101 protein-coding genes, 1 tRNA gene, 1 pseudogene and 1 riboswitch (2 of these 104 cut by a window edge) are annotated in these 114371 nt (G+C 71.0%); of the genes and pseudogenes, 45 read left to right on the forward strand and 58 right to left on the reverse strand.

All coding sequences use genetic code 11. The features are described from left to right. The 4 genes from ACIOEW_RS24310 to ACIOEW_RS24325 all read right to left on the reverse strand — a co-directional run. Positions 1 to 2117: the 5' portion of an ATP-binding protein gene (locus tag ACIOEW_RS24310; RefSeq protein WP_401965886.1), read on the reverse strand. It extends 367 nt beyond the left edge of the window; the window shows 2117 of its 2484 coding nt (coding positions 1-2117); it begins with the start codon at positions 2115 to 2117; the stop codon falls past the left edge of the window. Between the two features lie 297 nt (positions 2118 to 2414). Then, positions 2415 to 2738, reverse strand: coding sequence for an STAS domain-containing protein (locus ACIOEW_RS24315; protein WP_018102617.1), 324 nt, complete (start codon positions 2736 to 2738; stop codon positions 2415 to 2417). 247 nt (positions 2739 to 2985) lie between these two features. Further along, positions 2986 to 3834: a 3-hydroxyacyl-CoA dehydrogenase family protein gene (locus ACIOEW_RS24320; RefSeq protein WP_362545456.1), complete on the reverse strand. Its 849-nt coding sequence runs from the start codon at positions 3832 to 3834 to the stop codon at positions 2986 to 2988. 131 nt (positions 3835 to 3965) lie between these two features. After that, positions 3966 to 4607 carry a TetR/AcrR family transcriptional regulator gene (locus ACIOEW_RS24325; RefSeq protein WP_362544981.1) on the reverse strand — a complete coding sequence of 214 codons (642 nt, stop codon included), beginning with the start codon at positions 4605 to 4607 and terminating at the stop codon, positions 3966 to 3968. A gap of 81 nt (positions 4608 to 4688) precedes the next feature. On the opposite strand from ACIOEW_RS24325, the gene ACIOEW_RS24330 reads away from it, so the two are divergent. The 3 genes from ACIOEW_RS24330 to ACIOEW_RS24340 all read left to right on the forward strand — a co-directional run bounded on the left by ACIOEW_RS24330 (position 4689) and on the right by ACIOEW_RS24340 (position 7006). Beyond that, positions 4689 to 5471 carry an ATP-binding cassette domain-containing protein gene (locus ACIOEW_RS24330; RefSeq protein WP_362544984.1) on the forward strand — a complete coding sequence of 261 codons (783 nt, stop codon included), beginning with the start codon at positions 4689 to 4691 and terminating at the stop codon, positions 5469 to 5471. A gap of 35 nt (positions 5472 to 5506) precedes the next feature. Then, positions 5507 to 6256 carry an ABC transporter permease gene (locus tag ACIOEW_RS24335; RefSeq protein ID WP_362544987.1) on the forward strand — a complete coding sequence of 250 codons (750 nt, stop codon included), beginning with the start codon at positions 5507 to 5509 and terminating at the stop codon, positions 6254 to 6256. A gap of 177 nt (positions 6257 to 6433) precedes the next feature. After that, on the forward strand, positions 6434 to 7006 hold the full coding sequence (locus tag ACIOEW_RS24340) for a cob(I)yrinic acid a,c-diamide adenosyltransferase (protein WP_362544990.1): 573 nt from the start codon (positions 6434 to 6436) through the stop codon (positions 7004 to 7006). Between the two features lie 27 nt (positions 7007 to 7033). Here ACIOEW_RS24340 and ACIOEW_RS24345 read toward each other — a convergent pair whose 3' ends face one another. Beyond that, positions 7034 to 7606 carry a hypothetical protein gene (locus tag ACIOEW_RS24345; RefSeq protein ID WP_401965890.1) on the reverse strand — a complete coding sequence of 191 codons (573 nt, stop codon included), beginning with the start codon at positions 7604 to 7606 and terminating at the stop codon, positions 7034 to 7036. Between the two features lie 152 nt (positions 7607 to 7758). On the opposite strand from ACIOEW_RS24345, the gene ACIOEW_RS24350 reads away from it, so the two are divergent. From ACIOEW_RS24350 to ACIOEW_RS24360, 3 genes are all read left to right on the forward strand, one after another. Continuing rightward, the gene (locus tag ACIOEW_RS24350) at positions 7759 to 8973 is read left to right on the forward strand and encodes a histidine kinase (RefSeq protein WP_362544996.1); all 1215 of its coding nucleotides are present in this window, start codon (positions 7759 to 7761) and stop codon (positions 8971 to 8973) included. Further along, positions 8970 to 9620 carry a response regulator transcription factor gene (locus ACIOEW_RS24355; RefSeq protein ID WP_362544999.1) on the forward strand — a complete coding sequence of 217 codons (651 nt, stop codon included), beginning with the start codon at positions 8970 to 8972 and terminating at the stop codon, positions 9618 to 9620. The genes ACIOEW_RS24350 and ACIOEW_RS24355 overlap by 4 nt, the downstream gene beginning before the upstream one ends. 179 nt (positions 9621 to 9799) lie before the next feature. Next, positions 9800 to 11671 (forward strand): glycoside hydrolase family 18 chitinase, encoded by a 1872-nt coding sequence (locus ACIOEW_RS24360; RefSeq protein WP_362545002.1) that lies wholly within the window; start codon positions 9800 to 9802, stop codon positions 11669 to 11671. Positions 11672 to 11794: 123 nt separating this feature from the next. Here ACIOEW_RS24360 and ACIOEW_RS24365 read toward each other — a convergent pair whose 3' ends face one another. From ACIOEW_RS24365 to ACIOEW_RS24485, 25 genes are all read right to left on the reverse strand, one after another. Next, on the reverse strand, positions 11795 to 12241 hold the full coding sequence (locus ACIOEW_RS24365) for a DUF2550 domain-containing protein (protein WP_362545459.1): 447 nt from the start codon (positions 12239 to 12241) through the stop codon (positions 11795 to 11797). A 140-nt stretch (positions 12242 to 12381) separates the two neighbouring features. Then, positions 12382 to 12756 carry a F0F1 ATP synthase subunit epsilon gene (locus ACIOEW_RS24370; protein ID WP_148020742.1) on the reverse strand — a complete coding sequence of 125 codons (375 nt, stop codon included), beginning with the start codon at positions 12754 to 12756 and terminating at the stop codon, positions 12382 to 12384. Positions 12757 to 12865: 109 nt separating this feature from the next. Continuing rightward, a complete protein-coding gene (atpD, locus tag ACIOEW_RS24375; protein WP_326738793.1) occupies positions 12866 to 14308 on the reverse strand; it encodes a F0F1 ATP synthase subunit beta in 1443 nt (480 codons plus the stop codon). Further along, positions 14308 to 15225 (reverse strand): F0F1 ATP synthase subunit gamma, encoded by a 918-nt coding sequence (locus ACIOEW_RS24380; protein ID WP_362545007.1) that lies wholly within the window; start codon positions 15223 to 15225, stop codon positions 14308 to 14310. Before ACIOEW_RS24380 ends, atpD begins: the two co-directional genes overlap by 1 nt. Before the next feature lie 3 nt (positions 15226 to 15228). Continuing rightward, positions 15229 to 16800, reverse strand: a complete 1572-nt coding sequence (atpA, locus tag ACIOEW_RS24385) for a F0F1 ATP synthase subunit alpha (protein WP_362545010.1) — start codon at positions 16798 to 16800, stop codon at positions 15229 to 15231. 140 nt (positions 16801 to 16940) lie between these two features. Then, positions 16941 to 17756 (reverse strand): F0F1 ATP synthase subunit delta, encoded by an 816-nt coding sequence (locus ACIOEW_RS24390; protein WP_362545013.1) that lies wholly within the window; start codon positions 17754 to 17756, stop codon positions 16941 to 16943. Next, entirely contained in the window at positions 17753 to 18298 is a 546-nt protein-coding gene (locus ACIOEW_RS24395) for a F0F1 ATP synthase subunit B (RefSeq protein ID WP_362545016.1), read from the reverse strand. The genes ACIOEW_RS24390 and ACIOEW_RS24395 overlap by 4 nt, the downstream gene beginning before the upstream one ends. A gap of 37 nt (positions 18299 to 18335) precedes the next feature. Continuing rightward, positions 18336 to 18584, reverse strand: coding sequence for an ATP synthase F0 subunit C (atpE, locus tag ACIOEW_RS24400; RefSeq protein ID WP_018102636.1), 249 nt, complete (start codon positions 18582 to 18584; stop codon positions 18336 to 18338). A 68-nt stretch (positions 18585 to 18652) separates the two neighbouring features. Next, entirely contained in the window at positions 18653 to 19474 is an 822-nt protein-coding gene (gene atpB / locus ACIOEW_RS24405) for a F0F1 ATP synthase subunit A (RefSeq protein ID WP_389055106.1), read from the reverse strand. 226 nt (positions 19475 to 19700) lie between these two features. Next, positions 19701 to 20138: a hypothetical protein gene (locus tag ACIOEW_RS24410; RefSeq protein WP_362545023.1), complete on the reverse strand. Its 438-nt coding sequence runs from the start codon at positions 20136 to 20138 to the stop codon at positions 19701 to 19703. 260 nt (positions 20139 to 20398) lie between these two features. Next, positions 20399 to 21787, reverse strand: coding sequence for an MraY family glycosyltransferase (locus ACIOEW_RS24415; protein WP_362545026.1), 1389 nt, complete (start codon positions 21785 to 21787; stop codon positions 20399 to 20401). 116 nt (positions 21788 to 21903) lie between these two features. Continuing rightward, on the reverse strand, positions 21904 to 23163 hold the full coding sequence (glyA, locus tag ACIOEW_RS24420) for a serine hydroxymethyltransferase (RefSeq protein WP_362545029.1): 1260 nt from the start codon (positions 23161 to 23163) through the stop codon (positions 21904 to 21906). 182 nt (positions 23164 to 23345) lie between these two features. Continuing rightward, on the reverse strand, positions 23346 to 23987 hold the full coding sequence (locus ACIOEW_RS24425) for a protein-tyrosine-phosphatase (protein ID WP_350990735.1): 642 nt from the start codon (positions 23985 to 23987) through the stop codon (positions 23346 to 23348). Beyond that, entirely contained in the window at positions 23984 to 24631 is a 648-nt protein-coding gene (locus ACIOEW_RS24430) for an L-threonylcarbamoyladenylate synthase (RefSeq protein WP_266782896.1), read from the reverse strand. The genes ACIOEW_RS24425 and ACIOEW_RS24430 overlap by 4 nt, the downstream gene beginning before the upstream one ends. A gap of 61 nt (positions 24632 to 24692) precedes the next feature. Continuing rightward, complete coding sequence (gene prmC, locus ACIOEW_RS24435) at positions 24693 to 25538, reverse strand: peptide chain release factor N(5)-glutamine methyltransferase (protein WP_326738782.1); 846 nt, start codon at positions 25536 to 25538, stop codon at positions 24693 to 24695. 49 nt (positions 25539 to 25587) lie between these two features. Beyond that, complete coding sequence (gene prfA / locus ACIOEW_RS24440) at positions 25588 to 26664, reverse strand: peptide chain release factor 1 (protein WP_362545034.1); 1077 nt, start codon at positions 26662 to 26664, stop codon at positions 25588 to 25590. 150 nt (positions 26665 to 26814) lie between these two features. Continuing rightward, positions 26815 to 27039 carry a 50S ribosomal protein L31 gene (gene rpmE, locus ACIOEW_RS24445; protein ID WP_326657941.1) on the reverse strand — a complete coding sequence of 75 codons (225 nt, stop codon included), beginning with the start codon at positions 27037 to 27039 and terminating at the stop codon, positions 26815 to 26817. A gap of 163 nt (positions 27040 to 27202) precedes the next feature. Then, positions 27203 to 28303: an LCP family protein gene (locus tag ACIOEW_RS24450; RefSeq protein ID WP_401965896.1), complete on the reverse strand. Its 1101-nt coding sequence runs from the start codon at positions 28301 to 28303 to the stop codon at positions 27203 to 27205. Between the two features lie 399 nt (positions 28304 to 28702). Further along, positions 28703 to 30763, reverse strand: coding sequence for a transcription termination factor Rho (gene rho / locus ACIOEW_RS24455; protein WP_401965899.1), 2061 nt, complete (start codon positions 30761 to 30763; stop codon positions 28703 to 28705). 387 nt (positions 30764 to 31150) lie between these two features. Then, complete coding sequence (thrB, locus tag ACIOEW_RS24460; protein WP_401965901.1) at positions 31151 to 32068, reverse strand: homoserine kinase; 918 nt, start codon at positions 32066 to 32068, stop codon at positions 31151 to 31153. 483 nt (positions 32069 to 32551) lie between these two features. Further along, positions 32552 to 33622: a threonine synthase gene (thrC, locus tag ACIOEW_RS24465; protein ID WP_350990725.1), complete on the reverse strand. Its 1071-nt coding sequence runs from the start codon at positions 33620 to 33622 to the stop codon at positions 32552 to 32554. Between the two features lie 6 nt (positions 33623 to 33628). Continuing rightward, positions 33629 to 34930 carry a homoserine dehydrogenase gene (locus tag ACIOEW_RS24470; RefSeq protein ID WP_362545046.1) on the reverse strand — a complete coding sequence of 434 codons (1302 nt, stop codon included), beginning with the start codon at positions 34928 to 34930 and terminating at the stop codon, positions 33629 to 33631. Positions 34931 to 35055: 125 nt separating this feature from the next. Then, positions 35056 to 36447 (reverse strand): diaminopimelate decarboxylase, encoded by a 1392-nt coding sequence (lysA, locus tag ACIOEW_RS24475; protein ID WP_401965904.1) that lies wholly within the window; start codon positions 36445 to 36447, stop codon positions 35056 to 35058. Between the two features lie 26 nt (positions 36448 to 36473). Then, entirely contained in the window at positions 36474 to 37556 is a 1083-nt protein-coding gene (gene nrtL, locus ACIOEW_RS24480; protein ID WP_401965907.1) for an ArgS-related anticodon-binding protein NrtL, read from the reverse strand. Positions 37557 to 37611: 55 nt separating this feature from the next. Then, positions 37612 to 38025, reverse strand: coding sequence for a response regulator (locus tag ACIOEW_RS24485; protein WP_401965910.1), 414 nt, complete (start codon positions 38023 to 38025; stop codon positions 37612 to 37614). Between the two features lie 228 nt (positions 38026 to 38253). On the opposite strand from ACIOEW_RS24485, the gene ACIOEW_RS24490 reads away from it, so the two are divergent. Beyond that, positions 38254 to 38325 (forward strand) — tRNA-Arg (locus tag ACIOEW_RS24490). Between the two features lie 190 nt (positions 38326 to 38515). On the opposite strand, the gene ACIOEW_RS24495 is transcribed toward ACIOEW_RS24490, so the two are convergent. From ACIOEW_RS24495 to ACIOEW_RS24515, 5 genes are all read right to left on the reverse strand, one after another. Beyond that, a complete protein-coding gene (locus ACIOEW_RS24495) occupies positions 38516 to 39838 on the reverse strand; it encodes a serine hydrolase domain-containing protein (RefSeq protein WP_401965911.1) in 1323 nt (440 codons plus the stop codon). A 434-nt stretch (positions 39839 to 40272) separates the two neighbouring features. Further along, positions 40273 to 40665, reverse strand: a complete 393-nt coding sequence (locus ACIOEW_RS24500; protein WP_401965914.1) for a hypothetical protein — start codon at positions 40663 to 40665, stop codon at positions 40273 to 40275. Positions 40666 to 40964: 299 nt separating this feature from the next. Beyond that, positions 40965 to 41339: a type II toxin-antitoxin system VapC family toxin gene (locus ACIOEW_RS24505; protein ID WP_401965915.1), complete on the reverse strand. Its 375-nt coding sequence runs from the start codon at positions 41337 to 41339 to the stop codon at positions 40965 to 40967. Continuing rightward, the gene (locus ACIOEW_RS24510; RefSeq protein WP_401965917.1) at positions 41339 to 41593 is read right to left on the reverse strand and encodes a type II toxin-antitoxin system Phd/YefM family antitoxin; all 255 of its coding nucleotides are present in this window, start codon (positions 41591 to 41593) and stop codon (positions 41339 to 41341) included. Before ACIOEW_RS24510 ends, ACIOEW_RS24505 begins: the two co-directional genes overlap by 1 nt. Beyond that, entirely contained in the window at positions 41590 to 42231 is a 642-nt protein-coding gene (locus tag ACIOEW_RS24515; protein ID WP_401965920.1) for an ATP-binding protein, read from the reverse strand. The genes ACIOEW_RS24510 and ACIOEW_RS24515 overlap by 4 nt, the downstream gene beginning before the upstream one ends. 199 nt (positions 42232 to 42430) lie before the next feature. Between ACIOEW_RS24515 and ACIOEW_RS24520 the strand changes: the two genes are divergently transcribed. After that, positions 42431 to 43315, forward strand: coding sequence for a helix-turn-helix domain-containing protein (locus ACIOEW_RS24520; RefSeq protein WP_401965922.1), 885 nt, complete (start codon positions 42431 to 42433; stop codon positions 43313 to 43315). Beyond that, a complete protein-coding gene (locus ACIOEW_RS24525) occupies positions 43312 to 43515 on the forward strand; it encodes a DUF397 domain-containing protein (protein WP_401965924.1) in 204 nt (67 codons plus the stop codon). Before ACIOEW_RS24520 ends, ACIOEW_RS24525 begins: the two co-directional genes overlap by 4 nt. Positions 43516 to 43530: 15 nt before the next feature. Here ACIOEW_RS24525 and glyA (ACIOEW_RS24530) read toward each other — a convergent pair whose 3' ends face one another. After that, positions 43531 to 44814 carry a serine hydroxymethyltransferase gene (gene glyA, locus ACIOEW_RS24530; RefSeq protein ID WP_401965926.1) on the reverse strand — a complete coding sequence of 428 codons (1284 nt, stop codon included), beginning with the start codon at positions 44812 to 44814 and terminating at the stop codon, positions 43531 to 43533. A 38-nt stretch (positions 44815 to 44852) separates the two neighbouring features. Continuing rightward, positions 44853 to 44978, reverse strand: a riboswitch (ZMP/ZTP riboswitch). Positions 44979 to 45302: 324 nt separating this feature from the next. Between glyA (ACIOEW_RS24530) and ACIOEW_RS24535 the strand changes: the two genes are divergently transcribed. Then, positions 45303 to 47213: a protease pro-enzyme activation domain-containing protein gene (locus ACIOEW_RS24535; protein WP_401965928.1), complete on the forward strand. Its 1911-nt coding sequence runs from the start codon at positions 45303 to 45305 to the stop codon at positions 47211 to 47213. Positions 47214 to 47371: 158 nt separating this feature from the next. Here ACIOEW_RS24535 and ACIOEW_RS24540 read toward each other — a convergent pair whose 3' ends face one another. Further along, the gene (locus tag ACIOEW_RS24540; RefSeq protein WP_401965931.1) at positions 47372 to 48508 is read right to left on the reverse strand and encodes a Ku protein; all 1137 of its coding nucleotides are present in this window, start codon (positions 48506 to 48508) and stop codon (positions 47372 to 47374) included. A gap of 60 nt (positions 48509 to 48568) precedes the next feature. On the opposite strand from ACIOEW_RS24540, the gene ligD reads away from it, so the two are divergent. The 11 genes and pseudogenes from ligD to ACIOEW_RS24595 all read left to right on the forward strand — a co-directional run bounded on the left by ligD (position 48569) and on the right by ACIOEW_RS24595 (position 60240). Beyond that, positions 48569 to 49465, forward strand: coding sequence for a non-homologous end-joining DNA ligase (gene ligD, locus ACIOEW_RS24545; RefSeq protein WP_362545078.1), 897 nt, complete (start codon positions 48569 to 48571; stop codon positions 49463 to 49465). A 146-nt stretch (positions 49466 to 49611) separates the two neighbouring features. Beyond that, entirely contained in the window at positions 49612 to 51822 is a 2211-nt protein-coding gene (locus tag ACIOEW_RS24550) for a HEAT repeat domain-containing protein (RefSeq protein ID WP_362545081.1), read from the forward strand. Beyond that, entirely contained in the window at positions 51819 to 52154 is a 336-nt protein-coding gene (locus ACIOEW_RS24555; protein ID WP_393060474.1) for a zinc-ribbon domain-containing protein, read from the forward strand. The genes ACIOEW_RS24550 and ACIOEW_RS24555 overlap by 4 nt, the downstream gene beginning before the upstream one ends. 96 nt (positions 52155 to 52250) lie before the next feature. After that, a complete protein-coding gene (locus ACIOEW_RS24560; RefSeq protein WP_401965934.1) occupies positions 52251 to 53066 on the forward strand; it encodes a hypothetical protein in 816 nt (271 codons plus the stop codon). Further along, positions 53063 to 54402: pseudogene (locus ACIOEW_RS24565) on the forward strand (ATP-binding protein). The gene ACIOEW_RS24560 and the pseudogene ACIOEW_RS24565 overlap by 4 nt, the downstream one beginning before the upstream one ends. A 178-nt stretch (positions 54403 to 54580) precedes the next feature. Then, entirely contained in the window at positions 54581 to 55960 is a 1380-nt protein-coding gene (locus tag ACIOEW_RS24570) for an FtsW/RodA/SpoVE family cell cycle protein (protein WP_401965937.1), read from the forward strand. Positions 55961 to 55994: 34 nt separating this feature from the next. Continuing rightward, entirely contained in the window at positions 55995 to 57452 is a 1458-nt protein-coding gene (locus ACIOEW_RS24575) for a penicillin-binding transpeptidase domain-containing protein (protein WP_401965940.1), read from the forward strand. Between the two features lie 4 nt (positions 57453 to 57456). Then, positions 57457 to 58524 (forward strand): amidase, encoded by a 1068-nt coding sequence (locus ACIOEW_RS24580; protein ID WP_401965942.1) that lies wholly within the window; start codon positions 57457 to 57459, stop codon positions 58522 to 58524. 88 nt (positions 58525 to 58612) lie between these two features. Then, positions 58613 to 59149, forward strand: a complete 537-nt coding sequence (locus ACIOEW_RS24585; RefSeq protein ID WP_401965943.1) for a GNAT family N-acetyltransferase — start codon at positions 58613 to 58615, stop codon at positions 59147 to 59149. 12 nt (positions 59150 to 59161) lie between these two features. Next, a complete protein-coding gene (locus ACIOEW_RS24590) occupies positions 59162 to 59563 on the forward strand; it encodes a VOC family protein (RefSeq protein ID WP_401965946.1) in 402 nt (133 codons plus the stop codon). A 194-nt stretch (positions 59564 to 59757) separates the two neighbouring features. Continuing rightward, positions 59758 to 60240: a DinB family protein gene (locus ACIOEW_RS24595; protein WP_401966173.1), complete on the forward strand. Its 483-nt coding sequence runs from the start codon at positions 59758 to 59760 to the stop codon at positions 60238 to 60240. A 22-nt stretch (positions 60241 to 60262) separates the two neighbouring features. On the opposite strand, the gene ACIOEW_RS24600 is transcribed toward ACIOEW_RS24595, so the two are convergent. Continuing rightward, positions 60263 to 61372 (reverse strand): ferritin-like domain-containing protein, encoded by a 1110-nt coding sequence (locus ACIOEW_RS24600; RefSeq protein ID WP_401965949.1) that lies wholly within the window; start codon positions 61370 to 61372, stop codon positions 60263 to 60265. A 179-nt stretch (positions 61373 to 61551) separates the two neighbouring features. Here ACIOEW_RS24600 and ACIOEW_RS24605 point away from each other — a divergent pair, with 179 nt between their 5' ends. From ACIOEW_RS24605 to ACIOEW_RS24625, 5 genes are all read left to right on the forward strand, one after another. Next, positions 61552 to 62487 (forward strand): diiron oxygenase, encoded by a 936-nt coding sequence (locus tag ACIOEW_RS24605; RefSeq protein WP_362545113.1) that lies wholly within the window; start codon positions 61552 to 61554, stop codon positions 62485 to 62487. A gap of 53 nt (positions 62488 to 62540) precedes the next feature. Then, positions 62541 to 63293 (forward strand): TetR/AcrR family transcriptional regulator, encoded by a 753-nt coding sequence (locus ACIOEW_RS24610; protein ID WP_401965951.1) that lies wholly within the window; start codon positions 62541 to 62543, stop codon positions 63291 to 63293. Between the two features lie 17 nt (positions 63294 to 63310). Continuing rightward, a complete protein-coding gene (locus tag ACIOEW_RS24615; protein ID WP_350990672.1) occupies positions 63311 to 63577 on the forward strand; it encodes a hypothetical protein in 267 nt (88 codons plus the stop codon). An 86-nt stretch (positions 63578 to 63663) separates the two neighbouring features. Beyond that, positions 63664 to 66321 (forward strand): PQQ-binding-like beta-propeller repeat protein, encoded by a 2658-nt coding sequence (locus ACIOEW_RS24620; protein ID WP_401965953.1) that lies wholly within the window; start codon positions 63664 to 63666, stop codon positions 66319 to 66321. A gap of 169 nt (positions 66322 to 66490) precedes the next feature. Continuing rightward, complete coding sequence (locus ACIOEW_RS24625) at positions 66491 to 67687, forward strand: C40 family peptidase (protein ID WP_401965956.1); 1197 nt, start codon at positions 66491 to 66493, stop codon at positions 67685 to 67687. 170 nt (positions 67688 to 67857) lie between these two features. Here ACIOEW_RS24625 and ACIOEW_RS24630 read toward each other — a convergent pair whose 3' ends face one another. Genes ACIOEW_RS24630 through ACIOEW_RS24650 form a run of 5 tightly spaced genes read right to left on the reverse strand, consistent with a single transcriptional unit; the run spans position 67858 to position 73624 of the window. Next, positions 67858 to 69099, reverse strand: a complete 1242-nt coding sequence (locus ACIOEW_RS24630; RefSeq protein WP_401965958.1) for a styrene monooxygenase/indole monooxygenase family protein — start codon at positions 69097 to 69099, stop codon at positions 67858 to 67860. A gap of 23 nt (positions 69100 to 69122) precedes the next feature. Next, entirely contained in the window at positions 69123 to 69773 is a 651-nt protein-coding gene (locus tag ACIOEW_RS24635; RefSeq protein ID WP_362545128.1) for an ATP/GTP-binding protein, read from the reverse strand. Beyond that, positions 69754 to 70167 (reverse strand): DUF742 domain-containing protein, encoded by a 414-nt coding sequence (locus tag ACIOEW_RS24640; protein WP_350990661.1) that lies wholly within the window; start codon positions 70165 to 70167, stop codon positions 69754 to 69756. Before ACIOEW_RS24640 ends, ACIOEW_RS24635 begins: the two co-directional genes overlap by 20 nt. Beyond that, on the reverse strand, positions 70164 to 70643 hold the full coding sequence (locus ACIOEW_RS24645; protein ID WP_362545131.1) for a roadblock/LC7 domain-containing protein: 480 nt from the start codon (positions 70641 to 70643) through the stop codon (positions 70164 to 70166). Before ACIOEW_RS24645 ends, ACIOEW_RS24640 begins: the two co-directional genes overlap by 4 nt. Then, positions 70640 to 73624, reverse strand: coding sequence for a nitrate- and nitrite sensing domain-containing protein (locus tag ACIOEW_RS24650; protein WP_401966175.1), 2985 nt, complete (start codon positions 73622 to 73624; stop codon positions 70640 to 70642). Before ACIOEW_RS24650 ends, ACIOEW_RS24645 begins: the two co-directional genes overlap by 4 nt. Here ACIOEW_RS24650 and ACIOEW_RS24655 point away from each other — a divergent pair. Together ACIOEW_RS24655 and ACIOEW_RS24660 are read left to right on the forward strand one after the other, a co-directional pair. Continuing rightward, entirely contained in the window at positions 73539 to 73715 is a 177-nt protein-coding gene (locus ACIOEW_RS24655; RefSeq protein ID WP_401966189.1) for a hypothetical protein, read from the forward strand. The two genes, ACIOEW_RS24650 and ACIOEW_RS24655, sit on opposite strands and share 86 nt — an antisense overlap. A gap of 273 nt (positions 73716 to 73988) precedes the next feature. Next, positions 73989 to 74774, forward strand: coding sequence for a protein phosphatase 2C domain-containing protein (locus ACIOEW_RS24660; RefSeq protein WP_362545137.1), 786 nt, complete (start codon positions 73989 to 73991; stop codon positions 74772 to 74774). A 93-nt stretch (positions 74775 to 74867) separates the two neighbouring features. Here the strand turns inward: ACIOEW_RS24660 and ACIOEW_RS24665 are convergent, their stop codons facing one another. After that, on the reverse strand, positions 74868 to 75365 hold the full coding sequence (locus tag ACIOEW_RS24665) for a MarR family winged helix-turn-helix transcriptional regulator (RefSeq protein ID WP_401965963.1): 498 nt from the start codon (positions 75363 to 75365) through the stop codon (positions 74868 to 74870). Positions 75366 to 75589: 224 nt separating this feature from the next. On the opposite strand from ACIOEW_RS24665, the gene ACIOEW_RS24670 reads away from it, so the two are divergent. After that, positions 75590 to 76435 carry a lysozyme gene (locus tag ACIOEW_RS24670; protein ID WP_362545143.1) on the forward strand — a complete coding sequence of 282 codons (846 nt, stop codon included), beginning with the start codon at positions 75590 to 75592 and terminating at the stop codon, positions 76433 to 76435. Positions 76436 to 76731: 296 nt separating this feature from the next. Further along, the gene (locus ACIOEW_RS24675; protein WP_362545462.1) at positions 76732 to 77412 is read left to right on the forward strand and encodes a polysaccharide deacetylase family protein; all 681 of its coding nucleotides are present in this window, start codon (positions 76732 to 76734) and stop codon (positions 77410 to 77412) included. A gap of 123 nt (positions 77413 to 77535) precedes the next feature. On the opposite strand, the gene lon is transcribed toward ACIOEW_RS24675, so the two are convergent. Then, positions 77536 to 79962 (reverse strand): endopeptidase La, encoded by a 2427-nt coding sequence (gene lon, locus ACIOEW_RS24680; protein WP_362545146.1) that lies wholly within the window; start codon positions 79960 to 79962, stop codon positions 77536 to 77538. A 348-nt stretch (positions 79963 to 80310) separates the two neighbouring features. On the opposite strand from lon, the gene ACIOEW_RS24685 reads away from it, so the two are divergent. The 11 genes from ACIOEW_RS24685 (at position 80311) to ACIOEW_RS24735 (ending at position 93064) form a co-directional block, all read left to right on the forward strand. Continuing rightward, positions 80311 to 80889: an isochorismatase family protein gene (locus ACIOEW_RS24685; RefSeq protein ID WP_362545149.1), complete on the forward strand. Its 579-nt coding sequence runs from the start codon at positions 80311 to 80313 to the stop codon at positions 80887 to 80889. 57 nt (positions 80890 to 80946) lie between these two features. After that, complete coding sequence (locus tag ACIOEW_RS24690) at positions 80947 to 81756, forward strand: nucleotidyltransferase (protein ID WP_401965965.1); 810 nt, start codon at positions 80947 to 80949, stop codon at positions 81754 to 81756. Between the two features lie 58 nt (positions 81757 to 81814). Further along, the gene (locus tag ACIOEW_RS24695) at positions 81815 to 82417 is read left to right on the forward strand and encodes an RNA polymerase sigma factor (protein WP_362545155.1); all 603 of its coding nucleotides are present in this window, start codon (positions 81815 to 81817) and stop codon (positions 82415 to 82417) included. Next, positions 82414 to 83361 (forward strand): hypothetical protein, encoded by a 948-nt coding sequence (locus tag ACIOEW_RS24700; RefSeq protein WP_401965966.1) that lies wholly within the window; start codon positions 82414 to 82416, stop codon positions 83359 to 83361. Before ACIOEW_RS24695 ends, ACIOEW_RS24700 begins: the two co-directional genes overlap by 4 nt. A 10-nt stretch (positions 83362 to 83371) precedes the next feature. Continuing rightward, positions 83372 to 84148 (forward strand): ATP-binding cassette domain-containing protein, encoded by a 777-nt coding sequence (locus ACIOEW_RS24705; RefSeq protein WP_401965967.1) that lies wholly within the window; start codon positions 83372 to 83374, stop codon positions 84146 to 84148. Beyond that, complete coding sequence (locus ACIOEW_RS24710) at positions 84145 to 85497, forward strand: hypothetical protein (protein ID WP_401965968.1); 1353 nt, start codon at positions 84145 to 84147, stop codon at positions 85495 to 85497. Before ACIOEW_RS24705 ends, ACIOEW_RS24710 begins: the two co-directional genes overlap by 4 nt. Continuing rightward, positions 85494 to 86135, forward strand: a complete 642-nt coding sequence (locus ACIOEW_RS24715) for a hypothetical protein (protein WP_401965969.1) — start codon at positions 85494 to 85496, stop codon at positions 86133 to 86135. Before ACIOEW_RS24710 ends, ACIOEW_RS24715 begins: the two co-directional genes overlap by 4 nt. A 103-nt stretch (positions 86136 to 86238) precedes the next feature. After that, a complete protein-coding gene (locus tag ACIOEW_RS24720; protein ID WP_401965970.1) occupies positions 86239 to 86931 on the forward strand; it encodes a spermidine synthase in 693 nt (230 codons plus the stop codon). Between the two features lie 234 nt (positions 86932 to 87165). Then, positions 87166 to 87903 carry a response regulator transcription factor gene (locus ACIOEW_RS24725; protein WP_350990636.1) on the forward strand — a complete coding sequence of 246 codons (738 nt, stop codon included), beginning with the start codon at positions 87166 to 87168 and terminating at the stop codon, positions 87901 to 87903. Then, the gene (locus tag ACIOEW_RS24730) at positions 87900 to 88976 is read left to right on the forward strand and encodes an ATP-binding protein (RefSeq protein ID WP_401965972.1); all 1077 of its coding nucleotides are present in this window, start codon (positions 87900 to 87902) and stop codon (positions 88974 to 88976) included. The genes ACIOEW_RS24725 and ACIOEW_RS24730 overlap by 4 nt, the downstream gene beginning before the upstream one ends. A gap of 257 nt (positions 88977 to 89233) precedes the next feature. Continuing rightward, complete coding sequence (locus tag ACIOEW_RS24735; protein WP_401965975.1) at positions 89234 to 93064, forward strand: multifunctional oxoglutarate decarboxylase/oxoglutarate dehydrogenase thiamine pyrophosphate-binding subunit/dihydrolipoyllysine-residue succinyltransferase subunit; 3831 nt, start codon at positions 89234 to 89236, stop codon at positions 93062 to 93064. 108 nt (positions 93065 to 93172) lie between these two features. Here ACIOEW_RS24735 and fxsT read toward each other — a convergent pair whose 3' ends face one another. The 8 genes from fxsT to ACIOEW_RS24775 form a co-directional block, all read right to left on the reverse strand. Next, on the reverse strand, positions 93173 to 96166 hold the full coding sequence (gene fxsT, locus ACIOEW_RS24740) for an FxSxx-COOH system tetratricopeptide repeat protein (RefSeq protein WP_401965977.1): 2994 nt from the start codon (positions 96164 to 96166) through the stop codon (positions 93173 to 93175). Between the two features lie 81 nt (positions 96167 to 96247). Next, complete coding sequence (locus ACIOEW_RS24745; protein WP_401965980.1) at positions 96248 to 97636, reverse strand: aKG-HExxH-type peptide beta-hydroxylase; 1389 nt, start codon at positions 97634 to 97636, stop codon at positions 96248 to 96250. Then, positions 97633 to 98790 (reverse strand): FxsB family cyclophane-forming radical SAM/SPASM peptide maturase, encoded by a 1158-nt coding sequence (locus tag ACIOEW_RS24750; protein WP_401965982.1) that lies wholly within the window; start codon positions 98788 to 98790, stop codon positions 97633 to 97635. Before ACIOEW_RS24750 ends, ACIOEW_RS24745 begins: the two co-directional genes overlap by 4 nt. A 314-nt stretch (positions 98791 to 99104) precedes the next feature. Beyond that, entirely contained in the window at positions 99105 to 99314 is a 210-nt protein-coding gene (gene fxsA, locus ACIOEW_RS24755) for an FxSxx-COOH cyclophane-containing RiPP peptide (protein ID WP_401965985.1), read from the reverse strand. A 172-nt stretch (positions 99315 to 99486) separates the two neighbouring features. Continuing rightward, positions 99487 to 102897: an SAV_2336 N-terminal domain-related protein gene (locus ACIOEW_RS24760; RefSeq protein ID WP_401966176.1), complete on the reverse strand. Its 3411-nt coding sequence runs from the start codon at positions 102895 to 102897 to the stop codon at positions 99487 to 99489. A 172-nt stretch (positions 102898 to 103069) separates the two neighbouring features. Continuing rightward, entirely contained in the window at positions 103070 to 104101 is a 1032-nt protein-coding gene (locus ACIOEW_RS24765; RefSeq protein WP_362545191.1) for a MoxR family ATPase, read from the reverse strand. Between the two features lie 130 nt (positions 104102 to 104231). Further along, on the reverse strand, positions 104232 to 106271 hold the full coding sequence (locus tag ACIOEW_RS24770; protein WP_401965988.1) for a trypsin-like peptidase domain-containing protein: 2040 nt from the start codon (positions 106269 to 106271) through the stop codon (positions 104232 to 104234). A 56-nt stretch (positions 106272 to 106327) separates the two neighbouring features. Beyond that, a complete protein-coding gene (locus ACIOEW_RS24775) occupies positions 106328 to 106897 on the reverse strand; it encodes a CU044_2847 family protein (RefSeq protein ID WP_401965991.1) in 570 nt (189 codons plus the stop codon). A 212-nt stretch (positions 106898 to 107109) separates the two neighbouring features. Here ACIOEW_RS24775 and ACIOEW_RS24780 point away from each other — a divergent pair, with 212 nt between their 5' ends. Then, entirely contained in the window at positions 107110 to 107292 is a 183-nt protein-coding gene (locus ACIOEW_RS24780) for a DUF6104 family protein (RefSeq protein WP_150207449.1), read from the forward strand. Between the two features lie 33 nt (positions 107293 to 107325). Here the strand turns inward: ACIOEW_RS24780 and ACIOEW_RS24785 are convergent, their stop codons facing one another. Continuing rightward, positions 107326 to 108180, reverse strand: coding sequence for a hypothetical protein (locus tag ACIOEW_RS24785; RefSeq protein WP_401965994.1), 855 nt, complete (start codon positions 108178 to 108180; stop codon positions 107326 to 107328). Between the two features lie 174 nt (positions 108181 to 108354). Between ACIOEW_RS24785 and ACIOEW_RS24790 the strand changes: the two genes are divergently transcribed. After that, positions 108355 to 109212, forward strand: coding sequence for a DUF4097 family beta strand repeat-containing protein (locus tag ACIOEW_RS24790; protein ID WP_401965996.1), 858 nt, complete (start codon positions 108355 to 108357; stop codon positions 109210 to 109212). A 1-nt stretch (position 109213) separates the two neighbouring features. Next, positions 109214 to 110221 (forward strand): helix-turn-helix transcriptional regulator, encoded by a 1008-nt coding sequence (locus ACIOEW_RS24795; protein WP_401965998.1) that lies wholly within the window; start codon positions 109214 to 109216, stop codon positions 110219 to 110221. Between the two features lie 85 nt (positions 110222 to 110306). Here ACIOEW_RS24795 and ACIOEW_RS24800 read toward each other — a convergent pair whose 3' ends face one another. The 4 genes from ACIOEW_RS24800 to ACIOEW_RS24815 all read right to left on the reverse strand — a co-directional run bounded on the left by ACIOEW_RS24800 (position 110307) and on the right by ACIOEW_RS24815 (position 113597). Beyond that, positions 110307 to 110882 carry a Clp protease N-terminal domain-containing protein gene (locus tag ACIOEW_RS24800; protein ID WP_401966000.1) on the reverse strand — a complete coding sequence of 192 codons (576 nt, stop codon included), beginning with the start codon at positions 110880 to 110882 and terminating at the stop codon, positions 110307 to 110309. Beyond that, on the reverse strand, positions 110882 to 111091 hold the full coding sequence (locus ACIOEW_RS24805) for a sigma factor-like helix-turn-helix DNA-binding protein (RefSeq protein WP_266782775.1): 210 nt from the start codon (positions 111089 to 111091) through the stop codon (positions 110882 to 110884). The genes ACIOEW_RS24800 and ACIOEW_RS24805 overlap by 1 nt, the downstream gene beginning before the upstream one ends. A 32-nt stretch (positions 111092 to 111123) precedes the next feature. Continuing rightward, on the reverse strand, positions 111124 to 112095 hold the full coding sequence (locus tag ACIOEW_RS24810; protein ID WP_362545213.1) for a zinc-binding dehydrogenase: 972 nt from the start codon (positions 112093 to 112095) through the stop codon (positions 111124 to 111126). Between the two features lie 278 nt (positions 112096 to 112373). After that, entirely contained in the window at positions 112374 to 113597 is a 1224-nt protein-coding gene (locus tag ACIOEW_RS24815; protein ID WP_362545216.1) for an NADP-dependent malic enzyme, read from the reverse strand. 523 nt (positions 113598 to 114120) lie between these two features. Between ACIOEW_RS24815 and ACIOEW_RS24820 the strand changes: the two genes are divergently transcribed. Beyond that, positions 114121 to 114371: the 5' end (the start) of an ABC transporter substrate-binding protein gene (locus ACIOEW_RS24820; protein WP_401966003.1), read on the forward strand. It continues 721 nt past the right edge of the window; the window shows 251 of its 972 coding nt (coding positions 1-251); it begins with the start codon at positions 114121 to 114123; the stop codon falls past the right edge of the window.

Genomic DNA, 114371 nt, shown 5'->3' on the forward strand with positions numbered 1-114371 from the left:
GTCGTGCCGTCGGTGGGCCCCTCGGCCGGGAGCTCCTCCTCCGCGTCACCGCCCTCGGTCACCGACTGCTCGGTCGAGGCTCCGGAGTCACCCGGCGGGTCGGTGTTCGAGGTGAGCCCGAGGGTCACCACCGTGCCGAGCACTCCGGCCAGCAGGACGCCCGCCCCGGCGGCGACCAGATTGCGCCGGGCCCCGCCCAGAATCGCGAAGCGGCCGCCCTCCTTCTCGTCAGCCACCGGCGGAGCGCTGTGCCGGGACACGACGACGGTCTCGTCCGGGTACGTCCGCGGCATCGCGACGGGCATGACGGCAGGCAGGCCTCGGGGCGGTGACGCCAGAAGCGGGTTCGGCGGTGTCTCGCCCATCGCCATGACACCGCCCACGACCGGTCCGCCGGACCGGTCATCGACCAGGGCGAGCGCCCGCCTCCCGGCCACCGCGCCGGACTTGTCGGCGAGCGCCCCGCGCATGCTGATGGATGTCTCCAGCTCGGCCCTGGCCCGGTCGAGATTGCCGGTACAGAGGGCGAGCACGCCCAACTCATGGTGGAAATAGGCCTCTTCGGCGACCTCGCCGGCGATCCGGCCGGCCTCCTGGCCGATCCGCAGGGACCTCTCCCAGGCGCTCCAGTGCAGCCCTGCGGCGAAGGCGGGCGAGGCGCTGCGCGCCAGCAGCACGGCGACGCTCGTCTGGCCGGCCCCCTCCCCCGGCACCAGTTGCGCCATGGCCGCGACGATCGCATCGGCCTCCGCCACCACCCGTGCGGGGGTGACGGAGGGATGACCGGCCCACCAGGCGTAGTGCTGGGCCACCGTCCGGGCCCGGTCGGTGGCGCCCTCTCCGTATCCGGCGGCCTCCAGCTGGGCGAGGACACCGGCGGCCAGCCGGTAGCGGGAGCCGGCCGGGGACAGCAGCCCGCAGCCGGCCAGCTCACCGAGCGCCGCATCGGCGTGGGTGTCCCCCACGAGAGCCGGCAGATGCGCCTGGTGCGGCACCTCACCGCCGAGCGCGAACGCGAAGCGCAGGGTGTCGCGCGCGGCTTCACTCAGCCGTGAGCCCAGCAGCGCGGCGGGGGCGGCGCCCTCGCCGAGGCTGGGCAGCACCACTTCCTCGCCCGCCGGCCCGTCGATGCCCTCGGCCACCGGCGGCTGCCCGGCGGGGCGGTTCTGCAGGTAGCCGTACTCGTCGTACGCGGTCGGGTCGGTGCTCAGCAGGTCGATCTGGCGCAGCAGGGCGCCCGCCTGGACGAACCGCAGCGGGAGGCCCTCGGACTCGAACCAGAGGTCGCCCGCCCAGTTGGCCTCCTCCTCGGTGAGCTTCCGCTCGACCACCCGCTCCATCAGGTCGACGGATGCGGCGCGGTCAAGGCCGGCGAGGAAGACCTCTTCGAGGTGGGAGTCGGGGCCGGGCGCGGCCACATCGGGTGTGGCGGCCAGCAGGAAGGCGCATTCGGGCGTCGCGTCGAGCAGCTCGTCCAGTGCGGCGCCGCCGAACTCCAGGTCGTCGAGCACGACGACGGCGCCGGTCGACCGCAGCTTCGCCAGCAGCAGTTCCCGGTCCGGGCGGTGCAGCGGCGCGTCGTGGACGGCCTCGAAGAGTCCGTGGAGGAGGTCGGTGACGGTGCGCTTGTGACCGTTGAGCCGGACGACTCCATCGGGTGCGAGTTCCGCACAGTCGGCGGCGACGGCGTTCAGGAGGGCAGTTCGGCCGGAACCGGCCGGTCCGGTGAGCCGTACGGAGCGGCCGCGGGCCAGCAGGCGCGTCAGCCGTTCGCGTTCGTCCTCGCGCTGAAGGAGGGGAAGCCCAAGGACGGGCGGGCCGGGCGGGACGGGGGGCGCTGCGGCCCGGTCCCGGTCGGCGCGCTCCGCGGGGGTGCGCCGGACGGGTTCGGCGGGCTGCTCCCCGGGCGGGCACGGTTCGACCTCGCTCCCGTCGACGGGGTTGACAGTCAGCAGGAGGTCGCCGGCTATGAGCGGGACGATGCGAGCCTGTTGCGGTGTTTGCTGACCGAAATCCGGCGTCAGCGGATCGCGGGAAGGACGGCGTCGGCCGGCTTCCTCGGCGAAGCCGTCGCCGTCGTGGCCGAACTCTTCCGGCCCCCGGTGTATCGGGTCCATCGCCAAAGCCCCCAAGACGCGTCGAGCACGGTTGCCCCACCCGGCCTCGCACGTCCAGCTGTTGCTTCCGGTCCGGTGTCCGCCAGGTGGGCCCGTCAATCGGCAGACGGCCGAACCCTAAACCTTCGCACAGTATCTACGAACATCCGGGGTGCCGCGCCGCCCAACAGATCACGGTCTCGTGAGGATTGTGTGGCTTCGCCCGACCGCACACAGGACCGGGCGCGCAGGACCGGCGCATGGGCCCGGCGTCGCGGGGCCGACGCCCCCGGGACGGGCGTTCACCGCTGGGCACCCTCAGACGCGCGGCAGCGATTCCGCGGCGATTCCGCCCTCGATGGCCAGAATGCGGTGCAGTCGGGTGGCCACCAGCAGCCGTTGCATCTGCGGCGGTACGCCGCGGAGCACCAGCCGCCGTCCGGCGCGTCCGGCTCTGCGGTGCGCGCCCATGATGACGCCCAGCCCGGTGGCGTCCCACGAATCCAGCTCGGTCAGGTCGAGCACCAGATCGCCGACTCCGTCGTCGAGGGCCGAGTGCAGGACCGTACGGGCGTCCGCCGCGCTTCGGACATCGAGGCGGCCCCCGACGACCAGCTCGGCGTGGTCGCCCCTGATGTGCATATGCGCTCCCCTGAATGCTCCGTGGCGTGGTCGGTCTGTCTGAAACTGTCTCTGCCCCAACTGACTGCGGCAACGACAGGGAAGTTGCCGTCTGTAAGCGAACCGATACCGAATTCACTCCGTGGAGTGACTGAGGCACGCGGTGGAACCCTGCGGAACCGGTGCGAATCCACAGGTTCCGGCGGGAGGCCCCCGGAATCCCGGGTCTGACCGACGGCAGATCAGGCAAGCCGGGGGCCGAAAACGATCAGTAGGTGTAGAAGCCCTGCCCGCTCTTGCGGCCGATGTCACCTGCATCGACCATCCGGCGCATCAGCTCCGGGGCGGCGAACTTCTCGTCCTGAGACTCGGTGTAGATGTTCCCGGTGGCGTGCAGCAGGATGTCGACGCCGGTCAGGTCCGCGGTGGCGAGGGGCCCCATGGCGTGACCGAAGCCGAGCTTGCAGGCGATGTCGATGTCCTCGGCCGAGGCGACGCCCGACTCGTACAGCTTGGCGGCCTCGACGACGAGCGCCGAGATCAGCCGGGTGGTGACGAAGCCGGCCACGTCGCGGTTGACCACGATGCAGGTCTTGCCGACCGACTCGGCGAACTCCCGCGCGGTGGCGAGGGTTTCGTCGCTGGTCTTGTAGCCGCGTACGAGTTCGCACAGCTGCATCATGGGAACCGGCGAGAAGAAGTGCACACCGACGACGCGCTCCGGGCGCTCCGTCACGGCCGCGATCTTCGTGATCGGGATGGCGGAGGTGTTGGAGGCGAGCACGGCGTCGTCCCGGACGATCTTGTCGAGGGTCCGGAAGATCTCGTGCTTCACCTCCAGCTTCTCGAAGACGGCCTCGACGACGACGTCCGCGTCGGCGACAGCGTCGAGGTCGGTGGTCGTCGTGATGCGGGCGAGCGCGGCCTCGGCGTCGGACTCCGCGAGCTTGCCCTTGGAGACGAACCTGTCGTAGGAGGCCTTGATGCCGTCGCGGCCACGAGTCAGGGCGGCGTCCGTGACATCACGCAGCACGACGTCCCAGCCCGCCTGGGCGGAGACCTGCGCGATACCGGACCCCATGAGTCCGGCGCCGATGACGGCGAGCTTCCTGGCCACGTTGGCACCCCTATGCTTTCTCAACGGTTCTTCCACATGCTCTCCGGCGGAGGTTAGTACCCGTGAGGGGCGCTGGGGCAGCGAAGAGATGCGCGTCACGTCTCAAATGACGGACATCACACCGGGATGCGTCATTCGGCGGCGCGCCGGGCGTAGTTGAGCACCCTTTCGCCCAGCAGGTCCTCGACGTCGTCGAGCAGGACGAGGGCATCGCGGGACACCTCGGCGGCCTTGCGGCCCGCCACCATCTCCGCGCCGATGTACGCCATGAGCGTCGCGTGCACCCAGGCGAGCTGACCGGCCACCAGGCTCGCGGTCCGGTCCCCGGGCCCGTTCCCGCACTCCTCCTGAAGGGTCTCCTCCAGATGCTGGAGGGCCTCCTGCTGGATGTGCCAGAGGCGGGCCTTGAGGCTGTCGGCGTCCTCGATGACCCGCATGAACCGCTCGTACCCCTCCATCAGACCGACAGTGGGTGACACGCCCTCGACCTGGACGCGCAGTTCGCGAAGGACCGCGTCGGCCGCGGACTCCCCCTTGTCCCGGCCCCGGACGTACCGCGAGAGCCGGTCGACGATGCCGCGGCTGCGGTCGAGGAAAAGGTCTTCCTTGGTCGGGAAGTAGTTGTAGACCGTGTTCGCCGAGACGTCGGCGGCGCGGGCGATCTCGGCGATCGTGACCGCGTCGAATCCCCGCTCCAGGAAGAGACCGGTGGCCACGTCCGAGAGGTACTGCCTGGTCTGGCGCTTCTTGCGCTCCCTGAGTCCCTCAGCCATGGCCCCATCGTAGGACGCTCTGGGGTTCATGAATATTTGGTGTCATTGCATTTTTTCAGTGACTCTGTTTTTGTGGTCGCTATGCCAATCATCAGCACGGCCGGGCTCGCCCGGACCTTCGCCTCGAAGACCGGCCCCGTGGAGGCCGTCCGTTGCATCGACATGTCGGTCGCGACCGGCGAGATCGTCGGACTCCTCGGCCCCAACGGAGCGGGCAAGACCACCACCCTGCGCATGCTCACCACACTGCTCGCCCCCACCGGCGGCGCGGCCACCGTCGCCGGCTGCGACCTCCTCGCCGACCCGGCGGGCGTCCGGAAGAACTGCGGGTACGTGGCGCAGTCGGGCGGCGTCGACCCGCACATCAGCGTCGGTGAGGAGCTGGTCACCCAGGGCCGGCTGTACCGGCTCGGCAAGGCCGAGGCCGTTGCCCGGGCCTCGGAACTCGCCGCCGAGCTGGGCCTGACCGGACTGCTCGACCGCAGGACGGTCACGCTCTCCGGAGGCCAGCGGCGACGGCTCGACATCGCGATGGGACTCACCCACCGCCCAGCCGTCCTCTTCCTCGACGAGCCGACCACGGGGCTCGACCCGGGCAGCCGCGCCGATCTGTGGGACCTGGTGCGGCAGTTGCGCGACACGTACGGCACGACCGTCGTGCTCACCACCCACTACCTCGACGAGGCCGACGCGCTCGCGGACCGGCTCGTCGTCGTCGACGGCGGCCTGGTCGTGGCCGAGGGAACACCTGCCGCACTGAAGACCCGCTACGCCGGCTCACCCGCCGCCTCGCTCCAGGACGCCTTCCTGGCGGTCACCGGGCGCTCCCCCGCACCCGCGGACGCCGCTCCCGTCGCCGTATAGCCCCTCAGCACAGCCCGACCGCTCAGAGGAATCCGATGCTTCTCCACGACACCGCGCTCGTCTTCGGGCGGTACGCCCGGCAGACCCTGCGCTCCCGGTTCCAGATCTTCTTCGGCATCCTCATGCCACTGCTGTACCTGCTCCTCTTCGGACCGTTGCTCACCGGTCTGCCGCTCGGACCCGACGGTGACTCCTGGCAGGTCCTGGTCCCCGGACTGCTGCTCCAGCTCGGCCTGTTCGGTGCCTCGTTCACCGGGTTCGCCCTCATCATCGACAAGTCGACCGGGGTCGTGGAGCGGATGCGCGTCACCCCGGTCAGCCGGATGGCGCTGCTGCTGGGCCGGGTCCTGCGCGACGCGCTGCTCTTCATGTTCCAGGCGGTGCTGCTGGTGGCCGTCGCCGTGCTCATGGGGCTGCGCGCACCCCTGCCCGGCGTACTGATCGGCTTCGCGTTCGTCGGCCTGCTGACGGTCTCGCTGGCCTCGCTCTCGTACGCCCTGGCCATGAAGGTCGACACGCCTCAGGCGTTCGGGCCGGTCATCAACTCGGTCACCATGCCGGCCATGCTGCTCTCCGGCCTGATGCTGCCGATGACTCTGGGGCCCCGGTGGCTGGACGTGCTCTCGCACTTCACACCGTTCCGCTACCTCGTGGACGCGGTGCGGGACGCGTACGTGGGCTCGTACGCCACCGCACACATGCTGTACGGCGTCCTGGCCGCCCTCGGCTTCGCAGCGATCGCCGTGACAGTGGGCACACGCGTCTTCAGGAGGGCGGGTGCGTAACCAGTGCGGCGTCAGCCAGGGTCCGCCCCGTCGCGACGCCCGGCACGCACTCTCGCCGCACCGGCCGAAAGCCCGAGTACGTCCAGTACGAGGACTTCCGGCCGGCACGCCGAGAGCACGCACCGGACGCCGTTCCTTACCGGGCAACCCTGACTGACGCGGCACTAGGCTGACCGCATGGTCAACCTGACACGTATCTACACCCGCACCGGCGACACGGGCACCACCGCCCTCGGCGACATGAGCCGGACCGCCAAGACCGATCTGCGGATCTCCGCGTACGCCGACGCCAACGAGGCCAACGCGGTCATCGGCACGGCGATCGCACTCGGGCAGCTCGGCGAGGACGTCGTGAAGGTCCTCGTCCGCGTGCAGAACGACCTGTTCGACGTGGGCGCGGACCTGTCGACGCCGGTCGTCGAGGAGCCGAAGTACCCGCCGCTGCGCGTCGAGCAGTCCTACGTCGACAAGCTGGAGGCGGACTGCGACCACTTCCTGGAGCAGACGGAGAAGCTCCGCAGCTTCATCCTGCCCGGCGGCACCCCGGGCGCCGCTCTGCTGCACCAGGCGTGCACGGTGGTCCGGCGCGCGGAGCGTTCCACGTGGGCGGCGCTGGAGGTGCACGGCGAGGTGATGAACGCGTTGACGGCGACGTATCTCAACCGGCTCTCGGACCTGCTCTTCATCCTCGCCCGGGTGGCGAACCAGGAGGTCGGCGACGTGCTGTGGGTGCCGGGCGGTGAGCGCTGACCGAGGACACCACCGCCCGCGGGGACCTCACCCCACGGGCGGGCCCGGCACGTGCTTCGCGTCGCCCCGCGGATCCCGCTTCGGGAACAGCGTGTAGCTCACCGCGATCAGCAGGTTGATGCCGATCACGAAGAGCATCGTCCGCTGCCACGACTGCAGCGACGCGGTGTCCCCGTCTCCCCCGACGTACCAGACCGCCGCCTGGAGCAGCGCCAGCGCCGTGACAGCGGCCACCGTCCACCGCCCGGCCACCCGCCACTCGTGCACGGCCCGCGCCATCCCGTACTTGGGCGGCTTCACCGGCGGCGGACCGCCCGCGAAACGGTGCGCGACCCGGGCGTCGACCCACCGGACCGTGGAGTGCCCCAGTCCGACCGTGAAGCCGATGTACACCGCGGCGAGCCCGTGCTTCCAGTCCGGATCGGCGCCGTTCTTCAGGTCGACAGCCGTCACCACCAGCAGGACGAGTTCCAGCAGCGGCTCGCACAGCAGCACGGCGGCGCCCAGTCGCGGCATCCTCGCCACGTAGCGCAGCGCGAGCCCGGCGGCCAGCAGTACCCAGAAGGCGATCTCGCAGAGAACGATCAGTGTGACGATCACAGTCCGATTCCTTTCGCTCCCTTCCAGCCTCGTCGCCGCCGCGCCCCGCATCATCGCCCCCGGTGACGAAAGACCACTGCATCCTTCGATGTACCGACGGATCGCTCCCTGTACGGACGTGCCGCCGCGGGCCGGACGTGTTGGATGGGTGGGTGTTCACTCCGGCCCGCTACCGCCACCTGGCCCGCCCCCACCGCAGCGACGTCCTCATCGCCGTCGTCGGACTGCTCGGCGGAACGGTCCTGTCGCTGCTCGGTCTGCACATGCAGAACGGCCGCCTCTTCGACGCGCCCTGGCTCGCGCTCCTCCCGCTCGCCGTGATGTCCGGGGTGGAACTGCTGCGCAGAAGCGCACCGCAGACGGCTCTGGTCATCGGCACGCTCGCGCTGGTCGCGGACCAGTTCACGCCCGGGAACCTGGCGACCGTGCTGATGTTCACCGACCTCATGTACGCGGCCGTGCTGTACGGGACCCCGGCGGCCGCCCGCCGGATCCCGGTGACCACCTTCCTGATCACGGTCGCGGTCACGATCGGGTTCCTGGCCTGGTTCCGGGACGCCGAGGCGCTGCTTGTCGGGATCGTCACCGGTCTGGTCTCGTTCGTGCCCGCGCTCACCGGGGTCAGCGTCCGCAACCACCGCGACGCCGCCGAGACCGCCCGGCTGCGCGCCGATCAGACCGCCCTGCTGGCCGAGATGGACCGCGCGCAGGCGGTGACCGCCGAACGCGCCCGGATGGCACGCGAACTGCACGACATGGTCGCCAACCACCTCTCCGCCATCGCCATCCACTCCACCGCCGCGCTCTCCATCGACGACCCGGCGACCTCCCGCGACGCCCTCGGGGTCATCCGCGAGAACAGCGTCGACGGTCTGGCCGAAATGCGCCGTCTGATCGGGCTGTTGCGCACCGGGGCAGCGGACCTGGAGCCGAGCAGCTCTCCGACCCTCGGCTCGCTGGACGCCCTCATCGAGCAGCACCGTACGAACGCCGCCTCCAGCGGGCTGACCTGCACCCTGGACGATGCCCGCACCGACTCCGGCCGGCTGCCGGCCCCGGTCGAGCTGGCCGCGTACCGCATCGTCCAGGAGTCCCTCACGAATGCGCTCAAGCACGCCGCACCGGGACCGGTCACCGTTCGGCTGGGGCAGACGGGAGAGCTGCTGACGGTGGAGGTGGTCAGCCCCCTCGGGAACCGGCCGGGGCCGCGCGCACCGGGCTCGGGGGCCGGTCTGATCGGGATGCGGGAGCGAGTGGCGCTGCTCGGCGGGGAGTTCGAGGCGGGCACCGTGTCCACCGGGGACGGGGCGAAGATCTGGCAGGTTCGGGCAGAACTGCCCGTGGCGGAAGGAAGCGTGAAGCCATGACGATCCGGGTTCTGGTCGCCGAGGACCAGTCGGCCGTACGGGCGGGGCTGGTGCTCATCCTGGGCAGCGCACCGGACATCGAGGTCGTCGGGGAGGCCGGTGACGGTGAGGAGGCCGTCCGGCTGGCCCGCGAACTGCGTCCGGATCTGGTGCTGATGGACATCCAGATGCCCCGGCTCGACGGGGTCTCCGCGACGAGGCAGGTGGTCGAGGAGCGGCTGGCGGACGTGCTGGTGCTGACGACGTTCGACCTGGACGAGTACGTGTTCGGCGCACTGCGGGCCGGGGCGTCGGGCTTTCTGCTGAAGGACACCGAGGCGCGCGGGCTGCTGGACGCGGTCCGTACCGTGGCGCGCGGCGAGGGGCTGATCGCCCCGTCGGTGACGCGCCGGCTGATCGCGGAGTTCGCCGGGACCACCTCTGCACGGCGGTCGGAAGGTCCCGACAGGACGGTCCTGGACGCGCTCACCCGGCGCGAACGCGAGGTGCTCGGCTGTCTCGGGGAGGGGCTGTCGAACGCGGAGATCGCGGTGCGGCTGTCGATGGCCGAGGCGACGGTGAAGACGCACGTCAGCCGGTTGCTGGGGAAGCTGGAGCTGCGGAGCCGAGTCCAGGCAGCGGTGCTGGCACAGGAGTTGGGTGTCTGAGGTTTATCCGCACCCAACCACGATCTTTGGTCTGGACCTCTTGACGATTGGTCCAGACCTTCCTAATCTCACCGAGCACACTGCGGTGAGCCCGCCATGACAAGGCGGACTCAGGGCGGCGCAGGGTTTGCAGTCCACGGACCACCCCCGTTTGTCCGGACCTCACCCGAGGAGCACCGTTGAGCACTGAGACCCCCCGCCGGACCCGATTCAGATTCGGGGCCGGAAAAGCCACCAGATCCCGAGCCGTCGCGGGCCTCACCGCACTGCTCCTTCCGCTCGCCGCGATGGTCGGCATGGCCTCCCCGGCCGAAGCAGCGACCTCGGCGACCGCCACGTACCTCAAGAAGTCCGACTGGGGCAGCGGCTTCGAGGGCCAGTGGACGGTGAAGAACACCGGCACCACCGCCCTCAGCTCCTGGACCATCGAGTGGGACTTCCCCTCCGGCACCGCCGTCGGTTCCGCCTGGGACGCCACCGTCACCAGCTCCGGCACCCACTGGACCGCCAAGAACCTCGGCTGGAACGGCTCGGTCGCACCGGGCGCCAGCGTCTCCTTCGGCTTCAACGGCACCGGCGCCGGCTCCCCCACCGGCTGCAAGCTGAACGGCGCCTCCTGCGACGGCGGCAGCGTCCCCGGCGACAACGCCCCCTCGGCACCGGGCACCCCCACCGCGAGCGCCGTCACCGACACCTCGGCGAAGCTGAGCTGGAGCGCGGCCACCGACGACAAGGGCGTCAAGAACTACGACGTCCTGCGGGACGGCGCGGTCGTCGCCACGGTCACCGGCACCACGTACACCAACACCGGCCTCGCCGCGGGTACCGACTACTCGTACACCGTGCAGGCCCGGGACACCGCCGACCAGACCGGCCCGGCCAGCGGCGCCGTCAAGGTGCACACCACCGGCGGCGGTGGCACCGACCCCGGCACCGGCTCCAAGGTCAACCTCGGCTACTTCGCCGAGTGGGGCGTCTACGGCCGGAACTACCACGTCAAGAACCTGGACACCTCCGGTTCCGCCGCGAAGATCACGCACATCAACTACGCCTTCGGCAACGTCCAGGGCGGCAAGTGCACCATCGGTGACTCCTACGCCGACTACGACAAGGCGTACACCGCCGACCAGTCCGTCGACGGCGTCGCCGACACCTGGGACCAGCCGCTGCGCGGCAGCTTCAACCAGCTGCGCAAGCTGAAGGCGAAGTACCCGCACATCAAGGTCCTGTGGTCCTTCGGCGGCTGGACCTGGTCCGGCGGCTTCGGCCAGGCCGCGCAGAACCCGGCCGCGTTCGCCCAGTCCTGCTACGACCTGGTCGAGGACCCCCGTTGGGCCGATGTCTTCGACGGCATCGACATCGACTGGGAGTACCCCAACGCCTGCGGTCTGACCTGTGACACCAGCGGCCCGGCCTCGCTGAAGGCGCTGACGTCCGCACTGCGCACCAAGTTCGGCAGCAGCAACCTGGTGACCGCGGCCATCACGGCCGACGGCTCCCAGGGCGGCAAGATCGACCTCGCCGACTACGCGGGCGCCGCGCAGTCGCTGAACTGGTACAACGTGATGACGTACGACTTCTTCGGCGCCTGGGACGCGAAGGGGCCGACGGCCCCGCACTCCCCGCTCACCTCGTACAGCGGCATCCCGAAGGCCGGCTTCACCGCCACCGAGGCCATCGCCAAGCTGAAGACCCAGGGCGTCCCCGCCTCGAAGCTGCTGCTCGGCATCGGCTTCTACGGCCGCGGCTGGACCGGTGTCACCCAGGACGCACCCGGCGGCACCGCCACCGGCGCGGCCCCCGGCACGTACGAGGCCGGCATCGAGGACTACAAGGTCCTCAAGAACAGCTGCCCGTCCACCGGCACGATCGCCGGCACGGCGTACGCGCACTGCGGCACCAACTGGTGGAGCTACGACACCCCGGCCACCATCGCGTCCAAGATGACCTGGGCGAAGAACCAGGGCCTGGGAGGCGCGTTCTTCTGGGAGTTCAGCGGGGACACCAGCAACGGTGAGCTCGTGAGTGCGATGAACAGCGGTCTCAAGTAGTCCCCACCGCACGGCTCATCACGTAACCCCCGAAAAGCACCGGGGAGACAGGTCCGCCCCCTGTCTCCCCGGTTTTTCGTGTCTGTTGTACGCGGGCCGGTCTCAGGTGTACGCGGGCCGGTCTCAGGCCACGTTCACCCTCTGGCCGGGCGGTGCCGCCTCCAGCCAGGCGAGGAATCCGGTGAGGGCGTCCTCGCTCATCGCCAGCTCCAGGCGGGTCTCCCGGTGGAGACAGCCGAGTACGACGGCGTCGGAGAGCAGCGCGAGCTCCTCCTCGCCCTCGGGCAGCCGACGGGTGACGACCTCGATCGAGGAGCGCTCCAGCACCCGGCGCGGGCGTGGGGAGTAGCTGAAGACCCTGAACCAGTCGACCTTGTCGCCGTGATAGCGGGCGACTCCGTACACCCAGCCCTTGCCCGAGAGATCGGGCTCAGCCGACACGTTCCATCGCAGGCTGCAGTCGAAGGTCCCGCCGGAGCGCTGAATCAGCCGCCGGCGCAGACCGAAGACGAAGAGCCCCACCAGGACCAGTGCGACGACGAGCCCGCCCACCCACAGCGCGAGGACCATCTCCACCGACCTCCTCGCGTCATCGAGTAAACGGATACCGCCCGAACTTCACCTGCACCTGCATCGCCTCAGCCGCGACACGGTCTGGAGAGGTCTCCAGCTCGGGCCGCGGCTGAGGGTAAAGCCGTTTCGCGGGGTGACTAGTGCACCGCCACCGCACGCAGTCGCACATCGGCGCGGCGCTCGGCAGCGCTGTCCGTGTCCGACTTCGCACGCTCGAACGCACGCTCCGCGCGCTCGACATCGATCTCGTCGGCCAGCTCGGCAATCTCCGCCAGCAGCGAGAGCTTGTCGTCGGCGAACGAGATGAAACCGCCGTGCACAGCGGCGACGACAGTGCCGCCTTCGCTCGTACGGATCGTCACCGGGCCCGATTCCAGCACACCCAGAAGCGGCTGGTGACCGGGCATGACGCCGATGTCGCCGGACGTGGTACGTGCGACAACGAGGGTGGCCTCGCCGGACCAGACACTGCGGTCCGCGGCGACCAGCTCGACATGCAGCTCAGCAGCCAAGGGTGGCTCCTCGGGTCACCACCCGGCGGTCATGCCGGGTGTTGGGTCAATTCTACGGGGCGTGGTGAGGGGGGCGGGACACACCCACCCCCCTCGGTGAGCCGGAGGCTCAGGAGACGCCGAGCTCCTTGGCGTTGGCCTTCAGGTCCTCGATGCCACCGCACATGAAGAACGCCTGCTCGGGGAAGTGGTCGTACTCCCCGTCACAGATCGCGTTGAACGCGGCGATCGACTCGTCGAGCGGAACATCCGAACCGTCCAGGCCGGTGAACTGCTTGGCGGCGTGGGTGTTCTGCGACAGGAAGCGCTCGACGCGACGGGCACGGTGGACAACGAGCTTGTCCTCCTCGCCCAGCTCGTCGATGCCGAGGATCGCGATGATGTCCTGGAGGTCCTTGTACTTCTGCAGGATCCCCTTGACGCGGCTGGCCGTGTCGTAGTGGTCCTGCGCGATGTAGCGCGGGTCCAGGATGCGGGACGTGGAGTCCAGCGGGTCCACGGCCGGGTAGATGCCCTTCTCGGAGATCGGACGGGAGAGAACCGTCGTCGCGTCGAGGTGGGCGAACGTGGTGGCCGGGGCCGGGTCGGTCAGGTCGTCCGCGGGGACGTAGATCGCCTGCATCGAGGTGATCGAGTGACCACGCGTCGAGGTGATGCGCTCCTGGAGCACACCCATCTCGTCGGCCAGGGTCGGCTGGTAACCCACTGCGGACGGCATGCGGCCGAGCAGTGTGGAGACCTCGGAACCGGCCTGCGTGAAGCGGAAGATGTTGTCGATGAAGAGCAGCACGTCCTGCTTCTGCACATCGCGGAAGTACTCCGCCATGGTCAGGGCGGACAGGGCCACGCGAAGACGCGTGCCCGGCGGCTCGTCCATCTGGCCGAAGACCAGTGCGGTCTTCTCCAGAACGCCCGAGTCCGTCATCTCGTCGATGAGGTCGTTGCCCTCACGGGTGCGCTCACCGACGCCGGCGAACACCGACACACCGTCGTGCAGCTTCGCCACACGCATGATCATTTCCTGGATGAGGACCGTCTTGCCGACGCCCGCACCACCGAACAGACCGATCTTGCCGCCCTTGACGTACGGGGTCAGCAGGTCGACGACCTTCAGGCCGGTCTCGAACATCTCGGTCTTGGACTCGAGCTGGTCGAAGGCCGGGGCCTTGCGGTGGATCGGCCAACGCTCGGTGATCTGAGCTTCGGCCTCCGGCTCGTTCAGGATCTGACCGAGGGTGTTGAACACCTTGCCCTTGGTGATGTCACCGACCGGCACCATGATGCCCTTGCCGGTGTCGGTCACCGGGGCCTGGCGGACCAGACCGTCGGTGGGCTGCATCGAGATCGCGCGGACCACGCCGTCACCCAGGTGCTGGGCGACTTCGAGGGTCAGCGTCTTACGAGCGCCGGCCTCGGCCGGGTCGTCGACCTCGACGTGCAGGGCGTTGTAGATCTCCGGCATCGCGTCGACGGGGAACTCCACGTCGACGACCGGGCCGATGACCCGGGCGACGCGGCCCGTGGCAGCGGCCGTCTCAACTGTCGTCGTCATTACTTGTCACTCCCCGCGGACGCGTCGGCCAGCGCACCTGCACCGCCGACGATCTCGCTGATTTCCTGGGTGATTTCGGCCTGGCGGGCCGCGTTGGCAAGCCGGGAGAGGCTCTTGATCAGATCCCCGGCATTGTCGGTCGCCGACTTCATCGCGCGGCGGCGGGCGGCGTGCTCGGAAGCAGCAGCCTGCAGCAGTGCGTTGTAGATGCGGCTCTCGACGTAGCGCGGCAGGAGGGCGTCGAGGACGTCCTCCGCCGACGGCTCGAAGTCGAACAGCGGAAGGATCTCGTCCTTCGCACCGCTCTCCTCCGCGACCTCGTCGAGCGAGAGCGGCAGCATCCGGCCGTCGACCGCGTTCTGCGTCATCATCGACACGAACTCGGTGTAGACGATGTGCAGCTCGTCGACGCCGCCCTCGGCCGTGTCCTTCTGGATGGACTCGATCAGGGGCGCGGCGATCTTCTTGGCGTCCGCGTACTCCGGGCTGTCGGTGAAGCCGGTCCACGACTCCGCGACCTTGCGCTCGCGGAACCCGTAGTAGGCGACACCCTTACGGCCGACGATGTACGTGTCGACCTCCTTGCCCTCGGCCGCAAGCCGCTCCCGCAGCCGCTCCGCAGCCTTGATGGCGTTGGAGGAGTAGCCGCCGGCCAGACCGCGGTCGCTCGTGAGGAGCAGGACCGCGGCCCGCACCGGGGCCTCGGCCTCGGTGGTGAGCGGGTGCTTGGTGTTGGAGCCGGTCGCCACCGCGGTCACCGCGCGGGTGAGCTCGGTGGCGTACGGCATCGACGCCGTCACCTTGCGCTGCGCCTTGACGATGCGCGAGGCGGCGATCATCTCCATCGCCTTGGTGATCTTCTTGGTCGCGGTGACGGCTTGGATGCGGCGCTTGTAAACGCGAAGCTGAGCGCCCATCGATCAGCCCTCGCCCAGGAGCTTGCCGTCCGAGGTCTCGAACTGCTGCTTGAAGGCGGCGATCGCGTCGGCGATCGACTGCAGCGTGTCGTCGGACATCTTGCCGCCCTCGGCGATGCTGGTCAGGAGGTCCTTGCGCTCACGGCGCAGGTACTCCAGCAGCTCGCCTTCGAAGCGACGGATGTCCTCGACCGGGACGTCGTCCATCTTGCCCGTGGTGCCGGCCCAGACGGAGACGACCTGCTCCTCCATCGGGAACGGGGCGTACTGCGCCTGCTTCAGCAGCTCGACCATGCGCTTACCGCGCTCGAGCGACGCCTTGGAGGCCGCGTCCAGGTCGGAACCGAAGGCGGCGAACGCCTCCAGCTCGCGGTACTGGGCGAGGTCCACGCGCAGTCGGCCGGAGACCTGCTTCATGGCCTTGTGCTGGGCGGAGCCACCGACTCGGGAGACCGAGATACCGACGTTGAGCGCCGGACGCTGACCCGCGTTGAACAGGTCGGACTCCAGGAAGCACTGGCCGTCGGTGATGGAGATGACGTTGGTCGGGATGAACGCCGACACGTCGTTCGCCTTGGTCTCGACGATCGGGAGGCCCGTCATCGAACCGGCACCCATCGCGTCGGAGAGCTTGGCGCAACGCTCCAGCAGACGCGAGTGCAGGTAGAAGACGTCGCCCGGGTAGGCCTCACGGCCCGGCGGACGGCGCAGCAGAAGCGACACGGCGCGGTAGGCGTCGGCCTGCTTCGAGAGGTCATCGAAGATGATGAGGACGTGCTTGCCGGCGTACATCCAGTGCTGGCCGATGGCCGAGCCGGTGTACGGCGCCAGGTACTTGAAGCCGGCCGGGTCGGACGCCGGGGCGGCGACGATGGTCGTGTACTCGAGCGCGCCGGCCTCTTCCAGGGCACCTCGCACGGAGGCGATGGTGGAGCCCTTCTGACCGATGGCGACGTAGATGCAGCGCACCTGCTTGTTCACGTCGCCCGAGCGCCAGTTGTCGCGCTGGTTGATGATCGTGTCGACGGCCAGCGCGGTCTTACCCGTCTGACGGTCGCCGATGATCAGCTGACGCTGGCCGCGGCCGATCGGCACCATGGCGTCGACGGCCTTGTAGCCGGTCTGCATCGGCTCGTGCACCGACTTACGGACCATGACGCCAGGGGCCTGCAGCTCGAGGGCGCGACGGCCTTCGGTCGCGATCTCGCCGAGGCCGTCGATCGGGTTGCCGAGCGGGTCGACGACGCGGCCGAGGTAACCCTCGCCGACGCCGACGGAGAGCACCTCACCGGTGCGCTGCACCGGCTGGCCCTCCTCGATTCCGCTGAACTCGCCGAGGACGATCGCACCGATCTCGCGCTCTTCGAGGTTGAGGGCGAGACCGAGGGTTCCGTCCTCGAACTTCAGCAGTTCGTTCGCCATGGCGGAGGGCAGACCCTCCACCTTCGCGATGCCGTCGCCGGCAACGCTGACCGTTCCGACCTCCTCGCGCGAGGCCGCGTCCGGCTGGTACGACTGGACAAAGTTCTCCAGTGCGTCCCGGATCTCCTCCGGCCGGATCGTGAGCTCCGCCATCTGGGTTCCCTGCTCTCCTTGTTGGGCCCGAAGTTTCTTAAGGGGGTCTGGGGGCCGACCCCCAGGAATCTTCTGCAATTTCTGCACGGCCCAACCGGGCCGCTGGTCTTGCTCTGTTCTGTTTGGTACGTCGCGCAGGGTCAGCCGGCCATGCGACGGGTCGCCTCGTCGAGGCGCTCCGCGATGGTGCCGTTGATGACCTCGTCGCCGACCCGCACCGCGATCCCGCCGAGGACCTCGGGGTCCACGTCGAGGCTCAGGTGCATCTGCCGGCCGTAGATCTTCGCCAGGGCGGCGCCGAGGCGCTGCTTCTGCCGGTCACTGAGCGGCACGGCCGAGGTGACGACCGCGACCACGCGGTCCCGGCGGTCCGCGGCGAGCTTGGAAAGGGACTCGAGTCCCGCTTCCAGGCTACGTCCCCGGGGCTGGGTGACAAGCCGCACGACGATGCGCTCGGTGGTGGGCCGCGCCTTTCCGCCGAGCAGGCTGCGCAGCAGCTCGCCCTTGGCGGCGGGGGTCGCGGTCCGGCTGGTGAGCGCGGAGCGCAGTTCGGTGTCCGAGGCCACGATCCGGCCGAACCGGAACAGCTCGTCCTCGACGTCGTCGAGGTCTCCACTGCGCTGGGCGGCGGTGAGGTCGGCGATGTTCGCCAGCTCCTCGACCGAGTCGACCAGGTCACGCGACTGCGACCAGCGCGAGCGGACCATGCCGGAGACCAGGTCGACGGCTTCGCCGCCCACCTGACCGCTCAGCAGCCGTCCGGCCAGCTCGGCCCTGGCCTCGCCGGCCTGCGCCGGGTCGGTCAGGACCCGGCGCAGCGACACCTCGCGGTGCAGCAGCGCCGTGACGCCGGCCAGGTCCTCGGCGAGCTTCGACGCGTCGACCGACGTGTTGTCGGTCAGTGCGTCGAGGCGCTCGCGTGCGGCAGCCAGTGCCTCGCGGCTTGCGCTGTTCATCGGACTGCCTCGGCCTTCGCCTCGAGCTCGTCGAGGAACCGGTCGACGGTGCCGCTCTGCCGGGCGTGGTCCTCAAGGGACTCGCCGACGAGCTTGCCGGCCAGGTCGGTGGCGAGCTTGCCCACGTCCTGGCGCAGCGCCGAAGCCGCAGCCTTGCGGTCGGCCTCGATCTGGGCGTGGCCGGCAGCGACGATCTCCTCGCGCTGCCGCTGGCCTTCCGCCCGCATTTCCTGCAGGATCACGGCGCCCTGCTCCTGCGCCTCCTGGCGCAGACGAGCGGCTTCGTGGCGGGCCTCGGCGAGCTGAGCCTTGTACTGCTCAAGAACGCTCTGGGCCTCGGTCTGGGCCGCATCGGCCTTTTCGATGCCGCCTTCGATGGCCTCGCGACGCTCTTCCAGAACCTTGTTGATGTTCGGGAGGAGCTTCTTGGCGAGGAAACCGAAGACGATGACGAAAGCGATGAGGCCAATGACGAGCTCAGGGATCGGCGGGATCAGCGGGTTTTCCGGATCCTCCGCCGCGAGCTGAACCAGGGGGTTCACGTCAGTGCCTTCCGTCGAATGGGCTGTTCGCGACCGGTCAGGAGGTCGGGTAGACGAACGGCATGACCAGACCGATCAGGGCGAGCGCCTCACAGAAGGCGAAGCCGAGAATCTGGTTGGCGCGGATGAGGCCGGCAGCCTCGGGCTGACGGGCCAGCGCCTGGGTGCCGTTACCGAAGATGATGCCGATGCCGACGCCGGGGCCGATCGCGGCGAGGCCGTAACCGATCGAGCCGAGGTTGCCCTTGATTTCGACGCCGGCGGCGAGGGTCTGGAGAGCGGACATGCCGGTTCTTCCTTCTCTTTCAATGTCCGGTGGGGGTTGGCCACCGGGTGCTTCAGGAGGTGAGGTGCTCAGTGCCCCTTGGCGAGAGCGCCCTGAATGTAGCTGCAGGCCAGGAGCACGAACACATAGGCCTGAACAGCCTGGATGAAGAGCTCGAAGGCCGTCATCACGAGGACCATCACGAACGACACGCCTGCGTAGGCGAAGCCGATGCCGTTGAGCAGGTACCAGCTGGCGATCGTGAAGAGCAGCAGGAGCGTGTGGCCCGCGAACATGTTGGCGAAGAGTCGGACCGCGTGCGTGAACGGCCGGACCAGCAGGTTCGAGAACAACTCGATGGTCATCGAGAGCGGCAGGACCCCGCCGAGGCTCTTGTCGTAGCCCGTGAAGTTCTTGAAGGCACCGACGAAACCGTGCTTCTTGAAGGTCAGGCCGACCCACACGATGTAGACGATCCCGGCCAGAACGGCGGGGTACGAAATGATCGCCGTCACGGGGAACTGCGCGATCGGGATGATGGACCAGAGGTTCATCATCCAGATGACGAAGAACAGGGAGACCATCAGCGGGACGTACTTCTCGCCGTCGCGCTTGCCGATCGTCTCGTAGACGATGCCGCGGCGGATGAAGTCGTATCCGGCCTCGGCCGTCATCTGAAGCTTGCCGGGCACCAACTTCGGCTTACGGAAGGCGGCCCAGAAGAAGCCAACGATGATGACCGAGCCGAGCAGGGCCAGCAGCATCGTCTTGTTGAAGTACAAGTTGCTGTCCGCGTCGCCCCAGAGGGGCTCGAACAGGAACGAGTGCAGGCCGGGTGCCGGGAAACCACAACCGTCGAAGATGTGGCAATCGGTCTCGAAGGCGAGCACCTGTGTCGGGTCAGCACTCACCGCGGGCTCCTTCAGCGTGGCGCATAGGTACGGCAACCTCGTTGTGTCGGCGCGGCGCGCAGCCGCGGTTCGGCACTGGACTGGTGTTTCGGATGTGTGAGCGGCAGTCAGGCATTTGAGCCTCGCGATCGAGCAGGCGTCAGCTCACATGCCCGCGCCCGCAGTGCCGCAGTTGGAACCGGACGATAGCAGGGTCGCGAACCTGCACTTATTCCGCCCCTACCCTTCACGCTGCGGACCCCGGCTTCTTGGGCTTTTCGTCCTTGTCGGACTCGGGTTCCACGTAAAGGATCTTGGCCTTCATGTGCGCACGCGCCTGTGCGCCGATCCACACGAGTGTCGTCACGACCAGAGTGATCGCGAAGGCCTTCGGGTTGAACAGCGAGGTGTTCTTGAATACGGCGACGAAGATGAACAGCAGCAGGAGTTGCGCCGTGTACAGCGCAAGCCCCATCGCCTGGAAGAGGTGAGGCATGGACCGGGCGGTCCGTTGCAGGACCATCAGTCCGATCCCCATGAAGAGGATGACCACGATCGTCGCAACGATCGCGCCCAGGGCTCCCTTGCCACCGGCGACGCCAGCGCTGATCGCGGCGGCGACTGCGCCGGCGACAGCGGTGGGTACGGCGGCCTGGAGGAGAGTCCGGACGTCGTTGGACGGCATGGCGGCAGCTCCGCTTGCTGGGGGTGGGCAGTGTGTCGTCATGGACGAGCGTAGGCCCGGTCCGAGTCGATGCCTCGGGGCCAAGGGACCGTGCTACTCAGGTCCTTCGGCTCTGGCACCGGGTTCGTGAACGGTATCACAAACTATTTGATGAGGTCTTTACCTAGAAAGTGTGCTTGCTGTCACACGTGAGGACTAATCGGCACGTGTGAGCAAGGCAACTCAACGACTTGTCTGGTATTGCACCCTGATGACCCAAATCATCGGCGCGTTGAATCGGCCTTGCGCCGGTCCGCGAATCGCGAACGGGGGCCGATCGCGGTCGCTCCGTTGACGCCGGACACCCCGGCGGCGATCGGGGCCTGCGGCGCGGGCTCGTGCCCATCCTGCCCCATCTGGTCGCCCAGGGGCCCCTGTTGGTCCTCCGGCCCCTGCGAAGGATCAGTCCCGGGCTCCGCCTCGTGGCGCCTGCGGCGGCGATAGCGCGGCGGTACGACGCGTTCCGCCCAGCGGGGGGCGCGCGGGGTGAAGCGGGGCATCAGCAGCAGGATCAGGCCGAGCGCGCTCAGCCCCACGATCAGGAGCACGATCCACATCGACGTCGAGTGCACCGAGTAACCGACGGCACCGAAGGCGATCAGGGCCGACCAGAAGTACATGATCAGCACCGACCGGCTGTGCGAATGGCCGATCTCCAGCAGCCGGTGGTGCAGATGGCCGCGGTCCGCGGCGAACGGCGACTGGCCGTTCCACGTGCGCCGCACGATCGCCAGCACCAGGTCCGCCGCCGGGATCGCGATGATCGTCAGTGGCAGGAGCAGCGGGATGAAGACCGGCAGCATCGCGTGGGTCGCCTGCCGTTCGCTTCCCGCGAAGAGCTTCATCGCGTCCGGGTCGACCTGTCCCGTGACGGAGATCGCACCGGCGGCGAGGACCAGACCGATCAGCATCGACCCGGAGTCGCCCATGAAGATCCGCGCGGGATGCATGTTGTGCGGCAGGAAGCCGAGGCACATGCCCATCAGGATCGCCGTGAAGAGCGTCGCGGGGGCGGCCGCCTCGATCCCGTACCCGTACCAGAGGCGGTAGGTGTACAGGAAGAGCGCGGCCGAGGCGATGCACACCATGCCGGCCGCCAGGCCGTCCAGGCCGTCGACGAAGTTGACCGCGTTGATGGTGATGACGACGAGTGCGACGGTCAGCAGCGTGCCCTGCCACTGGGTGAGCGGGACCGTGCCGACACCCGGGATCGGCAGCCACAGGATCGTCAGGCCCTGGAGCACCATGACGGCCGCGGCGATCATCTGTCCGCCCAGCTTGATCAGGGCGTCGATCTCGAACTTGTCGTCCAGGACGCCGATCAGCCAGATCAGGGCTGCCCCGGAGAGCAGCGCCCGCGGTTCGTTGGAGAGCTCGAAGACGCCGTCGAGGTTGGACAGGTGATCGGCGACGATCAACCCGGCGCACAGCCCGCCGAACATGGCGATGCCACCGAGCCTCGGTGTCGGTTCGCGGTGGACGTCGCGCGCACGGATCGCGGGCATCGCCCCGACCGCGATGGCGAACTTACGCACCGGGCCGGTGAGCAGATATGTCACCGCGGCCGTGACACAGAGCGTCAGCAAGTAATCGCGCACGGGCTGCCCCATAAATGTCGCCGGCTATCTCAGCCCACACTTTAACTAGGTCGGCCTCATGGTTGAGGACACAGAGCTCCCCGCGATGGTTGCACAGGCTGTCACCATTACGGATATCAGGGATTATTTCACCCAGGGTACGGCGGGTGCTGCGCCGCCATCTCCCGCACCTCCGCGAGAACGTCACCCTCTCCGCGCACCGCGGACCCCATGAGGACCGCGAGGCGCGCCATGTCGGAGTCGTCCATGCCCTGGGTCGTGACGGCCGCGGTTCCGAGCCTGATGCCCCGGGCGTCGCCGTACGGAAGCGCGCAGGTGTCCAGCACCAGGCCGGCGGCGGCCAGCCGGGCACGGGCGGTGGGGCCGTCCACGCCGAGGGGGCCCGGGTCGGCGACGATCAGGTGGGTGTCCGTGCCTCCGGTGGTGATGTCGAATCCCTCGGCCTCCAGGCCGGCCGCCAGCACCCGGGCATGGTTCACCACGTGATGGGCGTACGCGGCGAAAGCGGGCGCGGCGGCCTCCCCGAACGCGACGGCCTTCGCCGCCACCGTGTGCATCTGGGCGCCGCCCTGTGTGAAGGGGAACACGGCCCGGTCGATCCGCTCCGCCAGTTCCGCACTGCAGAGGATCATGCCGCCGCGCGGCCCGCGCAGCACCTTGTGCGTAGTGGCGCAGACCACGTCCGCGTACGGCACGGGGTTGGGTGCCGCTCCCCCGGCGATCAGGCCCATCGGGTGCGCGGAGTCGGCGATGAGGTAGGCGCCCACCTCGTCGCAGATCTCCCGGAACAGCTCGTGGTCGGGATGACGCGGGTAGGAGATCGAGCCGCTGACGATGGCCTTCGGCCGGTGTGTGCGGGCCAGGGTACGGACCTGGTCGTAGTCGATCAGCCCGCTCTCGGAGTCCACCCCGTAGCCGATGAACTCGAACCAGCGGCCGGAGAAGTTGGCGGGCGAGCCGTGCGTGAGGTGCCCGCCGTACGGGAGTCCCATCGCGAGCACGGTGTCACCGGGCCGCAGCAGCGCCGCGTACGCCGCGAGCACGGCCGACGATCCGGAGTGGGGCTGCACGTTGGCGTGCTCGGCGCCGAAGAGCGAAGTGGCACGGCGGACAGCGATGCGCTCGGCCGCGTCCGCCTGCTCGCAGCCGCCGTGGTGGCGGGCGCCGGGATATCCCTCGGCGTACTTGTTGGCGAGCGGGGAGCCGAGGGCGGCCAGGACGGCGGGCGAGGTGAAGTTCTCCGCCGCGGTCAGCTGCAGGGTGTCGGACTGGCGGCGGAGCTCCCCCACCAGCACATCGGCGATCTCCGGATCCTCCCGGAGCAGGGCGCCGAAGTCCTGCGGCAGGGCGGCGACGGCGGAGGGTGCGTCAGCGGTGGTGACCGGCATCGAGGGCTCCGGGCCTGGGGAGAGGGGACGCCTGAGGAGGCGGCGTCAGCTCCAATGTAGGCCCGTGATGGGTCTGCGGCGCGCTGTCACGGGCCGTGGTACACCCGTCCGGGCCCAGGGGCGTCCGGCACTCGCCGTACGGCCGTCAGCGGGCGCGGACGGCCCCTCGTGCGCCCGTCCGTTCAGCGCGGCGCCGACACGCCCGTCAGCGCGGTGACGACCGGGTCCAGCGCCTGGTTGATCTCGTCCCCGATGGACCGGAAGAACGTGATGGGGGCGCCGTACGGGTCGTAGACCTCATCGGCCTCGACGGTCGGGGCCAGCAGCCAGCCGCGCAGCGCGGCGGCCGCGCGGACCAGGGCGCGGGCGCGCTCGACGACGCCCTCGTCACTCGCGTCGGGCAGCGTGGCGGGGTCTATCGCCCGGACCAGCCGGGTGAATTCCTTGAGCGTGAAGGTGCGCAGTCCGGCCGAGTGACCCATGGAGATCACCTGGGCCCGGTGGTCGCGGGTGGCGGTGAGCACCAGGTCGGCGCGGATCACGTGCTCGTCGAGCAGTTCGCGGCCGACGAATCCGGTGGCGTCGGCGCCGAAGTCGGCGAGGACCACCTCGGCGTTGGCCTCCATCGGGGCACCCTCGTGTCCCCAGGTGCCCGCGCTCTCCACGATCAGCCCGCCCAGGAGCGGGTCGCCCAGGCGGTCCACGAGGGCATGCCGCGTCAGCCGCTCGGTGATCGGTGAGCGGCAGACGTTGCCGGTGCTGACGTGGAGGATGCGGAAGGTATCGGTCTGACCCGCTATGCCACGCCCCTCAGGGGCGGTCAATTGGCCACCTCAAGGTCGGGTACCACCTTGCGCAGCTCCTCCGCGGAGAGCGCACCGGCGCGCAGCAGGACCGGCACCTTGCCGGTGACGTCGACGATCGAGGACGGCACGATGCCCGGCGTCGGGCCGCCGTCGAGGTACACGGACACGGAGTCGCCGAGCATCTCCTGGGCGGCGTCGCAGTCCTCGGGCGAGGGGTGTCCGGTGAGGTTGGCGCTGGAGACGGCCATCGGGCCGACCTCCGTGAGCAGCTCGATGGCGACCGGGTGCAGCGGCATCCGGATGGCGACGGTGCCGCGGGTGTCGCCGAGGTCCCACTGGAGCGACGGCTGGTGCTTGGCGACGAGCGTGAGGGCGCCCGGCCAGAAGGCGTCCACCAGCTCCCAGGCCTGCTCCGAGAAGTCGGTCACCAGGCCGTGGAGGGTGTTCGGCGAGCCGATCAGGACGGGGGTCGGCATGTTGCGGCCGCGGCCCTTGGCCGCCAGGAGGTCGACGACGCCCTCGGAACTGAAGGCGTCCGCACCGATCCCGTACACGGTGTCGGTGGGCAGCACGACCAGTTCGCCGCGGCGGACGGCGGACGCGGCCTCGCGCAGACCCGTCGTACGGTCCGTGGCGTCGTTGCAGTCGTATCGCCGTGCCATCAGCCGGCCTCCTCAAGCATGTACGGGTACGGGTAGGGCTGGAACGGGTGGTGGCCGCCGGTCACGGCATGGCCTTGCGGGCCGTGGCGAACCGGGGACGCCTGTTGAGGTCGGGGTGGTCGGCCGCGTCGGCCCAGCCCCGCTCCTCGGTGAAGATCCACGGCACCTGGCCGCCCTGGGTGTCGGCGTGCTCGATGACGACGAGGCCGCCGGGGCGCAGCAGGCGGTGGGCGGTGCGCTCGATGCCGCGGATGGTGTCGAGGCCGTCCTCACCCGAGAAGAGGGCCATCTCGGGGTCGTGGTCGCGGGCCTCCGGGGCCACGTACTCCCATTCGGTGAGCGGGATGTACGGCGGGTTGGAGATGACCAGGTCGACCTGGCCGTCGAGCTCGGGAAGGGCCGTCAGGGCGTCTCCGCGGTGCACGGTGACCCTGGACTCCTCGGCGTTCTTCCTGGTCCATTTGAGGGCGTCCTCGGACAGCTCCACGGCGTGCACGCGCGAGCGCGGCACCTCCTGGGCCATGGCGAGGGCGATGGCGCCCGATCCCGTGCAGAGGTCGACGATCAGCGGCTCGACGACGTCCATCGCGCGGACCGCGTCTATCGCCCAGCCGACGACCGATTCGGTCTCCGGCCGGGGCACGAAGACTCCGGGTCCCACCTGGAGCTCCAGGTAGCGGAAGAAGGCCCGGCCGGTGATGTGCTGGAGCGGTTCGCGGGCCTCGCGCCTGGCGATGGTCTCCCAGTAGCGGGCGTCGAAGTCGGTGTCCGGCACGTTGTGCAGCTCGCCCCGCTTGACGCCGTGTACGAACGCGGCGAGCTCCTCCGCGTCGAATCGCGGTGAAGGGACACCGGCGTCGGCCAGCCGCTGGGTGGCCTGGGCCACCTCGGCGAGCAGCAGGTTCATCGCGGTTCTCCGTACGGGTTCACGAGCGGGGCGGGCGGCGGGACAGGACTTACGCGGCGGCGAGCTTGGCTGCGGAGTCGGCGTCGACACAGGCCTGGATCACAGCGTCCAGATCCCCGTCGAGCACCTGGTCCAAGTTGTACGCCTTGAAGCCGACGCGGTGGTCCGAGATCCGGTTTTCCGGGAAGTTGTACGTACGGATCTTCTCGGACCGGTCGACCGTTCGCACCTGGCTGCGGCGTACGTCGGACGCTTCCTGCTCGGCGGCTTCCTGGGCCGCGGCGAGAAGCCTCGACCGCAGGATACGCATGGCCTGCTCCTTGTTCTGGAGCTGGCTCTTCTCGTTCTGGCAGGAGGCGACGACGCCGGTGGGCAGGTGCGTGATACGGACCGCGGAGTCGGTGGTGTTGACGGACTGGCCGCCGGGGCCGGAGGAGCGGTACACGTCGATACGGAGATCGTTGGCGTGGATCTCGACGTCGACCTCCTCGGCCTCGGGCGTGACGAGCACACCGGCGGCGGAGGTGTGGATGCGGCCCTGGGACTCGGTGGAGGGCACGCGCTGCACACGGTGCACGCCGCCCTCGTACTTCATCCGGGCCCAGACGCCCTGGCCGGGCTCGGTGGCCCCGTTGCCGCCCTTGGTCTTCACGGCGACCTGGACGTCCTTGTAGCCGCCGAGCTCGGACTCGGTGGAGTCGATGATCTCGGTCTTCCAGCCGACGCGCTCGGCGTAGCGGAGGTACATGCGCAGCAGATCGCCGGCGAACAGGGCGGACTCGTCGCCGCCCGCACCCGCCTTGATCTCCAGGAGCACGTCCTTGTCGTCGCTGGGGTCACGGGGTACGAGCAGGAGGCGGAGCTTCTCGGTGAGGAGCTCCCGTTCCTTCTCCAGCTCCTTGACCTCGGCGGCGAAGTCGGGGTCGTCGGCGGCGAACTCACGGGCGGTCTCGATGTCGTCGCCGGTCTGCTTCCAGGAGCGGTACGTGGCGACGATCGGAGTCAGCTCGGCGTAGCGCTTGTTGAGCTTGCGCGCGTTGGCCTGATCCGCGTGGACCGACGGGTCCGCGAGCTTCTTCTCGAGATCGGACTGTTCGCCGATCAGTTCCTCGACCGCCTCGAACATCTTCGGGCTCCTGGTTTCTTCACTCGTCGTGCCTGCCGGCCGGCGGATGCCTGCCGGGCGGGATACGGGAATGCCGTGTCCCGGCCGGAAAAAAACGCCGGCCCCGGCGCCCCCGGGAAGAGGGCGCCAAGGACCGGCGCATTCGGCTCGCTACTTGCTGGCGGAGCCGGCGGCCTTGCCGAAGCGGGCCTCGAAGCGGGCCACGCGGCCACCGGTGTCGAGGATCTTCTGCTTGCCCGTGTAGAACGGGTGGCACTCGGAGCAGACGTCGGCACGGATGGCGCCGTTGTCCAGGGTGGACCGGGTGGTGAACGACGCGCCACAGGTGCAGCTGACCTGAGTCTCGACGTACTGGGGGTGAATGTCGCGCTTCAAGGGTTTCTCCTAGGTTCGGGAGGGCGCCGGGTCGTACGCGCGGATTGCGCGTCCGTGAACCGGGGCCGACGTACCAGTCTGCCAGGACTGGCCGTATCTCCCAAAACGGGGGTCGGCCGCCCACTATTCCCGGGCGGCCCGGATCACGACCCCGGGGAGGCCGTCACTGCACGATCTGCCCGGCGTCACCCTTGTCGCCCGCCGACTTCTCGGTGGCGGAGGCGGGAATCGGCTGATCGTTGCGGAGCGCGGCCCACACCTGCTTCCCGGCTTCCTCCAGCGGTACGACGCGGTTCGGGTCGGCCGGGTCGTACTCGACGGGCAGGGTCACCATGTGGACGTCGTTCGCGCCGAGCCCCTTGAGGCCGCTCGCGAAGCTCGTGAGCGCGGTGACGGAGCCGAGGTCGGAGTCGGTGGTGATGGCCTTGGTCGCGGTGTCCGCGATGCCGTACAGCTTGGTGCCGTTGAGGATGCCCACGCTCTTGGCCTGTTCCATCAGCGCCTTGATGAAGGCCTGCTGGAGCTGGATGCGGCCGAGGTCGCTGCCGTCGCCGACGCTCTTGCGGGTGCGGACGAGGCCGAGCGACTGCTCGCCGTCCAGGGTGTGGGTGCCCGGTTCGAGGTTCAGGTGGCTCTTGGGGTCGTTGATCGCCTGCTTGGTGGTGATCTCGACGCCGCCGAGCTTGTCGACGAGCTTCTTGAAACCGGTGAAGTCGACCTCGATGTAGTGGTCCATGCGGATCCCGGACATCGACTCGACGGTCTTGACCGCGCAGGCCGGTCCGCCGACCTCGTACGCCGTGTTGAACATCGCGCGCTCCTCCCCCGCGACAGGCTGTCCGCTCTCGTCGCCCGTGCACTCGGGCCGGGTGACAAGGGTGTCGCGCGGGACGGAGACGACGCTCGCCGTCTTGTGTCCCTTGTTGACGTGCACGACCATCGCGGTGTCCGAGCGGGCTCCGCCCTGGTCCTCGCCGTACTCCGCGTTCGCGCCGGAACGGGAGTCGGAACCGAGCACGAGGATGTCCTCGGAGCCGTTGTCGACGTTTTCGGGGCGGTTCTTGCCGAGGGCGTTGTTGATGTCGACGGCCTTGAGATTGCCGTCGAGGTGGAAGTAGGCGTACCCGAGCCCCGATCCGCCGACGACGACGAGGCCGGCCAGGCTCCACGCGGCTATGACGGTCGCCCTGCGGCGGCGGGACGCCTTCCTCCGGCGCTTGCCGGTGGCCCGTATTCGGCTCGTGCTCCCGCTCTGCTCGCTCATCCGTCTCCTCGTGTCCTCGGCTGCTCCCGGCTACCCCCTGCAGTGGCGTGCGGGTCCGTATGCCGCTTTGTCGCCCTTGGAGTCGCTCGTGGTGTCGCTCTTGGTTACGACGTGGCGGCGACAAGAAGGGTTGCACAGCGCCCTGTGGACTCCGGGTAAGGCCGGTGCCGGTCCACGGGGGGCGGGAACAGCCGGTGATCCGGCGCTCACCTGCGATTTCTTGCCCGTTGCAGGCAACGAGGCATCGCCGTGGGGCCCACCGGCCGTGTGGCGAAGGTCTCGGGGCGGCCATGGGCGCCGAGCCGGGCGACGGCACGGGGCGGCAACGACGACACAGGGCCGCCCCCGGCACCGAAGTGACGGGGGCGGCCCTGTGTTCTGCCGGTCAGGCCCTGCGAACTAGTCGTTGTTGCCCGGGGCCGGCGTCGTCTTCTGGATCTGGAGCAGGAACTCCGCGTTGGACTGGGTCTTCTTCATCCGGTCCAGGAGCAGCTCGATCGCCTGCTGCTGGTCGAGCGCGTGGAGCACCCGGCGCAGCTTCCAGACAATCGCCAACTCATCGCTGCCGAGAAGGATTTCTTCCTTACGGGTGCTGGACGCGTCGACGTCCACCGCGGGGAAGATGCGCTTGTCGGAGAGCTTGCGGTCGAGCCTGAGCTCCATGTTGCCGGTGCCCTTGAACTCCTCGAAGATCACCTCGTCCATGCGCGAGCCGGTCTCGACGAGCGCGGTGGCCAGGATGGTCAGCGAACCGCCGTCCTCGATGTTGCGCGCCGCACCGAAGAACCGCTTCGGCGGGTACAGCGCGGTCGAGTCGACACCACCGGACAGGATGCGGCCGGAGGCCGGGGCGGCGAGGTTGTACGCGCGTCCCAGACGGGTGATCGAGTCCAGCAGGACGACGACGTCGTGACCCAGCTCGACGAGACGCTTGGCGCGCTCGATGGCCAGCTCGGCGACGGTGGTGTGGTCCTCGGCGGGACGGTCGAAGGTCGAGGAGATGACCTCGCCCTTCACCGACCGCTGCATGTCGGTGACCTCTTCCGGACGCTCGTCGACCAGGACGACCATCAGGTGGCACTCGGGGCTGTTGACCGTGATCGCGTTGGCGATCGCCTGCAGGATCATGGTCTTACCGGTCTTCGGCGGGGCCACGATCAGGCCTCGCTGGCCCTTGCCGATGGGGGCGACCAGGTCGATGATCCGCGTCGTCAGGACGTTGGAGTCGGTCTCCAGGCGGAGCCGGTCCTGCGGGTAGAGCGGCGTCAGCTTCTGGAACTCCGGGCGGCCGCGGCCGGTTTCGGGCGCCATGCCGTTGACCGAGTCGAGGCGGACCAGCGCGTTGAACTTCTCGTGGCGCTCGCCGTCCTTGGGCTGGCGCACGGCGCCGGTGACGTGGTCACCCTTGCGCAGGCCGTTCTTGCGGACCTGGGCGAGCGAGACGTACACGTCGTTCGGGCCCGGCAGGTAGCCGGAGGTCCGGATGAACGCGTAGTTGTCGAGGATGTCCAGGATGCCCGCGACGGGGATCAGAACGTCGTCGTCGCTGACCGGCGGTGCGTCGCTCGCGAAGTCGTCGCGGCCACGACGGCCACGGCGGTCGCGGTAGCGGCCACGACGGCCACGACGGCCGCCCTCGTCGTCGAAGTCGTCCTGCGGTCCGCCGCCGCCCTGCTGGCCCTGGTTCTGGCCCTGACCGCCCTGGCCACCACCCTGGCCCTGGCCCTGGCGCTGCTGGCGCTGGCCGCCCTGGCCACCGCCCTGCTCGTCGCCCTTGCCACGGCGGTCGCGCTGACGGTCACGGCGGTCACCGCGGTCGCCCCGCTCACCGCGCTGGCCGCGGTCCTGGCGGTCGCCGCGGCGTCCCTCGGCGTTGTCCGCGGCGGCTTCGGCCTTGGCCTCGGAGCGGTCCTCGGCAGGGGCCTCGTTCTTCGGCTCGTCCTGCGTGCGGTCCTTGGCCTGCGCCTTGGTGTCCGGCTTGCTGTCCGGGCTGCCCGCCTGCGCGGTCGCACGGCGCCGACGACGCTCGCCCGTGGGCTGGTCGTCGCTGGCCGGCTGGCCGGGGATGTCGATCTGCTGCTGGGCCGCGGCCTTCTCGGCGGGCGCGGCGGCAGGGGTCTCGGCCCCGGCGCCGGTGCGGGCCTTGGAGGTGGCCCGGCGCTTCGGCTTGGTCTCCGCCTCTTCGGCGGGGGCCGCGGCGGCCTTGGCCTTGGACGCGGAGGAGCCGCCGGCCTGGGTTTCCTTGATGACCTCGATCAGCTGGCTCTTGCGCATCCGCGCAGTGCCCTTGATACCGAGGCCGGACGCGACCTGCTGCAGCTCGGCCAGGACCATGCCGTCAAGGCCGGTGCCGGAGCGGCGGCGCCGTGCGGTGGTGCCAGTGGCAGCACCTTCGGCAGGCGCGGCGCTGTCGACGCTCTTGTCGGCAGTCACGCCCATCAGATCGGTGGTGTCGCTCACGAAGGGTCCTTCCCTGGAGCGGACGTCGGCCTTCTGGCTCGGCGACCGGTTGTGCTGTCCGACTGCGGTCTTCGGTGCGGACCGTGCCGGGGCGGTGGTCCGCCGGATAGGTACGGCGGAGAGATGAACGTGTGCATGGGCCCGGCGCGAGCATCCCCCTGCTCGGCCCACTCCTGGACAAGCGAGGGGTGTCGTGCCGGTTCCGGAGCGTGCTCGAAACTGCTCAGGCAGGCTGCTCAGGCAGTTGGGGAGGCTCCCGGAAGAAAAGGTGGTCCCGGAAAGGGACACGAAGCAACGCGCCACATAGACGTCGATTGCAGACTTGAGGTTAACACTACCGGCTCCAACAAACATTCCCCCTCTCACTCACCGGCAATCACTTCTCGGCTACGGGGCGAGCGGCAGCACACTCGCACCCCGGGCGTCGAGCGCGAGCCGATTGGCCGCCCATCCCTCGCCCGCCAGCCGTGCGACCTTGTCGGCCGCACCGTCCTCGGCCAGCGCCAGCACGGTCGGCCCGGCGCCGGAGATCACCGCGGGCACGCCGTCGGCGCGCAGCCGGTTCACGAGTTCCACGCTCTCCGGCATCGCCGGTGCGCGGTACTCCTGGTGGAGCCGGTCCTCGGTTGCCGTGAGCAGCAGCTCGGGGCGCCTGGTCAGGGCCTCGACGAGCAGCGCGGCGCGGCCGGCGTTGAAGGCGGCGTCGACGTGCGGGACGGTCCGCGGCAGCAGTCCGCGGGCGGTCTCGGTGAGCACCGGCTTGCCGGGAACGAAAACCACCGGAACGATGGAATCTGCGGGGTCCATCCTGATGGCACGGGCCGATCCGCCGTCCATCCAGGCAAGCGTGAAGCCGCCCAGCAGGCAGGCCGCGACGTTGTCCGGGTGGCCCTCGATCTCGGTGGCCAGCTCCAGCAGGGCAGCGTCGTCGAGCCGGGCGTCACCGCCGGTCGTCACGGCTCGGGCCGCGACGATACCGGCGCAGATGGCGGCGGAGGAGGAGCCGAGGCCGCGGCCGTGCGGAATGCGGTTGGCGCAGACGATCTCCAGCCCGCGGGGCTGTCCGCCGAGCAGGTCGAAGGCCGTGCGCAGGGACCGTACGAGCAGGTGCTTCTCGTCGCGGGGCAGCGTGTCCGCGCCCTCGCCGGCGATGTCGATGTGCAGCCCGGAGTCGGCGACCCGGACGACTACGTCGTCGTACAGGCCCAGCGACAGGCCGAGGGCGTCGAAACCCGGGCCCAGGTTGGCGCTGGTTGCGGGGACGCGCACCCGGACGGCGGCGGCTCGGAAGGCGGGACCGGCCATCGCTCTGACGACTCTCCTTGTGAGGCGGCGGGGAATTCGAGGAGCTGCGGGGTATTTCGGGGTTCTTCGCGGCTCTTCGGGTTCTGCTCTGTTGTGCGGCTCTTCGGGTTCTTCTGGGCTTGGGGATTTCCGGGGGTCTGCGGGTGTGTGGGGATTCTTCGGGGCGAATGCGGCAGCGGGTGTGGCCTGACCCCGGGAATGAACCGACGGCCGCAACGGCCCGAGCACCACGGCATACGCGGCGGGGCGGGTTGGGTACAGCTTATCGAAGGAAGGTTCTGTCGCGACATAGGGCGCACAGGAGGCGCACGATGCGTGTCGCCCGACCTCGATGCGCTCGCCGCCCCGAAAAGGGGCGTTTGAGCTGCCTTCCTGACGAACCGTCGCCCCGTACCGCTGTCACGGACCGTCGGACCGTTGCCACGGCCGCACCCCGGGCCCGTCGTCCGGTCCGGGGGTGCGGCCGCACTGCGGCGGTTACGGCTACGCGAGACCCAGCTTCTCGGCGGCGGTGGCCGCGTCGACCGGGACGGTGACCGGCTGGGGGGCGCCGGCGACGGCCCAGTCCGGGTCCTTGAGCCCGTTGCCGGTGACCGTGCAGACGATCTTCTGGCCGGGGTCGACCTTGCCCTCTTCGGCGGCCTTGAGCAGACCGGCGACGGAGGCAGCCGAGGCGGGCTCCACGAAGACGCCCTCCTGCGAGGCCAACAGACGGTAAGCCGAGAGGATCTGGCGGTCCGTCACCTCGTCGATGAAGCCGCCCGACTCGTCCCGCGCGGCAAGCGCGTACTGCCAGGACGCCGGGTTGCCGATCCGGATGGCGGTCGCGATGGTCGACGGGTCCTTGACGATCTCGCCGCGCACGATGGGCGCGGAACCGGAGGCCTGGAAGCCCCACATCCGCGGGGTGTGTGCGGCCATCGCGTCCTTGGCGTACTCCGTGTACCCCTTCCAGTACGCGGTGATGTTGCCCGCGTTGCCGACCGGGAGGACGTGGATGTCCGGGGCGTCGCCGAGCGCGTCGACGATCTCGAACGCTGCGGTCTTCTGGCCCTCGATGCGGACCGGGTTGACCGAATTGACCAGCGCCACCGGGTAGTTGTCCGAGAGCGAGCGGGCCAGCGTCAGGCAGTCGTCGAAGTTGCCGTCGACCTGGAGGATCTTGGCGCCGTGCACGAGCGCCTGGCCCATCTTGCCGAGCGCGATCTTGCCCTGGGGTACGAGGACGGCGCACACCATGCCGGCCCGCACCGCGTACGCGGCGGCGGAGGCGGAGGTGTTGCCGGTGGAGGCGCAGATGACGGCCTGCGCACCCTCCTCCTTGGCCCGGGTGATGGCCATGGTCATGCCGCGGTCCTTGAAGGACCCGGTGGGGTTGGCGCCCTCGACCTTGAGGTACACCTCGCAGCCCGTGCGCTCGGAGAGGACCTGAGCGGGAACGAGCGGCGTGCCGCCCTCACGAAGCGTGACGACGGGCGTCGTGCTCGTGACCGGAAGACGGTCCCGGTACTCCTCGATGATGCCGCGCCACTGGTGGGTGCCCTTGGTGGTCATGGGTCCTTACTCCCCTTCAACACGCATGATGCTGGCGACACCGCGCACGGTGTCGAGCTTGCGCAGCGCTTCGACGGTCCCGGAAAGGGCGGCGTCGGGCGCGCGGTGGGTGACGACGACGAGCGAAGCCTCGCCGCTGCCGTCCTGTCGGACTTGCTGGCGGACCGTATCGATCGATACGCCCTGTTCGGCGAAGACCGTCGCGACCTGGGCGAGTACGCCAGGCTTGTCGGCCACGTCGAGGCTGATGTGGTACCGCGTGACGACGTCGCCCATGGGGCTCACCGGCAGGCGCGTGTACGCGGACTCACCGGGCCCGGGGGCCTCGTTGAGTTTGTTGCGGCAGACCGCGACGAGGTCGCCGAGGACCGCGGAGGCGGTCGGTGCGCCACCGGCGCCGGGGCCGTAGAACATCAGCTGTCCGGCGGCCTCGGCCTCGACGAACACCGCGTTGTACGCCTCGCGGACGGAGGCCAGCGGGTGGCTGAGCGGGATCATCGCGGGGTGCACACGGGCCGTGACCGACTGCCCGTCGGCAGCACGCTCGCAGATGGCGAGGAGCTTGACGGTGCAGCCCATACGGCGGGCCGAGGCGATGTCGGCGGCGGTGACCTCGGTGATGCCCTCGCGGTGCACGTCGCCGATCTTCACCCGGGTGTGGAAGGCGATTCCGGCGAGGATCGCGGCCTTGGCGGCGGCGTCGAAGCCCTCGACGTCGGCGGTCGGGTCGGCCTCGGCGTATCCGAGGGCGGTGGCCTCGTCGAGCGCCTCGGAGTAACCGGCGCCGCTCGTGTCCATCTTGTCGAGGATGAAGTTCGTGGTGCCGTTGACGATGCCCAGGACCCGGTTGACCTTGTCGCCGGCGAGGGACTCGCGCAGCGGTCGTACGAGCGGGATGGCGCCGGCCACGGCGGCCTCGTAGTAGAGGTCCCGGCCGTGCTGCTCGGCGGCGGCGTGCAGGGCCGCACCGTCCTCGGCGAGCAGCGCCTTGTTGGCCGAGACGACGCTCGCGCCGTGCTCGAAGGCGGTGGTGATGAGGGTACGGGCGGGCTCGATGCCCCCGATGACCTCGATGACGACGTCGATGTCGCCCCGTTTGACGAGGGCGGTCGCATCGGTGGTGATCAGTGCGGGGTCGATGCCCTCACGGACCTTGGAGGGTCGGCGCACGGCGACACCGGCGAGCTCCACCGGTGCGCCGATGCGCGCGGCGAGGTCGTCGGCGTGCGTCGTCATGATGCGCGCCACCTCTGAGCCGACCACTCCACAGCCCAGCAGCGCCACCTTCAGCGGACGCGTACGCATCATCCGACCTCGTTTCCTTTACATCTGATGTGTGAACCAGTCTCACTCACCGGACGGGGGTTTCCGCCACCCGTCCGGATCCTGAGATGTTTAGCGGGTTCCTGGGGTGTCCCCCGGGAAATAAACCATCAGCCGACGTCGAGACGCAGAAGATCTTCCTCCGTTTCGCGCCGGACGATGACCCGCGCCTGTCCGTCGCGCACGGCGACGACGGGCGGACGCAGGGAGTGGTTGTAGTTGCTCGCCATGGCGCGGCAGTACGCACCGGTGGCGGGCACGGCGATCAGGTCGCCGGGGGCCAGGTCGGACGGCAGGAACGCGTCCTTGACCACGATGTCACCGCTCTCGCAGTGCTTGCCGACGACCCGGACGAGCATCGGCTCGGCGTCCGAGGTGCGCGAGACGAGGGCGACGCTGTACTCGGCGTCGTACAGCGCGGTGCGGATGTTGTCCGACATGCCGCCGTCGACGCTGACGTACGTACGCAGCCCCTCCAGGGGCTTGATGGTGCCGACCTCGTACAGCGTGAAAGCCGTGGGCCCGACGATGGCGCGGCCGGGCTCGACGGAGATCCGGGGGGTGGCGAGCCCGTTGGCCTCGCACTCACGGGTCACGATGTCGCCGAGCGCCTTGGCGATCTCGTGCGGTTCGCGCGGGTCGTCCTCGGAGGTGTACGCGATGCCGAGGCCGCCGCCGAGGTCGATCTCGGGCAGCTCGATGCCGTGCTCGTCGCGCACCTCGGCCAGCAGCTGCACGACGCGCCGGGCGGAGACCTCGAAGCCGGCCATGTCGAAGATCTGCGAGCCGATGTGGGAGTGGATGCCGATGAGCTCGAGCCCGTCGAGGGTGAGCGCCCGCCGGACGGCCTCGGCGGCCTGCCCGTCGGCCAGCGCGATGCCGAACTTCTGGTCCTCGTGCGCGGTGGCGATGAACTCGTGGGTGTGCGCCTCGACGCCGACGGTCACCCGGATCTGCACGGGCTGGCGCCGGCCGAGACGCTGCGCGATGTGGGCGACCCGGACGATCTCCTGGAAGGAGTCGAGCACGATCCGGCCGACACCGGCCGAGATGGCCCGCTCGATCTCGTCGACGGTCTTGTTGTTGCCGTGGAAGGCGATGCGCGCGGCGGGCATTCCGGCGTCCAGTGCGGTGGTCAGCTCGCCGCCGGAGCAGACGTCGAGGTTGAGCCCCTCCTCCCGGAGCCAGCGCACGATCGCCCGGGAGAGGAAGGCCTTGCCGGCGTAGAAGACGTCGGCGCCGGGTCCGAACGCGTCGGACCAGGCACGGCAGCGGGCCCGGAAGTCGGCTTCGTCGAGGAAGTAGGCCGGGGTGCCGAACTCCTCGGCCAGCCGGGCGACTTCGATTCCGCCGACGGTCAGGGCGCCGTGCTCGTCCCGGGTGACCGTGCGGGCCCAGACCTTCTCGTCCAGGACGTTGAGGTCCTCGGCGGGGGCGGTGTAGTGGCCCTCCGACATGACATCGGCGTGACGGGGCCCGGCGGGGTGTGCGGATCGGCTCATCGTGTTGCTCTGCTCTCTCGGGTCTCTCAGAGGTGTTGGGGTGCGCTGATACCGAGCAGGGACAGGCCGCCGGCCAGCACCGTCCCGGCGGCCTCGGTGAGGGCGAGCCGGGAGCGGTGGGCGGCCGAGGGTTTCTCGTCCCCGACGGGAAGCGGTGAGGCGGCGTCATGGAAGGCGAGGAAGGCGTGCGCGACCGCTTCGAGGTGCCGGGCCAGCCGGTCGGGGGCGCGGTGGCGTGCGGCGGCGGCGAGCACGGCGGGGTGGTCGGCGAGGAGGGCGAGCAGCGCGAGGGCCTCGGCGCCGGGGATGTCGTCGGGGTCCTGGCCCAGGGCACCGGTGAATTCGAGGAGCGCCGCACCGCGGGTCAGCGCGTGGACGCGGGCGTGGGCGTAGCGGACCAGGAAGAGCGCGTTGTCCTCACCCTGGACGAGGAGGTCGTCGCCGAGGGGGGCGCGGTCGTGGCCCGCGGGCCGCAGCAGCCCCCAGCGGGTGGCATCGGGTCCGAGCCGGTCGAGCAGCTCGCCGGCTGTGGCACCGGCCGGGACGGGCCGTATCTCCGCACGGGGCGCGGGGGGCGGCCCCCCGGCGTCCGCGGCGATGCCCAGCCGCGCCCAGTCCGGGTCGGGCGCCTCGTCGCAGGTGACGGCCACGCGCGCACCCTGCGCCCGCGTGAGCCCGCTCACCGCGTGGGCGGTGACCGCGGCCCGGACCTCGCGAGGGTGGCTGAATTGCAGCAGGTCCCCGGCGAGTGCGTCGCCGTGCCCGTACCGCAGGCCCTGTTCGCGCACCCGGGACATCAGCGCGCGGTGCGCGGCGGCGTCTGCGGTGGCGTCGAGCGTGAAGTTCAGGAACCCGGGCCCGGTGATCTCGACCCGCCCGATCCCGGGCGCACCGGCCACCCGCTCCCGCAGGATCTCGGCCACTTCCCGCGCGGTCAGCGCGGCGGGGCCGGCCAGCTGGAGGGCGACGGCGCTGGCGTAGTCGCCGCGGCCGCCGGGCCGCGTCCTCTCCACTCGCACGCGCGCGGGCACGGGCGCGCGCAGGGCGTGCTCGTCCACGGCGCGGCGCACGGCGTGCAGCACGGTCGCGGAGAGATCGGCGGGGGTCACGGGACAAGCGTAGGCGAGGGAGGGGGGCCTTTCGCGAACGCGTTTCGCCATCCGGTCAGCCGGTGGCACTCTCCGCCCGCCCGGCCCCCTGCCTGCCGTCGAGCACCGGCGGCCGCCCGCGCTCCATCAACTGCCGTACGACCCGCACCAGCTCGCTCGGCTCGAAGGGTTTGGCGAGGAACGCGTCGACGCCTGCCGCGACACCGTTGTCCACCTCGTACGGCGTGCAGGCGCTGATGATCGCCACGGGCAGATGCCGGGTGCACGGATCGGAGCGCAGTCTGGTGGCCGTCTGCAGCCCGTCCAGCCGGGGCATCACGACGTCGAGCGTGATCACGTCGGGCCTGACCTGATGGACCAGATCCAGACACTCGACACCATCGGCCGCGGTCACGACCTCGAAGCCCTCCAGCTCGAGATTGACCCTGATCAACTGCCGGATGACCTTGTTGTCGTCGACAACAAGCACGCGGCCGCACGCCCCTGACACCCTTCGAGAGTAGGCGGGGCGGAGTGCCTGCGTCCGGGTTTTGCCCTCTTCCGTCCCCGGACGGGTGGCGCGCGGGGTGGCCGGATGTGTGTGCGACCGACGGAGCCGGGCTGCGGGCCACCCCGGCGACGACGCGGAAATACCTGTTCACGGGCACTCGGCGGAAGCTGGTAGTGTTTCACCCGTCGCAGAGCAACACAGCGATACGCCCCCGTAGCTCAGGGGATAGAGCATCGGCCTCCGGAGCCGGGAGCGCAGGTTCGAATCCTGCCGGGGGCACTTCGCAAGAAGTGCCGAAAAGACCCTCTCGCCAGTGGAAACACTAGGCAGAGGGTCTTTTTCATGCGGTCTTTTCCATGTGGTCTCCTTCATGTTCCCAAAGAGCCGCTCGCTGCTGCGGTGTCCATCGGCGGGCAGGCTGTAAGCGCCGCACTCCTCAGTGCGAGCACCGCCGAGCCGCGCCCCGGCGTCAGTGGGACCGCAGCACGCAGGGGTGGACCAGGTAGGCGCCCAGCCAGCCATCCCGGTCGCCGTCCTTGAAGGCTATGGCTCGGCCCACCAGCCGGTCCTGCTCGGCGCTCAGTTCGAGACCGAAGCTTGGGCTGTTCAGCCGGGCGTCGGCGGTGGGCAGTTGCAATGGAGCACTCACGCGCAGGTTCCAACGCTGGGAGGCGACGGCCGACACAGTGACCGGCGGGCCGTCCGCAAGCCGCACCTCCACCTGCCCGCCCGCCCGGATCCTGATCCACAGCGGGATGTCTCCCTCCGCAGTGCTGATCTCCCCGGCCCACTCGCCCTGCGCCAGCGCCATCGGGCGGGTCCGCTCGGTGATCGGGTTGAGCTGATCGCTGTGGAAGCCGGGTGCCAGGGCACCCATCAAATGGTCGACGACGGCGTCGCGGGCCGCCTTGTTGGTGGAGTTGGCCAGAACAGCGGCCGAGAGCTCGCGCTCAGGGATATCGATCATCATCGCGGCGATGCCACCCATGCCGCCGCCGTGGCTGCGGACCACGGCCCCGGCGCCGCGCGAGACTATCCGGCCGAGCCCGTAGCCGAGGTGCTCGTTGATCGGCACTGCGTCGTACATGGCCTCGACAGTGGCGGACCGGAGCAGTCGGGAGGCGGTCCGAGCGAAGAGCGCGACGTCGCCGGCGGTTGCCCAGCCGGCCCCGGCGGCCGGGTGGCCGCTGTGGCAGGTGGCATACGCGCGCCCGTCGGCAGCGTAGCGCTGGGCGACGGGCGCCGGCCCGGCATAGACCGACCCGAACCCGAAACTGGTCAGGCCCAACGGCTCGACGATCCGCTCGCGCAGGAAGACGGCCAGGTCCTGGCCGGACGCGGCCTCCAACAACCTGCCCAGCTCGTGGTAGCCGATGTTGGAGTACTCGAAGTCGGTACCCGGCTCGCGAACAAGTGTGCGATATCGGCCGATGTCGATCGGCAGAGGTCCGGATTCGTAGTGAAAGTTGTAGAACGCCGGGAACCCGCCTCGGTGTTGGAGCAGTTGGCGTGGCGTCGGCGCGGTCCATCGGTAGCCGCCAGGAATCGGGACATCGAGGTCCAACAGGCCCTCGTCGGCAGCCAGGCAGACGGCTGTGGCGGTGAATGCCTTGGTGATGGAGGCAAGACCGTAAACCGTCTCCGGCGTGGCCTGCCGCCGGCCGGCCACGTCCGCCTGGCCGTAGGCCCGGGTGTGCACAAGCTCACCGCGTTCGACTACCGCCAGGGAGACCGACGCGCAGCCGTGGTCGGCCAGCACCTTCGTACAGAAGTCGTCCAACTCGCCCAGCATGCGGCCTACTTCCCAGTCGCCTTGCCCATCCGATCGAACTATAGTGCTCCGCCCCGAACAATCGCCGCCGGAGAGTTCGGGAGCCGACGCGCTGCCAGGAGTGGGTGTCACGACGAATTCCGCATTACTGAGGTACGAGACATCCAGACGGCCAGCCCTCATGGGTGATGCATGGTGTGCGGTTGCGGTGGGATTCCCACGTTGTTCTGGGTGCAACCGGTGCGGTCCAGGTACTCGCTCACTCCCCGGAAGGACTTCCGAAGCTGCCATTTAAGTGCCGGGTGGGCAAAATTCCCCAACCCGTAGCGCGAGACCGAATGTGGAGTCCTTTTAGATACAGGCCACCACCTGCCCTGATGACGCGCATCCATGGAGCGACGGGGATTTCCTGCATTTCACCCTCCCTTACTCCGCTGCGCGTCGATAGCAATCCGTCAAAGGACGTCACCAGCAGAGGCCTCCGACAGCGCCCGAAAGACCCTCTCAAGATCTTCAGCCGTCGCCGCACAGAATTCTTGATCGCACTCTCGAATCGCGTCCATCGCTTCGTTGAAGTTCTGGCGATCCGGTCCCGCCTTTTGGATGAGGCGGGTGGGTGCGATCATCCAGTTCCTGGCCGGTATGAATGTCCAGTCAACCTGCTTGGGTGCTTCCCGCACGGCCGAATCGAACACCGCCTTCAGCTCTTCATGAGGTTCTGCGTAGCGCCACCCGACGAATGCAACCTGGAGATAGCCATAAATGGGATGGCGCTCCACCGGTGACCTGAACCACTCCACATCACCGAATCGACTCAGCACCTGCCTTGCCCACTCGTTTCGTTTCAAACCTGCCTCATCTCGCGGCCTCAACGCCCCCCACGGGGGCGGCATCTTGCAGTCCTCATCTTCCGGATATTTTTCTCTCCAGCATTGAGGTTCTTCAGCGTTGCCTCTCCAGAGTGAGGACGGCTGCGCTGAAAAGTCTCATTGTCAGCCTCAGCACCGGTTCAGAGTCACCAAGAGCGACCGGACTGTGGGCAGCGCCGGTGAGTTGGCGCGCCAGCGCGGGGCACGCCCCTTCAGGTGGCATGGGCGAGCAGCCCCACAAGACGCTCTTTCGCCGCGGATTCGGACGGTCGTGCAGATCAGACCGGCATGACCGGTACGTCGTACTGCGGAATCCAGCGGTTCCGGGTGACCAGCGACAGCCCTTCGGCCTGCGCCTGCGCGATCAGTATCCGGTCGAAGGGATCGGTGTGCACCATCGGCAGCCGGCCTGCCCGCACGCCGTGCGCGGCCGTGATGGGAAGTGCCCTGAACTGGAGATCCCGTACCTGCTCGGCCAGGTCTCCGGGGCCTTCGAAGCTGCCGAGGAACTGCTTGACGGTGATCTCCCAGGGCGACACCGCGCTGACGTACACGGCGGGTTCGGTCTCCAGGAGTTCCTTGAACGAGGCGGACAGCTGAGGCGAGTCGGCGATCCACCACATCACCACGGGTGTGTCGAGCAGAAGCCGCATCAGCCCATCCCCAGAGCGTCGGCCACCGAGGCGTGCGCGTAGTCGAAGTCGGCAGGGATACGGATACGGCCCCGGAGCGAGCCCCGGCCCGGCCGCCGCACCTGCGGCCATGGCGGCAGCGCCCTCTCCACCGGCCGGCCCGCCCTGCTGATCACGACCGGTCGGCCGTCGACGACCTGTGCCAGCGTGCCCCTGAATCGCGGTCCCTGGTCGTGCACTTGGCGCCGGAACAGCCTCTTCCACAGCGCCCTCACGATGAGATCACCGGACCGGTCGGGGCCGCTGTTCGTACGGTCAGCGGCTCGGCGGCGTGCAGCCGTAAAGCCGGACCTCCATCGCTCAGGACGATGACGACCGCCAGCCCTCCCGACGCGTATCGCTCGCTCCGGACCGCGCGGACCGTGTGCCAACCGCCCCACACGCGTACGCATTGGCCTGGCTGGACGGATACCGCCGCGATCTGCGCCTCGGCGGGTGCGGGGTCGGCCCCGGGTGCCAGCAGCTCCGCCCAGACCGTCTTGCCGATCCCGGCCCGGCGTTCGTCCACGCCCCAACGGTGAGCCAGGGCCTTGACGAGCAGAAGCCCGCGTCCGCTCTTGTCCAGCTCGCCGGGCCGCTGCACCTCCGGCCGGCCCGCGCCCGCATCGCTCACCTCCAGCCGCAGGAACTCGCCCCTCCCCCGGCACTCGATGCGTACGCCCACCAGCCGGTCACCGGGGACGGGTACACGCACCGCATTGGTCACCAGCTCGGAGAGCACCAACTCGCCTTCTTCGGCGATTGATTGACCGGCCCGCCACTCTCCCAGCTTGGCGCGGAGTGCGGCTCTCGCCCTGGGGACGCTGCTGCGGCAGCGGGAGAGCCTGAAGGTCGCTTCGTTCGGTGTAGTCACGGCAGCCCCAAGAAGGTCGACATCGGTCGGAATCCTCTGGAGGGATGGGCAGTTCATATCGTGCGGCGCCATCCCTGTGGCCATCAGAATGGACGAGCAGCATGCGAATCTGCAACGTTGCCGACCGGCATCATGCCGATATTCCTTCTTTCGAGTAACCTCGCCTCCTCCGAGCCGTCACTTTGCTAAAGGTGTTCTCATGCCTGCGAAGCGCACCACCGCTACCCCATCAACCGTCCTTGGACGCCAACTCGGCGATGAGCTGCGCCGGTTGCGGGAAACCGCGAGGCTGACCACCGCCCAAGCGGCAGAGGCGCTCGACTGCACCAAGGGCAAGATCAGTCGCATCGAGAACGGCCGCGTCGCGGTCCGCCTGCCTGACCTGACCGCGATGCTGCATGCATACGAGGTATCCGACCAGGAGATCCGCGATCGCCTGAGCGCTCTGGCCCGTAAGGCCAACCGCAGGCGCCGGGAGGGGTGGTGGAACCAGTACGGGTCGGTCCTCGCCGACACCTACCGGGACTACATCGCCCTGGAGGCGATGGCGGGTTCGATCCGCACCTTTCAGGCTCAGCTCGTCCCCGGGCTGCTTCAGACGCCCGAGTACATTCGCGCCGTGACCGTGGCCTCCCGGCAGTGGGAGACAGCGGATGAGATCGACAAGTTCGTCCAAGTACGCCTGGCCCGGCAGGAACGCCTTTCGGACGAGCAGCCGTTGCACGTGTGGGCGGTGCTTTCCGAGGCGGTCCTCCTCCAGCAGGTCGGGGGCGCGGAGGTCATGAACGCGCAGTTGGAGCACTTGTTGGCCAGCTCCGAGAACCCCAACGTGACGGTGCAGGTGCTGCCGTTCTCCCGTGGAGCCCATGCGAGTATGTTCGGCCCGTACGTAGTGCTGGGATTTCCCGAGGAGGGGGCGCTCGACGTGGTACTGGCCGACAATCCGTCGGGCTCCATGTGGCTGGAGCGGGAAGCGGATGTCTCCCGCTACCAGGCCCTGTTCGACGCCGCACGTACGTCCGCACTCTCCCCGACAGAGTCCCGCGCTGTCATCCATCGCCGGGCCAAGGAGCACAGAGCATGAGAAGCGCACACCGCAGTACGCCGGACCTCTCGGGCGCGAGGTGGCGCACGAGCACGTACAGCGGTGGCAACAATGAGTGCGTCGAGGTGGGGCACAACGTGCCCCACCTCGCCCCCGTCCGCGACAGCAAGCGCCCCACCGGCCCCGTGATCGCCTTCGGCGCCGACGCCTGGCGCGCGTTCATCGGCGAGCTGGGCTGACAGAGCCCCGTCGGCTCACGCCACCGGCAGCCCCGGTGCCGGGTACCCGTCCATCAGGGCCTTCACCTCGGCGCGGACCGCCGTGATGGTGGACTCGTCGCCGGTGCGGGCCGCACCGACCACGCGGTCGATCCAGCCCGCGACCGTCGCCATCTCCGATGCGGGAATGCCCCGTGAGGTCAGGGCCGGGGTGCCGATCCTGATGCCCGAAGGGTCGAAGGGCTTGCGGGGGTCGTACGGGACGGTGTTGTAGTTGACGACGATGCCGGCGCGGTCCAGCGCCTTGGCCGCGGTCTTGCCCGGGACGTCCTTGCTCGTGAGGTCGATCAGCAGCAGGTGGTTGTCCGTGCCGCCCGAGACGAGGTCGAAGCCGCGGGCCGCCAGTTCCTCGCCCAGCGTGCGGGCGTTGGTCACCACGTCGTGGGCGTAGGTGCGGAAGTCCGGCGCGGCGGCCTCGCGCAGGGCCACGCCGATCGCCGCCGTGGTCTGGTTGTGCGGGCCGCCCTGGAGGCCCGGGAAGACGGCGCGGTCGAGGGCGCGGGCGTGTTCGGCGCGGCTCAGCAGCATCGCGCCGCGCGGACCGCGCAGGGTCTTGTGGGTGGTGGTGGAGACCACGTCCACGTGCGGGGCGGGTGAGGGGTGGGCGCCGCCGGCGATCAGGCCCGCGATGTGGGCGATGTCCGCGACCAGGACCGCGCCGACCTCGCGGGCGATCTCGGCGAATCCCGCGAAGTCGATCTCGCGGGGGACCGCCGTGCCGCCGCAGAAGATCAGCTTGGGGCGTTCGGCGAGGGCCAGGTCGCGGACCTCGTCGAGGTCGATTCGGCCGGTGTCGCGCCGGACGCCGTACTGGACGCCGTTGAACCAGGTGCCGGTGGCCGAGACGCCCCAGCCGTGGGTGAGGTGGCCGCCCATGGGGAGCGACATGCCGAGCACGGTGTCGCCGGGCTTGAGGAAGGCCAGGTAGACGGCGAGGTTGGCCGGTGAGCCGGAGTAGGGCTGCACGTTGGCGTGGTCCATGTCGAAGAGCGCCTTGGCCCGCTCGGCCGTGAGGGTCTCGACCTGGTCGATGATCTGCTGGCCCTCGTAGTAGCGCTTGCCGGGGTAGCCCTCGGAGTACTTGTTCTGGAGGACCGTGCCCGATGCTTCGAGCACGGCTGCGGAGACGTAGTTCTCGCTGGGGATCATGCGGAGGGTGTCGGCCTGGAGCTGTTCCTCGGCGGCCACCAGTGCGGCGAGCTCCGGATCGGCTGCCGCCAGGGCGGGGTGGCGGGGGTGCGAGGGTACGGATGCGGTCACGGGGTCCTCCCGGGTCGGTCGCATTGCTGCGGCGTGGACCCGGATGCCCAGGCGGACGGCTCTCCGGCGATGACGCCCCCGGGCAGGCCCGGAGTGTGCTGCTCCCTCGTGGTCGATTCCACTGAGCACCCCGGCAGGGGTGCGCGCCAGTCGCAGCGTCTCGTACCTTACTGGGCGGCGCCTTCTGTGGCCCGGTATTCGGTCCGGTCGGGGAGGCGGCTCCGCCTTGCCGGCGCTCCGAGCCATCCGGATCTGTCGGGAGCCATCGGGTGGTAACCGACCGATCCCTCGCTATTCGGCGCGAACTCTCCTCCACAGAAAGCCCCTTGGTCGATTCTTGGTCATTACATGCCCCATACATGAGGCGTTCCTCGCCAGAGTGGCGCATTACATGTGCACATCATTCGGCACATGCGCCACACGCGAGACCCACATCGCAGGGGGTTACTTTGAGAATCAGCCGCGCCCGACGACGCGCCGGGCTGAGCATGGCAGCGACACTGCCGCTGCTCGCCGGTGCGCTCGCCCTCGGGATACCCAACGCCAGCGCGGACTCCGCGCCGAGCGGCCGGGACGCGCTGCAGGGCACCAAGCCGGCCTGGGCCACCGCCACGGCCGACCAGGGAGCCACGGCCGACAGCGCGAAGGTCGCCGTCCGGGTTCATCTCGCAGGACGGGACGCGAAGGGGCTGGCCGCCTACGCGGCCGCCGTGTCCGACCCGCAGTCGCCGTCGTACGGGAAGTACCTGAGCGCCGCAAAGGCGCAGGCCCGGTTCGGGGCCACCCAGGAGCAGATCGACCAGGTCAGCCAGTGGCTGCGGTCCAGCGGGCTGACCGTCACCGGCGCCAACCAGCACTACGTCTCGGCCACCGGTGAAGCGGCGCAGACCGAGAAGGCGTTCAGCACCCAGCTGCGCAACTACCGCAAGGGCAGCCGCACCTACCGCGCCCCGGCCTCCACCGCCTCGGTGCCGGCCGCGCTGAGCGATGCCGTGCTCGCCGTCTCCGGCCTGGACAACGCCCCGCACAAGTCGAGTCACGACGAGGTGCTGCCGCCGCCGGACGCGGTGTTCCGCAACTCGGGGCCGTTCTCCTCGTACTTCGGGTCGGCGACGGCCTCCACCCTGCCGAGCGCGTACGGGGCCAAGGTGCCGTACGCGGTCAAGGGCTACACCGGCAAGCAGCTGCGCGCCGCGTACGGGGCCGGCAGCTTCACCGGCAAGGGGGTGACCGTCGCGATCACCGACGCGTACGCCTCCCCCACCATCGCGGAGGACGCCGCCGAGTACGCGAAGCGCAACGGCGACGCGCCCTACCGGCGCGGACAGCTCAGCCAGGTGCTGCCGGACGACTACACGAAGACCGAGGAGTGCGGGGCCTCCGGCTGGTACGGCGAGGAGACCCTCGACGTCGAGGCCGTGCACGCGGTCGCGCCGGACGCCGGCATCGTCTACGTGGGCGGTGCGTCCTGCTACGACAACGACCTGCTGGACTCGCTGAACAAGGTCGTCGACCACCGGCTCGCGGACATCGTCTCCAACTCCTGGGGCGACATCGAGGCCAACCAGACGCCCGATCTGGCGCTCGCCTACGACCAGGTGTTCAAGATGGGCGCGGTCGAGGGCATCGGCTTCTACTTCTCGTCCGGCGACGACGGCGACAACGTCGCGTCCACCGGTACCAAGCAGATCGACGTCCCCTCCAACTCCGCCTGGGTGACCTCCGTCGGCGGTACGTCACTGGCTGTCGGCAAGAACGACACGTACCAGTGGGAGACCGGCTGGGGAACGAAGAACGCGCTCCTTGCGGCTGACGGCAAGAGCTGGACCGGCTTCCCCGGCGCCTACACCTCGGGCGCGGGCGGCGGCACCAGCTCCACCGTGAAGCAGCCGTTCTACCAGCGCGGCACCGTGCCGGACTCGCTGGCCAAGGCGAACGGGAAGACCCGGATGCGCACGGCTCCGGACATCGCGGCCGTCGCCGACCCGAACACCGGTTTCCTCGTGGGCCAGACCCAGACGCTGCCGGACGGCTCGCTGGGCTACGACGAGTACCGCATCGGCGGTACGTCGCTGGCGGCGCCGGTCATCGCCGGTGTCCAGGCCCTGGCGCAGCAGGCGCAGCACGGGCGTCCGATCGGTTTCGCCAACCCGGCGATCTACGCCCGCTACGGCTCGAAGGCATACCACGACGTGACGGACCACCCGCTGGGTGCCGGCCATGATCTCGCGGTCGCCCGGGTGGACTTCGTCAACGGGTACGACGCGGTGGACGGGCTGCGGACCTCGGTGCGGAGCCTCGGCAAGGACGCCTCGCTGTCGGCGGTGCGGGGATACGACGACGTGACGGGTGTCGGTACGCCGGCCTCCGGCTATGTGAGCTCGTACCGCAGGCGCTGAGCCCGGGATACGGGACGGGGGGCGGCCGCCACGGGATTCGTTCCGGTGGCGGCCGCTCGGTCTGTTACCGGCACGCCGGTGGCGAGGTGATCCAGCCGCTGTCTACGCGCCGGGACAGCTCGCTTACGCGGGCTGCCTTGGCAGCCGGGCCGGCTCGGTCACGCGGAGGCCCGCTTGCGCGAGGCGGCCTTGGTGCCGCTCTGCTTCTTGGCCGCCGTCGTCTTCTTGGCCGTGCCGGTCTTCGACGCGGTCTTCTTCGCGCCGGACCGGCTGCCGGACGCGCTCTTCTTCGCCGCCGCCTTGCTCGCACCCGCCGTGGACTTCTTCGCCCCCGAGGCCTTGGGCGAGGAGGAAGCGGCCTTCCGGGCCCCGCCGGACCCGGCGCGCGACACCGACTTGCCCGTGGGGGTCTTGCGGGTGGTGGAGCCCGATGCCTTGCGGTCCGCGATCGAGGTGACCTTCGCAGGCGGCGCCTTCTCCTCGTCCGCCTCACCCTCGTCCGCCTCACCCTCCTCCTCGCCGCGGGCCTCCTTCGCCGCCCGGACGCTGTTCTCCAGGGCCGCGAGCAGGTCGATGACCTTGCCGCCGGATTCGTCGGCCGCGGCCGGCTGAAGGGTCTCGCCGGAGGCCTTGGCCGCGACGAGCTCCTCGACCGCCTCGCGGTAGTCGTCGTGCAGCGAGTCCATGTCGACTTCGCCGAGCGTGTCCATCAGCGCGTCCGCGAGGTCGAGTTCGGCGTCCCGGACCGACACGTCGGCCTCCGGGGCGACCCCTTCGGGGGCCCGGATCTCGTCCGGCCAGAGCAGGCCGTGCATCGCGATCACGTCGTCGACGACCCGCAGCATGCCGAGGCGCTCCCGGCCGCGCAGCGCGTACTTGGCGAGGGCGACCTTCTGGCTCCGCTTCAGCGCCTCGCGCAGCAGCGTGTACGGCTTGGCGGCCGGCACGCCGTTGGCGGAGAGGTAGTACGCCGCGTCCATCTGGAGCGGGTCGATGGTGTCGGCCGGCACGAAGGCGACGATCTCGATCGTTTTGGCGGTGGGCAGCGGCAGCGAGCCGAGGTCCTCGTCGGTGATCGGGACCAGCGAGCCGTCCGCTTCCTCGTACGCCTTGCCGATGTCGCCTGCGGTCAGCTCCTCGCCGTCCAGCTCGCACACCTTGCGGTAGCGGATGCGGCCGCCGTCGGTGAGGTGGACCTGACGGAAGGAGATCGAGTGGTTCTCAGTGGCGTTGACCAGCTTGATCGGGATGCTGACCAGCCCGAAGGAGATCGCGCCGTTCCATATGGACCTCACCGGTCACCCCTTACGTGCGCTATCTCCGTAGAGATCCGTTTTTCGTGTGATTCTTATCGTATGACGCCGATCACAGTGGTGGAGGGGCGGCGGCTGTCGCTCAGCAACCTGGACAAGGTGCTGTATCCGGCCACCGGGACCACCAAGGGCGAGGTGCTGCACTACTACGCGGCCACGGCGGCCGAGGCGTTGCTGGCGCATCTGCGGGACCGGCCCCTGTCCTTCCTGCGCTATCCGGACGGGCCGGACGGGCAACTGTTCTTCACGAAGAATCCGCCGCCCGGTACGCCGTCCTGGGTACACACCGCCCCGGTGCCGCACCACGAGAAGGAGCAGGCCCGGCAGGTCGTCGTCCAGGACCTCGCCTCACTGATGTGGGCGGCCAATCTGGTGGTGGAGTTCCACACCCCGCAGTGGCGGGCCGATACGCCGGGGCTGGCCGACCGGATGGTGTTCGACCTGGACCCGGGGGCGCCCGCGACGGTCGTGGAGTGCTGCACGGTCGCGCTCTGGCTGCGGGAGCGGCTGGCCGCGGACGGACTGGAGGCGTACGGGAAGACGTCCGGGTCCAAGGGGCTGCATCTGCTCGTACCGCTGGAGCCCACCGCGTCCGAACGGGTGTCGGCGTACGCGAAGACGCTCGCCGTCCAGGCGGAGCAGGAGCTTCCCGAACTGGTGGTGCACCGGATGAGGCGGGCGCTGCGGCCGGGCAAGGTGTTCGTCGATTTCAGCCAGAACGCGGCGGCGAAGACGACTGCCACCCCCTACACGCTGCGCGCCCGGGCCGAGCCGTCCGTGTCCGCGCCGGTCACCTGGGCGGAGATCGAGGAGTGCCGCGGGCCCGGGGAGCTGGTCTTCCTGGCGGGTGACATGGCGGAGCGGCTGGGGCGGTACGGCGATCTGCTCGCGCCGCTCAACGAGCCGGACCGGGGACGGCCGATTCCGGACACTCCGTAGGGCTTCCATGGCCGGGACATACCTCATCGCCGCAGGTGTTGTCATGTCCAAGGGCAAAAGGCGGGATGGGGCGGGTGGATTGTCGGAGCGGTGGTGCACACTCTGCGCAGACACTGCTTCGTGGGAAACCGTGGGGAGGCGATGGCGTGTTCGCGGGGATCGACGAGGTCGACTGGGCCTCGATGGAGCATGCCTACGGGCCTGCCGATGATGTGCCGGGGCTGCTGCAGGGCCTGGCGTCCGCCGATCCGGCGGAGCGCGAGGCCGCACTGGACGGCATGTACGGGGCCGTCCACCACCAGGGGGACGTCTACGCCTGCACGCTCGCCTGCATCCCCTTCCTCTTCGAGCTGGTCGTCGATCCGGCGGTCCCCGACCGCGGGGGCATCGTCGAGCTGCTGACCAGCATCGGCGGCATCGACATCGACGAGGAGGACATCGGAGAGGCCGAGGGCGAGGACGAGGCCGAGGGCGCTGCGAACTACGCGATGGCGGCGGCGGCCGTCAGCGCGGGCGCCGGGGTCTTCTTCGCGCTGATGGCCGACGAGGACCCTGGAGTACGGGTCTCCGCCCCGCTGGCGCTGGCCACCCTGCACGGCAGTCCCGCCCGCGTCCTGACCCTGCTGCGCGAGCGGCTGACGGTCGAACCGGACGACGAGGTGCGTCTCGCCCTCGTCGAGGCCGCCGGGCGGGTGGCGCTGCGCCACGGTCCGCTGACCGGGCGGATCGCCGACTGGCTGAGCCGGCTGGCAGCCGAGGCGAATCCGCCGGGGCTGCGGCTGGCGGCCCTGGCCCAGCTGGCGCGGTGCGCGCCCGAGGCACTGCCGGGCGATGTGGTGAGGGTGGTGGCGGGCCTGCTGCGGCAGCTGCGCTCGGCCCCCGCGGACCCCGGGGCGGGTCTGCTGCGACAGCTGCGCGCGACGCCGGACGCTTCCGGGGACTCCGAGCCCCCCGAGGCGCCGGAGTCCCCCGACATCGGGTCCCGGACGGTCGGGGCCCACGGCGATCCTGATCCCGCGGCCGTCGAGGCCGCACCGGGGACTCTGGTGGGACAGCTGCGGGCGCTGTCGGCCGAGGAGCGGACCGGGCGTACGGCGCCCTGGACGGCCGATCTGCTGCGCACCCTGCATGTCGGTCTCGACGACCGGGTCGCCGACCGGACGGCGCTGCTGACGGACCAGCTGTGCAGCCCCGATTCGGGGCAGCGCATCGACGCCGTCCGGATGAGCGGCGGCCTGATCCGGGCCTGGCGCGGTTCCTACGGCGAGCTCGTCCGGCTCGTGGGCGAGCAGCTCACCTCGGACGAGCCGAAACTGGCCGAGGCCGCCTCACACGTCCTGGAGGAGCTCTTCGGCCTGGCCGCGCCTGCGGCGGACGCGCTGGCGGCCCGGGTGGCGGCGGATCCGGGCGCCTGGGTGAAGGAGTGGGCGAGCGGGCCGCCGGGGCTCGGCAGCGCGGTGAAGGCCCTGGCCCGGCTGGGCGACGCCCGCGTGGTGCCCGCGCTCGCGGCGGCGCTGGAGCGGCCCGAGGTGCCGCATGACGTGGGGTTCGCCATCGGGTATCTGGGGCCTGCCGCCGCGCCGTTGGCCGGGGTGCTGCGCCGCCGGCTGAGCGAGGTCGGGCTGGACGAGGAGGCGTACGACCGGGCGAGTCCGCTGCTCGGCGGGCTGACCGCTCTCCGGGCGGGCGAGGCTGCGCCTGAGGTGCTGCGGATCCTGCGCGGGGCGCCGGAGTACCGGGGCGAGTGGCTGCGCACGGCGGCGCTGCGGGCGCTCGGCTCGTTCGGGCCCGCGGCACACTGCGCGGTCCCGGAGCTGCGGGCGCTGATGCGCCGCCCCGGTACGGCGGGGGCCACGGAGGCCGCCGAGACGCTCTGGGCCGTCGACGGGGACGCCTGGGCGGTGCTGCCGGTCCTGATCGAGGGGCTCCAGGCGGAGCACGCGCGCGACCGGCGGGCCGCGGCGAGCGCGCTGGGCCGGCTCGGCGCGCAGGCGGCCGTGACCGCGCCCCGGCTGCGGGCGCTGCTGGGGCACGAGGAGCTGTGGCTGCGGGTGGACGCGGCGATCGCTCTGTGGGAGGTTTCCGGACGGGCCGAGGAGTCCGTTCCGATACTGCTCGCGGCCTGGGAGAAGAACCGTCATGTCAGGGTTCGGGTGGCCGAATGCCTGGCGCGGACGGGGGCCGCTGGTGCAGGGTCGGACGCGGCACTCGTGCTGCACGCCGAGCTCGCCTCCGTACGCCGTCACAACACGATGGACGGCGGCTGCGGCAGCCACGACACATACGAGGACGAGAAGCTGCTGGCGCTCTGCCGCCGGGCGCTCCTGGGGAATACGGGGAAGGGACCCACGACATGATCATTTTCGGTACGCGAGGCTATCTCTACCAACTGGCGGTCCTGACGCTGGTCTGCGGCTGGTGCGGGAATCCGGCCGCGCACACCCTGCGCAAGCGGGTGACAAAGTTCACGCTGTTCTTCGTCCCGCTGTTCCCCTTCTCGACGAAGTACGCCACCCAGTGCACCTTCTGCGGCGGCGAGCAGAAGATCCCCAAGGAGCAGGCCGACCAGCTGCTGGCCCAGCACGTGGCCTCGCAGGACGGCAACCCCTTCGGCCAGTCCCAGCAGCAGCCGGGATACGCTCCGGGCACGCAGGGCCAGGGGCAGGGCCAGAACCCGTATCAGCAGTAAATACGTATAAGGGACTTCCTTCCGAATAAGGTCTACGGAGCCGGGGCCGTGCGCACGCACGTGCGGTCCGGCCGGCCGTCGGAACGGGAGGAAGACATGTGTCCGCAGTACCGGACGGGGCGCCGCGCGGCCGGCGCGGTCGCCGCTCTCACCGGCGTCGCGCTGCTGGCCGGCTGCGGCACCGGCGGCGAGCTGAGGAGCGCCGGACAGGCCCCGGCCGCCATCGGTCCCGCCCGTCTCTGGCCGGAGCTGCCGCCCGCCTCCGCCGCCCCGTACGACTACGGCGAGGGCGAGACCGCTCATATCCCGGGTATCACCGTCCCGGGCGGTGATGTGCACCGGCTGGACCCGGTGGCAGTCGTGCAGGCGGGACTGAACGCCCGCCCGGACCGGTCCAGCGGCACGGCCGCGCTTCCCGCCGAGACCGTACGCCGGATCAACGCCTGCCGGACCGCGCCCGCAGCCTGCCCGGTGCTGAAGCCGTACTACCGCGATCTGACGGGCGACGGCCGGGACGAGATGGTTCTCGGCATCCAGCTGGCCGGCCGCCAGCTCTCCGTACGCGTCTACATGCCCGAGCCCAGCGGGCTCACCCGGATCATGTCGACGTCCGACGCCGTGATCAGCGTGGAGCTGGCGGGCCGGGACCTGATCATGCGGGCACCCTCGGCCATCACGGGATACGAGTACCGCACGGCCTGGTCCTGGGACGACCGGCAGCGCGCCATGCTGCCCACGCAGGACGAGATCCTGCGGATGACCCCGCGGGCCGACCCGGGCCGCCGGCACACCGCGAGCGCCCGGCCCTCCGAACGGCCGTCCGCGCAGCCGACCACCGGAGCGTCCCCGGCACCCCGCACCGCGGCCCCCTCGGCGGCCCCCTCGGCGGCCGTCACCGCGGAGCGCCGGTGAGAGGCCGGCGGACCGGCGCGACCCGGGTCCGCCGTGCCCGGCAGAAGCTGCGCCTGCCCGCCTGGACCGCGACGCTCACCTGGAAGTCCGCGGTCTTCATCACCGTGATGTGCTGCGTGCTCGCCGCCCTGCTGGGCGTGCTGGTGCACACCGCGGTCACCCGGCAGACGGTCGGCCACGCCCGGGAGAAGGCGCTGGCCCGGCTGGAGGACGTCACCGCCGCCTACGAGGCGGGAGGGGCGCTGCCGCCGCGTTCCGGGATCGACCCGCCGGGGCTGCCCGCGTCGCTGCGCGCCCTGGCGGTGAGCGGTGAGCGGGGCACCATGGTCGCCGACACCGCGGCCGCCCCACGATGTGGGCCGCCGCCCCGGCCGACGGGCACGCCCTGGCGACACAGATCGACTACAGCCAGAGCGCCCGCACCATCAACGGCCTGGACGGGGCGATCGTCGGCTCCTCGTTGCTGGCGATCGGCGCCACGCTGCTCGTCGGCGCGTTCTCCGTCACCAGGGTCACCCGGCGGCTGCACCAGACCGCGCGGGTGGCCCGCCGGATCGGTGCGGGCGATCTGGACGCACGCGTCAACGACCCCCGCACGGCCGACCCCTCGCTCCGGCAGGACGAGGTCGCGATCGTCGCCGGGGCGCTGGACACCATGGCCTCGACGCTCCAGCGCAAGCTCGTCGCCGAACAGCGCTTCACCGCCGATGTGGCGCACGAGCTGCGCACCCCGCTGACCGGCCTGTCGGCCGCCGCCGAACTGCTGCCGCCGGGCCGCCCGTCGGAGCTGGTGCAGGACCGGGTCCGGGCGATGCGCGCACTGACGGAGGACCTGCTGGAGATCTCCCGGCTCGACGCCCGTACCGAACACGTCGACCTCGATGTGCACGAACTGGCGCCGCTCGCGGAGCGGGTGGCGCGCGCCTTTGGTCCCGGCACCGAGGTCAGGGTCGCCCCGGACGGGCCGCCGGTGCGGGTCGAGACGGACAAGCGGCGGCTGGAACGGGTGCTCGGCAACCTGATCGGCAACGCACACCGGCACGGCAGCCCGCCGGTGGTGCTGACGGTCGACGGGCCGGTGGTGACCGTGCGCGACCACGGCGGGGGCTTCCCGGACTACCTGATCGCGGGCGGCCCGCAGCGCTTCCGCACGGAGGGCGGCGCGAAGGGGCACGGCCTCGGGCTGACCATCGCCGCAGGACAGGCGGAGGTGATGGGCGCCGAGCTGGTCTTCGAGAACGCCCCGGACGGCGGGGCGGTGGCCCGGCTGACGCTGCCGGAGTACGTACGCCTGGACGACGACGAGGAACAGCCGCACTCCTCCACCAACACCTGACGACCCGGCGGCACCCCAGCCCCACACACTCCCCCGCCGCCACCTGACAGCCGGACGACACCCGAACCCCACATACACTCCCGGCCGGCATCTCACAGCCGGACGACGCCCGAACCCCACACACTCCCGCATCAGTACATAAGGGAAATAACACCCACCTCTTGCTACGTTGCCTGGCATGACCGCAACGACGGCGGACGCACCCCCGCCCGAGCTGCGCCTGCCCAAGCGGCGCGGCGTAGAACTCTCGCTCCTCATCGGGGCCGTCCTCATCTCCGTCTACGGCTACGCCGCCGTCGGTCTGGCCCACGACGACGCGGTCCCGCCCGACGTCGCCGGATACGGCGGCGGCCTCGGGCTGCTCGCCCTCCTCGCCCATCTCGCCGTCCGCTTCCGTGCCCCGTACGCCGACCCGCTGCTGCTGCCCATCGCCGTCCTGCTCAACGGCCTGGGACTGGTACTGATCTACCGGCTCGACCTGGAGACACCGAAGGACCAGGCGGCGCCGACCCAGCTGATCTGGTCCACGCTGGGCGTCGCGTTCTTCATCGCGGTGGTGGTGTTCCTGCGCGACCACCGGGTCCTCCAGCGCTACGCGTACCTCTCCGTCGCCGCCGCCCTCGTCCTGATGATCGTGCCGATCTTCTTCCCCGCGGTGAACGGTGCCAAGATCTGGATCAGGGTCGGTGGATTCTCCTTCCAGCCCGGCGAGTTCGCCAAGATCCTGCTCGCCGTGTTCTTCGCCGCCTACCTCGCGGCGAACCACAACGCCCTCGCGTACACCGGCCGCAGGATCTGGAAGCTCCAGCTCCCCACCGGCCGGGTGCTCGGCCCGATCGTGGCGATCTGGCTGATCAGTGTCGGCGTCCTGGTCCTGGAGCGCGATCTGGGCACCTCGCTGCTGTTCTTCGGCCTGTTCGTGATCCTGCTGTACGTGGCGACCGGCCGGACCGGCTGGATCGCCGTCGGGCTGCTGCTGGCCGCCGTCGGCGCGTTCGTCGTCGGCTCCTTCGAACCCCATGTCCACAGCCGGGTGCAGGACTGGCTCGACCCGTTCGCCTCCATCGACGCCGGCCGGGGCCCCGGGCAGCTCGCCCAGTCCCTGTTCGCCTTCGCCGCGGGCGGGATGCTCGGCACCGGGCTGGGGCTCGGCCACTCCATCCTCATCGGCTTCGCCGCCAAGTCCGACTTCATCCTGGCAACGGCCGGCGAGGAGCTCGGCCTGACCGGCCTGACCGCCGTCTTCATGCTGTACGCCCTGCTGGTGGCGCGCGGCTACCGGGCCGGACTCGCCCTGCGCGACGCGTTCGGGCGGCTGCTCGCGATCGGCCTCGCCTCGATCCTGGCGCTCCAGGTGTTCGTGATCGCGGGCGGAGTCATGGGGCTGATCCCGCTGACGGGCATGGCGATGCCGTTCCTCGCGCAGGGCGGTTCGTCCGTCGTCACCAACTGGATCATCGTGGCGCTGCTGATCCGGGTCAGCGACGTGGCCCGCAGACCGCACCCCGACGAGGTGGAGACCGGCGTCGTCGCACCGGCCATGGAGGACGAGCAGTGATCCCGTACCCGACGACGACGCAGGGGGCCCGGCCGTGATCCGCTACATCCGGCGCGCCGCCGCGTTCTGTCTGCTGCTTCTCGTTGCGCTCCTGGTGAACGCCGCCCGCATCCAGGTCTTCGAGGCCGACGAGCTCGACGACAACTCCGCCAACCGCCGTAACACGATCGACCGTTACGACCAGCCGCGCGGCGACATCCTGGTCGGCGGCAGATCCGTCACCGGCTCGAAGGACACCGGCGAGCAGCTCGCGTACGAGCGCACCTACCGCAACGGCCCGCTGTACGCGCCGGTGACGGGGTACGCCTCGCAGACGTACGGCACCACCCTGATCGAGCACGCCGAGGACGGGATCCTCTCCGGCACCGACCCCATGCTCGCCCCCCTCCCCTTCTGGAACGAGATCACCCGCGACCGGCAGCCGGGCGGCGATGCCGTCACCACGATCAAGGACTCCATGCAGCGCGCCGCCTACGAGGGACTCGGCGGGCGCCGGGGCGCGGTGGCGGCGGTCGAGCCGACGACCGGCAAGATCCTGGCGCTGGTCTCGACCCCTTCGTACGACCCCGGGCTGCTCTCCGGCACCGGTTCGTCCGTCACCGACGCCTGGCGCGAGCTCAACGCGTCCACGAGTCAGCCGATGCTCAACCGGGCGATCCGGCAGACGTATCCGCCCGGCTCCACGTTCAAGATCGTGACGGCCGCGGCGGCGCTGGACGCCGAGGTCGTCACCGATCCGGATGCCGAGACCGACACCCCCTCCCCCTACGTCCTGCCGGGCACCTCGACCACGCTGCCCAACGAGGCGAGCGGCTGCGAGCAGGCGTCGCTGGCCGAGGCGATCCGGGTCTCCTGCAACACCGTGATGGCGCACCTCGGGGTGGAGGTCGGGCTGGACGGCATGGTGGAGGCGGTCGGGAAGTTCGGCTTCAACGACACGGGGCTGAAGATCCCGTCCGGGGTGGCGAAGAGCAACTTCGACACGGAGATGAGCGACGACCAGCTGGCCCTGTCATCGATCGGCCAGTTCGACACGACGGCGACCCCGCTCCAGATGGCGATGGTGGCCTCGGCCGTGGCCAACGGCGGCGAGCTCATGTACCCGCACCTGGTGGACCGTACGACCACGCACAGCGGCTCCACCGTCCACACCACCGGGTCGCGTTCGTACCACCGGGCGATGAACCCGATGACGGCGATGCGGCTGCGGCAGATGATGATCGACGTGGTGCAGGACGGTACCGGCACCAATGCGGCCATCGACGGGGCCACGGTCGGCGGCAAGACCGGCACGGCCCAGCACGGAGTCGACAACTCCGGTACGCCGTACGCCTGGTTCATCTCCTGGGCGCAGGCCGAGGGCTCGGCGAGGCCGGCCGTCGCCGTCGCCGTGGTCGTCGAGGACGCCGCAGCCGACCGGGCCGACATCAGTGGCGGCGGCAGCGCCGCCCCGATCGCCCGTTCCGTGATGGAGGAGGCCCTGAAAGACTGAGCCGGTGACGGGATTCAGGGATGCCGCCGGGGCGCTGGCCGCGATCGAGCGGGAGGACCCGCGGCTCTGCGCGTTCATCGACGTGTGGCGCGAGGAGGCACTCGCCCGGCTGCCGGCGGCGGACCTGCTCCCCCTGGCCGGGCTGCCGTTCGCCGTGAAGGGCCCCACCGGGATCCGCTCGTACGCCGCCCGGCGGCTGATCGCGGCCGGCGGCGTCCCGGTCGGTTCCACCTCCGTGCCGGGGCCCGGCACGTACTGGAAGACCTGGGGGCTGGGCGCCCACGGCCGCACGCTCAACCCGTGGCGGCCGGACCGGACGCCGGGCGGCTCGTCGGCGGGCTCGGCGGTGGCGGTCGCGGCGGATCTCGTGGAGCTGGCGACCGGCAGCGACGGGGCGGGGTCGGTGCGCATCCCGGCCGCCTGGTGCGGGGTGTTCGGGCTGAAGACGACCAACGGGCTGCTGCCCTCCCCCGACCGTTCCGGCCTCGCCTCCGCCGGGGTCCTGACCCGGACGGCCGCGCGGGCGCAGACCTATCTGCGCTGCGTCCTGGACGACTACGTGCCGGCCACGGCCGAACTGCCCCTGCCCGCCGTCCACAGCCCCGGCCTGGGATTCGCGGACGTCGACCCGGAGGTGGCGGCGGTGGTGCGGGGAGCGGTCGGGCGGCTGGTCGCGGCGGGCGTCGTGCGGCTCACGGACCGCGGCTGCGAGCTGCTGGACCCGGGGGCGGCCTGGCAGGCCGTACGGAACGGGGAGGTGCCGCCTCACCTCGGAGAGCTCCGGCGCGAGAACGACCGCAGACTGGACGCCTTCTTCGCGGGCACGCCGCTGCTCCTCACACCCGTCACCCCCAACCGTCCGCACGGCCACGACGGTCCGGGCGAGCTCTTCTCCACCGCACTGACCTGCGTGTTCAACCTGAGTGGGCATCCGGCGGCGAGTGTGCCCGCCGGATTCACCCCGGACGGCTGCCCGGTCGGGCTCCAACTGGTGGCGCGACGCGGAGCGGACGCGGAGCTGCTCGCCATGGCCTGTGCGGTGGAGGGAGCGCTGGGCCCCGTGCGGCCATGACGGCCGGAGCCCCGGCGGCGTAGCCCGGCGCCCCTTACTGGCCGGTGTGCAGACGCCGGGCGGTCGCGGCCCATGTGATTCTTGCGTCATGAACGATCGACGCGGTCTCTCCGTCGTACGGCCTCCGGCCCACACGCTTTCCACCGTGGACGGGCTGCCCGCGCTGCTCATCGACTACCACCTGCAGACGGAGGCGGAGAAGGGCCGGCCCGTCACGGACGCGGCCGCGCTGCCCGACCGGTACCGGGCGGAGGCCGAGGACCCGGACCGCGCGTTCGCGGACGCCGTCGTGCTCGTCGCGCTGGACGGGGGAACCGCCGCGGGCTGCGTCGTGGTCACCGCACCCGTGGACGGGCGCGTGGAGATCAAACGGCTGTGGACGGACCCGGGTTTCCGCGGCAGGGGCGTCGCCTCCGCCCTGCTCGACGCCGCGCTCGCGCACGCCGCGCGGAGCGGGGTCCACACCGTGCGGCTGTCGGTGTGGCGGTGGCGCACGGGAGCCGTCTCGCTCTACGAACGGTTCGGTTTCGCCGTCACCGCTCCATGGGACGAGCGGGCGGGGCTGATCTGCATGGAGCGGGCGGTGGCCGCCCCAACCCCCTGTACAGAGCAGGACAGTTCGTAGATCGTTGCTGCCGTGACAGAAACGAACGGCACGAAGGACTGGCCGGGCAGCATCAGCGCACTCACCCTGTTCACCGAGGACCTGGCGGAGACCAAGCGGTTCTACCGGGAGGTCTTCGGACTGCCGGTGACCTACGAGGACGACGACTCGGCGGTCTTCACCTTCGGCGACACCCTCATCAATCTGCTGCGGGCCACCGCCGCGCACGGGCTGATCGCACCGGCGGACGTCGCCGGTCCGGAGACCGGGGCCCGGATGCAGCTCACGCTCCCCGTGGACGACGTGGATGCCATGTGCAAGGTGCTGGCCGACCGCGGCGTGACGCTGCTCAACGGGCCGATGGACCGGCCCTGGGGCATCCGGACCGCAAGCTTCCGCGACCCGGGCGGCCACATCTGGGAGATCGCACGATGACCGCGACCGGAGCCGAAGCCTCGGGCTCGGGCTCGGGCTCGGGCTCGGGCTCGGGCTCGGGCTCGGGCTCGGGCTCGGGCTCGGGCTCGGGCTCGGGCTCGGGCTCGGGCTCGGCTGCGGCCGACGCCGTAACCGGAACCGCGACCGGGGGCGAGGCTGCGGCCGAGGCCGGGGCCACGGCCGCCGGCGCCGAGATCCGCGCCCTCCTGTCGTCCCTGCACGGGCAGCGCCGACATGTCCTCGGCATCCTCGAAGGGCTCGACGCCGAGGCGCTGCGGCTGCCCGTGCTGCCTTCCGGGTGGAATTGTCTGGGGCTCGTCCAGCATCTGGCGCTCGACGTCGAACGGTTCTGGTTCCGTGCCGTGTTTACGGGCGACGCGGCTGTGATCGCGGCCCTGGCCGGGACCGACGACGCCTGGCAGGTGGCGCCCGGCGTCAGCGCCGCCGAGGTCCTCGACCGGTACCGCGCGGAGACGGGCCTCGCGGACGCCGTGATCACCGCGTCAGCGGCCGACGCCCCCTTGGCCTGGTGGCCCCACGCACAGTTCGGCGAGCCGCACCTGCACACGCTGCGGGACGTCCTCCTGCACGTCATCACCGAGACCGCGTGCCACGCCGGTCATCTCGACGCGGCACGCGAACTCCTCGACGGCCGGCGGTGGCTGGTCCTGACGTAGGACGTGACGGGCCCGACGGGGTCTAACGGTCCGCCGCGCCCTCCGCTATCGCCTCCGCGACCTCCGCCACCCGCGCCTGCTCCTCCGCCTCGAAGCGCTCCCGGTCCAGCTGCTCGGCGATCTCCTCGTCCTGGGCCATCAGCAGGTCCAGGTTCGAGTCGCCGAGATCGAAGACGCCCATGTCCACGTACGCCTTCTGGAGGCGCTCGCCCCACAGGCCGATGTCCTTCACACACGGGACGATGCGGCTGAACAGCAGCTTGCGGAAGAGCTGGAGGAACTCCGAGTGCTCGGAGAGGTCCTTCGCCTCCTGCTTGGCGATGCCGAAGTTCTCCAGCACCTCGACCCCGCTGAGCCGGTCGCGCATGAGATAGCAGCCCTCGATGACGAACTCCTCGCGTTCGCGCAGTTCGGCATCGCTCAGCTGCTTGTAGTAGTCGCGCAACGCCATCCGGCCGAAGGCGACATGGCGGGCCTCGTCCTGCATGACGTACGCGAGGATCTGCTTGGGCAGCGGCTGCGTCGTGGTGTCGCGGATCATGCCGAACGCGGCCAGGGCCAGTCCCTCGATGAGGACCTGCATGCCGAGGTAGGGCATGTCCCAGCGCGAGTCGCGCAGGGTGTCGCCCAGCAGCCCCTGGAGGTTGTCGTTGATCGGGTACAGCATCCCGACCTTCTCGTGCAGGAACCGGCCGTAGACCTCCGCGTGCCGGGCCTCGTCCATGGTCTGGGTCGCGGAGTAGAACTTGGCGTCCAGGTCGGGGACGGACTCCACGATCCGGGCCGCGCAGACCATCGCGCCCTGCTCACCGTGGAGGAACTGGCTGAACTGCCACGAGGTGTAGTGCTTGCGCAGCTCACCCCGGTCCTTCTCGGTCATCTTCGCCCAGTGCGGCGTGCCGTACAGGGTGAGGGCCTCGTCGGGGGTGCCGAGCGGATCGGCGGGGTCGACCTCGATGCTCCAGTCGATGCGCTTGTTGCCGTCCCACTGCTTGTCCTTGCCCTTCTGGTACAGGGCGAGGAGACGCTCACGGCCGTCGTCGTAGTCCCAGCTGAACCGGGCGGCACCTGAGGCGGGCACCGCCCACAGCGGCTGCTCGGGGGCGGTGGTGTAGAGGTCGTGTGTCGACACGGACGGCTCCTTCGCCTCGCAATGCTCCGGTAAGTCACTTGAACCCTGGCTCAGTTGGCAGGTTCACACGTTGGTAGACGCCGGGTCAACAAGTCGTGCGCAAGGGATTGACGGCCTTGCTGACAAGCAGTCTCATAGTGAGTGACCGTCGGTAACCCATGGGAGAGGTGCGCCCAGCCATGACGACCGTGACCGAACGCGACGTGCAGTTGCTCCGCGACGCACTCGGCCCCCTCCGCGACCGCGAGCAGATCGCCGAACGGCTCCTGGAGGCCTCCGCCAAGCACTCATTCGACCCGGACAAGGAGCTCGACTGGGACGCGGCGGCCGAGGACGGCAAGTGGTTCTGGCCGCCCGAACTGATCTCCCTCTACGACACTCCGATGTGGCGGAAGATGTCGCAGGAACAGCGGCAGGAGCTGGCCCGGCACGAGGCCGCCTCGCTCGCCTCGCTCGGCATCTGGTTCGAGATCATCCTCATGCAGCTGCTGGTCCGCCACATCTACGACAAGCCCGTGGTCAGCAACCACGTCCGCTACGCGCTCACCGAGATAGCCGACGAGTGCCGGCACTCGTTGATGTTCGGCCGGATGATCACCTGGGGCGGGGCGCCCTGCTACCCGGTCCCGCGCCGCTACCACAACCTCGCCCGGGTGCTGAAGACCGTCTCGACGACGCCCGGTTCGTTCGCGGCGACGCTGCTCGGCGAGGAGATCCTCGACTGGATGCAGCGGCTGACCTTCCCCGACGAGCGCGTCCAGACCCTGGTGCGCGGGGTGACCCGCATCCACGTGGTCGAGGAGGCACGGCACGTCCGGTACGCCCGCGAGGAGTTGCGCCGCCAGATGGTGACGGCCCCGCGCTGGGAGCGCGAGCTGACCCGGGTGAGCTGCGGGGAGGCGGCCCGCGTCTTCTCCGTCTGCTTCGTCAACCCGCAGGTGTACGAGAACGTCGGCCTGGACCGCCAGGAGGCCGTGGCCCAGGTGAGGGCCAGCGGTCACCGGGCGGAGGTGATGCAGTCCGGGGCCAAGCGGCTGACGGACTTCTTCGACGACATCGGGGTCCTCAACGGGGTGGGACGCAGGCTGTGGAAGAGCTCGGGCCTGCTGGCCTGATCCGGCTGCCCGCCCCCGGTCCGCCGGGAACGGCAGGCCTTAGGCTGCCTGGTATGACCCCTGCCGCAGCCGCGTCGCCGACCCGTGCGTACCGAAGGCTCAGCGTCGAGGAGCGGCGCACCCAGCTCCTCGGTGCGGCGCTCACCCTGTTCGCGCACCGGGCCCCCGACGAGGTCTCGCTCGACGAGGTCGCGACGGTGGCCGGGGTGTCGCGCCCCCTGGTCTACCGCTACTTCCCCGGTGGGCGGCAGCAGTTGTACGAGGCTGCGCTCAGGTCCGCCTCGGAGGAACTGATCCTGTGCTTCGCCGAACCGGCCGTGGGCCCGCCCACGGAGCGGGTGACACGGGTCCTCGACCGCTATCTCGCCTTCGTCGACGAGCACGACGCCGGCTTCAGCGCACTGCTGCGCGGCGGCAGCGTCGCCGAGACATCCCGTACGAGCACGATCGTCGACGAGGTACGGAGGGCGGCGGCCGACCAGATACTCCTGCACCTGGGCCGGGGCGCCGGCAGCGAACCCGGGCCGCGGCTGCGGATGATGGTGCGTACCTGGATCGCGGCCGTCGAGGCGGCCTCGCTGATCTGGCTGGACGAGGAGAAGCAGCCGGCCGCGTCCGAGCTGCGCGACTGGCTCGTCGACCAGTTCATCGGGCTCCTCGCCGTCACGGCCGCCACGGACCCGGGAACGGCGGCCGCGGTGGCCGAACTGCTGCCGCTGGAGACCGCGGCGGGCCCGGCAGGCCGGCTGGCGGACCGGCTGATCCCGGTGGTCGGCGAGGCGGCGCATCTGCTGCCGCCCGGCTGATCGGTCAGACTGGGGCGGTGAGAAGTGAGAACACGCCCTTCACCGGCGGACCGCTGGACGGGCGCGTCCTGCCCGTCCTCGTCGGTGCGACCGGCCACCCGCCCAAGTGGTACGAGGTCCCGGTCCCGGACGCCGACGGCGGACCGGCCACCGTGTACGCGTACCGCAGGGTCCCGGCAGGACACACCAGACGGCTGGGGATCCAGCGGGGCTGGGTGTACGAGTACGCACCCGGCGGCCGCGAGCGCCACAGCCCCAAGTGGCCCTGGTCAAAGCCCGGGTGACACATTTGGGGCGGAATGGGGCCGGGGCTGCCGGTCGGTCTAAGATCGACGGTCTGGTCCGAAGGACGGTCACAAGGGGGTGCGCCATGGAGGCGCTGCGTCAGGACGATCCACGCCGCTTCGGCCCGTACACCGTGCTGGTGCGGTTCCGTGAGACGGCCGCCGCGGTGCAGTACCTCGCGCACGGCCCGGCTCCGGAGGACCTCGTCGTGATCACCGCGGCCCGGCCGGAACTGGCCGCGCTGCCCGCCTTCCGGCGGCGGTTCCAGGCGGAGACGCGCACCGCCGACCGGCTGGCCGGCGGCTGGGTGGCGGCGCGGCTCGACACCTCCGACGACGGGTCCGAGGACGACGACCGGCTGTGGACCGCGTCGGCGTACGTGCCGGCGCTGACGCTCGCCGAGGCGATCGACACCGCCGGGCCGCTCCCCGAGCGTGCCGTCCGGATACTGGGCGCGGGCATCGCCGAGACGCTTTCCCGGGTCCATGCGACGGGGGCCGTGCTGCAGGGTCTCGCGCCCAGGACTGTGCTGCTGGCCGAGGACGGGCCGCGGCTCACCGCGTTCGGCCCGCTGGGCGCGGCGGCCGACGCGGAGGCGCGACCGGGCGGCCAGCTCTCCGTACGGCTCGGCTATCTGACCCCGGAGCAGGTCGCCGGCCAGGAGGCCGGGCCGGCCTCCGATCTCTTCGTGCTGGGCCTGCTGCTCGCGTACGCGGCGACGGGAAGCACCCCGCTGGCCGACGGCCCTGCCGCCGAGGCTGCCGACCGGATCGCGCACACCGACCCCCAGCTGGACGCCGTGCCGGACGAGTTGCGGGACCTGGTCGCACGCTGCCTGGCGAAGGACCCGGCCGACCGTCCGACCGCGGGCGCAGTGGCGGCGGAGCTGGCGCTGGAGGGCGCGGCCGGGCTGGCCAAGGGCGGCTGGCTGCCCGCACCGCTGACGGCTGCCGTGGCCACGCAGGGCGCCCGGGTAAGGAAGCTGGAAGGCGCGCCGCCCGCCGCCGGCGAGGCGGGGGCCACGGTGACGCACGCCCCGGATGTACAGGACGCCGTCCCCGCCGCGACCGGGGACACGCCCGCCGCGTTGCTCACCCCCGACATCCAGGACGCGGTGCTCACCCCCGACATCCAGGACGCCGTCCCACCCGCCGCCGGCGAGAACACGGCGCAGGCCCCCACGCCTGCGCCCGCCCCGCTCCCGCCCGGCCGAGACACCCGGACCGCGCAGCTCGGGGTCATCGACCCCCAGGCCCCGCGGCCGGACCGCGTGACCACCCAGCTCTCCCTGCCGCACGAGCTGCCCGGGCACCCGGCTGCCATCCCCGCTGCGGCCCCCATGACCCCGCACGCACTGCCCGCCCCCGGACCTGCGGCGCCCTTCCCCTCCGCCACTCCCCCGGCCGCCACGAGGCCCGCCGGCGTCGACCGCCGGACCCTGCTGATCGGGGCCGCCGCCGGAGCCGCCGGCCTCCTCGCCGGGGGCGGCGGCGTGCTCGCGCTCGGGTCCGGTGACGATGCCGAGCCCACGGACGACGCCAAGCCGGCACCGAGCCCCAGCCGGCCGGTCGTCGCCGGGCTGCCTCCGCGGCCGCGCTGGGTCTACACCCACCCGGCGGCCGAACCGGCCCCCCTCACCGCCGCCCTCTGGAACGAACGGCTGCTGGTACTGACCGACGAGACCCACGCGTCCGCCGTCGATCTGGCCACCGGGCGCCGGGCCTGGGAGAGCCCCGACGCCGCCAAGGGCCAAGCCGCCCTGCCGGCCGGCAAGGAGTTCTGCTTCGTCGCCGGACCGTCCGAGTTCCTGTGGCTGTCCGCGAAGGACGGCCGGGTGGCCCACCGGGTGGCGTACGCCGACGGTTTCGAGGGCGCTCCGCACCTGTCGCCTCCGGCCATCGTCGGCTCCTCCGGTCCGAACCTCTGGTTCACCGGCTCGCACGAGGTGACCGTGAAGGCCCCAAAGCCCAAGAAGGGCAAGAAGCGCGGCAAGGACAAGAAGGTCGTCACGTCGTATCTGTTCGGGTACGACATCGAGCAGCGCAAGGAGCTGTGGCGGACGCCCGTGCCCACCGGTCGCGGCCCGGCCGCACCGGTGTACCACCTGACGGCGGTCCGGCCCGACGCCGTCGTCGTACGCCAGGACCGGCTGACGCTCACCCCCGCCGAGGTGAAGGCCGCCAAGGGCAAGGCCCACTTCCGCAGCTTCGACCGGACGACCGGGAAGCTCCAGTGGACCAAGGCCTTCGGCACGGTGGCCCCCGACGCGGCGGCCACGGGAGACGCGGACGGGGTGCTGTACGCGGCGGTCGGCGACGATCTGCGGGCGTTCGAGACACCCGGCGGCAAGCCGAAGTGGACGCTCAACGGCACGCCGGAATCCGTCTTCGGGGCCTCGGCCGAGGCCGGTGCCCTGCTGCACACCACCAACCGGAACCAAGAAGTGGGCGTGGTCGACCGGGAGACCGGGAAGCTGCGCTGGCGGCGGTCCACGGAGGCGGTGGCCGACGGATCGGCTCCCGCGGTCGCGGTCAGCGGATCGGGCGGCACACTGCTCGCGGCGGGCCCCGGGCAGGTCACCGCGTTCGCGGCGGCCGACGGGCGGCGGCTCTGGAAGTTCCAGGACATCGGGGCCCAGGACCCGAAGGGAGCGAAGGTCACCGCTTCCTACCAGGTTCTGGCCTACGCGAAGACCGCTGTCGTCCGGCGCGACCGGGTGGTCTACGCGTTCCCGGTCGACTGACCGGTCCGGCGGGGCCGTCCCACGGGGCCGTCCCGCCGCCTTCCGGGGGAATCGGCCCACCGCCACGCCCGGAGGTCCTTGCGTCACCTGACGGTGAGTGAGCGTATGGAGGAATTGTGCTCACTCATGGGGTAGTCGCACGATTCACCCCGTTTCCGGAGGTGGTGTCGTGTCGGGCAAGCTCCTGCGATCCCTCGGCGCGGCGGCGCTCGCCGCCGTCGTCGTGACCGCGCCGGCCGTGGCCGTAGCGGCCCCCTCACCGAGCCCCTCGCCGGGCCCTACGCCGGGCCCCGAAGACCCCGCCGCCCCGGCCGCCGGCCCCGAAGCGGCGCCGGGCGGCGTCGCCGGGCTGCTGAACGAACTCCAGCGGCTGTACCAGCAGACCGAGGAGGCCACCGAGACCTACAACGGGACGGCGGCCGAGCTGAAGAAGCGGACCGCGGAGGCGAAGAAGCTGGACTCCGCGCTCGTCACCGCCCGGCTCTCGCTGTCCCGCAGCCGCGACGCCGCCGGGCGGCTGGCCCGTGAGCAGTACCAGGGCCGCTCCGACCTCTCCGCGTACCTGCGGCTGCTGCTGATGCGCGATCCCGAGTACGCCCTGGACCAGGGCCAGGTCGTCCAGCGGCTGGCCGCCGGGCGGGTGGCGACCATGCAGCGGCTCGGCGGCGCCGAGAAGCGTGCCGCCGAGCTGGCGAAGCAGTCCCGGAAGGTGCTGGACAGACAACAGGTCCTGACGGCACAGAAGAAGAAGGCCCGCGACACGGTCCAGTCGCGGCTGAAGCAGGTCGAGGTGCTGCTCGCCACGCTCTCCGCGGACCAGCTCGCCGCACTCTCCCGCCTCGAACAGGACAGCATGGACAAGGCCCAGGACGCACTGGTCGCCTCCGGCGCGCTGTCCTCGTTCCGGCCGGCGACCGCAGAGGGCGGCGAGGCGGTCCGGTACGCGATCGAGCAGATCGGCAAGCCGTACGTGTGGGGTGCGGAGGGGCCGGGCTCGTTCGACTGCTCCGGCCTCACCTCACAGGCCTGGGCGAGCGCCGGACGCACCATTCCCCGGACCTCGCAGGAGCAGTGGCAGCAACTGCGGAAGGTGCCGCTGAACGCCCTGCGCCCCGGCGATCTGGTGGTCTACTTCCCGAAGGCGACGCACGTGGCGCTGTACATCGGCAACGGTCTGGTGGTGCAGGCGCCGCGCCCCGGCTCGCTGGTCAAGGTCTCCCCCGTGGCGTCGAATCCACTGCTGGGCGCTGTCCGGCCCGATCCGGAGAGCACGCCGCTGACCACCTACAAGCCGCCGGAGCTTCCTGAGGGGGCCTCCCAGGGCTCCGACGAGGGGTACGGCGGCACCTCGGCGCCCACCGACTAGCGCCCACCGACTAGTGCCTGCCGACGGTCCCTGCCATTGGTGCCTGCCGATTGGTGCCCGCCGGGCAGTGCCCGCCGGTAGCGCTTGCCTCGAACGCATCGGCCGGGCCGGGCGCGCCGGAGAACCGACGGCGCCCGGCCCGGCCGGTGCGTTCAGGGGGTGCGGGGCGGTCAGGCGGCGGGACCCGCGACCGAGGCGAGGTAGGCGTTCGCCTTCTCGGGCTCGAAGAAGAAGTTGTCGAAGTCCGCCGGGTCGTTGAACCCGTTGGCGAAGCGGTCGGCGACGGGCTGGAACTGGCCGCCGGCGCCGATCAGGTTCAGCACGTGCTCCGGCGGGGCGCCGAGCATCGCGTTCGTCCACTTCGTGACGTGCTGGGCGGTCTCCCAGTAGCGGTCGAACGTGGACTGCATCCACGCCGCGTCGAACTCCCCGTCGCCGTGCTCGATGATCGAGTCCAGGTAGGCGTTCGCACACTTGGAGGCCGAGTTGGAGCCCTGGCCGGTGATCGGGTCGTTGGCGACGACCACGTCCGCCACACCGAGCACCAGGCCGCCGCCGGGGAGCCGGCCGATCGGCTTGCGGACGGTCGGGGCGTAACGGCCCGCCAGGGTGCCGTTGGCGTCGGTCAGTTCGACCTTGGTGGCGCGCGCGTACTCCCACGGGGTGAACTTCTCCATGAGCTCCAGCGTCTTGGCGAGGTGCTCCGAGGGGTCCTTGATGCCCTGGAAGGCGTCGAGCGGGCCGCCCGGGACGCCCTCCCAGAACAGGATGTCGGCGCGGCCCGACGTGGTCAGGGTCGGCATCACGAAGAGCTCGCCGACGCCCGGGACCAGGTTGCAGCGGACCGCGTCGAAGTCGGGGTGCTCCGGGCGCGGGCCCATGCCGTGGACGTACGCGACGGCCAGGGCACGCTGCGGGGCGTCGAACGGCGAACGGGACGCGTCCCGGCCGAACATGGAGACCAGCTCGCCCTTGCCTGCCGAGACCATCACCAGGTCGTAGGTGCGGGAGAAGTAGTCCAGGTCCGAGACGGCCGCGCCGTGGATGACGAGCTGTCCGCCGCGCTGGGCGAAGGTGTCCATCCAGCCGGCCATCTTCACGCGCTGGTCCACGGACTGGGCGAAGCCGTCCAGCTTGCCGACCCAGTCGATGGCGCGCGAGGAGTCGGGCGCGGCGACCGAGACGCCGAGGCCCTCGATGCGCGGGGCCTGGGACTCCCAGAAGTTGAGCTGGTAGTCGCGCTCGTGCTGAAGCGCCGTGTGGAACATGCACTGCGTCGACATGACCCGGCCGGAGCGGATCTCGTCGGCCGTGCGGTTGGACATGAGGGTGACTTCGTAGCCTCTGGACTGCAGTCCGAGGGCGAGCTGGAGCCCGGACTGACCGGCTCCGACTATGAGTATCTTCCGCATCGCGGTTTCTCCGTTGTGTGTAGCTATGCCGGGGTGGCGTCGAGAGCGTGGCCCACCAGGGCCAACAGCGACTCGACGACGGTGATCCTGTTACGCGCGTCCATGATCACAACAGGCACGTGCGGGGGGACGGTCAGGGCCTCCCGGACATCTTCGGCCTCGAACCCGGGTGTTCCCTCGAAGTGGTTGACGGCCACGATGTACGGCAGCCCGCAGCTCTCGAAGTAGTCGAGCGCGGGGAAGCAGTCGGCGAGCCGGCGGGTGTCGGCCATCACGACCGCGCCGATCGCGCCGCGCACCAGGTCGTCCCACATGAACCAGAAGCGCTGCTGGCCCGGTGTGCCGAAGACGTACAGCACCAGGTCGTCGTCGAGCGTGAGGCGGCCGAAGTCCATGGCTACGGTCGTGGTGACCTTGTCGGGCGTCGCGCTGAGATCGTCGGTCTCCTCACTGGCCTGGGTCATCAACGCTTCGGTCTTCAGCGGGGTGATCTCGGAGACCGAGCCCACGAAGGTGGTCTTGCCCACGCCGAAGCCGCCCGCGACCACTATCTTCGTGGCGATCGGGGCCCTGGTGTGATCGAGCTGCCAGGCCTGCAGCGATTCATCGGCCTGGTCCTTCGGCCCCGGCTGACGCGGGGCGAACAGCGGCGACTCAGAGACGACGGAGTCCATTGAGCACCCTTTCGAGCAGTGCGCGGTCGGGCTGGCCGGTGCCGTGACCGGTTCCGTACACGCGGATCTTTCCCTGGTCGGCCAAGTCGCTGAGCAGCACTCTGACCACGCCGAGCGGCATCTTCAGCAGCGCCGAGATCTCCGCGACGGTACGCATCCGGCGGCAGATCTCGACGATGGCCTGGAGCTCGGGCATGACGCGCGAGGCCAGGTTTCCGTTGGTCAGTTCGCGTCGCTCGTCGGGGGCTTCGAGCGCGGCGACGAAGGTCTCGACGAGCAGCACGTGGCCGAAGCGGGTACGGCCGCCGGTGAGCGAGTACGGGCGCACCCGCGCGGGCCGTTTGTCGGCTCCGCGCACGGGGAGCCTGCGGGCGGGTTCAGCAGCGGGGGTCACTGGGCGCTCTCCATCGATTTGCGCAGCTCACTGCGGAGTTCGGGGGTGAGTACGTGTCCGGCACGGCCGACGAAGAGCGCCATGTGGTAGGCGATGACGCTCATGTCGCAGTCGGGTGTGGCGTGCACACCCAGCAGCGAGCCGTCGCTGATCGACATGACGAAGACGCTGCCTTCGTCCATGGCGACCATGGTCTGCTTGACGCCGCCGCCGTCCATCAGCTTCGCGGCGCCGACGGTGAGGCTGCCGATGCCGGAGACGATGGTCGCCAGATCGGCGCTGGAGCCGCGGGGGCCGTCCTGCCGGCCGGTCACCTGGGCGTTCTGGTGTCCAAGGTCGGAGGAGAGCAGCATGAGTCCGTCGGACGAGACGACGGTGACCGAGTGGACCCCTGGCACCTCCTCCACCAGATTGCTCAGCAACCAGTGAAGGTTCCGGGCCTCGGTACTCAGCCCGAATGTGCTGGGCGCAGTCAACTGCGTGCCTCCTCGACTGTGTCCCCCGTCTCCCCGGTTCGGCCATCGGTACGGCCTGCCGGCTCACTGTGCTCGGTACGTGTGGTGCCCGCGGCCGGGGCCGTGGTCTCGGCGATCTCCGCCTCGACGTCCCGGCGGCCGTTCTTCGCGCCCTGGTGGAAGCCGCCGAGCCGACGGCGCAGGGCCTCCTTGTCCACACTGCCCGTGCGCTCGGGGGCGGGGGCCGCCGCGGGCTTGACGACCTTGGGGGTGCGCTTGGGCAGCCCCTTCTCGGTGATCCGCTCGGGCTCGGGACGACGCGGTCCCGGCAGCGCGTCGGCCACGGGGGTCGCGACGGGGGCGGGGGCCGGCTCAGGGGCGGGCTCGGGGGCCGGGGGGCTGAGCGCCGGGCCGCTCCGCGGCTGCGCGCCCTCGTCGGCGGTGCGCTCGTGGCGGTCGGGGCCGATGGCGTACGGGCCGGCGGCGGGCGCGGGCTCCGGGCCGTCCCCGAAGGCGGGGGCGTGCGTGAACTCGGGCAGGTCCTCGAACTCGGGCACCCGCGGGAGCCGGACCTGCATCGTGGTCTCGGCCTCGGACTCCGCGGGCAGCACGGGCTCGGGGTGCGGCGTGGGCTGCGCCGCCTGCGGGGCCTCGGGCTCATGGGCGACCGGGGGTGCGTGGTCGGGGGCGGCGAGGGCCCCGGCCTCCGGGCCGGGCCCGGGAACGGCTGCCGGGCCGGCCTCGGCGATGGTCTGCTCGGCGGCCGCGATCAGCGGGTCTCCGGGCAGCGCGAGGGTGCGGCGCGGCAGAGCGTTGGAGTTGGCCTCGGCGACCGATCCGGGGAGGTTCAGCGTGGGCGCGTCCCCGAGGGCCGTGACCGGCGGCGGGGTCGCGGCCGGGGGCGCCTTCGGGAGCAGCGCCTGGGGCAGCACGACGACCGCGGTCACCCCGTTGCCCTTCTGCTCGCGCAGCTGGACCCGTACGCCGTGGCGCGCGGCCAGCAGCGAGGTCACCTGGAGACCGAGGCCGGCCCCGTCCGCACTCTGCTCCCCCGCCTCGAAGAGCGACGGGTCACCGAGGCGGGTGTTGAGCTCGCCCATCCGTACGGACGACATGCCGATGCCCTCGTCCTGCACGGAGAGCATCACCTCACCGGTCTCCAGCAGCCAGCCGGAGAGCTGGACATGGGAGTCGGGCGGGGAGAACGAGGTGGCGTTCTCCAGGAGTTCGGCGACGAGATGGCTGAGGTCGTCGGCGGCGAACCCGGCGATCTGGGCGTGCGGCGGCAGGGACTGGATGGTGACCCGCTCGTACCGCTCGATCTCGCTGACCGCGGCGCGCAACACGTCGACCAGCGGGATCGGCCCCGCGTGCCCGTGGCCGTGCTCGGCGCCCGCGAGGACCAGCATGTTCTCGCTGTGGCGGCGCATGACGGTGGCCATGTGGTCGAGCTTGAACAGCGTGCTGAGCCGCTCCGGGTCCTGCTCGCGCTCCTCCAGGGACTCGATGACGCCGAGCTGGCGTTCGACGAGACCGAGGGTGCGCAGCGAGAGGTTGACGAAGGTGTGGTGGACGGTGTTCTTCAGCTTCTCCAGCTGGGCCGCCAGATCGGCGGTGTGGACCTGGAGTTCGGCGCGCTGGAGGGTGAGGGCCTCGCGGCCGGCGATCAGTTCGCCGCGCTCGCTCTCCAGCTTCTCGAACCGTCCGTTGAAGTCGTGGAGCAGTCCGTGCAGCCGGCCGTGCAGGGCGTTGATGGACCGGACGACCTGTGCGAACTCGTCGTTGCGGCCGGTGTAGCGGACCGGTTCGGCCGTCTCGGGTTCCGCGGCGAGGCGGCCGGCGCCGATCCGCAGGACGGCGAGCGGCTGGGTGAGGGTGCGGGCCACGGCGGTGGAGACACCGACGGCGATGAGCAGACAGCCACCGAGCAGCGCGATCCGCAGTTCGAGCGCGGTGACGTCGTCGTCGCGCAGCTGTCCCAGCCGCTGCACCTGGGCGGTGCCGAGGGCGGACTCGACGCCCCGCATCCGGTCGATCCGGGCGGAGAGTGCCGCCTGGAGCTTCTTGCTGCTGACCTTCTGGTCGGCCTCGGAGAGCTCGGGGCGGTCGGTGAGTCCGGCGAGGTACTTCTCCGCGCTGTTGACCTCGGGGCCGGTGACGGTGGTGGCCAGCTTGTCGCGGGCGGTGGCACCGGCGGCCTGGTCGAAGTCGGCGAGGGCGGAGAGTTCGCCGACCCGGTACTGCTGGGCGGCGCCGCTCAGCTCGTCGCGGGTGCGGTCCTCCTTGGTCTCGCCCTCGTCCTGGGTCTGGACGGGCAGGCCGGTGAAGGGGTCGATCTGCGGGGCGGCCGGTTCCTTGCGGGGGACGGCCAGCGCGGCGAGCAGCAGCCCACGGGTGGCGGAGGCCTGCTCGGTGGCCCGGCCGAGCGCGACCGGGGCACGGACCGCCTCGGCGGCGCGCGGCGGGGTCCTGTCCGCGAGCTCGTCGGAGAGGTCGTGGAGCTTGGAGATGACCTCGGTGTACGCCTGGTGGGCCTCCAGCGCGGTGCCCTTGCCACCGATGGCGTCGCGGCGCAGGGAGGGGATGGTGGAGAGGTCTCGGCGCAGAACGGCGGAGGCCGCGTCCCGGATCTCGTCCACCTGCTGGTCGACACGGGCGCTGCGGCTTCCCGCGGCACCGCTCGTCGAGCCCGGCTTGCCCTCCCGGCCGCCCGCGATGAAGGCGGTGACCTCGTCGCGCTCGTCGGCGAGAGAGTGCGCGAGCGCGATGGCCTGCTGGTTCAGTTCCGCGAGGGTGACCAGCCGCTGCGACTCGGTCAGGTCGGAGGAAGCACTCAGGCACGCGGGCGCTCCCGCGGCTATGACAGTGATCCCGACGACCGCGACGCCCGCGACGAGCCGGCTGCGGACGCGCACGGTGCGCCCGCTCTCAGCCGACGCCGGAGGCGCCACCTCGGAACTGCTGTGCTTGCTGCCCTTGCTCCGAGGCCGCTTCTTCTGCACCGGTGCTCGCAATCTCGACTCGTCCGCCCTTGAAGCAGAGGTGACGCTCGGTCACGTGAACGAGCGCCCCGACCCCTGGTACGGCTTCTGACCATTCCAGTGCATTTGAGAAGGGGGCGCGCATCAACCGCTCCGCCACTCGAACGAGTGAACATCACTCCGGAGTTGGCGAACAAGTCTCCCCCCGGGCCCCCGACGGCACACCTGGGCATCCGGCTGGATCTTCGGGGCAGGCTTTGGCAGGATGCCCGCCCGCACACTTCCCGGAGCGATTCCTTCCGCTCCACTTGCCTGCCTGACCTGCTGGTACGGGCCAATCCCCGGTCCGTGCAGGCTCCGTGAAGGCATCGTGCAGACTGGCTGAATGCGCATCGAACTCGCCACCGCCGCCGGCCTCGCCGGACGTCCGAACGAGGACTGGGCGGCCACCGTCCTCCCCGCCTCCGGCCAGGGTGGGGGGCTCGTGCTGCTCGACGGGGTGACCCCGCCGCGGGGTGACGCCGGTTGTGCGCACTCGGTCCCCTGGTTCACCGCCCGACTGGGCGGCTCCCTGGTCGAACTGTCCGGTTCGCGGCGGGATCTGACCCTGCGGGAGATCCTCGCGGAGTCCATCCGGCGCACCGCCGACGCACACCGTTCCCGGTGTGACCTTTCTCACGTGCGTACGCCACAGGCGACCGTGGTCGTGGTGCGTTGGGACGAGACGGAGATCGAGCACCTGGTGCTGTCCGACTCGGTGCTGCTGTTCGAGTCGCCCGACGGCACCGTCCGCGCCCTGCTGGACGACCGCCTCGACCGGCTCCCGCCGGGCTCCCTCGCCTCCGAGGCGATCGCCGACGCACAGGTACGGAACAAGGAGGGCGGCTTCTTCACCGCCGCCGCCGACCCGGCCGTGGCGGACCGCGCGGTCACCGGGCGGACGCCGCGCGCCGAGGTGCGGGCGCTCGCCGCGATGACGGACGGGGCGAGCCGATGGACGGAGATGTTCGGCGAGGGCGACTGGGCCGCCTGCCTCGGGGTGCTCCACAAGGAGGGCCCCCAGGGACTGATCGACCGGGTCCGGACCCTGGAGGACGCGGACACGGACCGTACGCACCTGCGGCGGAGCAAGTTGCACGACGATGCGACGGCGGTCTACGCACAACTGTGAACCGCCCGCGCACGCCCGGCGCGCGACGGCCCGCCCGCCTCGGGGGCTGCCGGGCCGTGTCCGACGGCCGATCCGTGGCCGTCCGACAGCCTCTCAGCCCTCGGCGCGGGCGTTCAGCTGGTGCAGCAGCCGGGCCAGCTCCGCCACCTCGGCACGGTCCCAGTCGGCGAGCTTGCGCACATAGCGGTCGCGGCGCGCGTCCCTGACACTGCGGAAGCGGTCGAGTCCCTCGTCCGTGAGGTGGACGAGGAAGGCCCGCCCGTCCGCCGGGTCGGGCTCGCGCGCCACCAGTCCGAGGGCTTCCAGGGCGCGCAGTTGACGGCTCATGGTGGCCTTGCCGACGCCGAAGTACGAGGCGAGGTCGGTGGCCCGCTGGCGGCCGGCCGATTCCAGGCGCACGAAGAGTCCGTAGGCCGCCGCCTCCAGTTCGGGGTGCACCTCGCGGGCCATCTCACCGGAGTTGGCCCGGGCACGACGCAGGAAGACCGCCAACTCCAGCTCCAGGGCAAGAAATTCGTGGTCCACACCATTTCCTGCGGTTGCGCCGGGTTCACTCCCGCTTTCGCTCCCGTGCACGTCAACACCCCTCATGAGCTTTCCCGCCACTGAAAGTTTCTTTCGCCGCCGGTCATCGCCGCAGCTCCACCAGTATTTCGCAGGAGTAGACCAACGGCACCGCCCAGGCCCTCTTCCGCCACCCGGGTCTACGTGCGTAGCGTCATGCATGGCATGTTCACACCATGGCATGCCACCAGGGGTGCGTCCGCCGCGCCCCGGGTCAGCAGATCCCCCCACCGAGGCCTCGGAGGCACGCAATGCCCGTGCACAGATCCGGCTCCAAGACAGTCCGTCGCTCGCGCTTCGCAGCGGCGGGAACACTGCTCGCAGCTCTCTCCCTCCTCGTCGCCCTGCCCGGCGCCGCCGGCGCCGCCCCCACCGCCGGAGACCCCACGAAGCCCGCCCGGGGCACGGCCACGATGGGCATGGGTGTCGTCGCGCACGACGGCCAGGGCGGACTGCCCACCACCCGCGCCGTGCAGACCGAAGGCGTGGACGTGAGCGGCCACCAGAACGCCGTGGCCTGGTCGACGCTCTGGAACAGCGGCGTCAAGTGGGCCTACGTCAAGGCCTCGGAGGGCACGTACTACACGAACGAGGACTTCGCCCAGCAGTACAACGGCTCGTACAACGTCGGGATGATCCGCGGCTCGTACCACTTCGCCACCCCGGACACCACGAGCGGCGCCGTCCAGGCCAACTACTTCGTGGACCACGGCGGCGGCTGGTCGAAGGACGGCAAGACGCTGCCGGGCGTGCTCGACATCGAGTGGAATCCGTACGGCGCGCAGTGCTACGGCAAGACCGCGGCCGGAATGGTCTCCTGGATCCGTGACTTCGTGAACACCTACAAGGCGCGCACCGGGCGCGACGCGGTCATCTACACCGCGACCAGCTGGTGGCAGGCCTGCACCGGCAACAACGCCGGCTTCGCCGCGACGAACCCGCTCTGGGTGGCCCGCTACAACACCACGGTCGGAACGCTCCCGGCCGGCTGGGGCTTCTACACGATCTGGCAGTACACCTCGTCCGGCCCGACGGTGGGCGACCACAACCACTTCAACGGCGCCCTCGACCGCGTACAGGCACTGGCCAACGGCTAGCCACTTCGCCGCCGGCAGCCGCCCGGCAGCCCCTTCCCCCGCAGAGCCCGGTGACGCACCCCGTCGCCGGGCTCTGTGCCGTTCACCGCTCCGACCAGGCGTGATGCCCTTTCAGTGGCCACACCCCCCTATACATGCCGTGTATACGCGATGTGTATAGTCCTTGCAGGTCGCACGTAAGTGCGACGTAAGCAACGAGGGAGTGACCCGCCTTGCCCAATAGGACGAAGTCGATCGGTACGGGGTTGGCCGTCGCTCTTGTGACGGCGCTCACGCTGACACTGAGCGGCTGCTCGATGGAGACCACGGCCCCCGGATCCGCCCGCAGCGACGCGGGATCGGACGACAAGGGCTCGTTCGGCCCGGTGGACTGCCGCAAGGCCAAGTGCATCGCGCTCACCTTCGACGCGGGCCCGGCCGAGGACACCCCCCACCTGCTGGACATCCTCAAGAAGGAGAAGGTCCACGCGACCTTCTTCCTGCTGGGCAAGAACCATGTGAAGAAGCACCCCGACACCGTCCGCCGCATCGCGGCGGAGGGGCACGAGGTGGCCAACCACACCTGGTCGCACGAGATCCTGACGGACAAGAAGCCCGCGGAGATACGCGCCGAGCTGGAGAAGACGCAGGACGCGATCGAGGCGATCACCGGCAAGAAGCCGCGGCTGATGCGCCCGCCGCAGGGCCGCACCGACGACACGGTCTCCGGGATCAGCAAGGACCTCGGCCTGTCGCAGATCCTGTGGAACGCCACCGCCAAGGACTACTCGACGACCGACTCCGCGCTGATCAAGAAGCGGATACTCGACCAGGCGACCAAGGACGGCATCATCCTGCTGCACGACATCTACAAGGGCTCGGTGCCCGCGGTGCCCGGCATCATCCACGAACTGAAGAAGCGCGGCTACACCTTCGTGACGGTGCCCCAGCTGATGGCACCCGCCGAGCCGGTGCCGGGGACCATCTACCGCCCCTGATCCGGCTCCCCCCGTTCACGCGGAACGGCCGTTCACGCGGAACGGCCCGCCTCCCCCGCGAGGGGAAGACGGGCCGCCCGTACCGGCCGTGTCCGTGATGCCACGTCCGTCACGCCGTGACCTTCACGCCGCGGCCGGGATCCTCCGCTCCGCCGGGGCCTCGGCCGGGGCGAGGGCGATCTCCAGGACCTGGCGGACGTCCGTGACCGGGTGGACCTCCAGCGTGTCCAGCACCTCCGCGGGGACGTCGTCCAGATCGGGCTCGTTGCGCTTCGGGATCACCACGGTGGTGATACCGGCCCGGTGCGCGGCGAGCAGCTTCTGCTTCAGGCCTCCGATCGGCAGGACCCGCCCGGTCAGCGAGACCTCACCGGTCATCGCCACGTCGGTGCGGACCAGCCGTCCGGAGAGCAGCGAGGCCAGCGCCGTCGTCATCGTGATGCCGGCACTCGGACCGTCCTTCGGCACGGCACCCGCGGGGAAGTGGATGTGCGCACCGCGGTCCTTCAGGTCCGCGACCGGCAGTTCCAGCTCCGCGCCGTGCGAGCGCAGGAAGCTCAGCGCGATCTGCGCGGACTCCTTCATGACGTCGCCGAGCTGACCGGTCAGGGTCAGTCCGGACGCCCCGGTCTCCGGGTCGGCGAGCGACGCCTCCACGAAGAGGACGTCACCGCCCGCCCCGGTCACGGCGAGCCCGGTGGCCACGCCCGGCACCGCGGTACGGCGCTCGGCCGGGTCCTGGGCGGACTCGGGGACGTGGTGCGGCCGGCCGATGAGACCGCGCAGGTCTTCGTCGGTCACCGTGAACGGCAGTTCGCGGTCGCCGAGCTCGTGCTGGGCCGCGACCTTGCGCAGCAGCCGGGCGACGGCCCGCTCCAGGTTCCGGACCCCGGCCTCCCTCGTGTACTCACCGGCCAGCTTGCGCAGCGCCGACTCGTCGAGGGTGACCTCGGCCTTCTCCAGACCGGCCCGCTCAAGCTGACGCGGGAGCAGGTGGTCGCGGGCGATGACGACCTTCTCGTCCTCGGTGTAGCCGTCGAGCCTGACCAGCTCCATCCGGTCGAGCAGAGCCTCCGGGATGGATTCCAGGACGTTGGCCGTGGCCAGGAAGACGACATCGCTGAGGTCGAGTTCGACCTCCAGGTAGTGGTCGCGGAAGGTGTGGTTCTGCGCCGGGTCGAGCACTTCGAGAAGGGCTGCGGCAGGGTCGCCCCGGAAGTCGGAGCCGACCTTGTCGATCTCGTCGAGCAGGACGACCGGATTCATCGAACCGGCCTCCTTGATGGCGCGCACGATGCGGCCCGGGAGCGCGCCGACGTACGTACGCCGGTGGCCTCGGATCTCCGCCTCGTCCCGGACACCGCCGAGTGCGACTCGGACGAACTTGCGCCCCATGGCGTGCGCCACGGATTCACCGAGCGAGGTCTTTCCGACCCCGGGAGGCCCGACCAGGGCCAGCACCGCACCGCCGCGCCGGCCTCCGACCACACCCAGCCCGCGGTCGGCCCGCCGCTTGCGTACCGCGAGGTACTCGGTGATGCGCTCCTTCACGTCCTGCAGGCCCGCGTGTTCGGCGTCGAGGATCTCCTGGGCGCCCTTGATGTCGTACGCGTCCTCGGTCCGCTCGGTCCACGGCAGTTCGAGGACGGTGTCGAGCCAGGTCCTGATCCAGGAGCCTTCGGGGCTCTGGTCGGAGGAGCGCTCCAGCTTGTCGACCTCCTTGAGCGCGGCCTCGCGGACGTGCTCGGGAAGGTCGGCGGCCTCGACGCGTGCCCGGTAGTCGTCGGACTCGTCGCCGGAACCGGGTTCACCGTTGAGTTCGGAGAGCTCCTTGCGTACGGCGTCGAGCTGGCGCCGCAGCAGGAACTCACGCTGCTGCTTGTCGACGCCCTCCTGGACGTCCTTGGCGATCGACTCGGCGACGTCCTGCTCGGCGAGGTGCTCGCCGAGCCACTGGATGGCGAGCTTCAGCCGGGCCACCGGATCGGCGGTCTCCAGCAGCTGCACCTTCTGGGTGGTGGTGAGGAAGGGGGAGTATCCGGAGTTGTCGGCGAGCGCCGAGACGTCCTCGATCTGCTGGACCCGGTCCACGACCTGCCAGGCGCCGCGCTTCTTCAGCCAGCTGGTGGCGAGTGCCTTGTACTCCCTGACCAGCTCGGCGACGGCTCCGGGGAGAGGCTCGGGGACGGAGACGTCGACCCGGGTCCCTTCCACCCAGAGCGCGGCACCGGGACCACTGGTCCCGGCCCCGATCCGCACGCGGCCGCGGCCGCGGATGAGCGCGCCCGGGTCGCCGTCCGAGAGCCGTCCGACCTGCTCGACGGTCCCGATGACACCGATCCCGGTGTAGGTCCCGTCGATGCGCGGAACGAGCAGCACTTCGGGCTTGCCTCCGCCCTCACGGGCTGCGGCCTGCGCGGCTTCCACCGCGGCACGTACATCGCTGTCGGACAGGTCCAGAGGCACCACCATTCCGGGCAGCACGACCTCGTCGTCGAGCGGCAGCACAGGCAGGGTGAGCGGTGTGACCGCATTGGACTCAGTAGCCATGATCTCCCCTTCGGCAGTCAAGTTGAGCTATGAAGACTCAATGCTCCTGAGCCACCGAATGTTCCCCGGGCTGTGTTCGCTGTGAGCGATCGCGGTATGACAGTGGCGGCGTGCCTTGGGTGCAACGCCGGACGGGACCGCCGTAGTCCCGCGACCGCACGGGCCCGCGTACGCGAATTCGGGCGCGAAGCGGGCGGCACATCGTGAGCGGAGTCGGGTGCGAAGTCGGGCGGCACATCGTGCGCGGAGTCGCCCGGCACATCGTGCGCGGAGTCGTGCTCGAAGTCGTGAGCACATCGGGCGCGAAATCCCGTGGAGGACGAGGCCCCGGCCGACCAGGATGGGCCGATGACCGATTCCCTTCTTCCCGTGCAGGCCCTGCTCGTCGTGGACGTCCAGAAGGCGGGGGTGACCGGAGACAGGGCTGTGCCCGGCGCAGCCGGACTCCTGGAGCGGACGGCGGGCCTGATCGCGCGGGCACGGCAGAGCGGTGCACTCGTCGTGCACCTCCAGAACGACGGCGCTCCCGGCGCGGGCGACGAGCCCCACACGCCCGGCTGGGCGCTCCACCTGCCGGTCGGGGCGGGCCCCGCGGAGTCCGTGATCCGCAAGACCCGGGACGACGGCTTCGCCGGCACGTCGCTGGGCTCCTTGCTGAGCGGGGCGGGCGTCGAGGCGGTCGCCGTCTGCGGCGTGATGTCGGAGATGTGCGTACAGGCGACGGCCCGCACGGCCCTGGCCCTGGACTACCGGGTCGTTCTCCCTTACGACGCGCATGCGACGCAGGACATCCCGGCAGCTCCCGGGATCAGCGAGGCGGTCCCGGCCGCCGTGGTCTCCCGGGTCGCCGCGTGGGCGATCAGCGCGGACGCGGACGTCACCACGCCGGCCGCGGACGTGACGTTCGCGGCGCCGCCGAAGGCGTAGCCGTAGTCACGGGGATATGCCGTGGCCAGGGGGGAGCGGGACGGGCAGAGTACCCGTATGAACGACGACCGCGGGCTGAACCGGGACGGCACGATCGCGCGGGAGGGCTCACTGAGCCGGGTGCAGGAGGGGTTCGCGCCTGCCGTGGCGGCGGCCCGTTCCCGGATCACCGAGGTCTTCGGTCCCGCCCGGCTGGACAGCGCCTACCTCTACGGCAGCGTTCCGCGTGGCACGGCCACGCCCGGGGTCTCCGATCTCGACCTCCAGCTCGCCCTCCACGACGAGCCCACCGACGCCGACCGCGCCGACGCGCACACGATCGAGACCGCGCTTGACCGCGCATTCCCGCAGATCGATGGCGTCGGGATCCTGCTGACCAGCAGACGCACTCTGCTGAGCGACCTCGAACGTCACGATGCCGGATTCTTCATCGCCTGCCTCTGCACCCCGCTGCTCGGCAACGACCTCGCCCGGCAACTCCCCCGGTACCGCCCCACTTCCCAGCTCGCCCGCGAGACGAACGGCGACCTCGCACGCGTACTCCCGCGCTGGCGCGCCCGAGCCTCCGAAGCCACCACGGACGTCGAACGCAGGGCCCTCGGCCGTGTCGTCTCACGCCGCATCGTCCGCACGGGATTCACCCTGATCATGCCCCTCTGGGGCGGCTGGACCAGTGACCTCGACGAGTGCGCCGAGCTCTTCGGCCGCTACTACCCCGAGCGCGCCGGGCAGATGCGCGTGGCTGCGGCCATGGGCCGCACGCCCTCTGCCGATCCGGCAGCGCTCACCCCGCTCATCGACGACCTGGCTCCCTGGCTGGCGGCCGAACACATCGCGGTGCACGGCGAGAAGGCACCACGCCCCTGACCGCATCCGCATGCGCCGTGCGTGAACCGACAGGCGTCCGGCCGCCGATAGAGGAGGTGTGAGCCACTTGCGCCCCTCGGGGGACGACCGGAACGACGAGGCGCTGCTGCGTGCCGTCGCACAGGGGGACACGACCGCGCTGGCCGCGCTCTACGACCGGCACGCCGGCTGGCTGCTGGCCCGGCTGAACCGGCGGTGCGCGGACGCCGAGACCGTACGGGAGGTGCTGCAGGACACCTTCGTCACGGCCTGGCGGTCCGCCGGTACGCACCGCGGCGCCGAGGCGGGCGGCTGGCTCTGGGTGATCGCCGCCCGCCGGCTGGTCGACGCGCAGCGGACCCGGGCCAGGACGGAGCGCGTGGCACAGGCAGAGAGCGCCGGCGGATCGGAGTGGGCTGCCGCCGTGCCGTCCGCCGAGGACCGGGTCCTGGCCGGTCTGGAGTACGGCGACGTGGGTGCCGCGCTCGACCGGATCTCGCCCGAACTCCGGGAGGTCCTGCGGGCGACGGTCATCGACGGGCTGACGACCCGGGAGACCGCCCGCCTGCTCGGCATACCGGAGGGGACGGTCAAGACCCGGGCCATGCGGGCCCGGCGCGAGCTGCGGGCGGCACTGGACCGGCTGGTTGTGGAGAACGGTCCGTTGGGAGGCACGGCATGACGGCCTGGCATGTGGGAGACGAACTGGCCGGGCGGTATGCGGCGGGGACCGCCGCCGAGACCGACGCCTGGTCACTGGAGAAGCACGTCGAGTCGTGCGCGCACTGTGCGGACCGGGTCTCGGCGGCGGTACGCAGCCGGGGGGCTGCGGCACCACTGCTGGAGGCGGTGCGCGCGGCGGTCCTCGAAGCCGCGGTGACGCAGCCGGCGCGAAGGCGCTCGTGGGGGCGGGTCCGGGGGCGGGTTCGGGCGTGGGGGCGCTCGTGGGGCGGGGGTGGCGGGGGGCGCCTGCGGTTGCCGGCGCCGGGGCCCGCCACCCGGACCGGCCGGTTGGTGTGGGCCGCCGGGCCTGCCCTGCGGGGGTCGTGGGCGGCGGCGCTGCTGCTGGTGGCGCTCGGGGCCGTCGCGTTGGCGTACGGGGGCGGGCTCGGCGGCACGGCGCGGCCGCTGCTCCTCGTCGTCGCGCCGGTGCTGCCGCTCGCCGGGGTCGGCGTCTCGTACGGGCGCTCCGCCGACCCGATGCACGAGATCACCGCGACGACTCCGGGCGGCGGGCTGCGGCTGCTGCTGATCAGGACCGCCGCGGTGCTCGCGGTGACCGTCCCGGTGCTCGCCCTTGCCTGGGCGGTGCTGCCCGCGTCGGCCGACGGACCGGGCGCCCTGGCCTGGCTGCTGCCGGGCCTCGCGATGACGCTGGGGGCGCTGGCGCTGAGCAGTTACGTCGGCTGCCGTACCGGTGCCTCGTCCGTCGCCGCGTGCTGGGCCGCCGCCGTCGCCGTACCGACGTTCACCCCGCGGCCGTCGGGGCTCGACGAACCGCTCGCGGCAGCCGCCGGCTACTTCGCCGGGCCCGCCGCCCAGGGCGCCTGGGCGGCCTCGGTGGTGCTCTGCGCCGGGCTGCTGGCCCTGCGCCGCAGATCCTTCGACCACCTGGAGACATCATGAGCGTGATCGCGTGAACAGCACGGTAAGAGTTTCGGGGCTGACGGTCCGGCATCGCCGTACGACCGCCCTGGATGGCATCGATCTGGACTTCGCACCCGGCGTGCACGGACTACTCGGACCGAACGGTGCGGGCAAGACATCGCTGATCAGGGTCGTGTCGACAGCTGTCGCACCGACCTCCGGGCGGGTCGAGCTGCTGGGCAGCGAGGTGGGTGCGGACGCGGACCACCGCAGCCGGGCGGCGGTCCGGCGCAGGCTGGGCTACCTGCCGCAGGAGTTCGGCTACTACCCGGGCTTCACCGTGCGCGAGTTCGTCGCCTATGTGGCGTGGCTCAAGGAGATGGACGGTGCCCTGATCGCGGGCGCCGTGGAACGTGCGGTGGACCGGGTGGGGCTGACGGACCGGATCGACGCCCGGATGAAGACCCTGTCGGGCGGGATGGTGCGACGCGTCGGCATCGCGCAGGCGATCGTCAACGAACCGGAGCTGCTGCTGCTCGACGAGCCGACGGCCGGTCTCGACCCGGAGCAGCGGGTGGAGTTCCGCACCCTGATGCGTGAGCTGGGCGAGCGGTCCACGGTGGTCCTCTCCACGCACCTGGTCGAGGACGTGGCCACCGCCTGCGCGGACGTGACCCTGGTCGAGGCGGGCCGGATCGCGTACCGGGGGACGACGGCTGAGCTGGCGGCCCTCGGCAGCGACGGGGACCAGCTCGACGGCAGCCCCATCGAGCGCGGCTACACCGCCGCTCTGCGCACCCACCGTGCGACGGCGGCCGCCCGATGACGACGACCGGTACCTACGTCACCCAGAAGAGGCAGGACGCCTCCGGGCCCGTCCGCTCCCCCGTCGCCGCGTACCGGCCGGCACTCCTCACACTGCGGACCGAACTGCGCCGCGGCATCGCGCCGTGGACCGGTGCCGGTACGGCGGTGATGCTCACCGTCACCATGGCGGCCAAGGCCGACACCTGGCAGGGCAGCTGGGGCGAGACCCAGGGCAACCTGCACTCCGCCGCCACCCTCCTCGTCGGTCCGCTGGTGGCTGCCGCGTCCTGCTGGCAGGGGGCCCGCGAGCACCGGCGCTCGACCACCGAACTCTTCGGCTCCACCCCGCGCCCGCGGTTCGCGCGGGTCGTGGTGGCCGCGCTGCCGATCGCACTGTGGGCGGTCGCCGGGTATCTCGCCGTGCTGGCCGCCTCACTGCTGGCCACCTGGCCGTACGCCGGGGGCGGCAGCCCGTTCCCGTCCTTCGCCGTCGCGGACGCCGCCTTCCTGGTGGCCGTCGGACTGGTCGGATTCGTCGTCGGTCAGCGGTGCCGGTGGCGGCTGGCCGCGCCCGTTCTCGCTGTGCTGCTGTACCTCGTGCTGGGCGTGCCGAGCTACTCCGACTCCTCGGCCCAGTTCCTCGACCCGGCCGTGCAGTACGCGCTCGACGCGTCGCTGCCCGTGTGGTGGTTCGCTCCGGCGATGGTGGCGTGGACCTGCGGTCTCGCCCTGGCCGCACTGATCGCCCATGCGGCCAGGCGCCGGTTCCTCGCCGTCGTGCCGCTCGCCGTGGCGGCGGCGGTCGCCCCGCTGATCATGCACACCGGCCAGGGCCTGTTGCGGGAGGACCCGGCTGCCGCTCGGCTCGTCTGCGCGGACGGCACCCCGCAGCTCTGCCTCACCGGGTACAACGGGCCGCTGCTGCCGCAGGTCTCCCAGGCGCTGTCCGGGCTGCTCGGCCGGCTGGACGGAGTGCCGGGGGCGCCGGTCCGCTATGTGGATCAAGAGGTGCGGCCGGGCTCCGCGGCTGCCTGGATGCCGACGCCGAACCTCGGCTGGTACCTCCTGCGAGGGCGGCTGCAGCACTCGGAGGACTTCGCCTGGCAGGTGGCCTACCGCATGGTGAACCGGGAATGCCCGGATTCCCTCTACGCCGACGGGTCCGCCGGCGAAGATCGGGGGATGGCGACCGACCTCGCCGTCACCGACTGGCTCACCGGCCCCCGCACACCGCAGACCCCCGACGCGGAGAAGACCCCGCAGCTCCGCCGGCTCGAAGCCATGCCGCCCCCCGAGCGCCGGGCCTGGCTCGGCCGCTTCCTGGCCACGCGCACGAGTTGCTCCCCGTCGGAGGTGCCCGTCCTGTGAACCCCGCCACCGGCGCCGCCACGAGACGCTCCGCGCTCCGGCCGGAACTGCCCGTCCTCTATATCCGCTCCCGCGGCCTCCCCCGTACCGCCGCCGCGCTGACCTGCATCGTTCTCCTCGCCGCCTGGTCCGCCGCCCGGCTGGAGGACCGTTTCGACCCGGGCGCCCGCGTCCCGGTCCTCGTGCTGGCGCCGCTGCTGGTGTCCGCGGCCATCGGCACCAGCCTCTACGCCGCCGCCGACGAGCTCGACCGGACCGCCGTGCACCGCTGGTGGCCGCGGCGGCTGCTGCATCTGCTGGCGCTCACCGTCCCGGCCGCGGCGGCCCTCGCGCTGGCCGTCCCCGGGCACCCCGAGACTTTCGGCGCACCCGGCATGATCCGTAACGTGCTCGGCGCCACCGGAGTGGCGGCCGGCTCCGCCGCCCTGATCGGCGCCCGGCTGAGCTGGCTGCCGATGACGGTCTGGAGCAGCGCGGTGTACCTGGCGGCCCCGCGCACCCCAGGTGGTGCGGCATCCGTGTGGGCCTGGCCGATGCAGCCGGGGCCGCAGGCCGGGGCATGGGTGGTGGCGCTGCTGGCGTACGTGGCGGGGACCGCGCTGTTCGCGGTACGGGGGGCCCGCCCCGAACGCGGCTGACTGCACCCCGTTCGGCCGAGGTTCGGGCAAACCGCTGGCCCGGCCGCTGCCGGGCGGACAGGATGGCGGCGACACCGCCCGCCATCCACCGGAGATCAGCGCCATGCCCCTCAGCCTCGGCCCCGACGCCCTCGCCCCCGTCATCCTGGACCGCCGCGAGGGGCCCTACGGGGAGGTCGTCCTGCGCAGGCGGGGCGACGACTTCGAGATCATCGCCAACGGGTGCTTCCTGATGGACACCTCCGACGGGCGCTCGGAGCGGCTGCTGATCGACGCCGCGCTCGACGCGCTGCCCGCGGACCGGCCCGCTCCGGCGGTCCTCATCGGCGGTCTCGGCGTCGGATTCTCGCTCGTCCGGGCCGCCGCCGAACCGCGATGGGGGCGGATCGCGGTCGCCGAGCGGGAGCGGGCCGTCGTCAACTGGCACCTGGACGGGCCGCTGGCCGGGATCTCGGGGGCCGCGCTCGCCGATCCACGGACCGTGGTCCTGACGACGGACCTCGTCGCGTACCTCCGTACGACTACGGACCGTTACGACGCGCTGTGTCTGGACATCGACAACGGACCGGGCTGGACCGTCACCGAGGACAACGGGAATCTGTACTCCCCCGCCGGACTCGCCGACTGCCACGCGCGGCTCACGCCGGGCGGTGTGCTCGCGGTGTGGTCCGCACAACCGTCCGCGGAGTTCGAACAGGCCTTGCGGAATGCCGGATTCCGTGGGGTAAGGACGGAAGAAGTAGGCGTTGCCCGAGGTGTGCCCGACGTGGTTCATCTCGCAATTCGAGCAGGCTGAGATCCCCCCGCCGGGTATGCGGGGCCCGGGACGCCCGGGGTCCAAGCGCCACAAGCGCGACACTCCGCCTCCCCTGTTCCCCCCGACCGCCCCCGCGGCCTTGCACCCTGCGTAGCCGGGAGCCCTCTGCTGCCTTTACGCTGCTGACCGATAGCGGGATCACCCACGAAATTCACGAGCGAAGACCGTACGTCCGGGGGAATGGCCCCCGCGAAAACGGGCAGGGGCGGGGCGATGGAACAAACACACACCACCCACACAGGTGTCGCGGCCACCCCGGGCGCACAGCGCCGCGTGCTGGTGGTCGAGGACGACCCCACGATCGTCGATGCCATTTCCGCCCGCCTGCGGGCCGAGGGCTTCCTGGTGCAGACCGCACTCGACGGCCCCGCGGCCGTGGACGCGGCCGAGGCCTGGCAGCCGGATCTGATGGTGCTCGACATCATGCTTCCCGGCTTCGACGGCCTGGAGGTCTGCCGTCGCGTGCAGGCCCAGCGCCCGGTGCCGGTGCTGATGCTGACCGCCCGGGACGACGAGACCGATATGCTCGTCGGTCTCGGCGTCGGCGCCGACGACTACATGACGAAACCGTTCTCCATGCGTGAGCTGGCGGCCCGGGTGCACGTCCTGCTGCGCAGGGTCGAGCGGGCCGCGCTGGCCGCGGTGACGCCGCGCAGCGGAATACTGCGCCTCGGCGAGCTGGAGATCGACCACGCGCAGCGCCGGGTGCGGGTGCGTGCGGACGACGTCCATCTGACGCCGACCGAGTTCGATCTGCTGGTCTGCCTGGCCAACACCCCGCGCGCGGTGCTCTCCCGTGAGCAGTTGCTGGCGGAGGTCTGGGACTGGGCGGACGCCTCGGGCACCCGTACCGTCGACAGCCACATCAAGGCTCTGCGCCGGAAGATCGGCGCGGAGCGGATCCGTACCGTGCACGGTGTCGGTTACGCGTTGGAGACCCCGGCGCCATGACCCGGCCCGGACCGGGGCTCCGGCCGTTCTCCATCAAGGCCAAGCTGGGCACGCTGGTAGTGGTGTCGGTCTTCATCACGACCGGGCTGCTGATGGTGGCTTTGCGCACGCGCACCGAGCTGCGGTTCATCACGGTGTTCTCGGTGATCGCGACCCTGCTGATCACGCAGTTCGTGGCGCACGGTCTGACCGCGCCGCTGGACGAGATGAGAGCGGTGGCCCGGTCGATCTCGCACGGCGACTACACCAGACGGGTGAGCGGCGCCGACCGGCGCGACGAGCTCGGCGACCTGGCGCAGACGATCAACCTGATGGCGGACGATCTGGCAGCCGTCGACCGGCACCGCAAGGAGCTGGTGGCGAACGTCTCACATGAGCTGCGCACACCCATCGCGGCGCTGAGAGCCGTGCTGGAGAACGTCGTGGACGGGGTGTCCTCGGCCGATCCGGAGACGATGCGCACGGCCCTGAAACAGACGGAACGGCTCGGCGGGCTGGTGGAGACGCTGCTGGACCTGTCCCGGCTGGACAACGGCGTGGTCACGCTGAAGGCCGGCCGTTTCGAGGTGTGGCCCTATCTGTCGGGGGTCCTCAAGGAGGCGAACCTCGCCGCCGCGCACCGCCGGCTGTCCTCGGGCTCCGGCAACCACGCCCGCAAGGACGTCCATCTGCACCTGGACGTGTCCCCGCCCGAGCTCACCGCGCACGCGGACGCCGAGCGGCTGCACCAGGTGGTGGCCAACCTGATCGACAACGCGGTGAAGCACAGCCCGCCGCACGGCCGGGTCACCGTGCTCGCCCGGCGCGGTCCGCAACCCGAGTCGCTGCATCTGGAGGTCCTGGACGAGGGCCCCGGCATCCCGGAGGCCGAGCGCCACCGGGTCTTCGAGCGCTTCAACCGGGGCGAAGTGCCGTCCCCGCACGGTCCGGGCAGCGACGGCGGTACGGGTCTGGGCCTGGCGATCGCCCGCTGGGCGGTGGATCTGCACGGCGGCCGGATCGGTGTGGCCGAATCAGCTCGCGGCTGCCGCATCCGCGTCACCCTTCCGGGGATCCATCAACCGCGAGGTTGACATAGGGTTCGAACCGGAAGGGCACGTTCTACGTGTTCTGTTCAAGGGGTACGGTCCAAGGGGCCGTAACTGCGGTCTCGCGTACCCGGAGCGAAGCGGAACCAAGCTTGTTTCCCGCCATTTCCTGCCCCGAAACCCGACTTCCGATGTGACTTGCACGACGAAGACCGGCCCGGCCTGCATGAAACGGCCGGGGAGGCGTAGCCTTGATTTCCGCTGTCCATCACCTTGTGAAGCGGAAGAGGGCGGTTGCCGCCGTGTCGTCTCAGTCCCCCAGTAACTCGAGCATCTCGACCGACCAAGCCAGCCCGGGTACGAACCCGGCTGCTGCTTTTGGCCCCAATGAGTGGCTCGTCGACGAGATCTACCAGCAGTACCTCCAGGATCCCAATTCGGTCGATCGCGCCTGGTGGGACTTCTTCGCCGACTACAAGCCGGGTACGTCCGGCACGGCGGACAAGCCCGTTCCCGGCGCCGCAGCCGCGGGGGCTGCGGTGCCTGCGGCTCCGGCCGCCACCGCACCGGCCCCCACCACCGCGCCTGCCGCACCTGCGCAGCCCGCGGCTCAGGCACCTGCACCGGCCGCACCCGCTGCCCCGGCGCCCGCTCCGGCCAAGCCCGCACCTGCCGCCCCGGCGGCTCCGGTGAAGGCCGCCCCGGTGAAGGCCGCCCCGGCTCCGGCCGCGAAGGCTGCCGCCGCCCCGGCCACCGAGGCCCCGGCCGGTCCGGAGTACGTGACGCTGCGCGGCCCGTCCGCCGCTGTCGCGAAGAACATGAACGCCTCGCTGGAGCTGCCGACGGCCACGTCCGTCCGCGCCGTTCCGGTGAAGCTGCTCTTCGACAACCGCATCGTCATCAACAACCACCTCAAGCGCGCCCGTGGCGGGAAGATCTCCTTCACGCACCTCATCGGGTACGCGATGGTGCAGGCCCTCAAGGCCATGCCGGCGATGAACTACTCCTTCGCGCAGAAGGACGGCAAGCCGACCCTGGTCAAGCCGGAGCACGTCAACCTCGGCCTCGCCATCGACCTGGTGAAGCCGAACGGCGACCGCCAGCTGGTCGTCGCGGCCATCAAGAAGGCCGAGACGCTCAACTTCTTCGAGTTCTGGCAGGCCTACGAGGACATCGTCCGCCGGGCCCGCAACGGCAAGCTCGGCATGGACGACTTCACCGGCGTCACCGCCTCGCTGACCAACCCCGGCGGGATCGGCACCGTTCACTCGGTGCCCCGCCTGATGCCCGGACAGGGCCTCATCATGGGCGTCGGTGCGATGGACTACCCGGCGGAGTTCCAGGGCACGTCGCAGGACACCCTGAACAAGCTGGGCATCTCCAAGGTCATGACGCTGACCTCGACGTACGACCACCGGGTCATCCAGGGCGCCGCCTCCGGCGAGTTCCTGCGGATCCTCTCCCAGCTGCTGCTCGGCGAGAACGAGTTCTACGACGAGATCTTCAAGGCGCTGCGCATCCCCTACGAGCCGGTCCGCTGGCTCAAGGACATCGACGCCTCGCACGACGACGACGTCACCAAGGCCGCGCGGGTCTTCGAGCTGATCCACTCCTACCGGGTCCGCGGCCACGTCATGGCCGACACCGACCCGCTGGAGTACCACCAGCGCAAGCACCCCGACCTCGACATCACCGAGCACGGCCTCACCCTGTGGGACCTGGAGCGGGACTTCGCGGTCGGCGGTTTCGCCGGCAAGACGATGATGAAGCTCCGCGACATCCTCGGTGTGCTGCGTGAGTCGTACTGCCGCACCACCGGCATCGAGTTCATGCACATCCAGGACCCGAAGCAGCGCAAGTGGCTCCAGGACCGGGTGGAGCGTCCGCGCCCCAAGCCCGAGCGCGAGGAGCAGCTGCGCATCCTGCGCCGGCTGAACGCCGCCGAGGCGTTCGAGACCTTCCTGCAGACGAAGTACGTCGGCCAGAAGCGGTTCTCGCTGGAGGGCGGCGAGTCCGTCATCCCGCTGCTCGACGCGGTCATCGACTCCGCCGCCGAGGCCCGCCTCGACGAGGTCGTCATCGGCATGGCCCACCGCGGCCGGCTGAACGTGCTGGCGAACATCGTCGGCAAGTCGTACGCGCAGATCTTCCGGGAGTTCGAGGGCAACCTCGACCCGAAGTCGATGCACGGCTCCGGCGACGTCAAGTACCACCTGGGCGCCGAGGGCACCTTCACCGGTCTGGACGGCGAGCAGATCAAGGTCTCGCTGGCCGCCAACCCCTCGCACCTGGAGGCGGTCGACCCGGTCCTGGAGGGCATCGCCCGCGCCAAGCAGGACATCATCAACAAGGGCGGCACGGACTTCACCGTCCTGCCCGTCGCTCTCCACGGCGACGCGGCCTTCGCGGGCCAGGGCGTCGTCGCCGAGACGCTGAACATGTCGCAGCTGCGCGGCTACCGCACCGGCGGCACCGTGCACGTGGTGATCAACAACCAGGTCGGCTTCACCGCCGCCCCGGAGTCCTCGCGCTCCTCGATGTACGCCACCGACGTGGCGCGCATGATCGAGGCGCCGATCATCCACGTCAACGGTGACGACCCCGAGGCCGTCGTCCGTGTCGCACGGCTCGCCTTCGAGTTCCGTCAGGCGTTCAACAAGGACGTCGTGATCGACCTCATCTGCTACCGCCGCCGCGGTCACAACGAGGGCGACAACCCGCAGTTCACCAACCCGCAGATGTACACCCTGATCGACAAGAAGCGCTCGGTGCGCAAGCTGTACACCGAGTCCCTCATCGGTCGCGGCGACATCACGCTGGAAGAGGCGGAGCAGGCGCTCCAGGACTTCCAGGGCCAGCTGGAGAAGGTGTTCGCGGAGGTCCGCGAGGCCACCTCGCTCCCGGCTCAGCCGCATGTGTCCGAACCCCGGGCCGAGTTCCCGGTGGCCGTGACCACCGCGGTCTCCCAGGAGGTCGTGAAGCGGATCGCCGAGTCGCAGGTCAACATCCCGGACCACATCACCGTCCACCCGCGCCTGATGCCGCAGATGCAGCGTCGTGCGGCCTCCGTGGAGGACGGCACGATCGACTGGGGCATGGGCGAGACCCTGGCCATCGGTTCGCTGCTGATGGAGGGCACCCCGGTCCGGCTCGCCGGCCAGGACACCCGCCGCGGCACGTTCGGCCAGCGTCACGCGGTGCTGGTCGACCAGGTGACCGGCGAGGACTACACCCCGCTGCTCTACCTCACGGACGAGCAGGCCCGTTACAACGTCTACGACTCGCTGCTCAGCGAGTACGCGGCGATGGGCTTCGAGTACGGCTACTCGCTGGCCCGCCCGGAGTCGCTGGTCGTCTGGGAGGCCCAGTTCGGTGACTTCGTCAACGGCGCTCAGACCGTCGTCGACGAGTTCATCTCCTCGGCCGAGCAGAAGTGGGGCCAGACCTCCGGCGTCACGCTGCTGCTGCCGCACGGCTACGAGGGCCAGGGCCCGGACCACTCGTCCGCCCGCCCGGAGCGCTTCCTCCAGATGTGCGCGCAGGACAACATGACGGTCGCGATGCCGACCCTGCCGTCGAACTACTTCCACCTTCTGCGGTGGCAGGTGCACAACCCGCACCACAAGCCGCTGATCGTCTTCACCCCGAAGTCGATGCTCCGCCTCAAGGCGGCGGCGTCGAAGGCGGAGGAGTTCACCACCGGCGGCTTCCGCCCGGTGATCGGCGACGACTCGGTCGAGCCGAGCGCGGTCCGCAAGGTCGTCTTCTGCACCGGCAAGGTCTACTACGACCTGGACGCCGAGCGTCAGAAGCGTGGCGACACGGAGACCGCGATCATCCGTCTGGAGCGCCTGTACCCGCTGCCGGGTGCGGAGATCCAGGCCGAGATCGCCAAGTACCCGAACGCGGCGAAGTACCTGTGGGCGCAGGAGGAGCCGGCCAACCAGGGTGCCTGGCCGTTCATCGCCCTGAACCTGATCGACCACCTGGACCTGGCCGTCGGCGCCGACGTCCCGCACGGTGAGCGCCTGCGCCGCATCTCGCGCGCGCACGGCTCGTCCCCGGCGGTCGGCTCGGCCAAGCGCCACCAGGCCGAGCAGGCGCAGCTGGTCGCCGAGGTCTTCGAGGCCTGACCCGCGCACGCACGAACCGAGGGCCCGGCTCCGCGAGATGATCGCAGGGCCGGGCCCTCGGGCGTGGCGTGTGCGGAGCCTGTCCCTCAGATGACCTGAGGCTCGAAGTCAGATGATCTGAGGCTCGAAGTCCCAGTAGGGCCGGACGCGGGACCGTGCCGACACCGTGTGAACGTGTTGCGGGCCCAGTGTCTTCACCAGGTCGTCGAGCGCCTCCGACTCGACCTTGTCCGCATGCTGCCGGTCACGGAGGCCACGCAGGTCCGCCGCGTGCGCGATGCGGGCGGAGATGGTCAGCGGGTGGGTGCGGCCGAGCACCTCGATGGCCCGGGTGCTGATCGTGTCCGTCAGCGCGGCGGCGGACTCCGGGTCACCCACCAGGTTGCGCAGCGCCGAGGCGTTGACCGCGCAGCCCAGCGTCCAGGGGTGGTTCTCCCCCACGGCCCGGCCCATGTCGGTGAGGGCCTCCTCCAGCAGGTGGTGCGCCTGGTCCCGCTCGCCGACGTTGCGCAGGATCAGGGCGTGGTTGGCGCGGGTGCCCGCCACATAGGGGTGATCCTCACCGAGCATGTCCACGTAGCCGCCCACGACCTTCTCGCTTATGGCCCTGGCCTGGTCGATGTCGGCGTGCTCCCGGGCGAAGAAGCTCTGGCTGGCCGCGAACATCATGGTCAGCGGGTCGTTCTCGCCCAGGAACCGCTCGCCTCGTTCCAGTACCCGGGTGAACAGCTCCGCGGCCTTGCTCCGCTCGCCCGTGCGGTACAGGCAGAGGGCGAGGTTGTGCTCGGCGCGCAGGGTCTGCGGGTTGTCCTGGCCCATCACGATGCGGTGCACCCGGACGCTCTGGGTCTGGAGCGATTCGGCCTCGTTGTACCGGCCGAGCAGACGCAGGTCGGTGGCGTAGTTGATCTCCGAGTAGAGGGTCCAGCTGTGGCGTGGGCGGAGCAGCTGGCGGCGGGCCTCCAGGGTGCGCTGGTTGAGTGCCAGCGACTCCTTGTACCGGCCCAGCAGCCGAAGCGAAATGGCCAGGTTGTTCTGCGCGTTGAGGGTGCGCGAGTCCTGGTCGCCCAGCAGTTCGCGGTAGGCGCCCAGGACCCATTCGGACATCTCGTGGGCCTCTTCGTACCGCCCGAGACCCCGCAGGTCGGCCGCGAGGCCGCCGGCCGCGCGCAGGTGTTCCAGGTTGTGTGCGCCCCGCTCGGCGCGCAGGTGGTCGACGGCGGCCCGCTCGATGGCCTCGGTTCCGGCGTAGTCGCCGACGGCCCGGAGCAGGTTGGCGTAGTTGTAGCTGAGGTCCCAGACGCGCGGGTGGTTCTCGCCGAGCAGTTCGCTCCAGGCGGCCATGGCGCGGGCACCCAGCTTGATGCCGGCCCGGTACTCCCCGGAGAGGTACATGTAGCGCAGGCAGTTGAGCACCAGCGTCTGCACCGCGGGGTCCGTGCTGCGCAGGACGTCCGCCCACTTCAGGTGCGGGGTGATCTCGGCGTACGTGGGCCACAGCCGGGTGTCCGTGGGGCGCCCGGGGTCGGCGGCGGCCAGTGCGCGCCGTACGACGTCGATGAACTCCTGGCGGTCCTGGTCCGGCATGTCCTTGCGGACGATCTGGTGGACCATGCGGTGCAGATAGATCGACTCACCCGAGGACGCGTCGTCGATGATGGAGTCGTGGGACTCCAGGCGGACCACGGAGTACTGGCGCAGCTGGCCGATCGCCTTGTTCCACAGCAGCGGGTCGTTCATCAGGCCCGAGAGCTGTTCGGGCAGTTCCCCGGACGGCATTTCCTTCAGCAGTCGTACGGGGATGGAGCCGGGCGCGAAGAAGCTGCACAGGCGCAGCAGGTCGACGGACTCGGGGACGGTGTCCCGGAGTTTGTTCAGCAGTATCGACCAGGCGGTCTGGAAGGCCAGGGGGAAGTCCGCGGAGACCTTGACGACGTCCTGGTCGATGCCGCCGCCGAGGAGTTCGATGTACTCCTCGACCGACATGTCGGAGTCGTTGAGCCACCCCGCGGTCTGGTCGAGCAGCAGCGGGAGGTCCTCCAGCGCCTCGGCGAGCCGGTCGGCCTCGGTGTGGGTCAGGCGCGGGGCGCGGCGGCGGATGAAGGCGACCGACTCCTCGCGCTCGTAGACCGGCACCTCGACGAGGTTGCTGTTGTGCTCGCTCCACTCGGGGTTGCGGGAGGTGATCAGGACGTGCCCGGGGCCGGTCGGCACGAGGTCCCAGATCTGGTCGGGCTCGTCCGCGCCGTCCAGGATCAGCAGCCAGTGGCCGTGCGGGTCGCCGCGGCGCAGTGAGTCGCGGACCGCGCGAAGCCTCTCGCCGTACTCGGCGCCGGTGGACAGGCCCAGTTCGGGGGCGAGTTCGGCGAGCTTCTGGCGGTAGAGCGCGCGGCGGTCGGCGGGCACCCACCACACCACGTCGTACGCGGAACCGAACCGGTAGACGTACTCGGCCGCCAGCTGCGTCTTGCCGACACCCGACATGCCGTGCAGCGTGACCACACCGGCGCCGGACCCGGCGTCCTGGAGTGCCTGGTAGGCCTTGTTGAGCAGTTCCTCGCGCCCGGTGAAGCGGGTGTTGCGGCGCGGGACCCCGCCCCACACCTCCGGGGTGTCGGACGGGAAACGGGGGCCTGGCCCGGCCTCGATGTCCTCGGGCAGCGGGCTCGTGGGCAGGCCCAGGTGTACGAGCAGCCGCCGCTCGGCCTCGACCGCGCCGACGTTGGTGAGGTCGGCCGCGCCGAACACGGACGTGGCGCCGGGCAGTGCCGAGGTCGTGATGGACACCGCGGCGAACCGGTCCGGGTCGGGTGCGACGACCGCGCGCAGGGCCCGGTTCCACTCCTCGTGACTGCGCGGGCCGAGCTGGAAGTACCAGTCGCTGAGCAGGACCAGGACCCGGCCGCGGGAGAGCATCAGATCCTGCAGCGCTTCCTCCAGCGAGACCTCCATCTGAGGGTCCCAGCGCTGCTGGACGACCGTCACCCCGCGCCGCTCCAGCCGGTCCGCGATCCACGCTGCCCAGGCCCGGTTGAACCCGGCGAAACTGAGGGTGACGGTCCGCGCCCCGACTGCTCCAACTTGCTTACGCGTAGCGGGCATTCAACCGTCTCCCTGACATCGTTGCGAGCCTTTTCACGATACACCGGGGCGTGGTCGCACCGGCCGGAATCACCTGGCTGCTCACGGCCTGCGTGATCCGTTCCTCTGCTGCCATATCACCCTGGCGGTGTTCACGTACGCGTCCGCGCGCGCCAGGTGACCCGTGGGTGGCGGCGAATCCTCCAGACGGTGGTAGAGCGTGATCATCTCGTTGACGAGCACGCGCCCCTGGACGGTCAGCAGGGCCGATCCGGCCAGTGCGGGCAGTACGGCCCCGACCTGTTGACGGCAGCGTGCGTGCTCGGCCCAGGCCAGGTCGCGGTGGGTAACCCGCCGAGCGCCGAGCGCGAACCGCTGCCAGTAGTCGGCGAGCGCGAGGTGCGAGTAGGCGCCCTGGAACAGCCCGTCGAAGGGCCTGGGGTCGGCGCGCCAGGGGGCGAAGTGGCGGGGAGCGGCGTCCTCGTGGTGCAGCGGGACAAGTGTGCCGAGCGCGGCGAGCTTGGTGTGCTGGAGCTCGTGCACGAGCGTCGAGGCGAAGTACGCGGGGGTGGCGGGCTTGCTGCTGAGGACCGCGCCGAACGCCTCGCGCCGGGTGCCGCTGCAGTGGGCCGCGGCCTCGCCGGGGCCCGAGCCGGGCGGCGGGCCGAGCGGGACGAGGCAGCGCAGCAGCACGGCCGCTTCGGTGAGCCGGTGCTCGCCGCCGACGCGGAGCAGTGGTTCGACTCCGGACCAGGACGCGATCCAGGCCTTGCGATCGCTGTCGTCGACATGGGTGGCCGCGCTCAGTCCGTGGCGTTCCAGGCCGGTGCCGCGCGTGCGGTACGGATCGACGTCGTCCAGGGGTACGGGACCGGTGCCGGGCAGCACGGCGGACAGCATGAGCACCGGCAGCCAGCGGGGGTCGGCGGAGCTCAGGGTGCCGTCCGGCTGGGTCCGTACCGTCACGGGCGGCCCACCGGCCGGCCGTACCGTCATCTCGCCGTCGGCGAAGGCGAGTTCGACCTCTCCGGCCGGGGCTCGCACCGCCCCCAGCGTGGGCAGGGAGAGCAAGCCGTCGCGGGCGGTGAGCCGGGCGGTGACGGGCATCCCGGCGCGGATCGCGGCCGCTGCCGCGAGTGCGGTCAGATGGCCCAGGCCGGCGAGGAGGCCGGGGCCCGTCGCGGTCGTCGCGGTGAGGCCGGCCAGGAGGCCCTCGGCCCAGGGGCCCGTCATGGGGTGGAACAGCACCGCGCGCGCCGCGGTCCGGTCGGTGCGCTCGGCTGCTTCGAGCAACGCCCAGTCCGCGCGCAGCCGGTCGAGCAGTGGGGGTGGGCATACGGTCGTGGGGGCGGCGGCCGCCGCGTCGAGCACGGCCCTGAGGAGGACGAGGCGGCGGGTGTCCTGATCGCGTACGAGCAGGCCGAGGGTGGCGGCGCTGCCTTCGGTGCGGCCGAGTTCGCGCAGTACGCGATCGGGGATGGCGGAGCTCATGGGGGGTCTCCTGCGGTTGCGTCGGCGAGCCGGTCCGCCACGTGGCGGACCAGCCGGTCGAGGTCTGCGCAGTAGACGGACGGGTTGATGAAGCCGTTCTCTGCGCGGTACCGGTGGGCGTAGTGGCCGCCGCCGCAGACGGTCAGCAGCGGGCAGGCCCGGCAGAGGGCTGCGAGTGCGCCGGCTCCTGCCTGGCGGGCGACGACGCCGGGGTGGCGCAGGGCGTCGTCGAAGGTGTGCCGGAAGATGTCGAGTCCGGTGGCGGCGGCCGTGTCGTAGGCGGACTTGAGGGAGTCGACCTGCTCGATCGATCCGTCCGTCTCGACCACGACCGCGTTGATGGGGTCGAGACCGAGGGACTCGGTGGCGGCGGGCAGCCCGAGGAGGAGGGCGATGCACTCCTCGAAGAGCCTGATCCGGGTCTCCCGCCGGGCAGCCGGCCACCAGCGGTCGAACACGGCACACAGCCAGTCGCCGTACGGGGTGGGGCGGCCCGCCCCCGGGCCCGTGGGTACACCGGCCGGATCCGGCAGACCGGGCGGCGGTCTGGTCCAGTTGCCGTGCGGCAGGAGCAGGTCCAGGGCCGGAGGGCGCAGGGCGAGCAGCGACTCGTACATCTCCAGCGGGTCGGTGCGCGGGTCGACGACGGTGAGGATGCCCGCGTACGCCTCGGGGTGACGCTCGGCGAGCAGCCGGGCGCCGCGCGAGGCGGCGGGCCAGGAGGGGCGGCCGGCGTGGTCGGTGCGCAGGGTGTTGTGCGCGGCCAGGCCGCCGTCCAGGCTGATGCCGATGCGTATGCCGTGCCGGGCGAGGGTGGTGACGCCGGCGTCGGTGAGCAGGGTGGCGTTGGTCTGCACGGTGGCGTGGACGGTGCAGTCGCCGGGCACCCGGTCACGGACCCGGTCCGCGAGGGCGGCCAGCCGTTCGGGTCCGGCGAGGAGGGGTTCGCCCCCGTGCAGCACGAGGGCGACATGGCGGAGCCGGTGGGCCGCCGCGTGTTCGGCGATCCGGTCCGCGGTGCGGTCCAGGACGGCTGGCGACGCGGCGGCGGGGCGGGTCCGCCAGGTCGAGTCGGGGCCCTCGTACAGATAGCAGTAGCGGCACGCCAGGTTGCAGCGGCCGTGCACCTTGACGATGAACTGCCCGAAGGGCACGGGGGCCGTGTCCGCCGCCCGGGCGGCGGCCGGTGCGCCGGTGCCCGGACCCGGGCCGGGCCCTGAGGCCGGAGGCGCCGCGCCCTCCGCGGGCCGCCCGGCGCGCCGCTCCTGTCCGGGCGTCGTCCGTCGAGCCACTCCGGTACCCCCGTGCCGTACGTCTGCCGGGCCGGCCGGCCCCGGCGTCGCGCGACGAGGGCCGGGGCGTCCCGGACGATGATGTCGTGGTCGTGGTCGTGGTCGTGGTCGTCGGCGTCCCCGGCCGGGGCCGTGCGGCTCCGGGGCCGGATCGCGGCGCTGCGGGGCTCCCCGCCTCAGAAGGCGCTGTTGAATCCCCAGAGCATCTCCCGCGGCTGCTCGACGCGGCCGTGGAGATCCGCGACCACCTCGGCCAGCACGGGGTGGTCCATGGTCCGCAGGGACTCCAGATCGAGGCCCAGCAGATCCGGCAGTTCGCCGGCGGCATCGGGCGCACCGGTATCACCGGTCGCCCCCGCCCCGTCCTCACGTGTCGATTCGCTCATCACGCCTCCCCGTAGTGCAGCACCGGGACCGCCGTGCCGCACTCGCCGTTGAGCGCACACCGCCGGTCCGCGTCCCTGACCCGCCTCGTCCTGCTGTGGGCACCGTCGGCCGGCGCCGGTCGTGCGCCGGGCGTTACCGGCCGCGAAGCACCCCGTGCTCGTCGTTGAGCACTCAGCGCTCCAGGCCGGCCAGCCGCTCGGCGGTCGACTCCCCCGCCGCGCCGCCGCCGTCCGGCAGTTTGCGCCACTCCTGACGGGCCGCCCGGTACGCGTCGCGCGCGGCCCGGGGTCGCCCCGCACTCTCATAGGTCATACCCCGCCAGTGGTTGGCTGTAGCACCCAACTCGACTGCCTCTTGGAGCTGTTGTGGACTCCTTTGCTCCGCTTCGGCCACCGCGGCGGACTCGGCGGCCGAACGGAAGGCCTCCGCGGCATCGTCGCGCCGGGCCGGCCTGCCCAGTGCGTCGGCGGCCTCCAGGCAGACCCGGCCCAGCTCCAGCCAGCAGCGGGCGGCGATCAGCGGGGCCGCCGCCTCCTGCGCCGCCAGCCTCAGGAGATGCTCGGCCTCCCGCAGGTCGACCCGGTCCGCGGCTGCCCGGTGCCGCAGCATCAGGGCCCGCCCGAGCATGAGGAGCCGCTCGGACTGGTGCGCACCGCCCGCGGGCGTCTCGGACCGGCAGTCACGCAGCACCCGCACGGCCGCGCCGACATACGCACCGCCGTCCGGCAGTTCGGCACGGCGCAGCAGCGTGGCACCCCACTCGGCAAGCAGGTCGGTGTGGGCCCGCGAGTCACGCGGTGTCCCGCGGGAGGCGCGGGCGAACCACTCGGCGGCGGCCACGAGTTCGGCCGGGTCGCCGGTGTGCTCGTAGCGGGCCGCCCGGATCCGTCCGGCCCTGGTCTGCAACTGGGCGCGCTGCCGCTGCTCACGTACGGTCTCCAGCGCCTGGCCGGTCAGGACCGCGGCTTCGTCCGGCTCCTCGCCCGAGGCGAGCAGGGCGTCCACCAGGTCCAGCACGATGCGGTTCTCGGTGCCCGTGGTGTGCCCGCCGCCCTGGGCGAACGCCGTGCGCAGGGAGCGTGCCGCCTGCCGGGCGTACTCCCGGGACTGCTCCGTGTCCTCGGTGGCACCGGCCAGTTTCAGCAGTGTCCTGCCGTGCTGGAGCGGCAGCGCGGCCGGACGGTTCTCCTGATCGGGCCAGGAGTCCGCGAACGCCTCCAGCATCCCGCAGACGCTCTGCAGCAGGGCACTGTCGCCGTCGAGCCGCCACTGCGCCTCCAGGGCCCGCACCCGCTCCAGAGTGAGCCGCAGTGCCTCGGCGGGCTCCATGCCGGGGGCCGCGCAGGCGAGGGTGTATTCGCGCTCGGCGCGCCGAAGGAGGTCCAGGGCGCCGCGCCGGTCCCCGCGCCGCCGCACGTCGTCGGCGGCCGCGTGCAACACCTGGGCCAGCACCGCCCGTTCGCGTACGGCGCCGGGGTACGCCACGGCCCGTTCGGCGGCGCGCCTGGCCTCGCCGAGCAGATCGTCGCCTCCCCGCACCTCCCAGAGCCTCAGCGCACATCGCGCGTACTCGGCCCAGAGCTCCGGGCCGACGGCGGTCTGCGGGCTGTTCTCGGCGGCGCCTCTCAGCAGTTGCACGGCGTCGATCAGGCGCTGCACCATCTTGTCGGCCTCGAACTGCCGCACGAGCTCGCGGGCCTGTTCCACGGCGGGGCTGGTACCGGCTCCCGGGAGATCCGCCCCGCCGGATGGCCCCGGGGACACGAATCCGGGCGGCACGGGCATGAAGCGTTCCAGCACGCGGGCCGCGACTTCGGCGAAGGCGTGGGGGACGCCCCGGCCGTCGCCCGGCTCGTCGCCTTCGCCCTCGATCCCGTCCTTCTCGTCCCCGGTCTCCTCACCCTCCCAGGCGTCCTCCGTCCCGTCACCGGGCCGGACACGGGTGCCGGCCCCGGCGGCGAGCCGTGAACCGCGCAGCGAGCCGTCCCCCAGCTGGGCGAAGGCAAGGGCGGGGAAATTGGGCCCGCCCTTGCCGAACCGCTGCTCGATGTACTGCGAGCAGTGCTTGAGTACGAGCAGGGCCTCGTCGCGGCCGAGCGGCCCGAGCAGTGCGTCCTGGACGCCGGGCTCGAACGCGTACCACTGTCCGCGGCCTCCTCCGCCGTCGGCTCGTGTGAGGAGCCCGCTGAGCAGTACCTCGGCCAGTTCGGAGGGTCCGGAGTGGGGCAGCATCGTGCGCTGCACGAGCTGCATCACCGGCAGGTAGAGGGGTGCGGCCGCCAGATGGACGGCCAGTTGTCCGGCGGCGGGTGAGGCCACCGAGCGGAAGCGGCTCACCAGCTGGAGCGAGGAGAGCGATCCTCCGGACCGCTGGGCCGCGGCCGCCGGCTGGTCGGCCCGCACCCACCCGACCGCTCCGGCGATCCGGGCCGCACCGGTACCGGAGAGCAGCCGGGCCCACGCCCCGAGCGCGTCCGCCGTCGGCGGGAGGACCGGGACCGCCAGGGCTCCCGGGTGCACGGCGCGGCCGGCGCCGGCGTCCTCGGTGACCTTGAGCAGCGCCGCTCCGGACGGTCCCTCACCCCGCGCGAGGGAGCCGAAGGTGACCGGCAGCCTGGTCCGGTTCCACATGCGCTGCGGCAGCGGCTGCAGGACGGCGACCGGGGACTGGCAGGCCAGCTGGTGCAGCAGCCGGTGGGCGCGCCCGCTGTGCCAGAGCGGTCCGGCGCAGTCGCTGATCACGACGGTGACCCGGCGCCCGGTCGGGTCGCTGAGCCGGTCCGCGGAGTGCAGCGGGCCCGCGGCCCGGTCGGAGCTGCGGGAGACCGCGCATCCGCCGTCGGGCCCCTGGTGCAGATATCGCACCTGGATGTCTCTGAAAGCGCCCAACTGAGCGAATATCCGCTGAAGTTCACCGAACATCCGGTCCCACACCAGCATGGAGGAGGAGGCGTCCATCACGCACTGGAGGATGGCGTCGCCCCTGCGGATACCGCGGAACACCGGCATGATCATGCCGCCGGCCCGGGCGCTGAGTTCAGCGGTCGCCGTCTCGTCCAGGGCGCGCCGCAGCGGCGCGGAGGCCGGGTGGTAGCGCTGCAACGGGCGTAACGCACGCGTGAGTTCGAGTGGGGCGGGAAGCACGGGGGCGGCCGGTACGCCGAAGGTCAGCGCACTGCCGCGCGCTTCCGCGGCCGGTCGCCCCCCAGGTCCGGAGTCGCCGTCCCGGGGCGTACGCGCCTGGCCCGGAAAGGGATAGAGGGAGATCTTGCCGTCGCCGCCCGGCCCGCGCACCCCGTCGGGCGGGGCGTCCTCACCCTCGTCCGGGGCACCGCCCTCCGGCGTGGTCCCAGCACCGGCACGAGTGGGGGCCACGGGCTCTCCGGCAAACGGTACGGGCGCCGGCGCACCTTCCCCCTCGCCCTCGCCGCGGACCGTCGCCGGCGCGTCGGCACTGCGGGTCCATCGGGCCAGCCAGAGCGCGTCGCACAGCTGCTCCACGTCGGGTTCGAGCCCGGCTCCGCGCAGTCGGGCGACCAGGGTCGCGAGCTGCCCCGTTCCGGGCGCTCCGGCGCTCGCCATCACACCGGGCGCCGCCCCGTCCGCACCCGACGGCCCGGCTGCCCCCGCACCCTCGCCCGTCAGCGCGGCGTCCGCAGCCCGCGCACCGGGAATCCCCTCCGGGTGCGGCGCCCCGCCCGGCTCCGGGCCCAGTGGGGCCCCTGGCGCCCCGTCCGCCCCGCGCATCAGCGCGTCACCTCGGCCGGTCGAGTCGCTGGATGAGCAGATCGGCGAGCCGGTCACGGCCGGTCGGAGCCGCTGCCTGCGTGAGGTAGATCGCGTTCAACAGCTGGTCGGTGGCCAGGAGTTCACTGCGCGACCGCTCCAGGAAGAGGGTGATGAGATCCTCACTGGAACGGGCGGCCTCCTCGCCCAGATGCGCCTTGACGAACGAGGCCAGTCGCTTGTGGTCGGGACGTCCCAGCTCCAGGTGGATGCAGCGGCGCATCAGCGGGGCGGGGAAGTCCCGCTCCCCGTTGCTGGTGAGCACGACGAACGGGAAGGCCCGGCACTGCACCCGGCCGCCCTTGATCCGCACCTTGTTGCCGTCGTGGTCCAGTACGTCCGCCTCGCCGTCGGGCAGCCGGTCCGCGATCCGTTCCAGCTCGGGGATGGCGAACTCGCCCTCCTCCAGCACGTTGAGGAGGTCGTTCGGCAGGTCGATGTCGCTCTTGTCGAGCTCGTCTATGAGCAGCACCCGCGGCCGGTCCGAGGGCAGCAGGGCGGTACCCAGCGGACCGAGGCGGATATAACTGCCCACGCTCCGGGCCGCGTCCGCCTGCACCCCGCCGTCGGGGGACGCGTGCGAGGCGATCTGCACATCCTGCAGCCGGGCGATCGCGTCGTAGTGGTAGAGGCCGTCCTGCAGGGTGGTGCGGCTGACGACGGGCCAGCGCAGCACCTTGCCGAACTCCAGCTCCCTGGCGACGGAGTGGGCCAGTGTGCTCTTCCCGGCGCCCGGGTCCCCGGTGACCAGCAGCGGACGCCGCAGATACAGCGCCGCGTTGATCATTTCGAGTTCCTCGACCCCGGGCCGGTGCTCCTCGGCGACGCGTCCGGGGATGCCCAGGCGGCGGTCGGCCGACTCGTCCCAGCCCGTCTCGCCGGGCCCTTCCCCGCGGCCGCCCGCGAAGTCGCGCCAAGGGGGCGGCGGGGGCAACTGCGCCACGTCGTCGTGGGGTTCGCCGACTCCCCGGTAGATGAGCCACTCGCTGGGTTCACTCATAGCGTGTTCCTCGATGTCACTCGTCCGCCACGGGCAGCAGCCGTCGAACGTGCCTTACCGTAGCGATCCGGCACACCCCCCGTAAGGGGTGAGCCGGCACGGCCCTTCGGGTGATGACGGACCCGTCTCTTCACGGCGCCTCCAGGAACTCGCCGGAATCCGGCAGTACGCGGTTCGGATCTTCGTAGTACAGGGCGACTCCGTCGGACCAGAACATTTCCGTACGCCCCGCCCCCACTCCCCTTCTCAGCTCGTGGATCTTCCAGGGCAGCCGGTCCACGGTGCGGGCGTCCGACACGGCCTCGGCCACGCGCCGGTGGAATTCCCTGCAGACCGCGTCGGCCTCCACGGGCCGCCGCTGCAGCAGGGCGGCCCCGAAACCGGTGTCGATCAGCCGCACCACCCCGGCCGTGACGTCGGAGTCCGGCCGGCTGCCGTAGCGGCAGAGGACCGGCACGGTGTCGTCCGTCAGGCCGCGCAGCCGCGTCACGTCCGGTACGCGCACGCGCAGATCGTCCTGGCAGTCGACGACTTCGGCACGGATCCCCCGCACCGGCCCGGCATCCCTGCGTGCCGGACTCTCGTCGGCCGGCCGCCGGTAGGAGCTGCGCAGGACCACCGGACGTACGGCTCCGAGCGGCAGCCCGTTCGAGGGGAGCACCCAGTCGTCCACCGGCAGTCCTAACAGCGCGGGCGCCACGACCACCTGGAGCATCGCCGGACTGCCCGGTTCGTCGCACCGCCGGAAGGCCTCGGCCAGCGCGGCGGCGAGCCGGTCGGGAACGGTGCCGAGCGGGGCTCCGCGGCTGTCCACGTCGATGGGCTCCGCCTCCGAGGCCTGCCGGTCGACGGCGACCCGCCAGTCGTACTGGTCGCGGGCCCAGCCCTGGAGTTCCACGTTCAGCACGACGCTGTCGCGCTCCCCGTACAGGACGGGTTCGCTCACAGGTGCGCGGACTGCCTGCTGACGGTTCTGCTCCAGGCGCAGGCGTATGCCCGCCCACTCCATGTCGAGCTGTCGACGCAGGTCCCGGGGCAGTTCGACGTCGGCGACCTGCTTCACCCACCCCCACAGCTCCTTGGCGTTCGTGACGGAGAGCTGTCCGCAGGGCCGGTCCGCCGTGAGGACGCCCATGCAGTAGCGCACGATCAGGCCGAACCTGGCCTGCCGGTCGCGGACGCGGGTGTCGTAGAGCACCCCCAGACCGTCACGCCAGCCGCGCGGGGCCGGACGGTGATCGCGGGAGTAGACGCCGGGCAGGCCGTCGAGGAGGGCGAGCAGGCTGCGGGTACTGGCCGGTGGCGGGAGCTCGGCGAGCCGCCCGAGCAGCGCCGCACGCAGCCGGGGGCCGAGGATGCCGCCGGGGGGTGCCGGCCGCTCGCTCTGTACGTCGGTCCAGGTCCGCTCGGTGCCGACCGCGCTGTTGTGCCGGTCGGCGTGGTAGCGGTCGTGGGCGTGGAAGACGGACTGGTAGATGTCGTCGGTCTCGGTCTCGATGGGCGTGGACGGCACCTCCAGGGTGCGCAGCCGCTCGATCCCGACGGCCGTGCCGCCCTGTTGCCGGTCCAGCCGCGACTTGACCACCCCGACCACCTCGCCCCGGGCGAAGTCGATCACGGGTCCGCCGGACATGCCCGGCTCCAGCCAGCCCTCGTCGAGGAGGACGACCTGTTCCACGTCGTCCGAGGCGCCGTAGGAGCCGTTCACCCGGTAGGCGCCGTTGCGCAGCTTCAGGCCGCCACCCGGCGAGTTGACCCATCCCACGCACCGGATGTCGCTGCCGCGGAGCAGGGCCCCGGAACGCTCGGTCACGTACACACAGGCGTGCTCGACGGGCCGCAGGAGCTGGATGAGCGCGAGGTCGGGGGCGGGCCAGCCGGTGGCCCCCGGCGGCCGGGTGCCTGGCATGGCGACGACGACTCTGCCGGGAACCTCGGCCAGCTTGCCGGTGTACCGGTCCTCCTTGAACACCACGTTCACCACACCCCCCTCCCCCCGCATGGCCACGTGGGCGCACGTCAGGATCCAGCTCGGAGCGATGAAGAATCCGCTCCCCAGGAACTCCCCGCCCGGGAGCCCCCCGCCCGGGGACTGCCCGCCCGGTCCGTCAGGGGCATACCCGGCCGCCGGGCGATGGATGCGTACGGTGGCGTCCTCCACGAGGCCCATGAGCGCAGTGTCCGGCTGCCCCTGGCCCCCCTCTGCGCCCCCGCCGGTGTCCGAGGTCATGCCCCGCCGCCGTCGGTGTCGTCCGCGCCGTCAGGGTGTACCGGTGCGCCGGGAGCTGCCCCGGCGTGCGGCGACCTGGGTGCGGGCGCCGGTGGCGCCGGGGGCGCGAACGGAACGGGCGGCACCGGCGCCACCGGGACGGTGACTCCGGGCGACTGGGCGGGCACCTGCGCCGGCGAGGGCGGAGGCGCGGGCGGATCGACCGGTGGTCCGCCGCCGTTCCACGTGAGCGTGACCTTGATCGCCCCCTTGGCCTCGCCGTCCGCGAGCAGTCCGACGACCTTGCCCGACTTGGCGGTGAGCTCGATCCCGAACTCGACGCTGACCTCGTCCGGCCGCACCGCACGCAGCGGCACCGCGAGCGAGCGCGCGACGCTGGTCACCACGGCGTGCAGGCTCTCGACGCGTGCCTGCACCTGGTCGGTGAGGTTCCCGAAACCGGTGTCCGTGAACGTCAGACCACCGGGCTCCGGACGGTCCAGCTCCTCGGCTCCGGAGATCCTCGCCCAGACCGGTGTGCCGTCCGGCATCTCAATGCGCGTAATACGGGCGCCACTGTCGTCCATGAAACCCCCCCGTTCCCCAACTACCCGCAGGTTAACGGCCGCAGGCGGCCGATGCGAGGTACATGGACCATGACGCGGAGGGGTGCCGGCCCGGTTCTCGACCGGACCTCCGGGCCGCCGCCGGGCACTCTCCCGGCCGCGGCAGAGCTGCCACCAGGGCGTACGACCCGGCGCGCGCAGGGGAGCCGGATCAGGTCGTTAAACTTGCGGGCATGTACTTCACCGACCGCGGTATCGAGGAGCTGGAGAAGCGGCGAGGCGAGGAAGAGGTCACGTTCGAGTGGCTCGCCGAGCAGCTGCGCACCTTCGTCGATCTGAACCCCGACTTCGAGGTGCCGGTCGAGCGCCTCGCCACCTGGCTGGCCCGGCTGGACGACGAGGACGAAGAGGACTGATCACCGGGACGAGGACCGACCGCCGCAGGGCGCTCAGGTGCCGGCCGGCCCCTCGCCCGGCTCGTCGTCCCTGATCCGGTCGTACGCGAGCCCGAGCGCGCCGTGCACCATCAGCAGCGCCCCGGCGAAGACCCACCCGCCGCTGCGCCGGCCCGCTCCCCAGAGGGCGATCGGGAGCCCCGCCGCCAGCTGGGCGCCCGCCAGGGCGCGAGCTCTGGGCCCGCGCATCCAGGGGCCCAGGCGACTGTTCTCGACCGCTTCGAGTTCGACCTTCACCGCGTCGCGCCAGCCGCTCCAGGCGATCCGCTCGGCCTCCGGCCACATGTCGGCCCACGCGGTCAGCCGGCCGGAGGGTTCGCCGGGGTCCAGGCCCGGCGGGAGCTCCAGCCCGATGCGGGTGAGCACGGCGAGCAGTCCGCGGAGCCGGGCCCGGGCGTCCGTCTCCGGATCGGGACGGGTCAGGGCTTCGAGGGCCTGGACGTCCAGCACGGGATCGAGGCCGAGCCGCTCGGCGAACGTACGCATCGCCTCGTCCTCACCGGCCGGAGTCCCGTCGGCGAGCCAGACGTAGCCCACGGGGCGGCGGAATCCCGCCGCGAGCGTGTACCCGGCCCGGTCGCCGTCCCACCACAGCGCAAGGACCGGCCAGGTGGAGCCGACCGCGAGCGCGGTGGCCCAGCCGCCGACCACCCGGTCGACGGGCTCGGCGGCCTCCCCCGGTTCTGGCTGCCCTCCGCGCCAGGGCGTTCCCTCCGGTACGAGGACGCTCCAGACCTCTCCGGCGGGCGTGAGCAGCATCCGCTCACGAAGCAGTTGAGCGACCGGCCGCACCGTATCCGGTTCGGCCCGGCACAGCAGCAGTGCTCCCACGGGTGATGTCGCGTCCATGCCCCACACCGTAGGGCAGATTGTCCGGTTCTGACGCTTTTCACCCCGACAGTCGCGCCACCGCCTCACCGGCGGACCGTCACGACTGTCTTGACTTCCGCGATCCGCGATATATCGTGTTCTGCAAGAGACGCGATATGTTGCGTCATCCGCGCTCCCCAGGAGGTCAGATCCATGCCTGTGTCGACGTGGGCCATCGCCGAGCCTCGCAAGCTCACCTTCGACGAACCCGTGACCGGGCTCAGCGTGCGCATCGTCAACGGAACGGTCAACGTCGTCGGCACCGACGAGCCGACCGCCAGGCTGGAGGTCTCCGACATCGAGGGGCCACCGCTGATCGTCACGCAGCAGGACGGCGTCCTGACCGTCTCGTACGAGGACCTGGCCTGGCAGAACATGCTCAAGTGGTTCGACCGCAAGGGCTGGCACCGTCGCGCGGTCGTCTCCCTCGCGGTCCCGGCCGACTCGACGGTGGAGGTCGGCGTGGTCGGCGCCGGCGCCTTCGTCTCCGGGGTCCGCGGCCGTACGGACGTGCGCGGCGTCACGGGTGACACCACGCTCGTCGGGCTCGCCGGCCCGGTCGGCGCGGAGACCGTCTCCGGCAACGTCGAGGCCCAGGCCGTCACCGGCGACCTGCGCTTCCACTCGGTCTCCGGCGACCTCACGGTCGTCGAGGGCGCCGGAGCCTTCGTGAAGGCCGATTCGGTCAGCGGAAACATGGTGCTCGACCTGGACCCGACCGGGAAGCCCACCGACGTCCGGCTGGCCACGGTCTCCGGCGAGCTCGCCATCCGCCTGCCGCACCCGGCCGACGCGAGGGTCGAGGCGAACACCGCGAGCGGCTCCGTCTCCAACGGCTTCGAGGATCTCCGGGTCAGCGGCCAGTGGGGCGCGAAGAAGATCACCGGCACGCTGGGCTCCGGAGCCGGGACACTGAAGGCGACGACGGTCTCGGGATCGATCGCCCTGCTGCGCCGCCCACCGGCCGAGGACGGTCCGCACGACGCCGAGCCGACCGGAAAGGTGCTCTGACATGCCCCCCGTATTCGCCCATGGCCGCCTGCGCCTCTATTTGCTGAAGCTGCTCGACGAAGCCCCCCGGCACGGCTACGAAGTGATCAGGCTTCTCGAAGAACGCTTCCAGGGTCTGTACGCCCCTTCGGCAGGCACCGTCTACCCGCGCCTGGCCAAGCTGGAGGCCGAGGGCCTGGTCACGCATGCCACCGAGGGCGGCCGCAAGGTCTACTCGATCACCGACGCCGGCCGCGCCGAACTGGCGGGCCGCACCGGCGAACTCGCCGATCTGGAGCTGGAGATCAGGGAGTCGGTCTCCGAGCTGGCCGCCGAGATGCGCGACGACGTCCGGGGCGCGGCGGGCAAGCTGCGCAGCGAGATGCGCGCCGCGGCCGACGAGTCACGGCACACGGGCTCTTCCCGGCCGGGCGGCAAGGCAGGCAAGGCGTCCCCCTTCGGCGGCCTCGGCGACTTCGGCGACTTCGGCGACTTCGGCGACAAGGAGGCCTGGCGCACCGCGAAGGAAGAGCTGCGCAAGGCGAAGCAGGAGTGGAAGGAGCAGGCCCGCCGGGCGAAGGACGAGTCCCGCCGTGCCCGCGAGGAGGCCCAGCAGGCCCGCCGTCAGGCCAAGGAGGCCCAGGACAGGGCGCGCGAGCAGATGCAGAACGCCGCCCGCCAGGTCCAGGACCACTTCGCCCGGGGCGACTGGCCCGCGGGCGTACGGGAAGGACTGGCCGAGATCACCGGCCAGCTGGGCGGCTTCGCCCGTACCGGCAACTGGCCCCCGTACGTGAAGCCGGAGACCGCCGATGCCGACCCCGACTGGGGCAAGGACGCGGGCGGCACCGGCGACCCGGCCCGCGACCTGGACCGCCTGCTCGACCGGTTCCGCGACGACATCCGTGATGCTGCCAGGGACCGGGGGGTGACGGAGGACCAGCTCGGCGAGGCCCGCCGCCACCTGTCGACGGCGGCTGCCCACATCGGGGCGCTGCTGCGCGGGAACGCCGACGGCAGCACGAAGTGAAGTAGGGACAGGGGCAGGGGCAACGACGACGGGCGGGCGCCCCGGGGGACATCCCCCGGGCCGCCCGTCACATCGAGCCCGCAGTTCAGCCCGCTTTGCGGTCCTGCCCCTCCCCGCCTTCCCCGTACAGCGCACGGTTGACCGTCTCGTACGTGGCGCCGTGCTCGGCGAGCACGTCGGCGACGACTCCGGGGGACGCGGTGAGGGCCAGCAGGAGGTGCTCCTCGCCGATGAAACGGTCTCCGCGGCCGAGCGCGATCCGCAGCGACCTCTCCAGGATCTTCTTGGCCTCCCGGGTGAACCCGGGACTGCCCGACCAGCGGCGCCGGCCCTTGCGGTCACCCCACAGAGCTCCCTCGCCGTGCGTCTCCTCGACGCGCGAGACGATCGCGGTGAGATCGATGCCGATGTCCGCGAGGGCGTCGGCATCGGCCCTGGTCATGCCGCCGCGCCTGCGCGCCTCGAACAGCGCCGCCTCCACCGACGCCCTGCGGTCCGCGAGGCCCAGCGCGGCGACGGCGAACGACGCCCGGCTGCCCTCCTGGTCCAGCAGGGCGAGCAGCAGATGCTCCTCGGTGACCGAACCCGCATCGGCCCGTTCGGCATGCGCCACGGCGCCGGTCACAGTGGCGCGGGCGCCCTTGGTGAATCGCTCGAACATCAATGCCTCCCGTACTTCTTGTGCACGGCCTGCCGGCTGACGCCCAGTTCGGCCGCGATCTCCTGCCACGACCAGCCCTGGACACGGGCGCTTCTGACTTGTACGGCTTCGAGCTGCTCCAGCAGCCGCCGCAGCGCGGCGACCGACCGCAGCCCCACCCGGGGGTCGCGGTCGCCGGCACGCTCGGCGAGATCCGTTGCTTCGGTCATGATGTCAACTTACGTTGACACCATGATGCATGTCAACCCTGGTTGACAGTCAGCACGATCTTCCCGAACTGGTCACCCGACGCGAGCCGCGCGAACCCCTCGCGGGCGCGGTCCAGCGGCAGCACCTCGTCGATGACGGGGCGCACCCCCGTGGTCGCACAGAACGCCAGCAGGTCCTCCAGCTCGTCCTTGGACCCCATGGTCGAGCCGACCACCTTCAGCTCCAGGAAGAAGATGCGGGTCAGCTCGGCGTGCGAGGGGCGGTCGCCGCTGGTGGCACCGGAGATGACCAGCGTGCCGCCGGGGCGCAGGGACTTGACGCTGTGCGACCAGGTGGCGGCGCCCACGGTCTCGATGACGGCGTCGACCCGGTGGGGCAGCCGCGCGCCCGGCTCGTAGGCCTCGATCGCGCCGAGTTCGACGGCCCTCTTGCGCTTGGCCTCGTCGCGGCTGGTGGCGTAGATCCGCAGCCCTGCGGCCCGGCCGAGGACGATCGCGGCGGTCGCGACACCGCCACCGGCGCCCTGCACCAGCACGGAGTCTCCGGGCCGCACCCCGGCGTTGGTGAAGAGCATGCGGTACGCGGTCAGCCAGGCGGTGGGCAGACAGGCGGCCTGCTCGAAGGTGAGCTCCTTCGGCTTGGGCAGCACGTTCCAGCTGGGGACGGTGACCTGCTCGGCGAAGGTGCCCTGGTAGCGCTCGGTGAGGATGGAGCGGGGCTCGTCCGGGCCGACGCCGTGTCCGGTCTGGCCGATGACGGAGTGCAGGACGACCTCGTTGCCGTCCTGGTCGATGCCCGCGGCGTCGCAGCCGAGGATCATCGGGAGCTTGTCCTCGGCGAGGCCGACGCCTCGCAGGGACCAGAGGTCGTGGTGGTTGAGGGAGGCGGCGCGGACATTGACGGTGGTCCACCCAGGACGCGCCTCGGGAGCTGGGCGTTCGCCCAGCTCAAGGCCGTTGAGGGGGTGGTCGCGGTCGAGGCGGGATGCATAGGCGGCGAACATGGGCCCGACGATAGGCGGGGCCGTGGCCGGACGTAACCGGCTGCGGGTGTGACACGCACCGCGCGTGACGGGGCGAGCCGGGTGGGCGGCTGCGGTACCGGTCGCGCCTGCGGCGGCTTGCCCCGTCCCCGCCCGTCCCGTAACCGGGCTCCGCCCCGGACCCCGCGCCTCGAACGCCCGCGAAGCCGGTCCCTGAAGCCCCTGCGGCGATTGAGGAACGGGGGCCCGGGGGCCGCGCCCGCGAAAAGGCGCCGCCCCCGAACCCCCGCCTCAGAGCATCAACGCCGGGCCACGCCCTCCGCCCGCGCCGCCGCGGCCACGGCCGCCGTGACCGCCGGGGCCACCCGCTCGTCGAACGGGGACGGGATCACGTAGTCGGCGGCCAGCTCGTCGCCCACCACATCCGCCAGCGCGTTCGCCGCGGCGATCTTCATGCCCTCGGTGATCCGCGACGCCCGCACCTGGAGCGCGCCCGCGAAGATGCCGGGGAACGCCAGCACGTTGTTGATCTGGTTCGGGTAGTCCGAACGCCCGGTCGCCACGACTGCCGCGTACTTGTGCGCGATGTCGGGGTGCACCTCGGGGTTCGGGTTCGCCATGGCGAAGACGAAGGCGCCGGGCGCCATCGAGGCGACGGCCGGCTCCGGGACCGTACCGCCGGAGACACCGATGAAGATGTCCGCACCGGCGAGCGCGTCCGCCAGGGACCCCGAGATCCCGGCCTTGTTGGTGAGTTCGGCCAGCTCCCGCTTGACGTCGGTCAGGTCCTCGCGGTCCCGGCTGACGATGCCCTTGCGGTCGGCGACGGCGACGTCGCCGAGCCCCGCCTCCAGCAGGAACTTGGCGATGGCCACGCCGGCTGCGCCCGCGCCCGAGATGACGCCGCGCAGCTCGCCCAGGCCGCGCCCGGACAGCTTCGCGGCGTTGCGCAGGGCGGCGAGGGTGACCACGGCCGTGCCGTGCTGGTCGTCGTGGAAGACGGGGATGTCGAGCCGCTCCTGGAGCTTGCGCTCGATCTCGAAGCAGCGCGGCGCCGAGATGTCCTCCAGGTTCACGCCGCCGAAGGACGGGGCGAGCCTGACGACGGTCTCCACGATCTCGTCCGCGTCGGTGGTCGCGAGCGCGATCGGCACCGCGTCCACGCCGCCGAACTGCTTGAACAGGATCGCCTTGCCCTCCATCACGGGGAGGGAGGCCTCGGGACCGATGTCGCCGAGACCGAGCACCGCGGTGCCGTCCGTCACGACGGCAACGACCTGGGACTTCCAGGTGTAGTCGTGGACGAGCTCGGGATTCTCGGCGATCGCGCTGCACACCTTCGCCACGCCGGGCGTGTACGCGAGGGACAGATCGTCCTTGTCCCGGATCGGAACGGTGGCCTGCACGGCCATCTTCCCGCCGCGGTGGAGCGCGAAGGCCGGATCGAACGGCTCGTCGACGGCGCTCTCTGTACTGCTGTCTGTATTGCTGTCGCTGCGAGGATTGACGATCTCCGCTGCCATGGTGTTGACCCCTTAAGTCTTCATCGTTTGAGGGTGGCCACTCCTGGTTGAGGAGGGGTGGGTGGGCACCGCGTACGTTCCCTGCGCTGGGCGATTGGCCCGGCCCGGCAGGGGGAGGTACATACGCGCGGGCGCGCCGCACACGCGCCCTGAGCCCCGGATGAGGGGTGTAAACGTCCTTCATACCGGACAGGCCGCACCGCAGACGAGTCGGTATGCCCACGGTGACGTGACTCATAGTGGGGCATACAGACAAGTCGGCCAGCCGATACGAAACCCGCCCAGAGCAGGGCCAAGGCGGGGGATCTTCCGGCAGGAAGAAGCGATTCCAGGGAATGGTCCGGCCTTGATGTGCCGGCCCGCTGGGTTCGGGGGGTGTCCCGTTACCCGATTTTGACATGCGGTGCACCCTGATTGGGTTAATCCGAATGGCAAGATGCCGTAATCACACAAGGCAGCGACATCCGACGCCTTGTGCCATTACCGCCTGGCAACACCACGCTCACCTGCCGGAGGAACGATCATGACCGCACGCAACATTCGTCGCACGACCGCAAAGTCCCGGATTGCCGCGGTCGGCGCCATCGCGGTCGCCGGCGCCATGCTGCTGACCGCCTGTGGTGACCAGACGAAGAACAACGCCGACGACTCGGCCTCGCCGAAGGCCGGCGACGGCGCCTCCGCGGCCGCCTCTCCGGCCGACCTCCTCCCCTCGGACATCAAGGCCAAGGGCGTCATCAAGGTCGGCTCGGACATCGCCTACCCGCCGGTCGA

This window comes from Streptomyces sp. NPDC087901, from assembly GCF_044742205.1.
Lineage (GTDB): Bacteria > Actinomycetota > Actinomycetes > Streptomycetales > Streptomycetaceae > Streptomyces.

Excerpts from the sequence above, each read along its gene's own strand:
- ACIOEW_RS24315 (WP_018102617.1), bottom strand. The coding sequence starts at position 2,738 with ATGCACATCAGGGGCGACCACGCCGAGCTGGTCGTCGGGGGCCGCCTC.
- ACIOEW_RS24325 (WP_362544981.1), bottom strand. The coding sequence starts at position 4,607 with ATGGCTGAGGGACTCAGGGAGCGCAAGAAGCGCCAGACCAGGCAGTAC.
- ACIOEW_RS24330 (WP_362544984.1), top strand. The coding sequence starts at position 4,689 with ATGCCAATCATCAGCACGGCCGGGCTCGCCCGGACCTTCGCCTCGAAG.
- ACIOEW_RS24335 (WP_362544987.1), top strand. The coding sequence starts at position 5,507 with ATGCTTCTCCACGACACCGCGCTCGTCTTCGGGCGGTACGCCCGGCAG.
- ACIOEW_RS24340 (WP_362544990.1), top strand. The coding sequence starts at position 6,434 with ATGGTCAACCTGACACGTATCTACACCCGCACCGGCGACACGGGCACC.
- ACIOEW_RS24355 (WP_362544999.1), top strand. The coding sequence starts at position 8,970 with ATGACGATCCGGGTTCTGGTCGCCGAGGACCAGTCGGCCGTACGGGCG.
- ACIOEW_RS24365 (WP_362545459.1), bottom strand. The coding sequence starts at position 12,241 with ATGGTCCTCGCGCTGTGGGTGGGCGGGCTCGTCGTCGCACTGGTCCTG.
- atpD (WP_326738793.1), bottom strand. The coding sequence starts at position 14,308 with ATGACGACGACAGTTGAGACGGCCGCTGCCACGGGCCGCGTCGCCCGG.
- ACIOEW_RS24380 (WP_362545007.1), bottom strand. The coding sequence starts at position 15,225 with ATGGGCGCTCAGCTTCGCGTTTACAAGCGCCGCATCCAAGCCGTCACC.
- atpA (WP_362545010.1), bottom strand. The coding sequence starts at position 16,800 with ATGGCGGAGCTCACGATCCGGCCGGAGGAGATCCGGGACGCACTGGAG.
- ACIOEW_RS24390 (WP_362545013.1), bottom strand. The coding sequence starts at position 17,756 with ATGAACAGCGCAAGCCGCGAGGCACTGGCTGCCGCACGCGAGCGCCTC.
- atpE (WP_018102636.1), bottom strand. The coding sequence starts at position 18,584 with ATGTCCGCTCTCCAGACCCTCGCCGCCGGCGTCGAAATCAAGGGCAAC.
- ACIOEW_RS24410 (WP_362545023.1), bottom strand. The coding sequence starts at position 20,138 with ATGCCGTCCAACGACGTCCGGACTCTCCTCCAGGCCGCCGTACCCACC.
- ACIOEW_RS24415 (WP_362545026.1), bottom strand. The coding sequence starts at position 21,787 with ATGGGGCAGCCCGTGCGCGATTACTTGCTGACGCTCTGTGTCACGGCC.
- glyA (WP_362545029.1), bottom strand. The coding sequence starts at position 23,163 with ATGCCGGTCACCACCGCTGACGCACCCTCCGCCGTCGCCGCCCTGCCG.
- ACIOEW_RS24430 (WP_266782896.1), bottom strand. The coding sequence starts at position 24,631 with ATGGCACGGCGATACGACTGCAACGACGCCACGGACCGTACGACGGGT.
- prmC (WP_326738782.1), bottom strand. The coding sequence starts at position 25,538 with ATGAACCTGCTGCTCGCCGAGGTGGCCCAGGCCACCCAGCGGCTGGCC.
- prfA (WP_362545034.1), bottom strand. The coding sequence starts at position 26,664 with ATGTTCGAGGCGGTCGAGGAACTGATCGGCGAACAGTCCGATCTCGAG.
- ACIOEW_RS24450 (WP_401965896.1), bottom strand. The coding sequence starts at position 28,303 with ATGAGCGAGCAGAGCGGGAGCACGAGCCGAATACGGGCCACCGGCAAG.
- thrB (WP_401965901.1), bottom strand. The coding sequence starts at position 32,068 with ATGGCCGGTCCCGCCTTCCGAGCCGCCGCCGTCCGGGTGCGCGTCCCC.
- thrC (WP_350990725.1), bottom strand. The coding sequence starts at position 33,622 with ATGACCACCAAGGGCACCCACCAGTGGCGCGGCATCATCGAGGAGTAC.
- ACIOEW_RS24470 (WP_362545046.1), bottom strand. The coding sequence starts at position 34,930 with ATGATGCGTACGCGTCCGCTGAAGGTGGCGCTGCTGGGCTGTGGAGTG.
- lysA (WP_401965904.1), bottom strand. The coding sequence starts at position 36,447 with ATGAGCCGATCCGCACACCCCGCCGGGCCCCGTCACGCCGATGTCATG.
- ACIOEW_RS24495 (WP_401965911.1), bottom strand. The coding sequence starts at position 39,838 with ATGCTGGGCGAGTTGGACGACTTCTGTACGAAGGTGCTGGCCGACCAC.
- ACIOEW_RS24505 (WP_401965915.1), bottom strand. The coding sequence starts at position 41,339 with ATGCGGCTTCTGCTCGACACACCCGTGGTGATGTGGTGGATCGCCGAC.
- ACIOEW_RS24520 (WP_401965922.1), top strand. The coding sequence starts at position 42,431 with ATGCCTGCGAAGCGCACCACCGCTACCCCATCAACCGTCCTTGGACGC.
- ACIOEW_RS24525 (WP_401965924.1), top strand. The coding sequence starts at position 43,312 with ATGAGAAGCGCACACCGCAGTACGCCGGACCTCTCGGGCGCGAGGTGG.
- ACIOEW_RS24535 (WP_401965928.1), top strand. The coding sequence starts at position 45,303 with ATGGCAGCGACACTGCCGCTGCTCGCCGGTGCGCTCGCCCTCGGGATA.
- ligD (WP_362545078.1), top strand. The coding sequence starts at position 48,569 with ATGACGCCGATCACAGTGGTGGAGGGGCGGCGGCTGTCGCTCAGCAAC.
- ACIOEW_RS24555 (WP_393060474.1), top strand. The coding sequence starts at position 51,819 with ATGATCATTTTCGGTACGCGAGGCTATCTCTACCAACTGGCGGTCCTG.
- ACIOEW_RS24560 (WP_401965934.1), top strand. The coding sequence starts at position 52,251 with ATGTGTCCGCAGTACCGGACGGGGCGCCGCGCGGCCGGCGCGGTCGCC.
- ACIOEW_RS24570 (WP_401965937.1), top strand. The coding sequence starts at position 54,581 with ATGACCGCAACGACGGCGGACGCACCCCCGCCCGAGCTGCGCCTGCCC.
- ACIOEW_RS24585 (WP_401965943.1), top strand. The coding sequence starts at position 58,613 with ATGAACGATCGACGCGGTCTCTCCGTCGTACGGCCTCCGGCCCACACG.
- ACIOEW_RS24605 (WP_362545113.1), top strand. The coding sequence starts at position 61,552 with ATGACGACCGTGACCGAACGCGACGTGCAGTTGCTCCGCGACGCACTC.
- ACIOEW_RS24610 (WP_401965951.1), top strand. The coding sequence starts at position 62,541 with ATGACCCCTGCCGCAGCCGCGTCGCCGACCCGTGCGTACCGAAGGCTC.
- ACIOEW_RS24620 (WP_401965953.1), top strand. The coding sequence starts at position 63,664 with ATGGAGGCGCTGCGTCAGGACGATCCACGCCGCTTCGGCCCGTACACC.
- ACIOEW_RS24630 (WP_401965958.1), bottom strand. The coding sequence starts at position 69,099 with ATGCGGAAGATACTCATAGTCGGAGCCGGTCAGTCCGGGCTCCAGCTC.
- ACIOEW_RS24635 (WP_362545128.1), bottom strand. The coding sequence starts at position 69,773 with ATGGACTCCGTCGTCTCTGAGTCGCCGCTGTTCGCCCCGCGTCAGCCG.
- ACIOEW_RS24660 (WP_362545137.1), top strand. The coding sequence starts at position 73,989 with ATGCGCATCGAACTCGCCACCGCCGCCGGCCTCGCCGGACGTCCGAAC.
- ACIOEW_RS24665 (WP_401965963.1), bottom strand. The coding sequence starts at position 75,365 with ATGAGGGGTGTTGACGTGCACGGGAGCGAAAGCGGGAGTGAACCCGGC.
- ACIOEW_RS24670 (WP_362545143.1), top strand. The coding sequence starts at position 75,590 with ATGCCCGTGCACAGATCCGGCTCCAAGACAGTCCGTCGCTCGCGCTTC.
- ACIOEW_RS24675 (WP_362545462.1), top strand. The coding sequence starts at position 76,732 with ATGGAGACCACGGCCCCCGGATCCGCCCGCAGCGACGCGGGATCGGAC.
- lon (WP_362545146.1), bottom strand. The coding sequence starts at position 79,962 with ATGGCTACTGAGTCCAATGCGGTCACACCGCTCACCCTGCCTGTGCTG.
- ACIOEW_RS24685 (WP_362545149.1), top strand. The coding sequence starts at position 80,311 with ATGACCGATTCCCTTCTTCCCGTGCAGGCCCTGCTCGTCGTGGACGTC.
- ACIOEW_RS24690 (WP_401965965.1), top strand. The coding sequence starts at position 80,947 with ATGAACGACGACCGCGGGCTGAACCGGGACGGCACGATCGCGCGGGAG.
- ACIOEW_RS24700 (WP_401965966.1), top strand. The coding sequence starts at position 82,414 with ATGACGGCCTGGCATGTGGGAGACGAACTGGCCGGGCGGTATGCGGCG.
- ACIOEW_RS24710 (WP_401965968.1), top strand. The coding sequence starts at position 84,145 with ATGACGACGACCGGTACCTACGTCACCCAGAAGAGGCAGGACGCCTCC.
- ACIOEW_RS24720 (WP_401965970.1), top strand. The coding sequence starts at position 86,239 with ATGCCCCTCAGCCTCGGCCCCGACGCCCTCGCCCCCGTCATCCTGGAC.
- ACIOEW_RS24725 (WP_350990636.1), top strand. The coding sequence starts at position 87,166 with ATGGAACAAACACACACCACCCACACAGGTGTCGCGGCCACCCCGGGC.
- ACIOEW_RS24730 (WP_401965972.1), top strand. The coding sequence starts at position 87,900 with ATGACCCGGCCCGGACCGGGGCTCCGGCCGTTCTCCATCAAGGCCAAG.
- fxsT (WP_401965977.1), bottom strand. The coding sequence starts at position 96,166 with ATGCCCGCTACGCGTAAGCAAGTTGGAGCAGTCGGGGCGCGGACCGTC.
- ACIOEW_RS24745 (WP_401965980.1), bottom strand. The coding sequence starts at position 97,636 with ATGAGCTCCGCCATCCCCGATCGCGTACTGCGCGAACTCGGCCGCACC.
- fxsA (WP_401965985.1), bottom strand. The coding sequence starts at position 99,314 with ATGAGCGAATCGACACGTGAGGACGGGGCGGGGGCGACCGGTGATACC.
- ACIOEW_RS24760 (WP_401966176.1), bottom strand. The coding sequence starts at position 102,897 with ATGGCGAGCGCCGGAGCGCCCGGAACGGGGCAGCTCGCGACCCTGGTC.
- ACIOEW_RS24765 (WP_362545191.1), bottom strand. The coding sequence starts at position 104,101 with ATGAGTGAACCCAGCGAGTGGCTCATCTACCGGGGAGTCGGCGAACCC.
- ACIOEW_RS24770 (WP_401965988.1), bottom strand. The coding sequence starts at position 106,271 with ATGGGCCTCGTGGAGGACGCCACCGTACGCATCCATCGCCCGGCGGCC.
- ACIOEW_RS24775 (WP_401965991.1), bottom strand. The coding sequence starts at position 106,897 with ATGGACGACAGTGGCGCCCGTATTACGCGCATTGAGATGCCGGACGGC.
- ACIOEW_RS24780 (WP_150207449.1), top strand. The coding sequence starts at position 107,110 with ATGTACTTCACCGACCGCGGTATCGAGGAGCTGGAGAAGCGGCGAGGC.
- ACIOEW_RS24785 (WP_401965994.1), bottom strand. The coding sequence starts at position 108,180 with ATGGACGCGACATCACCCGTGGGAGCACTGCTGCTGTGCCGGGCCGAA.
- ACIOEW_RS24790 (WP_401965996.1), top strand. The coding sequence starts at position 108,355 with ATGCCTGTGTCGACGTGGGCCATCGCCGAGCCTCGCAAGCTCACCTTC.
- ACIOEW_RS24795 (WP_401965998.1), top strand. The coding sequence starts at position 109,214 with ATGCCCCCCGTATTCGCCCATGGCCGCCTGCGCCTCTATTTGCTGAAG.
- ACIOEW_RS24800 (WP_401966000.1), bottom strand. The coding sequence starts at position 110,882 with ATGTTCGAGCGATTCACCAAGGGCGCCCGCGCCACTGTGACCGGCGCC.
- ACIOEW_RS24805 (WP_266782775.1), bottom strand. The coding sequence starts at position 111,091 with ATGACCGAAGCAACGGATCTCGCCGAGCGTGCCGGCGACCGCGACCCC.
- ACIOEW_RS24810 (WP_362545213.1), bottom strand. The coding sequence starts at position 112,095 with ATGTTCGCCGCCTATGCATCCCGCCTCGACCGCGACCACCCCCTCAAC.
- ACIOEW_RS24815 (WP_362545216.1), bottom strand. The coding sequence starts at position 113,597 with ATGGCAGCGGAGATCGTCAATCCTCGCAGCGACAGCAATACAGACAGC.